Annotated in this window: 91 protein-coding genes, 1 other RNA gene and 1 pseudogene (2 of these 93 cut by a window edge); 35 read left to right on the top strand and 58 right to left on the bottom strand. The window is 34.7% G+C overall.

Annotated elements, in window-relative coordinates; all coding sequences use genetic code 11:
- The 23 genes from BA1379B_RS01395 to BA1379B_RS01285 all read right to left on the bottom strand — a co-directional run.
- Positions 1-384, bottom strand: partial view of an autotransporter outer membrane beta-barrel domain-containing protein gene (locus BA1379B_RS01395; protein ID WP_236829065.1) — the beginning only. 2535 nt of this gene lie to the left of the window's left edge; the window shows 384 of its 2919 coding nt (coding positions 1-384); its start codon is at positions 382-384; its stop codon lies off the left edge, out of view.
- 303 nt (positions 385-687) lie between these two features.
- On the bottom strand, positions 688-3732 hold the full coding sequence (locus BA1379B_RS01390; RefSeq protein WP_078692315.1) for an autotransporter outer membrane beta-barrel domain-containing protein: 3045 nt from the start codon (positions 3730-3732) through the stop codon (positions 688-690).
- Between the two features lie 510 nt (positions 3733-4242).
- Positions 4243-6420, bottom strand: a complete 2178-nt coding sequence (gene ligA, locus BA1379B_RS01385) for an NAD-dependent DNA ligase LigA (protein WP_078692314.1) — start codon at positions 6418-6420, stop codon at positions 4243-4245.
- 106 nt (positions 6421-6526) lie between these two features.
- Positions 6527-8194, bottom strand: a complete 1668-nt coding sequence (recN, locus tag BA1379B_RS01380) for a DNA repair protein RecN (RefSeq protein ID WP_078692313.1) — start codon at positions 8192-8194, stop codon at positions 6527-6529.
- A gap of 6 nt (positions 8195-8200) precedes the next feature.
- On the bottom strand, positions 8201-9094 hold the full coding sequence (locus BA1379B_RS01375) for an outer membrane protein assembly factor BamD (protein WP_035006174.1): 894 nt from the start codon (positions 9092-9094) through the stop codon (positions 8201-8203).
- A gap of 156 nt (positions 9095-9250) precedes the next feature.
- Complete coding sequence (lpxC, locus tag BA1379B_RS01370; protein ID WP_078673635.1) at positions 9251-10117, bottom strand: UDP-3-O-acyl-N-acetylglucosamine deacetylase; 867 nt, start codon at positions 10115-10117, stop codon at positions 9251-9253.
- 224 nt (positions 10118-10341) lie between these two features.
- Positions 10342-12093 (bottom strand): cell division protein FtsZ, encoded by a 1752-nt coding sequence (ftsZ, locus tag BA1379B_RS01365; protein WP_035006178.1) that lies wholly within the window; start codon positions 12091-12093, stop codon positions 10342-10344.
- 66 nt (positions 12094-12159) lie between these two features.
- Complete coding sequence (gene ftsA / locus BA1379B_RS01360; protein ID WP_078692312.1) at positions 12160-13455, bottom strand: cell division protein FtsA; 1296 nt, start codon at positions 13453-13455, stop codon at positions 12160-12162.
- On the bottom strand, positions 13452-14360 hold the full coding sequence (locus BA1379B_RS01355; RefSeq protein ID WP_078673633.1) for a cell division protein FtsQ/DivIB: 909 nt from the start codon (positions 14358-14360) through the stop codon (positions 13452-13454). The genes ftsA and BA1379B_RS01355 overlap by 4 nt, the downstream gene beginning before the upstream one ends.
- Positions 14348-15268 (bottom strand): D-alanine--D-alanine ligase, encoded by a 921-nt coding sequence (locus tag BA1379B_RS01350; protein WP_035006183.1) that lies wholly within the window; start codon positions 15266-15268, stop codon positions 14348-14350. Before BA1379B_RS01350 ends, BA1379B_RS01355 begins: the two co-directional genes overlap by 13 nt.
- 224 nt (positions 15269-15492) lie before the next feature.
- Entirely contained in the window at positions 15493-16470 is a 978-nt protein-coding gene (gene murB / locus BA1379B_RS01345) for a UDP-N-acetylmuramate dehydrogenase (RefSeq protein ID WP_035006184.1), read from the bottom strand.
- Positions 16448-17875 carry a UDP-N-acetylmuramate--L-alanine ligase gene (gene murC, locus BA1379B_RS01340; protein WP_035006186.1) on the bottom strand — a complete coding sequence of 476 codons (1428 nt, stop codon included), beginning with the start codon at positions 17873-17875 and terminating at the stop codon, positions 16448-16450. The genes murB and murC overlap by 23 nt, the downstream gene beginning before the upstream one ends.
- A complete protein-coding gene (murG, locus tag BA1379B_RS01335; protein WP_035006187.1) occupies positions 17859-18995 on the bottom strand; it encodes an undecaprenyldiphospho-muramoylpentapeptide beta-N-acetylglucosaminyltransferase in 1137 nt (378 codons plus the stop codon). Before murG ends, murC begins: the two co-directional genes overlap by 17 nt.
- Positions 18985-20142, bottom strand: a complete 1158-nt coding sequence (locus tag BA1379B_RS01330) for an FtsW/RodA/SpoVE family cell cycle protein (RefSeq protein WP_078674088.1) — start codon at positions 20140-20142, stop codon at positions 18985-18987. The genes murG and BA1379B_RS01330 overlap by 11 nt, the downstream gene beginning before the upstream one ends.
- 126 nt (positions 20143-20268) lie before the next feature.
- Positions 20269-21675 carry a UDP-N-acetylmuramoyl-L-alanine--D-glutamate ligase gene (gene murD / locus BA1379B_RS01325; protein ID WP_078692311.1) on the bottom strand — a complete coding sequence of 469 codons (1407 nt, stop codon included), beginning with the start codon at positions 21673-21675 and terminating at the stop codon, positions 20269-20271.
- Between the two features lie 4 nt (positions 21676-21679).
- Positions 21680-22750: a phospho-N-acetylmuramoyl-pentapeptide-transferase gene (mraY, locus tag BA1379B_RS01320; RefSeq protein ID WP_078692310.1), complete on the bottom strand. Its 1071-nt coding sequence runs from the start codon at positions 22748-22750 to the stop codon at positions 21680-21682.
- A gap of 23 nt (positions 22751-22773) precedes the next feature.
- Complete coding sequence (locus BA1379B_RS01315; protein ID WP_078673630.1) at positions 22774-24192, bottom strand: UDP-N-acetylmuramoyl-tripeptide--D-alanyl-D-alanine ligase; 1419 nt, start codon at positions 24190-24192, stop codon at positions 22774-22776.
- Positions 24189-25643: a UDP-N-acetylmuramoyl-L-alanyl-D-glutamate--2,6-diaminopimelate ligase gene (locus tag BA1379B_RS01310; protein ID WP_078673629.1), complete on the bottom strand. Its 1455-nt coding sequence runs from the start codon at positions 25641-25643 to the stop codon at positions 24189-24191. Before BA1379B_RS01310 ends, BA1379B_RS01315 begins: the two co-directional genes overlap by 4 nt.
- A gap of 17 nt (positions 25644-25660) precedes the next feature.
- Complete coding sequence (locus BA1379B_RS01305; protein ID WP_078692309.1) at positions 25661-27412, bottom strand: peptidoglycan D,D-transpeptidase FtsI family protein; 1752 nt, start codon at positions 27410-27412, stop codon at positions 25661-25663.
- Positions 27412-27819, bottom strand: coding sequence for a cell division protein FtsL (gene ftsL / locus BA1379B_RS01300; protein ID WP_078673627.1), 408 nt, complete (start codon positions 27817-27819; stop codon positions 27412-27414). Before ftsL ends, BA1379B_RS01305 begins: the two co-directional genes overlap by 1 nt.
- Entirely contained in the window at positions 27816-28856 is a 1041-nt protein-coding gene (gene rsmH, locus BA1379B_RS01295) for a 16S rRNA (cytosine(1402)-N(4))-methyltransferase RsmH (protein WP_078674086.1), read from the bottom strand. Before rsmH ends, ftsL begins: the two co-directional genes overlap by 4 nt.
- Positions 28857-29069: 213 nt before the next feature.
- Positions 29070-29458: RNase P RNA component class A (rnpB, locus tag BA1379B_RS01290), an RNA gene on the bottom strand.
- Positions 29459-29554: 96 nt separating this feature from the next.
- Complete coding sequence (locus tag BA1379B_RS01285) at positions 29555-30073, bottom strand: lytic transglycosylase domain-containing protein (protein ID WP_078673626.1); 519 nt, start codon at positions 30071-30073, stop codon at positions 29555-29557.
- A 571-nt stretch (positions 30074-30644) separates the two neighbouring features.
- On the opposite strand from BA1379B_RS01285, the gene BA1379B_RS01280 reads away from it, so the two are divergent.
- Both BA1379B_RS01280 and BA1379B_RS01270 read left to right on the top strand, forming a co-directional pair.
- Positions 30645-30992 (top strand): hypothetical protein, encoded by a 348-nt coding sequence (locus BA1379B_RS01280; protein ID WP_051668841.1) that lies wholly within the window; start codon positions 30645-30647, stop codon positions 30990-30992.
- Between the two features lie 1207 nt (positions 30993-32199).
- Positions 32200-32556, top strand: coding sequence for a DUF2293 domain-containing protein (locus BA1379B_RS01270; RefSeq protein WP_078673624.1), 357 nt, complete (start codon positions 32200-32202; stop codon positions 32554-32556).
- Here the strand turns inward: BA1379B_RS01270 and ettA are convergent.
- Entirely contained in the window at positions 32546-34195 is a 1650-nt protein-coding gene (gene ettA, locus BA1379B_RS01265) for an energy-dependent translational throttle protein EttA (protein WP_078673623.1), read from the bottom strand. The genes BA1379B_RS01270 and ettA overlap by 11 nt on opposite strands.
- A gap of 142 nt (positions 34196-34337) precedes the next feature.
- Between ettA and BA1379B_RS01260 the strand changes: the two genes are divergently transcribed.
- Together BA1379B_RS01260 and pncA are read left to right on the top strand one after the other, a co-directional pair.
- Positions 34338-34874: a hypothetical protein gene (locus BA1379B_RS01260; protein ID WP_078673622.1), complete on the top strand. Its 537-nt coding sequence runs from the start codon at positions 34338-34340 to the stop codon at positions 34872-34874.
- Positions 34875-34924: 50 nt separating this feature from the next.
- Positions 34925-35533 carry a bifunctional nicotinamidase/pyrazinamidase gene (pncA, locus tag BA1379B_RS01255; RefSeq protein WP_078692308.1) on the top strand — a complete coding sequence of 203 codons (609 nt, stop codon included), beginning with the start codon at positions 34925-34927 and terminating at the stop codon, positions 35531-35533.
- Positions 35534-35600: 67 nt separating this feature from the next.
- On the opposite strand, the gene BA1379B_RS01250 is transcribed toward pncA, so the two are convergent.
- Entirely contained in the window at positions 35601-36635 is a 1035-nt protein-coding gene (locus BA1379B_RS01250) for a DUF475 domain-containing protein (RefSeq protein ID WP_078673620.1), read from the bottom strand.
- A gap of 359 nt (positions 36636-36994) precedes the next feature.
- Here BA1379B_RS01250 and BA1379B_RS01245 point away from each other — a divergent pair, with 359 nt between their 5' ends.
- Positions 36995-37534, top strand: coding sequence for a helix-turn-helix domain-containing protein (locus BA1379B_RS01245; RefSeq protein WP_035006210.1), 540 nt, complete (start codon positions 36995-36997; stop codon positions 37532-37534).
- Positions 37535-38147: 613 nt separating this feature from the next.
- On the opposite strand, the gene BA1379B_RS01240 is transcribed toward BA1379B_RS01245, so the two are convergent.
- From BA1379B_RS01240 to BA1379B_RS01235, 4 genes are all read right to left on the bottom strand, one after another.
- Positions 38148-38450, bottom strand: coding sequence for a PfkB family carbohydrate kinase (locus BA1379B_RS01240; RefSeq protein WP_153300823.1), 303 nt, complete (start codon positions 38448-38450; stop codon positions 38148-38150).
- A 721-nt stretch (positions 38451-39171) separates the two neighbouring features.
- Positions 39172-39327 carry a hypothetical protein gene (locus tag BA1379B_RS06690; RefSeq protein ID WP_153574809.1) on the bottom strand — a complete coding sequence of 52 codons (156 nt, stop codon included), beginning with the start codon at positions 39325-39327 and terminating at the stop codon, positions 39172-39174.
- A gap of 153 nt (positions 39328-39480) precedes the next feature.
- Entirely contained in the window at positions 39481-39624 is a 144-nt protein-coding gene (locus BA1379B_RS06685) for a hypothetical protein (protein ID WP_153574808.1), read from the bottom strand.
- An 89-nt stretch (positions 39625-39713) separates the two neighbouring features.
- Positions 39714-42707 (bottom strand): autotransporter outer membrane beta-barrel domain-containing protein, encoded by a 2994-nt coding sequence (locus tag BA1379B_RS01235; RefSeq protein ID WP_153574807.1) that lies wholly within the window; start codon positions 42705-42707, stop codon positions 39714-39716.
- A gap of 134 nt (positions 42708-42841) precedes the next feature.
- On the opposite strand from BA1379B_RS01235, the pseudogene BA1379B_RS01230 reads away from it, so the two are divergent.
- Positions 42842-43000: pseudogene (locus BA1379B_RS01230) on the top strand (M24 family metallopeptidase C-terminal domain-containing protein); the annotation flags it as partial.
- Between the two features lie 117 nt (positions 43001-43117).
- Here BA1379B_RS01230 and BA1379B_RS01225 read toward each other — a convergent pair.
- Positions 43118-45991 (bottom strand): autotransporter outer membrane beta-barrel domain-containing protein, encoded by a 2874-nt coding sequence (locus BA1379B_RS01225; RefSeq protein ID WP_194284897.1) that lies wholly within the window; start codon positions 45989-45991, stop codon positions 43118-43120.
- A 2107-nt stretch (positions 45992-48098) separates the two neighbouring features.
- On the opposite strand from BA1379B_RS01225, the gene BA1379B_RS01220 reads away from it, so the two are divergent.
- Genes BA1379B_RS01220 through BA1379B_RS01210 form a run of 3 tightly spaced genes read left to right on the top strand, consistent with a single transcriptional unit; the run spans position 48099 to position 50870 of the window.
- Positions 48099-48842, top strand: a complete 744-nt coding sequence (locus BA1379B_RS01220) for a creatininase family protein (RefSeq protein ID WP_035006216.1) — start codon at positions 48099-48101, stop codon at positions 48840-48842.
- 11 nt (positions 48843-48853) lie between these two features.
- Positions 48854-49888: a CobW family GTP-binding protein gene (locus BA1379B_RS01215; protein ID WP_078692542.1), complete on the top strand. Its 1035-nt coding sequence runs from the start codon at positions 48854-48856 to the stop codon at positions 49886-49888.
- A 10-nt stretch (positions 49889-49898) separates the two neighbouring features.
- Positions 49899-50870 (top strand): WD40 repeat domain-containing protein, encoded by a 972-nt coding sequence (locus BA1379B_RS01210; RefSeq protein WP_035006218.1) that lies wholly within the window; start codon positions 49899-49901, stop codon positions 50868-50870.
- Between the two features lie 244 nt (positions 50871-51114).
- On the opposite strand, the gene BA1379B_RS01205 is transcribed toward BA1379B_RS01210, so the two are convergent.
- The 8 genes from BA1379B_RS01205 to BA1379B_RS01160 form a co-directional block, all read right to left on the bottom strand.
- Positions 51115-51975, bottom strand: coding sequence for a phytoene/squalene synthase family protein (locus BA1379B_RS01205; protein WP_078692306.1), 861 nt, complete (start codon positions 51973-51975; stop codon positions 51115-51117).
- A 620-nt stretch (positions 51976-52595) separates the two neighbouring features.
- The gene (locus tag BA1379B_RS01195) at positions 52596-53705 is read right to left on the bottom strand and encodes a N4-gp56 family major capsid protein (protein WP_078692305.1); all 1110 of its coding nucleotides are present in this window, start codon (positions 53703-53705) and stop codon (positions 52596-52598) included.
- Between the two features lie 95 nt (positions 53706-53800).
- Entirely contained in the window at positions 53801-54031 is a 231-nt protein-coding gene (locus BA1379B_RS01190) for a hypothetical protein (RefSeq protein ID WP_153300827.1), read from the bottom strand.
- The gene (locus BA1379B_RS01185) at positions 53997-54248 is read right to left on the bottom strand and encodes a hypothetical protein (protein WP_078673615.1); all 252 of its coding nucleotides are present in this window, start codon (positions 54246-54248) and stop codon (positions 53997-53999) included. The genes BA1379B_RS01190 and BA1379B_RS01185 overlap by 35 nt, the downstream gene beginning before the upstream one ends.
- Positions 54249-54852: 604 nt before the next feature.
- Entirely contained in the window at positions 54853-55239 is a 387-nt protein-coding gene (locus BA1379B_RS01180) for an Mth938-like domain-containing protein (RefSeq protein ID WP_035006221.1), read from the bottom strand.
- A 310-nt stretch (positions 55240-55549) separates the two neighbouring features.
- Positions 55550-56008, bottom strand: a complete 459-nt coding sequence (gene yajC, locus BA1379B_RS01175; RefSeq protein ID WP_078673614.1) for a preprotein translocase subunit YajC — start codon at positions 56006-56008, stop codon at positions 55550-55552.
- Between the two features lie 1683 nt (positions 56009-57691).
- The gene (locus tag BA1379B_RS01165; protein WP_078673613.1) at positions 57692-58894 is read right to left on the bottom strand and encodes a M23 family metallopeptidase; all 1203 of its coding nucleotides are present in this window, start codon (positions 58892-58894) and stop codon (positions 57692-57694) included.
- A gap of 164 nt (positions 58895-59058) precedes the next feature.
- The gene (locus tag BA1379B_RS01160) at positions 59059-59718 is read right to left on the bottom strand and encodes a protein-L-isoaspartate(D-aspartate) O-methyltransferase (protein ID WP_035006227.1); all 660 of its coding nucleotides are present in this window, start codon (positions 59716-59718) and stop codon (positions 59059-59061) included.
- Between the two features lie 1148 nt (positions 59719-60866).
- On the opposite strand from BA1379B_RS01160, the gene BA1379B_RS01155 reads away from it, so the two are divergent.
- Entirely contained in the window at positions 60867-62543 is a 1677-nt protein-coding gene (locus tag BA1379B_RS01155) for a BID domain-containing T4SS effector (protein WP_078692304.1), read from the top strand.
- Positions 62544-63128: 585 nt separating this feature from the next.
- The gene (locus BA1379B_RS01150; RefSeq protein ID WP_194284896.1) at positions 63129-65237 is read left to right on the top strand and encodes a BID domain-containing T4SS effector; all 2109 of its coding nucleotides are present in this window, start codon (positions 63129-63131) and stop codon (positions 65235-65237) included.
- 336 nt (positions 65238-65573) lie between these two features.
- Here the strand turns inward: BA1379B_RS01150 and serS are convergent, their stop codons facing one another.
- From serS to BA1379B_RS01110, 8 genes are all read right to left on the bottom strand, one after another.
- Positions 65574-66851, bottom strand: a complete 1278-nt coding sequence (gene serS / locus BA1379B_RS01145) for a serine--tRNA ligase (RefSeq protein WP_078673610.1) — start codon at positions 66849-66851, stop codon at positions 65574-65576.
- 56 nt (positions 66852-66907) lie between these two features.
- Positions 66908-67687 carry a twin-arginine translocase subunit TatC gene (gene tatC / locus BA1379B_RS01140; protein ID WP_035006235.1) on the bottom strand — a complete coding sequence of 260 codons (780 nt, stop codon included), beginning with the start codon at positions 67685-67687 and terminating at the stop codon, positions 66908-66910.
- Positions 67684-68127, bottom strand: coding sequence for a Sec-independent protein translocase protein TatB (gene tatB / locus BA1379B_RS01135; RefSeq protein ID WP_035006236.1), 444 nt, complete (start codon positions 68125-68127; stop codon positions 67684-67686). The genes tatC and tatB overlap by 4 nt, the downstream gene beginning before the upstream one ends.
- Positions 68128-68198: 71 nt before the next feature.
- Positions 68199-68495, bottom strand: a complete 297-nt coding sequence (gene tatA, locus BA1379B_RS01130; protein WP_035006701.1) for a twin-arginine translocase TatA/TatE family subunit — start codon at positions 68493-68495, stop codon at positions 68199-68201.
- A gap of 205 nt (positions 68496-68700) precedes the next feature.
- Positions 68701-69732 (bottom strand): beta-N-acetylhexosaminidase, encoded by a 1032-nt coding sequence (gene nagZ / locus BA1379B_RS01125; RefSeq protein ID WP_035006704.1) that lies wholly within the window; start codon positions 69730-69732, stop codon positions 68701-68703.
- A 1108-nt stretch (positions 69733-70840) separates the two neighbouring features.
- Positions 70841-71749, bottom strand: coding sequence for a 4-(cytidine 5'-diphospho)-2-C-methyl-D-erythritol kinase (locus BA1379B_RS01120; RefSeq protein WP_035006237.1), 909 nt, complete (start codon positions 71747-71749; stop codon positions 70841-70843).
- Between the two features lie 251 nt (positions 71750-72000).
- Complete coding sequence (locus BA1379B_RS01115; protein ID WP_078673609.1) at positions 72001-72849, bottom strand: S49 family peptidase; 849 nt, start codon at positions 72847-72849, stop codon at positions 72001-72003.
- Between the two features lie 82 nt (positions 72850-72931).
- Positions 72932-73720 (bottom strand): tRNA1(Val) (adenine(37)-N6)-methyltransferase, encoded by a 789-nt coding sequence (locus BA1379B_RS01110; protein ID WP_078673608.1) that lies wholly within the window; start codon positions 73718-73720, stop codon positions 72932-72934.
- Positions 73721-73933: 213 nt separating this feature from the next.
- Between BA1379B_RS01110 and BA1379B_RS01105 the strand changes: the two genes are divergently transcribed.
- From BA1379B_RS01105 to glyS, 4 genes are all read left to right on the top strand, one after another.
- Positions 73934-74947, top strand: a complete 1014-nt coding sequence (locus tag BA1379B_RS01105; RefSeq protein WP_078673607.1) for a polyprenyl synthetase family protein — start codon at positions 73934-73936, stop codon at positions 74945-74947.
- 99 nt (positions 74948-75046) lie between these two features.
- Entirely contained in the window at positions 75047-76723 is a 1677-nt protein-coding gene (locus BA1379B_RS01100) for a tetratricopeptide repeat protein (RefSeq protein ID WP_078692302.1), read from the top strand.
- A gap of 44 nt (positions 76724-76767) precedes the next feature.
- Complete coding sequence (locus BA1379B_RS01095) at positions 76768-77712, top strand: glycine--tRNA ligase subunit alpha (RefSeq protein ID WP_078673605.1); 945 nt, start codon at positions 76768-76770, stop codon at positions 77710-77712.
- Entirely contained in the window at positions 77712-79940 is a 2229-nt protein-coding gene (gene glyS / locus BA1379B_RS01090) for a glycine--tRNA ligase subunit beta (RefSeq protein WP_078692301.1), read from the top strand. Before BA1379B_RS01095 ends, glyS begins: the two co-directional genes overlap by 1 nt.
- Positions 79941-80172: 232 nt before the next feature.
- Here the strand turns inward: glyS and BA1379B_RS01085 are convergent, their stop codons facing one another.
- Complete coding sequence (locus tag BA1379B_RS01085) at positions 80173-81042, bottom strand: methyltransferase domain-containing protein (RefSeq protein WP_078692300.1); 870 nt, start codon at positions 81040-81042, stop codon at positions 80173-80175.
- Between the two features lie 234 nt (positions 81043-81276).
- Here BA1379B_RS01085 and BA1379B_RS01080 point away from each other — a divergent pair, with 234 nt between their 5' ends.
- Positions 81277-82020, top strand: coding sequence for a ComF family protein (locus BA1379B_RS01080; protein ID WP_235692190.1), 744 nt, complete (start codon positions 81277-81279; stop codon positions 82018-82020).
- Positions 82021-82063: 43 nt separating this feature from the next.
- Positions 82064-82321, top strand: coding sequence for a glutaredoxin 3 (gene grxC / locus BA1379B_RS01075; protein ID WP_035006247.1), 258 nt, complete (start codon positions 82064-82066; stop codon positions 82319-82321).
- A gap of 21 nt (positions 82322-82342) precedes the next feature.
- Here grxC and ubiG read toward each other — a convergent pair whose 3' ends face one another.
- Complete coding sequence (gene ubiG / locus BA1379B_RS01070; protein WP_035006249.1) at positions 82343-83086, bottom strand: bifunctional 2-polyprenyl-6-hydroxyphenol methylase/3-demethylubiquinol 3-O-methyltransferase UbiG; 744 nt, start codon at positions 83084-83086, stop codon at positions 82343-82345.
- A 184-nt stretch (positions 83087-83270) separates the two neighbouring features.
- Here ubiG and BA1379B_RS01065 point away from each other — a divergent pair, with 184 nt between their 5' ends.
- Positions 83271-84524, top strand: coding sequence for an aspartate kinase (locus tag BA1379B_RS01065; protein WP_078673600.1), 1254 nt, complete (start codon positions 83271-83273; stop codon positions 84522-84524).
- 731 nt (positions 84525-85255) lie between these two features.
- Here BA1379B_RS01065 and nhaA read toward each other — a convergent pair.
- A complete protein-coding gene (nhaA, locus tag BA1379B_RS01060; RefSeq protein WP_078673599.1) occupies positions 85256-86605 on the bottom strand; it encodes a Na+/H+ antiporter NhaA in 1350 nt (449 codons plus the stop codon).
- A 150-nt stretch (positions 86606-86755) separates the two neighbouring features.
- Positions 86756-88462: a hypothetical protein gene (locus BA1379B_RS01055; RefSeq protein WP_078674139.1), complete on the bottom strand. Its 1707-nt coding sequence runs from the start codon at positions 88460-88462 to the stop codon at positions 86756-86758.
- 360 nt (positions 88463-88822) lie between these two features.
- On the opposite strand from BA1379B_RS01055, the gene BA1379B_RS01050 reads away from it, so the two are divergent.
- The 9 genes from BA1379B_RS01050 (at position 88823) to BA1379B_RS01015 (ending at position 96294) form a co-directional block, all read left to right on the top strand.
- Complete coding sequence (locus BA1379B_RS01050) at positions 88823-90595, top strand: SLC13 family permease (RefSeq protein ID WP_078673597.1); 1773 nt, start codon at positions 88823-88825, stop codon at positions 90593-90595.
- A gap of 559 nt (positions 90596-91154) precedes the next feature.
- Positions 91155-91826 (top strand): DUF2659 family protein, encoded by a 672-nt coding sequence (locus tag BA1379B_RS01045; RefSeq protein ID WP_078673596.1) that lies wholly within the window; start codon positions 91155-91157, stop codon positions 91824-91826.
- 4 nt (positions 91827-91830) lie between these two features.
- Positions 91831-93264: a ribosome biogenesis GTPase Der gene (der, locus tag BA1379B_RS01040; RefSeq protein WP_078673595.1), complete on the top strand. Its 1434-nt coding sequence runs from the start codon at positions 91831-91833 to the stop codon at positions 93262-93264.
- 278 nt (positions 93265-93542) lie between these two features.
- Positions 93543-93746 (top strand): hypothetical protein, encoded by a 204-nt coding sequence (locus tag BA1379B_RS07110; RefSeq protein ID WP_335617749.1) that lies wholly within the window; start codon positions 93543-93545, stop codon positions 93744-93746.
- Positions 93730-93969, top strand: a complete 240-nt coding sequence (locus tag BA1379B_RS07105) for an AtpZ/AtpI family protein (RefSeq protein ID WP_335617748.1) — start codon at positions 93730-93732, stop codon at positions 93967-93969. The genes BA1379B_RS07110 and BA1379B_RS07105 overlap by 17 nt, the downstream gene beginning before the upstream one ends.
- 2 nt (positions 93970-93971) lie before the next feature.
- Positions 93972-94730 carry a F0F1 ATP synthase subunit A gene (locus tag BA1379B_RS01030; protein ID WP_035006259.1) on the top strand — a complete coding sequence of 253 codons (759 nt, stop codon included), beginning with the start codon at positions 93972-93974 and terminating at the stop codon, positions 94728-94730.
- A gap of 54 nt (positions 94731-94784) precedes the next feature.
- Positions 94785-95015, top strand: coding sequence for a F0F1 ATP synthase subunit C (locus BA1379B_RS01025; RefSeq protein ID WP_006589457.1), 231 nt, complete (start codon positions 94785-94787; stop codon positions 95013-95015).
- 227 nt (positions 95016-95242) lie between these two features.
- Positions 95243-95788 carry a F0F1 ATP synthase subunit B gene (locus BA1379B_RS01020; protein ID WP_035006708.1) on the top strand — a complete coding sequence of 182 codons (546 nt, stop codon included), beginning with the start codon at positions 95243-95245 and terminating at the stop codon, positions 95786-95788.
- An 11-nt stretch (positions 95789-95799) separates the two neighbouring features.
- Complete coding sequence (locus tag BA1379B_RS01015; protein ID WP_078673592.1) at positions 95800-96294, top strand: F0F1 ATP synthase subunit B; 495 nt, start codon at positions 95800-95802, stop codon at positions 96292-96294.
- A 1175-nt stretch (positions 96295-97469) separates the two neighbouring features.
- On the opposite strand, the gene BA1379B_RS01010 is transcribed toward BA1379B_RS01015, so the two are convergent.
- From BA1379B_RS01010 to BA1379B_RS00995, 4 genes are all read right to left on the bottom strand, one after another.
- A complete protein-coding gene (locus BA1379B_RS01010) occupies positions 97470-98825 on the bottom strand; it encodes a cation:dicarboxylate symporter family transporter (RefSeq protein WP_078692299.1) in 1356 nt (451 codons plus the stop codon).
- A 293-nt stretch (positions 98826-99118) separates the two neighbouring features.
- Positions 99119-99532 carry an 8-oxo-dGTP diphosphatase MutT gene (mutT, locus tag BA1379B_RS01005; RefSeq protein WP_035006710.1) on the bottom strand — a complete coding sequence of 138 codons (414 nt, stop codon included), beginning with the start codon at positions 99530-99532 and terminating at the stop codon, positions 99119-99121.
- Positions 99533-99664: 132 nt separating this feature from the next.
- Positions 99665-100903: a bifunctional glutamate N-acetyltransferase/amino-acid acetyltransferase ArgJ gene (gene argJ / locus BA1379B_RS01000; RefSeq protein ID WP_078673590.1), complete on the bottom strand. Its 1239-nt coding sequence runs from the start codon at positions 100901-100903 to the stop codon at positions 99665-99667.
- A 79-nt stretch (positions 100904-100982) separates the two neighbouring features.
- Positions 100983-101936 carry a peptidylprolyl isomerase gene (locus tag BA1379B_RS00995; RefSeq protein ID WP_035006265.1) on the bottom strand — a complete coding sequence of 318 codons (954 nt, stop codon included), beginning with the start codon at positions 101934-101936 and terminating at the stop codon, positions 100983-100985.
- Between the two features lie 407 nt (positions 101937-102343).
- Between BA1379B_RS00995 and secA the strand changes: the two genes are divergently transcribed.
- The 4 genes from secA (at position 102344) to prmC (ending at position 107614) form a co-directional block, all read left to right on the top strand.
- Positions 102344-105058, top strand: a complete 2715-nt coding sequence (secA, locus tag BA1379B_RS00990) for a preprotein translocase subunit SecA (RefSeq protein ID WP_078692298.1) — start codon at positions 102344-102346, stop codon at positions 105056-105058.
- A 16-nt stretch (positions 105059-105074) separates the two neighbouring features.
- Positions 105075-105488, top strand: a complete 414-nt coding sequence (locus BA1379B_RS00985) for a Fur family transcriptional regulator (protein ID WP_035006267.1) — start codon at positions 105075-105077, stop codon at positions 105486-105488.
- Positions 105489-105671: 183 nt separating this feature from the next.
- Positions 105672-106751, top strand: a complete 1080-nt coding sequence (prfA, locus tag BA1379B_RS00980) for a peptide chain release factor 1 (protein WP_035006268.1) — start codon at positions 105672-105674, stop codon at positions 106749-106751.
- Positions 106748-107614: a peptide chain release factor N(5)-glutamine methyltransferase gene (prmC, locus tag BA1379B_RS00975; protein WP_078673588.1), complete on the top strand. Its 867-nt coding sequence runs from the start codon at positions 106748-106750 to the stop codon at positions 107612-107614. The genes prfA and prmC overlap by 4 nt, the downstream gene beginning before the upstream one ends.
- Here prmC and nrdF read toward each other — a convergent pair.
- From nrdF to nrdH, 4 genes are read right to left on the bottom strand one after another with little or no spacing between them, the layout of a single operon-like run.
- Complete coding sequence (gene nrdF, locus BA1379B_RS00970) at positions 107611-108585, bottom strand: class 1b ribonucleoside-diphosphate reductase subunit beta (RefSeq protein ID WP_035006270.1); 975 nt, start codon at positions 108583-108585, stop codon at positions 107611-107613. The two genes, prmC and nrdF, sit on opposite strands and share 4 nt — an antisense overlap.
- A gap of 11 nt (positions 108586-108596) precedes the next feature.
- On the bottom strand, positions 108597-110747 hold the full coding sequence (nrdE, locus tag BA1379B_RS00965) for a class 1b ribonucleoside-diphosphate reductase subunit alpha (RefSeq protein ID WP_078692297.1): 2151 nt from the start codon (positions 110745-110747) through the stop codon (positions 108597-108599).
- Positions 110729-111127: a class Ib ribonucleoside-diphosphate reductase assembly flavoprotein NrdI gene (gene nrdI, locus BA1379B_RS00960; protein ID WP_078673586.1), complete on the bottom strand. Its 399-nt coding sequence runs from the start codon at positions 111125-111127 to the stop codon at positions 110729-110731. The genes nrdE and nrdI overlap by 19 nt, the downstream gene beginning before the upstream one ends.
- Positions 111127-111348 carry a glutaredoxin-like protein NrdH gene (nrdH, locus tag BA1379B_RS00955; protein ID WP_035006273.1) on the bottom strand — a complete coding sequence of 74 codons (222 nt, stop codon included), beginning with the start codon at positions 111346-111348 and terminating at the stop codon, positions 111127-111129. The genes nrdI and nrdH overlap by 1 nt, the downstream gene beginning before the upstream one ends.
- A 699-nt stretch (positions 111349-112047) precedes the next feature.
- On the opposite strand from nrdH, the gene BA1379B_RS00950 reads away from it, so the two are divergent.
- From BA1379B_RS00950 to ugpB, 4 genes are all read left to right on the top strand, one after another.
- Positions 112048-112788, top strand: a complete 741-nt coding sequence (locus BA1379B_RS00950) for a metal ABC transporter ATP-binding protein (protein ID WP_078673585.1) — start codon at positions 112048-112050, stop codon at positions 112786-112788.
- A 15-nt stretch (positions 112789-112803) separates the two neighbouring features.
- Positions 112804-113694 (top strand): metal ABC transporter permease, encoded by an 891-nt coding sequence (locus tag BA1379B_RS00945; protein WP_078673584.1) that lies wholly within the window; start codon positions 112804-112806, stop codon positions 113692-113694.
- Positions 113687-114598: a metal ABC transporter solute-binding protein, Zn/Mn family gene (locus tag BA1379B_RS00940; protein ID WP_035006276.1), complete on the top strand. Its 912-nt coding sequence runs from the start codon at positions 113687-113689 to the stop codon at positions 114596-114598. Before BA1379B_RS00945 ends, BA1379B_RS00940 begins: the two co-directional genes overlap by 8 nt.
- Before the next feature lie 323 nt (positions 114599-114921).
- A protein-coding gene (gene ugpB, locus BA1379B_RS00935; RefSeq protein ID WP_078673583.1) for a sn-glycerol-3-phosphate ABC transporter substrate-binding protein UgpB crosses the window boundary here: on the top strand, positions 114922-115343 show its beginning. The gene runs 904 nt beyond the window's last position; only the first 422 of its 1326 coding nucleotides appear in the window; the start codon lies at positions 114922-114924; the stop codon falls past the right edge of the window.

Raw genomic sequence — 115343 nt, 5'->3', positions numbered from 1 at the left:
AACTTCTTCAATTGAATCTTCTCTATCCCCTTCATCACTCGAACTCGAATATATACCAATTACTCCATCGGTTTTAGAAACTTCACTGTTTGTCTGTTTCTTACTATTATTCCTATTATTCCGTTTAGAACTATTTGCCAGTTGATATTTTTTGTCATTTATCTGTCCATCTGCACTTTCTTTACACTCTTTCACAATGAAAGTACGGCTACCCAATTTCATAGTGGTCTTGTTCGAACTTGAAGAAGCTTTACCGTTCGCAGCGTTACTTTTCTGACACTTCTTAACAGAACCAGCCTCATTAGCAAAAGAAACATTAGAAGGACTAACTAAAAGAGTATTAAGTATGAGAAAGAAAGAAAGAAAGAAAGAAACGCGCAACATTAAAATACCAATAACTTTTCAAAATAAACTGAATACATTATGGATTATATTAAATAAATAAACACATTTCAAGTTATTTCATAAAAGTAAGGTTTTACGTATTGGATTTCTCTATTAGCATTTACTAAATGAAAACTATCCAATAAATAAAGTTAAGCTTTACACTGAATACAAAAAAGCATTTCTTAATAAATTTATAAAGCTGAATTAAACGCATAGATAAAAGGCTGATGAGCAAAAGGCTCATCAGTCAATTTTCTAGGGCTTGAGCAAAACTGATAAATATAAAACCAATCCTTGCTTTTAAAATTGATAACGTAAGCCACCCGAAACACTAATTCCAGAAAAGCCAGCTTTGGTTAATTTATGTTGGTATAACAAATCACCATGAAGTGCTATCCTATTAGACAATTGGGCATAAACACCCGCACCTGTTTCAACTGTAGAACCGAATGCACCTAACTGAAATGCATCTTTAAAATGCACTATCCGCTTCTTTTCATAACTATGCGCAACATGAAGTTTACTATAAAAAGAAACAACATGTCCCTTTTCGGAAGAAGCAAAAGCTTTTATTAAACGACCACCTATCCGCCCTATCAATTGATCATGCTTTCCTAAATCAATATCAAACCGATCAATATCACGCGCTTCATCAAACAGGAGAGACTGGTAAATAACTTGAAGCTGTGGCTCAAGAATAAAACCATGATAGCCTGTGATAATGGCCTGACCACCCGATAAAGCAGCATTCAAAAGTCTCCCTTTTAATTCTGCTGTTTTTCCACGAGAAAGAGTGACAACATCGCCCTTAAAAAAATCATACGAGAGAAAGCCATTCGCATAAAAGCCTGTATCATGATCCAAATTCGCATAAAGCTTGCCTGACCATTTATCAAAAACACTCTTTTGACTGTGTTTAACTGCACGAGGATGAAGAGAGAGCTGACCATAACCGCCCATAACTCCAAAGGACGAAGCACTATCTTTACTCTCTAATGTATTGAATACAATTCCTGCTGTCGCATTATTATAGTCAAGATCAGCTCCATAACCATATTCAAAAACAGACAAATTGGAAGTATAACTATGGTTGCTACCATAACCACGGATGAAAAAGTTTGTCTTTCTCTTTTTAGCCGCTTCATGAAAAGCACTTTGCATGATTTCCAACAGTTCATGTTGATTACTTACATCGACCAAACCTGTATGAAATAAAGCATGAGGTAAAAGCAAATAACTTGGGAGTTGTGGCACAACTGCCGGTACTCTTTTTGCAGGTAAATCTGGTTTTATCGGATCCTCAGGTTCTGAGGGCACTGGTGGTTCCGACGATGGTGCTGGTTGCACTGGTTCCGGTTCTGATGGAGTAATATATTTACTTTGCAGCCGATAATCCCAAAAATTACTACTAGAGTGCTCACCTTCTTTTCCATTCTGCCCAACCAACTTTTGTCCTGGATCCGCTTGCCCTAATTGGGAACTTGGACCATACGCAGAAAGAACATACTGATAAGGTAAATTATCTGCTGTAATATAATCATCCTTCAGTTTGAAGGAATCTTCTTGCGCTGTACCTGAAACTTGAATAAGCGAAACACCCTGGGTATTACCTGAACCCGTTTTATCTCCTAGATCTCCTACTGTTGTAGAAACAGAAACTACAGTAACACCAGATACATCACCATCGATTAAAAGCCGATCTGTATCCGAGTTACTTTGATCTAAATAACTATTAAGATAAAGCTCCGCATTACCCTCTGCTGTATAAACAAGACTATTCCCTGTGCCAATAGAGAGTGTTTGATAAACATTATCGCTTGGCTTTTCAAAAATAATTTTACTATTCTTAAGTGTCACAGTAGAAATAAATGATTTATTATTATCAGTTCCCTCATTCCCTCGATCACCCCGTGATTTTCTTTTTGTTAAAGTCCACATCGAGTTATTCTCTAATTTCAAACACGCTTCAGCTGAACCAGAAATTAAAGCACCCCCTTCGAGCTGTGAGTTATTAGCTTTAATGTTTATAATCCCGCTAGTACCTTCTAGCAAAAGACCACCGGAAAGTTTTGTATCTGATAAATTAAAAATAAGCTCCGCCTTAACACCATTATAAATAGCAGTACTATTAGGAACAATAAAATTTGTTTTTTTCAAAGAAATAGTTGCGAATCTTTCGGGCTCCCCGTCCTGGCTATTACTAACAGAAAGTACTCCATACATGCCATAATATTTATCACCCTCTATTTTAATGTCTACATTTTCAAGCTCTACATTTATCTTTTCTATATTACTATTGATAAATGCAGGTTTTTCTACCGCCTGTGTCTCTTGTGAACTTCTTACCGAAAAGTCAAATACAAATCCATTCCCACTTTTGAGATGAACTTTCCCTTCCTTCATCTCAAAAGTACTCTGTGGATACATATAAACAGCAACCATATCATAAACAGCAACCATATCAGCACTAGATACAAACCTATTACGAGAAGTATTAATATTTTGGATACCTTCACTAATAATGTTAACTTTCTCTAAAGAAACCTCTCCTGCATCCATATAAACTGCGTAACCTTCGATAAAATTAATACTTGCATTCGATTCATTTACACCCTGCATTTGAATCGAGCCGCCTTTTGTAGTGAAAAGACCTTTGCCCTTTTCAGGCACTGTAATCTCTGTATTGGATACCTTAGCTATAGCATTTAAACCATTAGCTTCAACAGCAATCTGATTATTACTTATCAATGTATTGTCCACACTTACCGAACTATTTTTTGAAACAGAAATACCTGTCGTTATGTCTTTTAAGACCAATCTATCAGCGACAACAACCCCCCATGCTTTTGAAACAGAAATACCTGTCGTTAGGTCTTTTAAGACCAATCTATCAGCGATAACAACCCCCCATTCTCCGGTCAGTATACCAATATAATCATTTTCATTACTGTCATTACTAACTTTTGGACCTAGAATGTTCACGCCATTTACATTAACCTTACTAGTCGTATATATACCAATTTCTCCTTTGCTTTCAACACTGCTGCTCTTTTCTTCACTCTGTTCAGAATTACTCCCCATTTGATATGTTTGATCAGTTAGATCTGTTTGATCAATTATCTGTCTATTAACTTTACTTTTATTTTCTTTACAAACTTTTACAATGTAAGTATTCTTATCTAATGTTATAGTCATATTGTTGTTTGAACTACTATCTTCACCACTGCTAATTTGCTGACACTTATTAACAACAGCCGGTGAATCAACAACACTAGAAGAATTGCCTAAAAAACTGCTCAACGCTACAACAAGTTTAGACAATAAACCTGAAAATATAGCCGGCATAAAACCACCTAGTAATATTAATAAAAGTTAAATACATTGTGCATTTATATTAAATAAATAAATACATTTCAAGTTATTAGCATAAAAATAAATTTTTAGGTATTGGATTTCTCTATTAAGCTTTACTAAATGAAAACTATTCAATAAATAAAGCTAAGCTTTACACTGAATACAAAAAAGCATTTCTGAATAAATTTATGAAGCTGAATTAAACACATTGACAATAGCACATATCGACAAAAAACAATGACACCAAGTTAAGTAAAAAACATCACAGTACAATTTCTGTTAGAAATAGTGTATTTGCAATACCAATAGAATTTTTATACTTTTTCTTCTGCAGATCTGCAAAAAACTTATGTTTTGTATTTTATTATAAATTTCGATATAAAATCAGTTTCTTATAGCATAAAACATACATCCAAGGTATAATTATAAATTAAATAATAGAAAATTTACTAACTTGCTTTCTATAATTTATTATAAGAAATGATAATAACATTATGGGAATCACTGTTTGAGATGAAAATTCTCAATATAATGCCCATCAATTAACTTGAGCCAGTTTTTTTCATCCAGAACCTCAATACCTAATTGCTGTGCTTTAACTAGTTTCGATCCTGCTCCGAAACCTGCAACAAGAAGATCAGTCTTTTTAGAAATAGAATTCGATGTCTTAGCACCTAACCGTTCTGCCAAGGACTTTGCTTCGTCCCTTGACATATGCTCCAAAGTTCCCGTAAAAACAATAATTTTCCCTACTATTGGTGAATAATCTATTGCAATAGGCGCTTCATGAAGAGGAGTTACTTCCTTAAGTAAGGCCGATAAAACATCACGGTTATGCACCTCCTGATAAAAATCAATAATCGCTTCACCAACACGAGATCCAATTCCCTCAATATTGGTTAATTCCTTCCAAATCTCATTACCTTCACTGTTTTTATCAGGCGGCATAATAGCCGTCATCGCTGCAGTTTCAAAAGCAATGTAATTTTGGTAAGCACGAGCAAGACGTTGTGCCTTAACCTCACCAATGTGACGAATGCCTAACGCAAACAAAAAACGACTTAAAGAAATTTCACGACGAGCATTAATAGCATTATAAAGTTTACGAACTGAAACAACTCCAAAACCTTCCATATTTTCCAAACGTCTCAAAGAATTCTCTTGACGTCGTTGTAAAGTGAAAATATCCACCGGCGAACGAATACAAAGCGTTTTATCTTGAGCATGAAAAAAAAATTCCACTTGTTTTCTACCAAATCCTTCAATATCAAAGGCATTACGCGAAACAAAATGACAAATTCGCTCAATTGCTTGCGCGGAGCAAATAAGTCCACCCGTACATCGGCGGACTGTTTCACCTTCTTCACGAACAGCATGACTCCCACAAACAGGACATACGTGAGGAAAAATAAAAGCAGGAGTATCTTTTGAACGCTTTTCAACAAGGACATCGACAATTTGGGGAATCACATCGCCAGCACGTTGTATAATCACAGTATCGCCCACACGGATATCACGTCCTTCACGAATTAGCTCACCCTTATGACCGATTCCTTTAATATAATCTTCATTGTGCAAACTTGCATTAGTAATGACAACCCCACCTACAGTAATAGGTGTAAGACGAGCAACAGGGGTTAATGCCCCAGTTCGACCTACCTGAATATCAATATCTTCTAAAAATGCTATAGCTTTTTCTGCTGGAAATTTATGTGCAATTGCCCAACGTGGTGAACGAGCAACAAACCCTAAACGCGTTTGGAGCATTAAATCATTAACTTTATAAACAATCCCATCAATATCATAATCTAGTGATTGACGACATTCTTCGATAGAATGATAATATGAAATAAGATCTTCTACTTTTTCAAAAACCTTTGTTAATGGATTAATAATAAAGCCATATTCTTTAAGCTTTTTCATCATTCCTATTTGGCTTTCAGCAGGCATTTCACTTACTTCACCCCAAGCATAAGCAAAAAATTTAAGATTTCTGCTAGCGGTTATCCGTGAATCAAGCTGACGTAAGGAACCAGCTGCTGCATTTCTAGGATTTGCGAAAACTAACTTCCCTTCTTTCTGTTGGTTAATATTGAGTAACTGAAAATCTTTCTGTCCCATATAAACTTCACCACGAACCTCAATAATATCAGGAAAATTACCCTGTAAAATCTCTGGAATATCAGCAATTGTTCGCGCATTTGTAGTGACATTTTCACCTATGGATCCATTTCCACGCGTTATAGCACATACAAGTTTTCCTGCCTCATAGCGTAAAGATAAAGATAAACCGTCAATTTTTGGTTCGGCTGTCATTTCTATTGTCTGTGTTTCTGGCAATCGTAAAAAACGACGAATACGTTCAATAAATTCACTAACATCTTCAAAATTAAATGCATTATCCAAAGACAGCATTGGCTGTGCATGAATAGATTTTTCAAATTTTTCAGAAATCGGTGCACCAATTTTAGATGAAGGAGAGTCCGCACGAATTAATTCAGGAAAAAGAGCTTCAATTTCCTCATTACGACGACAAAGAGCATCATATTCTGCATCAGAAATTTCAGGCTGGTCATCACGATGATACAACACATCATGACGTGCAATTTCTTTTGCCAACCATTCCAACTCACTTGCTGCTTCAAGAGCGGTTAAGTTTTTAATCACATTTTTGTCCATAAATTCTATTCCAAATCTTGAATGATGATTATACACAAATCCCAATGATTATTATAAAAAGAATCTAAATGAACATCTGTTTGTTAGTATTTTCATTACTTCTTAATTATGTCTGCGCTAAAAGCTTTTGGGCTGCTGCACGTGCTTCTTCAGTAACTTGTTCTCCTGCTAACATGCGTGCAATTTCTTCTGCACGTTCGTGAGTTTCTATTTTATTAACACTCGTAACAAAGCATCCTGTATCGCCGCTTTCAACCTTTGAAATCAAAAAATGATTATGGGCCTTAGATGCTACCTGCGGTGCATGCGTGACAGCAAAAACTTGAATATTTTTTGATAAACGCAGCAATCGTTGTCCAATTGCAGCAGCAACAGCTCCACCAACACCTGTATCAATTTCATCAAAGATTAATGTTGGTGCTGATCCACGATCAGCTAATACAACCTTCAATGCTAATAAAAAACGAGACAATTCACCACCAGAAGCCACACTTAATATCGGCCCTGCTCGTGTTCCAGGGTTTGTACGCACCCAATATTCAACACGATCAATACCATCTGGACTATATTTTTCAGCATCACTCTGTATTTCAACGATAAATTCTGCTTTCTCCAATTTCAACGCTGGTAGCTCATCCATAATGCTTGAAGATAAACGACGCGCTACTTCTTGACGTTTTATCGAAAGCGCTTGTGCTAATATATCGTACTCTTTTTGCGCTTTTTGAGCTTCAGTCTCTAAATGAACGAGTGTTGCTTGAGCAGAATCAAAATCAGCCAGTTCAGCACACATCTTATCGCGCAACTGAGCAAGTTCATCTCCAGAAACATGATATTTGCGAGAAAAACCTCGAAGTGCAAAAAGACGTTCTTCTATTCGTTCTAACTCGTTAGTATCAAAATCCAATGCTTGCATTGCAGCTTCAATACAAGCTTGCGCTGTTGTGAGTGCACGCAATGCATCGTCAATAGATTTCACTATAGGTATAATCAAATCCTGCGCTTCAGGAATTTTCCGCTCCAAACGTCTTACCAAATTAGCAAGAACAGGGATTGGTGATTTTGAACCTCCTAAGAGATCATCAGCCTCTCTAATATCTGTTGCTATCTTTTCTAATTTAAGCATATCAGCCCGACGAAGAGACAAAGCATCTTCTTCATCAACTTTAAAATCAAACTTATCAAGTTCTTCTACACTTGCACGAAGATAATCAACTTCACGTACCGCACTTTCAACTTTAACATGTTGTTGTTGCACACGTTCTTTTAACGTATGCCATATGCGATAGCACTCGCGCAAATTTTCTACTTCACTTTCAAGACCACCAAAAGCATCTAATAATTGACGATGTGTACTAATATCAACAAATGCACGATCATCATGTTGTCCATGAATTTCGACCAACATACGGCCAATATCGCGCATCAATGTAATGCTAATCACTTGATCATTCAGAAAACCACGACTACGACCATCACTCGATTGTACACGCCGTAGAATGATATCACCTTCACAATCAAAACCATTTTCACATATCAGCCGCCGCACAGGATGCGAAACAGGAACATTAAAAACAGCCGTTACTTGCCCCTGTGTCATACCATGACGCACAAGGGAAGAATCTCCACGTCCACCAAGAGCCAACGATAGAGAGTCAAGCAAAATAGATTTCCCCGTTCCAGTCTCCCCAGTTAAAACGGACAAACCTTCTGTAAAATGAATATCAAGTCTTTCGATTAAAACAATATTATGAATCGAAAGCTGGACCAACATATGAAATTAATTCACCTTGCTCTTATTGCCACTCAAAGCACGAGAAATCCAAGAAGATTTGTGCTCTTTAGGCGATATACTATTTTTTTGCAGTAAATCATAAGAAAATTTATACCATTTACTTTCTGGATAATTTCGCCCCAAAATCGCTGCGGCTGTCTGCGCTTCCATAGTTAAACCAAGAGCAAAATTAACTTCTGTCAATCGGAAAAGTGCTTCTTCAATCTGATTTGTATCTGGATATTCTTCAATCACAGTACGAAATCTTCTACTTGCTGCTAAATATCGCTGACCTTCTTCATAATAACGACCAATCTGCATTTCCTTACCAGCTAATTGCTCTCGGCCAAAACGTATTTTAGCCTTAGCATCGCTGACATACTCTGATTCTGGATAGCGCTCTATCAAAACCTGCATAGCAGCAATAGCACGCTTCGTATCCTGCTGATCACGTGTAACATCAGGAATCCGACGGAAAGAAGAGAGACCAATAATATAGTAAGCATAGGCAGAATCATCCGCTAGCGGATAAAGAGAAATATAATGCTGTGCCATAGAAATTGCATCATCATACTTAGCTAACCGATAATTTGTAAAAGCACCCATTATTAACGATTTACGACCCCAATCAGTATAAGCATATTGTTTTTCAATAATAGCAAACTTTTTTGCTGCTTCACTAAGCCGCCCCACATCAAGATTAGCAAGTGCTTGATTATATAAAACATCTGGTGGATCTATTTTTAAAACATGCATAGATGGATCAAGGATATTTTTTCCTTTACCTAAACAACCTGCTAAAAAGCAAGTTCCTCCTAAAAGAACCCCAATCAAAACTTTGCGTACAATGGTCAATTTTCTATGCGCTATATTCCCAATATACTTATCAGGTTTTTTCATAATCTCTCAGCCTCCAGAAAATATCATTTTACAGAAAAATACTCATTAAATTTTGTATCATATCGTTTTCAAAACGACTAACAAAATCTATATACTTTAAATCTATAATCCGCCTTTAAATTATATAAAATAAAGTAAATTTTATTTTTTTCCTACTTACATATTGCTTTTTTCGTAACACGATTCGTCCTGTAAAACAGCCTTAACTAATTTTGAATTAAGAGCATGCCCACTACAATAAGAACGGAATAATCCAATAAAAGGCGCACCAAGTAAAGCAGTATCACCAATAGCATCAAGCATTTTGTGTCGAACAAACTCATTTTCAAAATAAGCGCCAGCTGGATTAATAATTTGATCATCAAGACCAATAATAAGAGAGTTTTCTAAAGAAGAGCCTATTCCTTTTCCAGAAGTCCATAATTTTTCCACATCCTTCACAAAACCAAAAGTGCGCGCACAAGACAAATCATTTTTAAACCCTTGTGCAGTAAGATCAAAGCTCAAATGTTGTTTGCCAATAACAGGAGTAGGAAAAGAAATTGTAACATCAAAACGACACCCATCAAATGGCAAAAACTCAGCCATACCATTTGCTGTTTCAACACGCACTGTTTTTTTTATAACAAAATAAGATCGCAACGCTGTTTGCTGAACAATACCTATCTTTTCAAAACCTTGACAATAATGCCATGAAGCACCATCCAAAATAGGAACTTCATTACTTGACACCTCAATGATGAGATTATCCAGATTATACGCAGCAATTGCGGCCATCAAATGTTCAATTGTCTCAACTCTTATATCTCCATGTCCAAGCACTGTTGATAATTCAGTTGCTCCAACTTGCGATGCATGCGCTGGAAATATTTGCTCTTTTCCATCTATGCCATAACGCTTAAAAACAATACCACATTCAATATCAGCTGGCTCAATCTTCATAACAGATAAATGTCCACTATGAACACCACGCCCTTCAAATATTAATGTATCTTTAAGAGTCGATTGATATTTCTGTCCCAATTAATAATACCACTTCATTAATATTCTTAATAATTTTTTGGAATCTTCATAAGACTATCAAAAATTATCTCTACAATAAATAATAAACCCATTTAATGAATGGATTTATTATTTTCTATAAAAACTCCATAAATTTTACTATAATAAAGCTTCCATTGTATGATGGATAGAAATATAGAGTTCTCTTATTTCAATTTTCTATACATTTTTCAATTTTCTATACATTAATTTGCTTGACGACGCAAAAACGCTGGTATTTCCAACTCGTCCTCTTCACTGATACAAATGTTTTGATCCTGCGATGCAGGTTGCTGCGACTCGGTAGAGTAACGAGGCATATAAACAGAAGTATCTTGAGAAAGATCCTGAGGATTGGCACTAGAAATATGAAAATCTTTATGCGAAGAAGAATTGACAGCAGGCTCTAACCGAGCTTCTGGTTCAATTTCTTCACGATACGTCAAACTTTGTTTCAAACGCTGCCAAAGATTACGTGGTCCTTGATCGACACTAGAAAAATTTGTACTTTGACTCCGAATAGAAGACGGAAAATCTTTTAACTCAGGCATACGCACCGGCGTTGAACAAGATTGTGTTTGCACTTGTTTTTTCTTCTGTTCTGCAACTCCAACCTTGTCATCAAGAACATGTGCTGTTGCTTCCATTCCCACTGCTCTAGCCATAGGCTGTTGAGAAACACAACCAGCCTGCATACGTAGTGAACTTGATGTCTTTGCATGTATATTTTGCCCATAAGGAGCAGTGTTTACAGTTCGTGGAGTATATGTTGTATCTGTAGTCTGCACAAAAAATTGACTTTTTGGACAAAATGGCTCTTCAATTGGCTGTTTCATTTCTACTTCTAGCGCTTCTATAACTTCTACCATTGATTCAGAACGCAAAGATGATGATGACTGAGAAGCAGTCTGCGTTACTCCAGTATCATTTTTACGCATTGAAGCTACAGGCCGATGAAATTTAGGATGTGAAGGTTGTATTATATCATTAATCTCACGATCAATACCAGTAGCAACCACCGATACACGAATAACACCCTCAAGTGACTCATCATCAATAGCACCAAAGATAACATTTGCATCAGCATCAACTTCTTCTCTAATACGATTAGCCGCCTCATCCACTTCAAACAAGGTCATATCACGACCACCCGTAATGGAAATCAAAAGGCCACGGGCTCCACGCATAGAAGTGTCATCTAACAACGGATTTGCAATAGCAGCTTCAGCAGCAGCCAAAGCACGTCCATCACCAGATGCCTCTCCAGTTCCCATCATTGCACGACCCATTTCATGCATAACAGAACGAACATCTGCAAAATCAAGGTTAATCAATCCTTCTTTAATCATCAAATCTGTAATAGAAGCAACACCAGAATAAAGAACTTGGTCGGCCATAGCAAAAGCATCAGAAAATGTTGTTTTTTCGTTCGCAATACGAAAAAGATTTTGATTCGGAATAACGATTAATGTATCAACCGATTTTTGTAATTCTTCTATGCCAGCTTCTGCTGTCTTCATTCGACGTGCACCTTCAAATTGGAAAGGCTTCGTCACAACACCAACAGTCAAAATACCTTTTTCACGTGCCGCATTAGCAACAACAGGTGCGGCTCCGGTTCCCGTGCCTCCACCCATACCTGCTGTAATAAAAACCATATGAGAATCTGCAAGATGATCGATAATTTCATCGATACATTCATCTGCAGCAGCTTGACCAACTTCTGGTAAAGCACCAGCACCTAAACCTTCTGTTACTGCTGCACCTAGCTGGATCACACGTTCAGCTTTTGACATAGCCAAAGCCTGTGCATCTGTATTAGCAACAACAAAGTCAACTCCCTGAAGACCAGCATTTATCATATTATTCACGGCATTTCCGCCACCACCTCCAACACCAAAAACGGTAATACGTGGCTTCAATTCCGCGATATCTGGCCGGTGCAGATTAATTGTCATGTTTTTTTTCCTTCTCATAAAACACCGCAAGCCAAAGCGATGAAAATTAATACCCAAATAGACCTACTAAAAACTCTCACGCAACCACTGACCGACACGTTGAAAATACCCACCTGTGCCAGTTGATAATTGTCTCACTGTTGTATGAATTGTTTTTTCTTTGAAACCCGCTAATTGCGGATAGATTAACAATCCAACAGCTGACGAAAACGCCGCTCCTTTTGCAGAAGCAGGAAGCCTAGAAACACCTAAAGGCCGCCCTATACGAACATTTCTTCCTAATATATTACGCGCCATCTCTGGCAACCCAATTAACTGACTTGCTCCTCCAGTTAAAATAACCCGCTTACCAACAATATGACCAAACCCAGAACAACTCAAACAATCACGAAGCATTTCTAATATTTCTTCAACACGCGCCCGAATAATACGACTAAGAACTGCACATGGATATTGAGTTCGCTCATTTCCAATTTCAGCGACATTAATCATATGATGAGCATCAATACTTTCTGAAAGCGTTGAACCATACATAACTTTTAAACGCTCTGCTTCTTCAATAGACATAGACAATCCCCGTGCAACATCAAGAGTTATATGGTGCCCACCAATTGAAAGTGTATCTGCATGAACAAATTTTCCTTCAGAAAATATTGAAAATGTTGTTGTTCCAGCCCCAAAATCAATACATGCAGCTCCTAAACGTGCCTCATCATTAATCAAAACTGCAAGACCACTCGCAAAAGGTGTTGCGACCATTGCTTCAACACTTAAATGAGCACGATTAATACAAGCTTCCAAATTACGTAAAGATGCTGTTTCTGCTGTCACCACATGCACATCCACCCCAAACAATTCACCCATCATTCCAACGGGATCAGAGATTCCTTTATCTCCATCCAATATATAAGATATCGGAACGGAATGCATAATATGCCGTTCAGCCTCAAAAGCTTTACGCGAAACATTTGCCAAGGCCATACGCATATCACGCGCAGTAACTTCACGCCCGCCCAGATGTACTGTACCGTTAACAAAAGTACTTTTTAATCGGTTTGAGGAAAAATTTACAATAACTGAATCTACCACCAAACCAGCCATTTTCTCTGCAGCATTAACAGCTAAACGTATTGATTGTTCCGCTGCAAGCATATCCATAACAACACCAGATTTAATTCCACACGAGCGCTGTACACCAAAACCCAAAACCTCCATAAAATGTGTACGACCGTGTAAATGTTGCGGATATTTCAAAGGACGTAAACAAGCAATAAGACAAACAACCTTACTTGAACCCACATCAAGAACTGTTAGAAAACGCGTCTTGCGCCCCCTCCCATGATGTGATTTCAAAAACATCATATATTCCTTTCTTTTAATACCTTTAAAATACGTTCTTCTTCCATTACCGTCGCACGATGCTGTGCTAACACTTCATCTGACAAAGCAATCGTTATTCGATCAGAAAGACGTAAATCAATGCTTAAAGCATCGCGAGAAAAAAGATCTTTTGCCGTATTTGTCTTTAAAAGAGCAACAAGCCTTTCAACAGCGCCTTGCTCAGGCAACATAATACGCACCCCATTTTCTAAAAAAATATCCCAACGTCGATCACCCACACGCACATAAGCACGAATACGATCACGGAATTGCGAATATGGTAACAACGACTGAATAAATAACTTCGCTGCTTTTTGCGCTCCCTGACCAACAACAAGTGGTAAATTCTGAATTAAACCCGCCTGAAATGGTAAAATAATACGCCCTGTATCATCAATCACATCCATTACACCATCATGTTGCCAAATTGCGTATGGCTCACGCTCTACCATTGAAATACATATCCGGTTAGGATAAATTTTCCGAATATCAACCGATTGAATCCAAATTTGTTGTTCTAAAGTAGAACGTGCTTTATCAACATCAAAGCTAATAATTGATGGATGAACATCAAGCCCTAAAAGCTTCAAAACATATTGTTTTGTCATATTTTTATTGCCACTCATATCAACATGAGTAATCACAAAACCAAAATTTAATGTCACAAGCCTTATAATTCTATTCACATGACCGCTAGAAACAATGCCATAAAATAAGGAAAGCAAGAAAAAAGAAAAAACAGCAAAAGAGCCAAAATAACGCGGCACATGAATATCAGAAAATACAAATTGCAATATAAATCGGAGAAAGCAACGATAAAAACGTGGGAAAATTGGCGTTGATAGCGCCTTTAAAATTCCCATTTCGCCAACATTTAACGCATACATGACGCGTCCTCCACTATCCATTTAACAATGTCGCTATAAGTACGACCACTTGCTTTTGCAATATCTGGCACAAGAGAGGTTGATGTCATACCAGGCTGCGTATTAATTTCGAGCCAAATCAGCTCTTCCGTTTCTTCATTAAAACGAAAATCAGAACGACTAACACCTCGACAACCTATCGCTTGATGCGCTGCTAAAGACATTCTTTGCACTTTTTGGTAAATATTTAATGAAAGTTGTGCAGGACAAATGTGAATAGAACCTCCGGACTTGTATTTTGAATCATAATCATAAAACTGGAAATGTTGATCAGGTATAATCTCACAGACATCTAAAACTTCATCACCCAAAACAGCGCAAGTAAGCTCCCGACCAGGAATATACTTTTCAACGATTACCTCATCTTTATCCATCCGCTCAGAGCTTACTATATTATGAGGTGGAAATGCTTCATCGCCATTCACAATAATAACACCAATGCTCGATCCTTCATGCACAGGTTTAATTACATAAGGTGGTTCCAAAGGATGTTGTGATCCAATTGCACAACGATCCATTACATAAGAAGGAGCAACAGGAACACCAGCACTAGCAGCAATAATTTTTGCCCGCCCTTTATCCATTGCTAATGCTGACGCCATCACTCCAGAATGCGTATAAGGAATTTTCAAATATTCAAGAATGCCTTGAATACGTCCATCTTCACCAAACGAACCATGTAATGCATTAAAAACTATATGTGGTTGTAATTTCTCAAGAACAGAAGCAATACGACTATCAACATCTACACGAGTTACAGAATAACCATGAGCTTCAAGAATATCAGCGCAAGCAGAACCAGAAGATAAACTTACAGACCGTTCTGATGAAAGTCCTCCCATCAATACAGCTATATGCTTACCTCTCATAACGACTTATCCTTCTTCATATACTAAATACAGAATATATAAAAATAAAAATACTATATATAGGAAAAAGCTAGATTTATCTTTGCGAATCAATAACCTAGCGTCCTCTCTAATGAATCAGACTCAAAGGCTTGATGCAAGAGCTTCTCTGTTAATTTATTGATTTTTAATAGATTTTTTTCTTATCTCTTTGAAATGACTCAATTTTTTTAGTTATAAAAAAATCAATTATTCTGATCAAAAAGAGAGACTATACGATCTTGTTCAAATTGGCCAATACGCTGTATTTCCCACTGTAATAAATGTCCTGAATGAGCAAAAACACGAGCACGTACTGTTTCTCCTAATTTTTCAAGATCATAACCTGTTGCTTGATCAATATTAATCATAAAATTACAGTGCATCTCACTCATTTGAGCACCCCCAATTTTTAAACCACGGCACCCAGCCTCATCAATAACACGCCATGCAGATGTACCTACAGGATTACGAAAAGTGGATCCACCTGTTTTTTCACGAATAGGTTGTACCTTCTGCCGATGCAAAGCAACTTCCTCCATAGCTGCGCGGATATGATGTCTATTCCCTTGCTCCCCTTCCAATAAGGCAGCAACAAAAACAAAATCATCAGGAACATCGCAACAACGATAAGAATAATGTATATCGTTCACACTCAATATATGGCGTTGTCCTTTACGATCAAGCGCATAAACTTCAACAACACGCTCAGCAGTTTCAATACCATTAGCTCCAGCATTCATTTTTAATGCTCCTCCACAACCACCAGGAATACCATGATAAAAATGAAAACCAGAAAGTTCCGCTTCTAAAGCTGCTGCAGCCAAATGTTTACCCGCTACCGCAGCGCCAACCAAAAAGCGTTTTGATGACACTTGCTTCAACTGCCCAAAACCTTTTGCGGAAAGACGAACAACAATACCAGGGATACCTCCATCACGGACCAGAAGATTAGAACCAATCCCCACAATCGTTACAGGAATGGTTTCAGGCAAAGACTGAAAAAATAAAACTAAATCTGCTTCATCAGAAGGTTGATAAAAAATCTCAGCGAGTCCACCGGTGCGAAACCATGTTACCTTACGCATATTGACATTAGGCATTAATTTGCCTCGTATACCACGTAACGCCGGCTGTAATTTTTTTAACAGCCCTTCACCATCAATCGGCCGAAAATTTGTCATTGTTATCAAGTACCATTAATTGATCGGGCAGTGCGTAAGCCCATTGTGTGATGCTACCAGCACCCAGAAAAACCACATAATCACCAGATTTAGCTAACCTAGATACAATAGAAATAATATCTTCTAAACTATTAATCAGATGCACATCACGGTGGCCAGCCATCTGAATATGCTCAACTAATTCTTTAGAACCAAAACCAGCTATTGGCTCTTCACCAGCTGCATAAACCGGTGTAATCATCACTGTATCCGCATCATTAAAACAAGTAGAAAAATCATCAAATAGATGATACAAGCGCGTATAACGATGTGGTTGCATAATCGCAATGATATTTCCTTTTGCGCTCTCACGTGCTGCATGCAAAACTGCTTTTATTTCAACTGGATGATGCCCATAATCATCAAATATCTCAACTCCGTTCCAATTCCCTGTTTTCGTAAAACGCCGTTTAACACCACCAAACTCTGCTAATCCTTTCTTTATAGCTTCAGGTGAAATGCCGAGTTCATGTGCAATAGCAATTGCTGCAGTAGCATTAGAAACATTATGCTTCCCCGACATCGGTAAAATCAAATTGTTGATTTCAGTTTTTTCACCTGTTTTTCGTGATCGAATAAGAATATCGAAACACGCTTTTTGACCCTCCATTGAAAGATTAAGAAAACGAATATCTGCTTGTGGATTTGCGCCATACGTAATCACCCAACGATCATGAATACGACTAGCTAATGTCTGAACTTCTGGGTGGTCAATACACATAACGGCAAAACCATAAAAAGGCACATTTTCTACAAACTGCCGAAAAGCTTCACGTATAGCATTAAAATTGCCATAATGGTCTAAATGCTCAACATCGATATTGGTAACAACTGCTATATCAGCTGGCAATTTTAAAAACGTCCCATCACTTTCATCAGCCTCAACCACCATCCAATCCCCATCTCCCATACGTGCATTAGTCCCGTAAGCATTTATAATACCGCCATTAATGACTATCGGATCAAAATGACCTGCATCAAGAAGTGCAGCTACCATTGACGTAGTTGTTGTTTTTCCGTGCGTACCACCAATAGCAATTGTCCGACGAAAACGCATTAACTCAGCAAGCATTTCTGCTCGCTTAACAACTGGTAAATGCCTTTTTTGGGCAGCAATATATTCAGGATTTGTTTTCTTAATAGCAGTAGAAATAATAACAACTTCCGCTGCTCCCAAATTTTCAGCACGATGTCCTATACAAATATTAATTCCCTTATTCTGTAAGCGTTCAACATTTGCGTTATAAGTTTGATCAGATCCTTGAACTTTATAACCAAGATTATGAAGAACTTCAGCAATTCCACTCATACCTATACCTCCAATTCCTACAAAGTGGATAAGGCCAATATTAAGCGGCATTTTCATCAAATAACTCCTTTTTAATATCTAATAATGATCGTTCTAAAATCAATGCTTCAACCATATTTGCCAAAATAACGGTTGCATAAGGTTGCCCAACTTTTTTTGCAGACAGTGCTTGTTTTTCCAATAAGTGTGGCTCACAACAAACTTTTGTCAAGAGAGAAGCAAGTCTTTGCGTATCTAAATTTTTCTCTACTATAATCTGTGCTCCTCCTATTTCAGAAAGTTTAGCAGCATTCTCTGCTTGATCGTGATCTAGAGCGTAAGGATATGGAATAAATAAAGCTGGCCGACCAATCACAGCTATTTCACAAACTGTCGAAGCACCAGCACGTGACATAATAAAATGGGATTGAGCGATATGTTCAGCCATATTATCAAAAAAACGTGCAACTTCTGCCTGCACTCCCATATCATGATAAATTTTCATGAGATCTATGGTTTCATCATAAACCTGCTGAACAATGCGTAAACGTTTCCGTATACTTTGATCAAGTAAGGTAACTGCTCCAGGAACAACTTGTGAAAAAAAAGCTGCCCCTTGGCTTCCACCAAAAACCAAAAAATGAAATGGTTGTTCACCTATAGAAGGACAATAAGGAATCTTTGCAGCTTGAAGAATAGCCTTACGAACAGGATTACCTGTTATGAATGTTTTATGAGCATAAACACTGTTAGCTGATAATAAACCACCGGCAATAGCATTGACTCTAGACGCCAATAATCTATTAGCACGTCCCATAACAGCATTTTGCTCATGAATAAATGTCTTATATCCTATTAAGGTAGCAACTAAAAGTGGTGGAAAGGTAGGATAACCACCAAACCCACCGACAAGAACAGGTTGCAATTTATAAAAAAGCATCCATGATTGAAACATTCCCTTTAGCAAATACCAAAATGTTTTTATAAGTGCAAAAGGATGACGTCTTACAAAGGTTGCCGATGAAATAACATGAATATGTTTCTCATCAAAATGGCGGACAAAACGCTTAGCTCTTTTATCTGTCATCAAATGAACATCGTATCCACGCTCTCTCAGTTCAACAGCAAGCGCTTCTGCAGGGAAAAGATGCCCACCTGTACCACCAGCAGATAAAACAATAACTTTTTTATGTGTCATCAGCAGTATCCGAAACAAAAGTTGATAAAACAGTTGAAATACGCGCTTCTGGCCAACGACGTGTCAAACTCAGTAAAATACCTATCGAAATTGCAATTGCTACCATAGATGAGCCACCATAAGAAATAAAGGGTAGCGTCATACCCTTTGGAGGCATTAGGTGAAGATTAACCGCCATATTAATTGCTGATTGAAAACCAATTATCATTGCTATACCAGCAATACCAAAACGTGTGAAGATATCACGAGTGTTCAACGCTATATAAAGAGAACGTATAACAATAAAACCAAAAAGTGCTGTAATCAATAAACACAAAATAATACCATATTCTTCAGCTGCAACAGAAAATACAAAATCTGTATGGCTATCAGGAATAATACGTTTCACTGTACCCTCACCAGGACCTCTACCAAACCATCCACCATTTAAAATAGCTTCACGCCCTACATCAACCTGAAATGTATTACCTTCCCCTGTTAAAAAACCATTGATACGTTCACGGACATGATGAACAAAAAAATAAGCTAAAAAGCCTCCTAAAATGCCCAAAATAAGAAATAAGAAGACGACAATAAGAGGCATACCTGCAATAAAAAATAAGCCACCCCATGTTGCACTTATTAAAAGTGTTTGACCAATATCTGGTTGCAAAATAAGAAGCGTACAACAAATCACATATAGTGCAATAACCAATATACAGATAAGAACGCTTTTACGCTGTAGCTGTTCCGCAAAAAGCCAAGCAGATATAATAACAAAAGCCGGTTTCATAAATTCCGATGCTTGTAAAGAAATACCAAACACAGAAATCCAACGCCGTGCCCCTTTTAACTCAAGACCAAATAATAAAGTTGCAATCATAAGTACAAGCGTTGCAAACAATAACAAAATACATAAGCGGCGAATATTACGAGGCGAAAAAAAAGAAATAGTAATCATAATCACAAATGCAGGAATACTAAAAATAATATGCCAACGAACAAAATAAAAACTATCAGAAATTCCAATTTTTTTTGCAACAGAGGGGCTAGCTGCAAAAGATAGCATGATACCAATTCCCATAAGAATCAAACAAGCAGTAAAGATAGAGCGATCAATTGTCCACCACCAATTAGAGATTGGGCCTCGATCTGCACGAGTTATCATCATCTTCACTTTACCTTTTATAATCACATCTAAAAGAAATAATGTGATTTTCCTAATATCTTTGATGAGCAATTTAATCTAAATTACACTCAAAAAGATTCTCGACGGTTAACATAAAATAACTTTTTACAATTCTTGCTTCTTTAACTGCATAACAAGAGAAACAAAAGTCTCTCCACGTACCTCATAATTCTTAAATTGATCATAACTTGCACAAGCTGGAGAAAACAGAACCACAGCTTTTTTCTCCATATCACGGGCTGCATCACTAGCCGCTTCGCGGACTGCATTTTCTAAAGTCAAACTCATCGAAAAAGGAAAAGCAGAACCGATAATGCGCGCAAAATTTTCCGCTGCACTACCAATTAAATATGCTTTACGAATTTTATAAAAAAATCCTTTAAGAGCATCAATCCCACCTTCTTTTGCCTGCCCTCCAACAATCCAAAAAATATTATTAAAAGTAGTCAGTGCAGGAACAGATGCCTCTGCATTGGTAGCCTTACTATCATTAATAAACAAAATAGATCCAATTTTACACACCTGTTGCATTCGATGCGCAAGCCCTAAATAGCTTGCTAAATGCTCTTCTATATCTAAGGTAGTAATTTTTAATATCTGCAAAGTCGCTAAAGCCATAAGAGCATTTTCTGCATTATGACTTCCACGTAATGAAGCTATATTTGCCAAATCTGCAAGCATATGATGTTGCCCATGATAAATAGCAAAAAGTTTTGTTCCTTCTACATAAAAACCATTTTTAACAACATGCTCTTTAGACACTGGATCAATTGGATAACCTTCATCAAAAAGCTTTTGATATAAAGCACAGCAAACCAAACTATCAATTGAAATAAGAGCACGAGAAGCTCTAGAAACAACGCGTTCTTTGACCTGCACATAGCGTTCAAAGCTACCATGGCGATCAATATGATCAGGTGTTAAATTCAACAAAAGACCAACAGTTGGCTGAAGAGACGGAGCTAATTCTATTTGAAATGACGAACATTCAATAACATAAATACGTTTTTTTACAAATGGCTTAAGCGTTAATATTGCTGTTCCAATATTACCTCCCATTTGCACATCATAACCCATTTTTTCTAAAAGATGAGCAAGTAAAGCAGTGGTTGTTGATTTACCATTTGTACCTGTAATAGCAATAAATGGAACATCCTGGTCATCAAAACCATTTTGCTGTAAAAAAAGATTACGTGCACGAACAAATAGCTCAATATCACCGATAATTTCGATATTTTCTTGACGCGCTTTTTCAACAACCCAATGTGGCCTTGGATAAGTTAAAGGCACTCCAGGAGCTAAAATCAACGCAACAAATTCTGTCCAATCTTCATAATACAGATTCTTTGTGGGAATATTTTCCTTACAAGCAGCTTCCACACTAGAACAATTATCATCCCAAGCAACTACTTCTGTACCACAAGCAATTAAAACTTTTGCTGTAGCTATTCCTGATTTCCCTAACCCAAATACAGCAACTTTTTGACCTTTATAACACTCAACAGAAATCAAGATTTCACCTCAATTTAAGTGTTGAAAGACCAATCAATGCTAAGACAATCGTAATAATCCAAAAACGTATCACAATCTGACTTTCTGTCCAACCTTTTTTCTCAAAATGATGGTGAATTGGCGCCATAAGAAACACACGCGTTTTCGTCAGTTTGAACCAACCTACTTGAATAATAACTGACATCGCTTCTAAAACAAAAAGTCCACCAATAATAGCTAAAACAATTTCGTGCTTCGTGGCAACAGCAATAACACCTAGCAACCCGCCAAGAGCCAAAGAACCAGTATCTCCCATAAAAATAGCTGCTGGAGGTGCATTATACCATAAAAAGCCCAGTCCAGAACCAAAAACTGCTCCAAGTAAAACAGCTAACTCACCCGTGCCTGCCACATAATGAATTTGTAAATAATCAGCAAAATTCATATTCCCAGACAGATAAGCAATCAATGCAAAAGATAAAGAGACAACCATCACAGGAACAATAGCAAGCCCATCAAGACCGTCCGTTAAATTAACAGCATTACCAGTACCTACGATAACACAAGCAGTAAAAGGAATAAAAAACCAACCCAAATTAATAAAATAATCCTTTACAAAAGGCAAAGCTAATCCTGGTGAGCCAACTTCTAAAATAATAAAACACGCAATGACTGCGATTACAAATTCCAAACTTAATCGCGCTTTTCCAGAAAAACCTTTATGCGTTTGCTTTGTCACTTTAAGATAATCATCATAAAAACCAATTATCCCAAAAGAAAGCATAACAAATAACGAAACCCAAAAATAAATATTTAATAAATCACACCATAAAAATGCCGATATCATAATACCAATTAAAATCATTAATCCACCCATAGTAGGTGTTCCAGCTTTTTTAAAGTGAGTTTGAGGTCCATCAGTTCGAATTGGTTGTCCTTTCCCCTGCCGACTTTTGAGAAAAGCAATAATACTTGGACTAAACAAAAAAACAATCAAACCTGATGTCAAGATAGCTGCAACAGTTCGAAAAGTAATATACCGAAAAACATTAACACCTGGAATCCAATCATTCAGCAAGGAAAAAAATAGCATCATAGCGAAAAAACCTAATAAAATTATCAAGAAATGACTTTATAGCGATTAAGAATTTCAGCCACAATATTTGATAAATAAATATGGTGTGATGATTTAATCATAATAAGATCCCCATTTGAAATTTCTGAAAAAACAAGCGGAACAATTTCCTCAATATTTTCAGCATGATAAACAGTAACATAAGCAGAAAGATCACTGGCTAAAACGCCCATTTCTTTACCAACCAAAAAAACCAAATCAGCACCAGAAACACGAATGGATTCCAACAAATCACGATGTAATTTTTCACTATGGTCCCCTAATTCAAGCATATCACCCAAAATAGCAATTCGTCTCCCACCTACACCTATTGGTCCTGTTGCAAGAAGATCAAGAGCAGTCCTCATAGAAACAGGATTAGCATTGTAACTTTCATCGATTAAATGAAACATACCACCATTTGATAAAGACAGCTTATAAAGAGCTCCACGGCCTTTTTGAAGAGAAAAACGACCCAAAGCGAGCGTAACATGTGCCAAATCAGCACAAACCGTATCACAAGCTGCAAGAACACTTAAACCATTTTGTACCATATGTTGACCAGGCGCACCAATTTTAATCATCATATCTTTCTGATCAAAATGTACAACCATACAAGAGCAATTCTCTAAAAGGTGAACCTCCTTCACTTGATAATCAGCAGAATTAGAACGGCCAAAACTTCGAATTTCTTTCACACCACATTGTTTTGCTTTTTTAAGCAAATAAGAAAAAAAATGATCATCTGCGTTTAAAAGAGCTATACCATTTTTGTCTAATCCTTCAAAAATTTCAGCCTTGGCATCTGCAACTTCTTCAAGATCTTTGAAAAATTCCATATGCCCAGCTGCAATACGAGTGATTAATACCACATGCGGACAAACCAACTTCACCAAAGGACGAATTTCATTTTTATGATTCATACCAATTTCAAAGATACCATAATCACTATCTATAGGCATTCGTGCCAAAGTCAGTGGAACACCCCAACAATTATTCAAAGAAGCAAGATTAGCATGAACCTTTCCAACAGTTTCAAGTGCTTGTTTAAGAGCTTCTTTTGTAGTTGTTTTTCCCACAGAGCCTGTAATAGCTATAATTCTAGCTTTTGAACGTTTACGTGCTGCTTGCGCGAGCTTTTCTAATGCCTGCAAAACATCAGGAACGACAATCAATGGAGCTGTTATTTTTTTCATTTCGTCTAAACGATTTTGTGCAACCACTAAAACTCCAGCACCTTGTGCATAGGCGTGCGCCGCAAAATCATGACCATCAAGATGGTGCCCTTTAATGCAGAAAAAAACATCACCTGCAACAAGAGTCCGACTATCAATAGAAACCCCAGAAAAAATTTCTGGTAAACATCCAACTGTAAAACCATCCATTGCAGAAATGAGTGCCTGTTTATCCCATAAAGCTATCACTTATTCCGCTCCTTTAAAGCAGCAATTACTTTCAAACGATCTGAAAAAGGATATATCTCTTGGCCTATAATTTGTCCATTTTCATGACCTTTACCTGCAACAATTAATGTATCTCCAGCTTTCAGCAATCCCACCGCATACTCAATTGCTTGACCACGATCCGCTATTTCTATTGCTTCCGGCACTGCTTGTAAAATATCTTTTCGAATTTTCTCCGGTGCTTCCGTGCGAGGATTATCATCGGTTACAATCATAATATCAGCTTTATTTCCTGCAATTTTTCCCATCAAAGCTCTCTTTCCTTGATCACGATCACCACCACAACCAAAAACAAGAATTAAACGTCCCTGTGTAAAAGGACGAACAGAAAGTAACACCTGCTCTAAAGCTTCTGGCTTGTGCGCATAATCGACGTAAACAGGTGCACCATCTTCTGTGTTTCCAACTAATTCTAATCGGCCAGGTGCCCCTTGCAATTTTTCAAGAGAACGAAAAACCATATCTGGAGGTGCATTTGTCGCAATCGCTAAACCTGCAGCCATAAGTGCATTAGTTACTTGAAAATCACCAGCAAGTGGCAAATCAAATGTATAAATATTATTTCCCATCCGACATTCAACACGTTGTTTTAATCGTTGATGTTCAACACGATTAAGCGTGATGAATTTTCCTGTGCGACCAATTGTCAGAACTTGCCGGTGAGCTTGTCTAACAGTATCGATAACCTTTTGTGAGTAAACATCATCTGCAAAGATAAGAGCAGGTGCATCTTGCGGTAAAAGCGTATGAAATAGTCTCATCTTAGCATGGAAATAATGCTCTATGGACTTGTGATAATCCATATGATCACGCCCTAAATTGGTAAAAGCAGCTGCCGCTAAATGCACTCCATCAATCCGACATTGATCAAGCCCATGTGAAGAAGCTTCAAAGGCTGCATGTGTAACACCTTCATCATTAGCAATTTCACATAATAAACGCTGTAACATTACTGGATCAGGTGTGGTTAGAGAACCAATATCATGACGTTTAGGTGATACAACGCCTACTGTTCCTATACTAGCAGCACAAAAACCAATATATTCCCAAATTTGCCGAACAAAAGACACAACCGATGTCTTACCGCTTGTACCTGTAACAGCAACCACTGTTTCAGGTTGAGAATTATAAAAACGGGCAGCTGCTATAGCTAATTTATGACGTACATCCAACACATGAATAACAGGAATAGATAAGTTCTCGAAAACAAAATTATTATCTGTAATAATGACCCGTGCACCACGCTGTATGGCATCATTTACATACTTTTTGCCGTCGCTTTGATTTCCCTTAAGGGCCACAAAAACATAACCCGGTAATACTTGACGAGAATCAGCACTTATCCCTGTAATTTCGATTGAGGCAAGACAATCATCTTTAATACACTCTATAAATAATTCTCCAAGCAACACGGCTATTTACCTTTATATTAGTTTTTCATTGTTGTTTTCGGTAATCTCAAATTGCTTTTTGTTCTTACAATTGGTTGATACTCTTTTTTAAAATCCGGTTCTATTCCAAGAAAAATAGCTGAACGTCGAATGATGTTGGCAAGCATTGGAGCTGCATTCATTGCTGCTGTTGCTGAATGTTTTCCATCTTCTGGCTTAGGCTCATCAATAATTGTTAAGACAATATAAGAAGGATTATCTATAGGAAAAGCAGCCAAAAAGCTATTAAAGTTCTTTACTTTAGAATACTTTCCATTTTCAACTTTTTCAGATGTTCCTGTCTTACCACCAATACGATAACCTACTACCTTTGCATTACGCCCCGAACCAATATCACTATTTAACTTATAAAGATAACGCATATCTTGGCTTGTTTGAGGATGAAGAACCTGCTTAGCATATTTCAAAGCCTCTTTTTTAGAGCGTTTTAAAAATGTAGGATTAATTAACAAACCACTATTCATTAAAGCAGCAGCAGCCACTGCTGTTTGCAATGGCGTTGTTGCCATACCATGTCCAAAAGAAATCGTCATAGAATTGATATCCTTCCAATAATGGGGATAAATCGGTTGGGCCACTTCAGGCAATTCCGTTGATATACGCTCAAGTAAACCAAGTCGTTTTAAAAAATTACGATGTCCATCTACTCCTATTGCCAATGCCTCTCTAGCAGAACCAATATTAGAAGAATAAATAAAAACTTCCCACAATTTTAAAAGGCGATTTTTCCCATGAAAATCACGAATAAAATGATTACGACTTGCTTGAATTGGTTGGGAAGCATCAATAATACTGTTTAAATCAAAAAGCCCTGAATCAAGCGCCATTGCTGTGGTGAAACTTTTAATAATTGACCCCATTTCAAAAGTTCCAGCGGTCATGCGATTAAAGCGGTCACTTTTAAGAGCATCAACAGGATTTGCAGGAGAAAAATCTGGCACTGATGCCAATGCTAAAACTTCACCTGTATAAATGTTTAAAATAATAGCACCCGCAGCAATTGCTCGATAACGTTTCATGGCTTCCATCAATTCATCATGTACAATTGCCTGAACACGTATATCAATAGAAAGTTGCACTGGCTTCAATGATTCCTCTGTAGCAAGACCGGTAGCACGAAGAACGCTCAATCCATTATCATCAATATATTTTTCCATGCCAGCCAAGCCTTGATTATCAACATTGACCATACCAAGAATATGTGAAGCTATAGATCCTCCTGGATAAAAACGACGTATTTCAGTACGAAAACCAATACCTGGAATGCCAAGTTCCATAATTTGCGCCTTTTGCGTTGGAGTTAATCCACGTTGGATCCAAGAAAAACCAGAATTTCTTTTTAAACGTTTATGGACTTCCTGCCAATTCAGTTTTGGCAAAACTGTTGAGATTAATTCGATCGTCTCATCTACATCAATAATACGACGTGGTTCAGCAAAAAGCGAATAAGTTGTAATATCTTTTGCTAATAAACGCCCATTGCGATCAACAATATCAGGTCGAGAAGCTAATTGCACTATCAACGGCCCTTTTCCTTCTTCAATTTGACCACCTTTAATCCCATAAAAAATAAGGCATTTCCCTATAAGCCCATAAAGAAAAAGAAAACACAATAAAGCAAAAATCAAACGTGGACGATTAGAATACGGCTGATACATAGAAGAAGGTAAAGATTTTAACTGATTATTTGAATAATTGTTCTTTTGTGAAAATAAGAACGACAATTGCATCACCGCCCACCTTTTTGAACAAAACTATTTCTATGAACACTACGATTCTCAGCTAAAAAAGCTTTATCATCGTCTTCAAAGGTATTCTGCTTGATCAATTCTTCAATTTTATCTTGCAAACGCATTGGAATATCTTTTAATTTTACAACTTGACGTGGCTGTATTAACTCTAAACTCAGTTCTTTTTTGTAACGTTCTGCAAGTTTTCTCATGCGTGAAGGATCAATCATTACAGCCCATTCAGTATGAAGCAAATTAACCATATTTTTTTCTTCTGCAATTTCCCGCTCAATACGTTTCACTTCACCAATCTGTTTTTGGACCCCATATTTAACCTTGTAAGTAAGACTCGCTATACAAATCATGACCACTACTAAAATCATATCGAATGTGCGAAAAATTATCATTTCTTACTGCCTTCAAAACGAACAATTTCTGCCAAACCAAATAATTTCATATCTGCTGCAATAGCAACTTCTTGAGTCCGTACCCCCATACGCAACCTCGCAGAACGTGCACGAGGATTTTTCTGTAACTCTTCTTGAGTTGGGGTTTTCACACCTTTAAACAAAGGAATAAAGGTTGCTGGAGCTGATTTTATTTCAGGAAGATAACGTGATCCCTTTTTATGACCAGAACGAGCAGAGAAAAATTTTTTTACCATGCGATCTTCAAGAGAATGAAAGCTAACGACTGCCAATCGTCCTCCTGCTTTTAAAACACGCTCAGCAGCGAATAAACCACATGCAAGCTCGGCAAGCTCATTATTAACATAAATGCGTAATGCTTGAAATACACGCGTTGCAGGATGAATATGATCGCCTGGTTTTCTTCCTATTAAAGATTCAACAGCATGAGCAAGATCAATTGTACGCAAAAAAGGGCGAATACAACGACGTTTCTCAATCATCCGAGCAATTCGAACTGCGTAACGCTCTTCCCCAAATGTTTTAAACAGTTGCGCCAAATCATCCGCCTTTAAATAATTAACAACATCAGCTGCTGTAAAACCAATCTGCCCCATTCGCATATCTAATGGACCGTCTTTTTGAAAAGAAAAACCACGTTCAGGTTCATCAAGTTGCATAGAAGAAACACCAATATCAAGAATAACGGCGTCGACTTTCTCTTCTACTATATGATCCAACTGTGAAAACTCTGCTTGAACTAAACGGAGACGTGGAAAAAATTGATCAACAAGTGCTTGTCCCTCACGAATTGCATGAGGATCACGATCAAGAGCGATAACTTCTGCACCCGCATTCAATAGGGCGCATGAATAACCACCAGCACCAAAAGTGCCATCAATCACTTTTGATCCAGCTAATGGTGCAAGCTCAGCTAATACTGACTGCAACAATACTGGAATATGGCGTTCGACTCCACTATCCTGCCTTCTCAAAATACCCCATCTTGATCTATGTTTTACAAAATCATTAACCATCGACGGCATATGAGATTATCATATGCCAAAACTTTAACTCTCATTTTTACTACAAAGAGCAAGTCAAGTTAAAGCTGAATCACTATATACATTGGCTTATTAATACTTAAAGAAATGTTATAATTTTTTAAAAAAATGCTTTATTTTTGAGCGTAAAAACTCTCAAAATATGCACTTTTATCAAAATATATGTAAATTTTTTATTATATATCAAATATCAGTCGGCCTATAAGCCGGGTTCTGTTAGTAAAGTTATGCTTTACATGGCAACCATTCATCTAGGACGGATGTTACCATCCGCCTCATGCAACCTACCCAAATGACTCGCCTGGAAACTGGCTGCAAGTCAAGCCTTGCGCATCATTTCTATTCGGTCTTGCTCCCGATGGGGTTTACCTTGCCACACTCATTACTGAGTGTGCGGTGGGCTCTTACCCCACCCTTTCACCCTTACCTATAAAAATAGGCGGTTTGCTTTCTGTGGCACTTTCCCTAGGGTCACCCCCGCCGGGTGTTACCCGGCATCGTTTTTCCATGGAGCCCGGACTTTCCTCACCTATTACTTTTTAATATTTAATAGGCGCGGCTGCCCAGCCGACTGATTTTTTATTTATACAATATTTTTCATCAAGTGAAAATAGCAACAAAAGGATATTTTATAAGCCTTATCAAAATAATTAGACTACTTACAAAGCATATTACTGCTTTAATGAAGCTAAATATGTTTTAACTTTTGAACAATATCTCGCTGAAATAGAATTCATTTTTTTTGCAGAATGACCTGCATTATATTTAAGAACTGTACGACACGTATCTCCCCTACTAAGTTTATGCGCCCGCGCTAAATAACGCATACCATATTCAAGATTAATTGCAGGCTCATAAAGATCTTTTACAGAACCGTTAAAACCCAACCATCGTGCAGTAGACGGCTTAATTTGCATCAATCCTATTTCACCAGAAGAACCTTTTGTATGAGCATTATAGTTGCTCTCAACACTGATAACAGCATGCACCAAATTTATAGGAACTTTATGTTTAATTGCAATTTTTTTGATAAGATCTTCATAAGGACGAACAGAAGCCTTAGAATTAGAAGAAGAGAACTCTAAGTTCTTACTTGAATCTACAATACTAATTACTGCAAAAGCTATTTTAATATTTAACACAAAAAATACAGCAAATGCTGTACTAAAAAAGATTTTTAAAAATTGCATTCTTTCTCTCTTCACTAATACATTCGTAACCTGAACCATAATGATTTTAAAAATGTATTTTATTGAATAAAAAAGCCAAAAAACGTCATAAAAATGAAAATATTAAGATAATTTCAAGATATCTCTAATAGTTAGAGAAGGATTTTTTAAAATTTTGATTATATTTTTCATTTTATACAGTAAAAAATATAACACATTTATCATTGATATCTTATGATAATAAATTTAAATTAGAAAAATAGCACCGAGACAATTCGATTACTTACAACACAAGCTTATCAAGGTTTTATTAGTAATAATTTCATCACTCTATTGTGATCAGATCAACTGAAATCTTCCATTCATCGCATATAATGGCTAAAAACCAGTGCTCAAAAAATTACTTATTGTAATCAATATTTTTAAATACACATTCATATAAAAATATAATTGAATTTTATCTTAAAAGAACAATATATGTCTTTTATATATTATTTTATATATTATTTCCAAAATAGCAGATATGAAATTATAATTTAAAAATTATGTGATTTAGATGTAATCTTATACGTTATAATTTTAGGATTTAGAAATGATCAAATTCCGCTGGCGTAACATTATTCTGATTTTGCTATTTATCTTGATAGCTGGTTTACTAGCTTATCGCTTTGTATTTAATAGAATAATTGTTTCTCACCAGATGAATAAAACAAAGAATATGCAGTTAGAAGAAGCAATATCTTTCCCGAATGTTACAATGCACCTTTTCAAAATGAATGATCAACAAAAACAAAGAATTGTTTATCAAGCGCGTAAAGATGCTATTTCTTCTGCTCTTGCAAGCGGACAAAATAATGAACAAGCTCAAAAATTTGCTGAAATCGTTATCAGAACTGTATCAGAAGAAATTTTACATCCTTCTACTGTAAACTCTTATTAATTATTTTCTGCATAATTTTAAGACAATTATATATGTTTACCAATGATTTTAAGTCTATTTTGCCATATTCTCCACTAATTCTAAAAACCATAGAGACACACTAAACTCAAAATTTTAATTCTTATATTAAGAAAGTACAATCAAGATATAACATGTACTCAAAACTTATCTTTTATAACGTTCTCTTTTTCTTTCTAAAAAACGAAGTTGATTAATCACCTTTTTGCTCTGTTTACCGCTCAAGATTTTCTGCACAGATTGAATACTATGTTCTATATAATCCATATATTAAGAGAAACAAAATCTATCCACTATAAAATATCGAAGTCTCATATCATTAAACCTCTTCTATTTTTTCGTGAAATTAAAAACCAACCTTATAAATTTTGATACGAACCTATGCTTGTTGTACTTAATTAACGTGGTTGTCCTGTTATACTCAACAAAATTCTTAGATAGCCTATTTCTTTTTTCAAGAATAAAGTTATAGAACTCATATAATAAAAAACCCGACTGAAAGATTCTTCCAGCCGGGTTAGACAATCTGAGGGATCCACGCGGGGGGGGGGAGAGGTTCCCTGATTGTCTGCTCGCATCACTCATTAAAGTAAATGACACAGTTTTTTTTATATAAAATATTTTAAACGACAAGAAATTCTTATGATTGTTTATAAAAAACATAAAAAAAATTGCAATTTGAGTATAAAAATGGAAAAATTAAGGCAAAAAATATTCAAAAATGATCCAATTTGGAGCAAATCCATTCAAAAATCTGTCATCAGACTCTTTCTAATCATCTTAACTTTTATAAAAACTTCACTAAATATTAAAATTTCACCAAATTTTTTTTACAATTTAAAATTGTTATGAACAACTGTCTAAACCAGTAATAAGCTGTAATAAACTACTGATAAATACACATGCTTCTTTTCTCTTCCATAGGATGATAAAATGGCAAATACCTAATATGAAATTGCCACATAACCTAGCTATTAGAGCAAACATCACATAAGTTTAACGATAAACACGCTAAAAAAATTATCTTTATTTCTATAAAAATACATTTGACTATATACTTTATATTCCTAAGCGCCAAATTACTGATACTAAAATCTATAAATAAAATGTGTTAATCAACACACTAGCCATTAAATGATCAATTAAAGTACCATTTTTGTGTTATCAAATAAAATGAAAATAAACTCCTATGACAATACGCAGAAAACAGAAAATTTCTAAAGAACTAATAACTCTTATCCCACAAGTTCCATACCTTGATAGCCAATGTATTTATACTGCTGCTACACGAACCTCTATGAAATATCTTCCTCCTTCCATTGCAGTTTGGCTCGCAACAATTGCTCATATACGACATCAACATACAGAGTATGATAATTTACTTTGTGAAGGTTATGATCGAGATTCAGCGCTCTTTTTTGTCTTTGATGCAATTAACAAAACACTCATTGAATGGGGCGCAAATCGCCTTTTAAAACGTGAAGAAAGCACGAACGATATCAATATCACCTCAGTACCACTTAAAACAAATAGTTTTAACGTGTAAGAGGTTTGTAATTGGCACGCCTAGAATTAATAGAATCTGGCCCAAGACGGCTAACCTTATCTGCTTCATATTCAGAAAAATTACCTTCAAACCATTCCACATGGCCATTTCCTTCAAAAGCCAAAATATGTGTTGCCAATCGATCTAAAAACATACGATCATGCGATATAATAACCGCACAACCAGCGAAACTCTCTAATGCATCTTCTAACGCACCCAATGTTTCTGTATCAAGATCATTTGTTGGCTCATCAAGAAGAAGAACATTTCCTCCTTCTTTCAAAAGTTTAGCCAAATGCACACGATTGCGCTGTCCTCCTGACAGCTGCGCTACTTTCTGCTGCTGATCTGTACCTTTAAAGTTAAAAGCACCACAATAAGCACGACTATTCACTTCATGTTTACCTAACTTAATGATTTCATTTCCGCCGGAAATTTCTTCCCAAACAGTCTTATCACCTGCCAATGCATCACGGCTTTGGTCAACATAACTCACTTGAACTGTTTCTCCAATACGAATCTGTCCTGAATCTAATTTCTCTTGCCCAGTCAACATCTTAAATAAGGTCGATTTTCCCATACCATTAGGACCAATAACTCCAACAATACCGCCTGCAGGCAACTTGAAAGAAAGAGAATCAATTAATACACGATTACCATATGCTTTTGACAAATTATCAACTTCAATAACAACCTGTCCCAATCTCTCGCCAATAGGAATAATAATCTGCGCCTCCCCAGGATGACGCTCATGCGCTGCCTGAACCAATGTATCATAAGCCTTAATACGGGCTTTCGATTTTGCTTGACGAGCCTTTGGACTAGAGGCTATCCACTCTTTCTCGCGTGACAATACACGCTGGCGAGCAACTTCCTCGCGACTTTCTTGTGCTATACGTTTAGCTTTAGCGTCCAAATAAGCAGAATAATTACCCTCATAAGGGATTCCTTTACCGCGATCTAATTCTAAAATCCAACCTGTTACATTGTCAAGAAAGTAACGATCATGGGTAATTAAAAGCACTGCACCTGGATATTCACGTAAATGCCTTTCAAGCCAAGCTGTTGTTTCAGCATCTAAATGATTTGTCGGTTCATCCAAAAGCAATAAGTCAGGTTTTGATAAAAGCAATTTACAAAGGGCAACACGCCGTTTTTCACCTCCTGAAAGTTTTGTCACATCCTCATTCCCTGATGGACAACCAAGAGCAGCCATAGCCATTTCTACTTGGCTTTCTAAATCCCAAAGATTCTGACTATCAATAATATCCTGAAGTCGAGCACCTTCATCAGCTGTTTCATCACCATAATTCATCATCAGTTCATTGTAACGATCTACAATTGCTTGCTTATCAGCAAGCCCTTCCATCACATTTCCACGCACATCTTTATGTGTATTAAGAACAGGTTCTTGCGGAAGATAGCCACAACGTGCTCCTTCAGCAAGCCATGCTTCTCCTGTATATTCTTTATCTAATCCAGCCATAATACGTAAAATGGTTGATTTACCTGCACCATTTGGACCTAAAATACCAATTTTTGCATCTGGATAAAAAGACAGATGGATATTCTCCAAAATTTTCTTATTGCCATAAGCCTTATTAAGCCCAGCCATATGATAGATAAATTGACGTGCCATAAATTTCTCTTTATTATTGCAACTTGCGTTATGGAGCTTTTCTTAAATTTTGTAACGCATAATATTTAACTATTGCTCTAATAGCTCCTTGTTCTATATTGGTATATTTTTTCTGATCTCACAAGCCCTACTGCGACTTTAAATGCAAAAAAACATTCCTTTGAAAAGAAAAAAGCAAATACTCTTAGCTCTGCCTGAGACGTGTTATAAAAAATCATCTCTTTTTTCTATACCAGATTTGAAATTATGTTCTTACCGTATCAAACCAATCTATCAATGCCATACAGAACTACAAGATAAGCCTATCCTTTATGCCCCTTCTTTCCTCATCCTATGGGCTATACAATATGCTATAAAAAATCCCTATCTCTTTTCTTCGCTCTTGTGTCATAAACCAAAATGGGATTCATTCTTTCCTTTGATGTGGTACGAACTGCGTTTAAAAAACGAATGCTATCTCCTAGGATCTGACGTCCAAAGTCCTATGATTAACAAAGCTCTGCGCAAACATATGGCAGTTACTGACCACCATTCTCTATCTATTGGCAAATGGTTACAATTGATAAAAAATTATCACAATTACCGTAAAGATTTATCTATTCCTTTTTTTGGGTTTGATGATAATAAAATGAGTACTGACATTCATCATATCATTTCAAAACTTCATGATGAAACATAATCTTTTAAAACACAAAGCGTCTACCAGCTCACTGGAACTGGAATAAGTTCATGAAAAAACAAACCTTAATCGTTATTGATGTTCAAAATGATTTCTTACCAGGCGGAGCACTTGCAATACCACAAGGCGATGCCATTATCCCTGCTGTCAATAACCTTATAGCTCGTTTTGATCATATTATTTTCACCCAAGATTGGCACCCCAAAAACCACTGTAGCTTTGCGTCTTTTCATCCAGAGAAAACTCCTTATGATACTGTTAATCTTGACTATGGCCCTCAAATACTTTGGCCTGATCATTGTATACAAGGAACACAAGGAGCGGAATTTCATCCATCTCTCAAAGTTGAAAAAGCGCAACTTATCCTTCGGAAAGGCTATAATAAAGAAATTGATAGTTATTCCGCCTTCTTTGAAAATGACCAGAAAACACCAACAGGATTACACGGTTATCTTAAAGAACATGATTTTACAACTTTAGTTATGTGCGGTTTAGCAACTGACTTCTGTGTTGGATTCTCTGCACTGCATGCTGTAAAATGCGGTTTTAAAGTCAAGATTTTGTTAAACGCTTGTGCTGGTATTGATCTAAATGGATCACTCGATACGATGCTCAAAGCTATGAATGAAGTTGGTGTAGAATTATTGATGGTCTCTTAATCTCCCTCCAACTACTATGATAGCAATCAAAAAGTCTTCATATTCTTATTATTGCAATGTAATTTATTCATCTGAGATTATTAGATTTAAAACGAAGAGAAGAATAAAATGCCATTCCAATAATACATATGCCAATGAGCCCTGTTAATGCTTCAGGAATAGATATAATAATTTGCATATACATAATCACAGCCAAGACTAAAATTGCATAAAAAGCACCATGCTCTAGATAACGATAATGCAATAATGTTCCTGTTTCAAACAACATAATCGTTATAGCTCTTACGTAAAATGCACCAATACCAAGACCAATAGCAATGATAAAAAGATTATGAGAAAAGGCAAAAGCACCTACAACACCATCAAAAGAAAAACTAGCATCTAAAACTTCTAAATACAGAAACAAACCTGCTCCTCCTTTAGAAACTGTAATCAAAGTATTTTTTTGAGAATCCAAAAGTGAACAAGTTGCTTCGACAATCAAAAATGTCAAAAGCCCATAAAGCATTGCTAATAAAACAGTTAACTTATTTTCTGCTACAATCTGACCTGAAAAAAATAACATGAGAATCAGAATAATTATAATATCAATCCTCACGAATGAACTCAGCCTTTGAGCTGGCTTTTCTATAAAAGTCAGCCAATGTACTTTTTTTTCTGGATCAAAAAAATATTTTAAGCCAACCATCATAAGGAAGGTTCCACCAAAAGCTGCAATACTGTCATGAGCATCCGTTAAAATTGCAGCATATTGATGAGGCTCCCATATTGCCAATTGAACTGCAGCAATTGGATTAATCCAAGCAGCAACAGCAACCACCAACAATGGAAAAATAATTCGCATACCAAACACCGCGATCAAAATGCCCCATGTCAAAAAACGATGACGCCATAATTGATTCATTTTTCCAAGAAAACGTGCATTGATAATAGAATTATCAAAAGATAAAGAAATTTCTAAAATTCCTAAAACACAGCAAATAAAAAAATATTTAAAACAGCCAACAATGGTCCCTGTTTCCAGCCAACCAATAAGCCCTCCTCCCAAAATACCGATAATTGTGAAGAAAAAAGCCCATCTAAAATAACCTAACAGGGCCATGATTGTTCCTCAAAGTCCATCTCTTCAACCTACATTTGTATAATCGAAGTACCGTATCGTAAGACACAATATAAAATGCATAATACACACAGAAGGAATTATATGGAATCTCTTTGAGAAAAAACAAGAGAAAATTTGACAAATTTATTTTTTTCAAGATAAGAAAGATAAATAATTATAAAATACTAATAAAAATTTATAGTTTTTTTTAATTTTCACTAAAAAGTTAAAAAAATAAGAAAACTAAAATTATAAATGTTGACTACAAATGTTATTATAAAGTAATGGTATAATGGTACATTGTGTGCCTTTATGGACAAAAGCCCACACCGTAATGATTTATTTGAGGGAGATAATTCATGGCGCGTCCTGAAACAGAAGCGAAAACTATATTTGGAAAACGTCTACGTCATATACGTATTGCCTTAGGTGATCCACCGCGTGAAACGTTAGCCAAACAATTTAATATGACAAAAAACTCTATTGCTTTTTATGAGCGTGGAGAAAGAGAGCCTAATCTCAGTGTATTACAAACATATCGTATGTTGTATGGGGTCAATATCAATTGGCTTTTAACTGGGCAAGGTAAAATGTTCGATACTGAATACACTAAAGGGGAATTTGACTGGGACTATTTCATTAAAAAAATCGAAGGGCTTGAAGATATTCTCACAAATAGTGTAAATAGTGATGAGCCAAACCAAGAAAAAATCGAAAGCTCTTATGAGAAATTACAGCAATACTTATTATCACAAGGTGTTCCTAACGGTCTTAATCCTAAAGCAGCAACTTCCCTTGTTAATATGAAAGCAAAGCTAGCTAACTCTTACGCTCTTAGTTTATTTATCGATTTACTCATTCGTAGTATAGCACATAAAGAAACACTTTCTAATCAATAGCTTTTATATTTTAAATATACACGATTGCCTTGTTATCAGGTAATAAGGACGCTCTTGGTCTTTATTACCTGGTAAAATTAGCTTTTTTATGGCATCTCACCATTGTGTATGGAAAAGTAATTAAGCGTTATCTGCATCTGTTGATAATAATTTAAAAAAATTACATATTACAAATCATTTCCAAAAATTTTGTTTAAAATCACAGAAGTTTAAAAAACATATTGATTTTCTATCATATTAGTCTCTCTTTTGAGATCGGAGATATATTGAAAGTTTTTTCAAGTAACTATTGTGAAAAATCAATATGTTTTTAGGTATTTCAGGATGTTCATAATCAATGGTACTGTACTGGCGTTCAATCTCAAAAGGCCAGAAAAATTTATTTTTTCTAGTCGAAACTATTCAACAAAAAAGACACCTTAATGGAAATTGAATAAATTAAAAAAGTTACACGCAATACTTCTATTAAAGAATTGCGACCTTAATATTTATGAACGCAGCAATAAAAAATTTTTATCTTATGTATTGAATTTGTACTACGCTCTGACTTTGAAGAAGAGCATTAATTTCTTCCCACGATAGAGCGGAATCAGATGCTCCTTTTTTGCAGTTGCTAAAGAACCACATGCAGCTGCCAAACGAATTCTTTCTGCAAAAGCATGTTTTTTATTAAACCAGTAACTAAACCAACATTAAAGCTATCGTCAGCTGCAACAGTATCAATTCTCTTTAGCTTAAAAGAAAGAACAACAACGGCTTTACTCTTTGTGAAAAAGAGACTCCTTCGTTCCCCATGTTTATAACAAATATTTCTAATCCACGCTCTAAAAATACTTTTTACTACTAAATGAGCTGTTTTTATATCCGCTGGATAAATATCTGTTAATTTCTTGGTTTTTGTTTCATCAAGTGTCATAACACGAGCCAAATGATAAAATTCTTGAGGAAATCATTTACAGATACTGAATCTCTACTAAGTGTCATACTCAACTTTAGCTGCAGCCAATATTAAATCCATTGAACTTTCTAGCTGCATCATCAAAATCTTAGAACAACAAATTACTTTTCTTGTCTACTCGATATCTTCTAACTTAACACCCATATTAGATATCCCCTGCAATAATAATTGTATTTCCTCCACTTCGGATTAACACGCAATTTGAAAATCTGCAGCTCAAATCAACAGAAGATTTTCAAAGTACTAACGAGCAAACATTCTTAAAGCATCATTCCCACTCTAACTAGCAAGCCCGATAGACAGACCTCTTCTACTCATCGCAACGGTTTTAATTAGCTTCCTTCCCTCCTACTTCCATAAAAAAAATTTTTAAACGAAGTATCTCGTCTTTTAAGAGATAATCAAAAACCTAGCATATAATATCAATGTCAACATTGCTAAAAACAGCGATAAAAAGTGTAGGCATATATAATTTTTTGCCTTATTTTTCTAGAAAGCTCTCTATGAGAAACATACAACTTTATTTACTGTCCTTTTCTTTATTCTTTATCACTATTTTAATGAAATAGAAATTAATTTTCCACTGCTTTACCTGTAATGAGTTTATATACTATTTTCCACACCTAATGTCCAAAATTTCACTTAATTTCTAAAAAATCGTTGCATAAAGCATACTAATTTACGAAGCTACCTCCTCATCTGTAACCTCAAAACCAATCACTATAATGTGACGTCCACGCCTATATAGAAAGCACTCCTCTCTCAAAGCCATCTCTTCATTCTGTGCAAAAATAGTATAAACATCCTTATACATTTGTAAAAAATTTTCAGTCATATTAATCCCTTGGATACGATCAAAATTTGCTGATTACTTTGCAGTTATATTCAATTCTAAAGAAGCTCCTGCTTCATTAAAACCCTGTCCTCGTTCACGTGCGACGAACGCTCAAGAAATTCTTTCCTAGTTCGATAACTTTCTCTTTTCCACCTAAATTTCAAACAAAACCTCAGCAGCTATTTTACCACCTTCAACATTATTAAAAGCAATATGCGTTTCAACTTTAGCTCCATTCATAGAATGATCAAAAGTAATAACAAGAATTTCAAAATGATTAACTACGCATAAAATCAAAATATCTGTGAATTTGGCTAAACAACTTAACTAAACTCACAAATAACTGTTTAATTGTTCAAAATAAAAACAAGACTAATCTTTAAAGGCTAAAATTGATAACGTAAGCCACCCGAAACACTAATTCCAGAAAAGCCAGCTTTGGTTAATTTATGTTGGTATAACAAATCACCATGAAGTGCTATAGCATTAGACAATTGGGCATGAACACCCGCACCTGTTTCAACTGTAGAACCGAATGCACCTAACTGAAACGCATCTTTAAAATGCACTATCCGCTTCTTTTCATAACTATGCGCAACATGAAGTTTACTATAAAAAGAAACAACATGTCCCTTTTCGGAAGAAGCAAAAGCTTTTATTAAACGACCACCTATCCGCCCTATCAATTGATCATGCTTTCCTAAATCAATATCAAACCGATCAATATCACGCGCTTCATCAAACAGGAGAGACTGGTAAATAACTTGAAGCTGTGGCTCAAGAATAAAACCATGATAGCCTGTGATAATGGCCTGACCACCCGATAAAGCAGCATTCAAAAGTCTCCCTTTTAATTCTGCTGTTTTTCCACGAGAAAGAGTGACAACATCGCCCTTAAAAAAATCATACGAGAGAAAGCCATTCGCATAAAAGCCTGTATCATGATCCAAATTCGCATAAAGCTTGCCTGACCATTTATCAAAAACACTCTTTTGACTGTGTTTAACTGCACGAGGATGAAGAGAGAGCTGACCATAACCGCCCATAACTCCAAAGGACGAAGCACTATCTTTACTCTCTAATGTATTGAATACAATTCCTGCTGTCGCATTATTATAGTCAAGATCAGCTCCATAACCATATTCAAAAACAGACAAATTGGAAGTATAACTATGGTTACTGCCATAACCACGGATGAAAAAGTTTGTCTTTCTCTTTTTAGCCGCTTCATGAAAAGCACTTTGCATGATTTCCAACAGTTCATGTTGATTACTTACATCGACCAAACCTGTATGAAATAAAGCATGAGGTAAAAGCAAATAACTTGGGAGTTGTGGCACAACTGCCGGTACTCTTTTTGCAGGTAAATCTGGTTTTATCGGATCCTCAGGTTCTGAGGGCACTGGTGGTTCCGGTACTTCTGATTCTGGTGGAGTAATATATTTACTTTGCAGCCGATAATCCCAAAAATTACTACTAGAGTGCTCACCTTCTTTTCCATTCTGCCCAACCAACTTTTGTCCTGGATCCGCTTGCCCTAATTGGGAACTTGGACCATACGCAGAAAGAACATACTGATAAGGTAAATTATCTGCTGTAATATAATCATCCTTCAGTTTGAAGGAATCTTCTTGCGCTGTACCTGAAACTTGAATAAGCGAAACACCCTGGGTATTACCTGAACCCGTTTTATCTCCTAGATCTCCTACTGTTGTAGAAACAGAAACTACAGTAACACCAGATACATCACCATCGATTAAAAGTCGATCCGTAGCTGAGTTACTTTGATCTAAATAACTATTAAGATAAAGCTGCGCATTCCCTTCTGCTGTATAAACAAGACTATTCCCTGTGCCAATAGAGAGTGTTTGATAAATATTATCGCTTGGCTTTTTAAAAATAATTTTACTATTCTTAAGTGTCACAGTAGAAATAAATGATTTATTATTATCAGTTCCCTCATTCCCTCGATCACCCCGTGATTTTCTTTTTGTTAAAGTCCACATCGAGTTATTCTCTAATTTCAAACGCGCTTCAGCTGAACCAGAAATTAAAGCACCCCCTTCGAGCTGTGAGTTATTAGCTTTAATGTTTATAATCCCGCTAGTACCTTCTAGCAAAAGACCACCGGAAAGTTTTGTATCTGATAAATTAAAAATAAGCTCCGCCTTAACACCATTATAAATAGCGGTACTATTAGGAACAATAAAATTTGTTTTTTTCAAAGAAATAGTTGCGAATCTTTCGGGCTCCCCGTCCTGGCTATTACTAACAGAAAGTACTCCATACATGCCATAATATTTATCACCCTCTATTTTAACGTCTACATTTTCAAGATTTACATTCTCTTTCTTCTCCTCCTCCTCATCATCTTCTTCATCGTCACTCTCATCTTCATCACCATCTTCATCTGCTGTCTCATAATCTTCTGTATCCTCATATGGTGAAAAGTCAAATACAAATCCATTCCCACTTTTGAGATGAACTTTCCCTTCCTTCATCTCAAAAGTACTCTGTGGATGCATATAAACGGCAGCACTACGACTATAATCTACATTCTCGTTCGTCTGGACAGAAGTATTATCATTAATAATATTAACTTTCTCTAAAGAAACCTCTCCTGTATTCATATAAACTGCGGAACTTAGAGTAAAATTAATGCCTGCATCCGATTTATCTATACCCTGCATTTGAATCGAGCCGCCTTTTGTAGTGAAAAGACCTTTATCCCCTTTTAATACTAAAATATTTGTATCCAATAGCTCAACTATAGAACTTGAACCCTTAGCTTTAACAGCAATCTTATTATTACTTATCAATGTCTTATCTGCGTTTACCGAACTATTTTCTACAACAGAAATACCTATCGTTAGGTCTTTTAAGGTCAATTCATTAGCAACAATTGTTCCCCATTCCCCGAGCAGTATACCAATATAAACATCATCATCATGTTTTTTGGGGCCTAGAATTTGCACTTTATTTACATCAACATCACTAGTCGTATTTTTTTTATCCTCTTCTTCACTCCCATTCTCTTCATCACTCGAACTCGAATATATACCAATTACTCCATTGGTTTTAGAAGTTTCACTGTTTTTCTTACTGCTATTATTCCGTTTAGAATTATTTCCCATTTGATATGTTTGGCCACTTATCCGTCCATTTACACTTTCTTTACATACTTTCACCAGGAAAGTACGATCGCCCAATTTCATAGTGGTCTTCTGACTTGAAGAAGATTTACCGTTCGCAGTTTCATTTTTCTGACATTGCTTAACAGATTCAGACGAACTAACAGGATCAGAAGGACTAGCTAAAGGAATAGTAAAGGAATAGAAAGAAAGAAAGAAAGAAAGAAAGAAAAAAGAAACGCGCAACATTAAAATACCAATAACTTTTCAAAATAAACTGAATACATTATGGATTATATTAAATAAATAAACACATTTCAAGTTATTATCATAAAAGTAAATTTTTACGTATTGGATTTCTCTATTAACATTTACTAAATGAAAACTATTCAATAAATAGAGTTAAGCTTTACATAGAACTTTTAACAACACAAGAGAAACAATGGCTTAACAACTATCATGCCTGTGTTTATCAAGTTAATGCACCCTACCTTGATAAAAGAGATAAAAAATGGCTGAAAAAAGCTACAATGCCTCTTTGAGAGTAAAGACACCTTTAAATTAAATATCTAAAGGAATCTTCAAAAGAGATAAAGCTTTATCAGCCAATTTTTCTAGGGCTTGAGCAAAACTGATAAATATAAAACCAATCCTTGCTTTTAAAATTGATAACGTAAGCCACCCGAAACACTAATTCCAGAAAAGCCAGCTTTGGTTAATTTATGTTGGTATAACAAATCACCATGAAGTGCTATCCTATTAGACAATTGGGCATAAACACCCGCACCTGTTTCAACTGTAGAACCGAATGCACCTAACTGAAATGCATCTTTAAAATGCACTATCCGCTTCTTTTCATAACTATGCACAACATGAAGTTTGCTATAAAAAGAAACAACATGTCCCTTTTCGGAAGAAGCAAAAGCTTTTATTAAACGACCACCTATCCGCCCTATCAATTGATCATGCTTTCCTAAATCAATATCAAACCGATCAATATCACGCGCTTCATCAAACAGGAGAGACTGGTAAATAACTTGAAGCTGTGGCTCAAGAATAAAACCATGATAGCCTGTGATAATGGCCTGACCACCCGATAAAGCAGCATTCAAAAGTCTCCCTTTTAATTCTGCTGTTTTTCCACGAGAAAGAGTGACAACATCGCCCTTAAAAAAATCATACGAGAGAAAGCCATTCGCATAAAAGCCTGTATCATGATCCAAATTCACATAAAGCTTGCCTGACCATTTATCAAAAACACTCTTTTGACTGTGTTTAACTGCACGAGGATGAAGAGAGAGCTGACCATAACCGCCCATAACTCCAAAGGACGAAGTACTATCTTTACTCTCTAATGTATTGAATACAATTCCTGCTGTCGCATTATTATAGTCAAGATCAGCTCCATAACCATATTCAAAAACAGACAAATTGGAAGTATAACTATGGTTACTGCCATAACCACGGATGAAAAAGTTTGTCTTTCTCTTTTTAGCCGCTTCATGAAAAGCACTTTGCATGATTTCCAACAGTTCATGTTGATTACTTACATCGACCAAACCTGTATGAAATAAAGCATGAGGTAAAAGCAAATAACTTGGGAGTTGTGGCACAACTGCCGGTACTCTTTTTGCAGGTAAATCTGGTTTTATCGGATCCTCAGGTTCTGAGGGCACTGGTGGTTCCGGCGATGGTGCTGGTGCTGGTTTCGGCGATGGTGGTAATGGCTCTGGCGATGGCACTGGTGGTACTGGTTCTAGTTCTGGTTCTGATGGAGAAATATATTCACTTTGCAGCCGATAATCCCAAAAATTATTATTAGGTTTACCTTCTTTTTCCTCATTCTTTCCAACCAATTTTTGTCTCGGATCCGATCGCCCTAACTTAGAATTTGGACCATAAGCAAAAAGCTTATATCGATAAGGAGAAGCATCTACTGTAATATAATCACCCTTCAGTTTGAAGGAATCTTCTTGCGCTGTACCTGAAACTTGAATAAGCGAAATACCCTGAGTATTTCCAATATTATTCGTGCTTATACTTACATTTCCCCTTCGATTTTCTGAAATAGCTTGTATATCAATTGTAGTTTCCCCACAAACATTACCATGGATCAAAACTCTGTCAGTTTTCTGACTATCAAACGAACCATTAAAACTTAAACTCACGTTTAAATGAATCTGCGCATTATTCTTTGCAATATAAACATCGCCACCCCCTTTCCCAATGTGAAGTGTTTTATAATTATAGGCTTCAGGAGACTTGAATCTCTTAAAATTAATAGAACTATTATCAAGACCAAGTACTGAAATATAAAAATTGTCTAAATCTTGTGAATTTTTCTGTTTTGTTTGTGTTAAAAACCATACAGAATTACCGCTCAAATAAAATTCAGCAGTAGAGCTCTCATCAACATGGCTCCCCCCTGTCAATAAAGAATTATCAGCTAAGACAAGAACAGAAGATTTCTTTTCAGCCATTAACAATAAATGATCAGCGCTAATAGAACTGTTAAACAAACTAAGATTACCTCCTGCAGCACCGGTGCTATAAATAGCTGAACCACCTACAACGTTCAGTTTTGTATCTTTTAAATTAACAAGTCGTATGGGAAATTTAATATCTGCAATATCTAAATTTTTCTTATCCTCTTTGACTCCTGCTATTGCATTATCTACTCTCTCTATTGTATTGCCTGCTGGATTCTCTCCTCTAAAATATATACCGTAGAATTCATCTCCTTTTACCTCGATAGTTGCTCCTTCGATATTGGCTTTCGTCATGTTAATATTACTTTTATCAGTTTGTAAATTTTCATCCAATGAATCCAAAGAAATAGAATTAGAAGTAGCAACCGTATTGTCGATTAATAGGCCAAAAGCATTAATAACGTTAATATTGCCATTCTTAAAATCAATATAACCGCCCTGATCTATATAAAAAACAGCGTAATTTTTTTGTTCTTTTGTCATACCTGTTCCGGTAATATGAGTACTATCGAAAGTGACTTTCCCTCCCAACGCAGTATAAGCCCCATTACTGTTTGTAAAATTAATTAATCCACCACTTTTAACCTCAACATTTGCTCCCCTCATACTCACAAGGCTTGCTTTCCCGTCTTTGGTCTCAATCTGTGGATTAATTAAAATAACATTCGTTGGTTTTCCCAACGCCTGAACAGCTATGTTGCTCTCTTTAATCACACCATTGTACATACCAATTATTCCATTGCTTACATTAAGCGCTACATGTGTATTGCTCACGACCGACTGCGTTAAAACGACTTTTCCTTCTTTCAATACATCAACACCATATATATTACTTTTAATCTTCCCAGCCTTTTTGGGCATTTTATCTACACCACCAAGGGTTATATTTGTCCCGTTAATATTTACACCTTTCCCTTCTGCTATTATTGCCTGAAAATTCTTATTGTTGATTATTTTTTCCCCGCTATTAGTACATTTATAAGTTAACGTAGAATCTACATTATTTTCATCACACTCAGATGAGTGGTTGGGGGTTGACTTCACACTATTCTGAAAAAAACAAAAAATAGTTGCTGTAAAAAAATATAAATAACTATTAAATACTTTGATCATAATTCATTTCAAACTTTCTCCCCTGCATTTAAATATGAAAAGCTCCCACTCAAAATGAGAAATACAAAGCTAAGTAAATTCTACATAATTTAATACATTTCGTGTTTAATTTAATACGTTTTGTGCTTTATGTAAAGATAAATCTACAATAAAAAAGATCGCACAAAAGCTTTATCAGACAGGTAAGTTAGAATTGATAAAGACTCTAGCCAAAGCATTCTTCCTACAAAGCCCTGCTTCAGTAAATTTATGCTTATATATCAGCTTACTATGAAACACTATATTGATAAATCATTGGACCAAATATCTAACAATATTTCTATTATTGAAGCAATATTTTCCAACTAGAACGCATCTTAAAATGCAAAACCCATTTTATTTCGTAACTATGTGCATAGGAAATTTTCTATACAGAAAATAACAACACACCTCTTTGATCATTGTAAAAGGTAACCAAGAGGCTAATAAACAACCTACAACAATTGCGTTTCAAAAATAAAACAACTACAATAAATTATTATAAAAATTTATTCTCGTTAAAGAAGCACTTACAAACTCACCTTTGAATATTCCTTTTTATTGCCGCTTTAAACTATCATATTTCTCTTAATCGACAGAAGTTCATTCATATAAAACATGTGCCACAGTGTGTCATTCATTATTCCCGATCACCTCTTTAAAGGTAATGTTTTGTTTTTTTTGACTATCCTAAGATTAAAGAGATAATGTATCAAAAGTTCCCAGCCTGGCAAAAGACATGGTATATCATTATGCATCACTCTCTAATGTATTGAATACAACATCCGTTATTATAGAGTTAACTTTATTACCCACATTGAAAGATAAAATAGATTTGAAGCATAGCGATTTTTCGACTGTGATTAAATATGAAAAAGCTTGTCTTCTCATTGCCTCGTAATCGCTCGTAATATGTAGCAAGTATATTCACTCTGAACACGATAATTTCAAACATTCTTAGTTAAATCTATTTTCTCCTTCCTCATTATGTCCCAACAATCTTTGTATACTATCCGTCTATCCCTAAAGAAATTTTGAACTATAACAATAAAGCGTATATTTATCAGATGTTTTCTTGCTACCAAAATCGATATTAAGCTATTTTCAAATGAAAATTTACTGCAATTCTATTAAAAATAGCAGCACTTTAAACGTAAATTAACCAGACTCAGCCTATCATAAGACAAATCTTAGCTTTTAAAAGAAAAAATAAAATATTATTTTCAAATATTTATATGGTTTTTCTTATCTTAATTATAAAGTAAAAATATAAACAATAACCACATTATTTAATAACTACGAAAATGATCTTTTAAACTAATCAATTTCACTCATGCTTCATTCTACTTTCTTAGCTTTTCTATCTCGATTATAAAGCCATCGTCATTATTAAAATAATTATATATTATAAATTTTCTCATCGCTCATTTTATAGTTGAATCTTGAATTCTCAACATTAAAAGCTCATTGTTCTAGAGCTATTTCAATTATTTTAGATAAGATATTGAACGCTCTTAATATATTTTTTAGAATGGCCCCTCTTTATAGATTCTAAAACCTTCGGTGAAACACGTTATTAAATCACTAGCAATTTTTACATTATTTTCTGTATCGGTTTTCCTTGGAAAGTTTAAACTTTTTTATAAATAAATGAATATTTTATTATTGATATTTAATAAATTTCTTAATCATAATTCTAGTATAAACTTTATATTTTCTCTTCATATAAATCGAAAAGAAATTTCTATCTTTCAAATATATAAATATACATTACCTTTAGCAGCATAATTCTACCCAGAATATTTAATATTCCTCAGAATTAATTGCTCTAAAATTAATGAGGCAACCTAAATAATTCATAATATCAGCTCAAATAAAGTTTGATTTTACTTCATACATATTTCGATGCAAAAAACACTCTATATTTGCGTTTCTTCTGTATATGGACTAAAGTTGAAGAAAACTATTTCCATCATATTGTATCATGTGAATCTATTCACTTCTTTTTGGCAATGAATTTATGGTATCTGATCTCCTTCCTCTCGCCCTTTTACCTCTGGGCGCACATGAATATCATGGCAATCACCTTCCCTTTGAAACAGACTGGATTATTGCTGAATCTTTTGCAAAAGCACTTACCTTAGAAACAAAAGAGCAATTTCAAATCACACTTTTACCAGTTGAAAAAATTGGTTATTCTGTAGAACATATGAATGTTATTGGTACACAAACATTGACCTTTTCTGGGGCTATAGAACGCTGGATCAACATTGGTGAACATTGTTATCATAAAGGCATCAGGCGTTTTCTTATCCTTAATGCTCATGGAGGCAATGCGCCTTTAATGAATATCGTCATTACAGAATTAAGAAAACGTTTTTCAATGCTTGCAGTAGCCACAAGTTGGAGTCGTTTCGGATTGCCAGAAGGCTTAATGGACCCATCTCAGATACATCTTGATATCCATGGTGGATTTATTGAAACCTCCTTAATGCTCTATTTAGCACCAGAAAAAGTACATATGGAAAAAACAGAAAATTTTCATAATAAGCAAGCTGAGATGATTCAAAATTATCAATATTTACGAGCCTATGGACCTCATGCTTTTGGATGGATGATGCATGATCTTAATGAACAAGGAGTAGCAGGAAATGCAAGCCAAGCAACAGCACAAGCAGGTAAAGCAATTTTTTCCCATGTTCTCTGTGGACTTCGCGCTTTACTTGACGATATCAAGAAATTTAAAATAGATGCATTACAATGAAAGATATAATTATGAAAACAATACCCAATACATCTCCTAAAATTCCTGTTACAGTCCTTACAGGATATCTTGGATCAGGAAAGACTACCCTTCTTAATCGTATTTTAAATGAAAATCATAACAAACGTTACGCAGTTATTGTCAATGAATTTGGTGAAATTGGTATTGATAATGATCTGATTGTTGAATCAGAAGAAGAAATTTATGAAATGAACAATGGTTGTGTGTGCTGTACAGTGCGTGGTGATCTTATCCGCGTTTTGGAAAGCCTAATGCAACGCTCTAATCGATTTGATGCTATTATTATAGAAACCACAGGAATTGCTAATCCTACTCCAGTTGCACAAACTTTTTTTATGGATGATACTGTACGTGATAAAACAGCCCTTGACAGTGTCATTACGTTAATTGATGCAAAACACCTGCCACTTCAGCTGAAAGAAAGCCGCGAAGCAGAAGATCAAATTGCCTTCGCCGATATCATTTTGCTCAATAAAATTGATCTTGTCAGTGCAGAAGAACGAGCACATATTGAATCACTTATTTATACCATTAATTCCAATGCCATTATTTATGCAACAGAACGTGCAAACATTCCTCTTAATAAAATTCTTAATCGTAGTTCATTTGACTTACAACGAATTCTAGAAAACGATCCTCATTTTCTTAATCACGAAAATCCCGATCATGTATGTAGTCCCGAATGTGATCATGAACATCATCATGGGCACAGCCATAAATCACTTATGCATGATATTACGATAACCTCTATAAGTTTAAAAACAGGTGCTCTTCAAAAAGAAAAATTTTTCTCATGGCTTCAACAAGTTACCCAAGAACAAGGTCCTAACATTTTACGTCTAAAAGGTATTATCGCATTTCACGGAGATGACGATCGTTATGTGATCCAAGGTATACATATGCTTCTTGAAGGACAACATCAACGCCCATGGCGTCAAAATGAAAAACGTGAAAGCCGGCTTGTTTTTATTGGTCGTTCTCTCGATGCTGAGAAATTAAAAACTGATTTTGAAAATTGCATATAAGCGAGTCAAAATGCCAAGCATTACTCCTTACAATCTCAAAAGTTATTGTTTATCTTGTGGTTTTATTAACGATAAGCCAGCTTTTGTTTCAGTAGAAGGTTTGATTGTTTTCCTTCAACCAAACCCACAAATTATTGAAGTGCATAAAGGCATAATTTCAAGCCATTTTTCTCCTGATAAGACAGCTATTATAACAGGTGGAGAAGATGGGAAAATATGTAAAACAACAACAGATGGTCGCATAGAGATATTGGGCATACAAAAAGGCAAATGGATAAACAGTGTTTCTTTCGGCCCACATAATGTATTTGCTTTTGCATCTTCGCGTTTGATGGTAACTAATATTGGTAAAGGTTTACAAGAGTTTTATCATAAATACAGTGTAGAAGGTTTAGCTTTCGCTCCGAAGGGATTACGACTTGCAGTTGCTCACTATAATGGTGTTACCCTTCATTGGTTGTTGACGCAAACAGTGCCAACCACATTAGAATGGAAAGGAGCACACTGTGATGTTATTTTCTCACCAGATAATCATTATGTAATTTCCACAATGCAAGAGAATGCTTTACATGGTTGGCGTCTTGCTGACAAACAACATTTACGCATGAGTGGCTATCCAAGCAAAGTTAAAAGCTGGTCTTGGAGCACAAAAGGAAAATGGTTAGCAACATCAGGTGCATCAGCTGCAATCGTTTGGCCTTTTCATACGAAAGATGGTCCAATAGGCAAAGCACCGTTAGAACTTGGTATACGAGCAAATGCGCTTGTTAGTATAGTTGCATGCCATCCAAGTAAAGAAATTGTAGCTATTGGCTTTAATGATGGAATAATTTCATGTGTACATTTTAGTGACGGAAAAGAAATATTTCTTAAACTTTGTAGCAAGAGCGCTATTTCAGCACTCAATTGGGATAAAACAGGCCATTACCTTGCCTTTGGCAGTGAAAATGGTGAATGCGGCATCATAAATATAACCACTTAAAAACATAACAATAAATTACCTCTTATGCTTTTAAATTGATCATATACTCTCTATCAATATTTGCTCTAAACAAGACCGCTGTAATCCACTGATCGATATGCTCAATCACTATCAAGGGCATATGAGCAAATAATTGAGTATAAAAGCCCCCTTTTCTACTACTGAATATAGTTGTTAATAATCTATACTCACATGAAGTTAATTATAAAATATACTTAAAATGCTAACTAGCTGAAAATTATTATTAAAATAATTTTGGAAAATGACCACTAATCGCTGCTTTTGTGATCAACCAATAGCGATACAGTAATAATGAAGTTGTATTTTCCTGAAAAACTTTTGCTCCCAACTGTACTGTTTTTTGCAAAGATGCCGGCGTAACTGCTAGTGGGAGAAATGCTGGTTTAAGCGTTTTAGGCAAAGTAACAGAATAATCATAAAACTTAAGATAGTAATCTCGTGATAATGCTACCATAGCCTCAATAATCTGTTGTTTTTGTTTATCATTGATACAATTAGAATTTAGCTCTTCCCGACTTATCCCCAAAGCCTCCAACATATCGGTAGGGAAATAACATTGATATCGTAATTGCATCAATGGTAAAAGACGTAATATACCACTTAACGCTTGAGCTATTCCCCCATATTTACAAGCATCTGTAAAATTTGGTGCCACATCAAAATCTAATATCTGGCAAGACAACTGCAATATTGTACTTGCTGTTTTACTACAATAAGCTTCAAGATCGTGAATAGTTGCTATTGGATTATTGTAAAGATCAAAAATACGCGCATCACAATAGTGTAAAAAAGTTATCTTGGATAACTTAAACAAAGTAATTGTTTTTAATAAATCATTTAAAATCGGATTACTCTCACTATTTTGTTGTTCATCGTTAGCAATAGAATCGCGCCACCAACGTAATCGTATTTCTCCCATAAGGGGATCACGCACACTTTCGCGAATACGAGCAATCTCTGCATTAAAAGCATAAAGAGCGGCTAATGCTCTGCGTTTTTGTTTGGGTGCAAATAAAACTGATATATAACGATCACGATCTGTATTACGTAAAATATCAAGACAATAAGGAAGAAAATTTGCCATTCTCTATCACACCATCAATACCTTTTTTATATCATACAAATTATTTTTTATTATATTTTTTAAATTTAGGAATTCTCAAATAAATGTGAGAGAAAAGGGAATAGGAGTTCCTAATATGCCTCTACAAAACATACCATTTTTTGCCACCTTTCTCTAATAACTTTTTAAATTTTTCTAAGTTCTGTTATGAAAAATTATCAAATGTTCTAATAAATATACCAACAATTTCACGATCACATGAATCAGAAGATTTGCTTATCAAGCTCTTGCTCCAAGCATCTATTTCTTTTATTAAAAGATAAGCTGTTGCTTGATTTAAAGCGTAGAGCTTGATGATCGTTTGTTCTATTAAAACAGGTATAGATTTTTCTAATCTCGATGGAAAAAATGCTACAGATAAATCTAATTTTTAGCCATATCTAAAAGGCATTCTGAGTGATCAATACGAAGTTTGCATAAGATTTTGTCAAATGATGTAAGCATTTTAAAAGTCTTGTTAGAAAAAAATATTCTCTTGATTCTAACAAATATTTTTGAAACTTTCTTCAATTATTGCAAATAATGACTTCTTTTTGAGATGTTTTTTTATAGTTTAAATCCTATTTATGTGCTCAATATTTTTATATTTCTTTAGAAAAAGAGGGGATAACTATCGTGCCAAAATCTTGCGCTCCTTGCGTAGAATAAGCCAAAGTGTAACGTGATTTTTTCATACCAATGATGGTTTTGGCAGCAATGCCAAATTCGCTATCATAATCAAATAATTTCTCTACAAGATGATAACGCGGCTCATCCTTACGACCATAAGCTAAGATGACACTTTGCGCACCAAGCAAAACAGCACGACGAACAGAAAGAACAGGCTCCTGCGTTTTTGAATGAACACCATGAGGAACATATTCAGACTCTCGTAAAATGATACCATTATACATTCCAAACGAACCATCAAAAATCGGGGTTTTAGCGCGGCTTTCACTACAAACCGCTTCGGTAATGTCAAGCCACTGGCCAGCATCTGTATTGGTACGTAACTGCATCACCTGTTCTGGGTGAAGATACATCACATAAACACTTTCTCCATTGACATGTACCGATCTAATCTTAGGATTAGCCAATTTTGCACGTTTCACAGCATCATCAATAAGAGATAATGTAAACTCATCGTCTTTTGTGAGCTCTTCATCAGCCTTTTTATTCCCTGAGCGAAAAATGCGCAATTTACTCGGCTCTAATGGCTCATTAAAACCATAATGCACTGGTTTTATCGTTGTTGTATAACCATCAAACTTCATCCACGGAGCTGTATACCTAGCAGCTTGGATAAAGAACATCATACTCAATCGATCAGCATACCAATCAACAAATCCATCCTTGGCATATTCACGCAAATTAAAGGGAATATGCTGTTGATCAATTATCTCTTTATTTTTAAAACGCACAGCATGAGAAAGCTCATTGAGCCGCACTGTTTCATTCAGAAGAAGTGTTGTATTCCCTTCCAGTGCTTGCCCTTCAGTCACATCACCTCCTATAAGCTGAGCACATAATCTAGTTTTGACTGCATCACCCGCTGTTTTATTCAAACCATCCACAACTTGAATGATACTATTTTCATCTGTTCCCATCAAAGGAGCTATTGATGTCGCTTTTGAGCTTTCTGCGCTAAGCAGCTTAGACCAAATCTTAACGGCTAAGGGATGATTGATATTTTTTGCTTCTGTTGTTGCCATTTTAAAATGCCTTTCTTTGTCTTCAAATGAGCCTTACGGCATAACCAAGCAGCCACAACCACTTGGTTATCTCTTCTACACCACTGCGCATCTCTTCACACCCTGTCCATGATGTATTCAAATTTTTCTTTATTATTCTCAACCCATGCAGCAGTTTCATCTTCCGACATGGAAGAAAGTGTTCTCATATCAATACCGACCAAGGGAACCTGCCCACCACATGCGGCTAAAATCCACGCTGCTGTGTTACGCTCTTGGAGAGCTTCAACCTCATTGTTATTCTGGGGGCCGCTATAGCCAAAAGCTTTTGCTTTTTGCACAAGCACATCGATGGGTTAAGGCCGGCTTTTTGGCCTGCTGACAGATTTGACGCAATTCAGCACCAATTTGCTGTTCTCTCAGTGCAGAATCTTCCGACTGTGGATAAAGACTTGTTCGCACTTTTAATGAATTATCCGCAATCTCATGAAGATAATTTGTGATCTGTTCTAAATCTGGATATTTGTCTTGAACCAAAGGCGCTATTTTCACGTGCCCTATCATCTGGGTCACCCCCTATCCTCTCCCGTAACCTGTAACGGTAATACTTTATAAAGCAAGACATCATTTTTCTTTTTGGATCTACTCGTAGATAGCCAATTAAAATACTTTATTAAGCATGTTTGTATCCTTTTTGAAGGAAAATAAAGAACTCACTAAATGAAATTTGTGTACACAAAAATACTCTTTTTATATAGCATATAACCTTCTAACTTTTCAATAGAAAAACATTATAAATATCTGAAAAAATTAATTTATTTATCTTTTTATTTTTTCTTTTTATTGTGTTATTCATCATTTTATTATTGTCTATTGCTCTTCAAAAAATATCCTCTATAAAATGTCATTTATAGCAGAAGTTGAACGACACAAAAACACCAAAAGCTTTCAGAGAATAATGAACAACCTTTTAAAATGGGCAATTCAACAAGATCTTTTATAAAATAATATGGCCTCTCTTTACACGATAGGGGGCAAGCCATAAAAAGTTAGCTTTAGAAGCGATCAAAACACTCTAAAAAAAAGAGACAAGAACAAAAAGATCCAATAGAACAATAATTACGAAAATCCCTCATATTTAATTAACATACTGATTTTATTAATTATATCATTCTATCGCAAATAACAACGCAGCAACTGAACGATTTTCAGCCAACAAAACATTAAATGTACGTACTGCAGCTCCCGTGCTCATTGTGTCTGTCGAAATATGCTTTTCCCATAAAAGACACCGCAATTTTTCAGGTAAACTCAATAATTCAAGTCCAGTACCTATCAATAAAATCTCAATCTTATCTGCTTCTTCCAAAATACGAGAAAGATTATCCTGTGTAGGAAGAGGTCCTGCCATGTCGATACCATAAATACCCGATGGTAAACAAATAATCGAACCCTTATGAGACATATCTGCGAAACGAAATCCTCCATTCCCATAAGCATCAATAGGCGCTCGCCCTGGAAAATGTGCTTCACGAATCTGAATTGCATATGACATAGTAGGCATCCTTTATTTTTGGAAACCCAATTGCATTTTTCTCTCCTAAATTAGTAAGAGGAAATAATAAACTAACTAACGTAGATTATAACACATCACCAAAGATGCGTAAAATATTTGACACCAATATTACCAAAATAAGAAGAAGACAGTACCCTAAGCAAAATTGCAAATAATATCAAAAAGTTTGCAATAAAATATAACGAACACCCATAACATAAACAAATAAAATCATCCCTATCTGTTTTCTTCAAAAAACTTGATTATACATAACAAATACCTTGAATAATAAAATAATTATATAACATAACTATGTTTTTGGTTTATTTTTCTTTTGTATTACTTTTTTTACTTTAGGTGCAGAAACACTTTTCTTCACTTCCACCTTACTTTCAGAAGTTTTGGGTGCTTTTATCTTAGAGCTAGGTTTTGATTTTTCTTCCGATAATGGCTCACCTTTAATCCGAACATCTGCTAATGTTGAACGAATAACGCGAATACGTATACCTTCACTAATTTCAACTTCTAGCTCACCACTTTCATCATAAACTTTTGTAACCTTACCAAGAATACCTCCACCCGTTATAACTGTATCTCCACGACGCACAGCATTAAGCATTTCCTGTCTCTTTTTCATTTGCGCACGCTGTGGACGAATAATTAAAAAATACATAATTGCAAAAATTAAAATGAAAGGGACAAAGGTAATAAATGATGTTCCATTCGACGTATGACTTACAGCCTGAGCATAAGCATTAGTAATCAACATTTTTATCTCCTATAGATTAAACTTCAAGTATCTCTCACTTTACAAATAAGTTTTTGCTTCGGAAGAAAAAAGCCCATCTAAATACTGTAAAACTACATCAGATAGTTGTAACTTTTTCAAAAGGAATAAAATTTTAAGAAAAAGAAAGCAACGAACAAAAGTTTCCAAAATAGATCTCATTCGTTTTTCCGGATATCATATAAATACCAGCTTTTCTCTAAATTAAACAGCATAATACTTGAAAATTATGTTATTCCAAATACAGCAATCATTCCATTTTTTGCATATTTTTACTGACTTTCTCAGTTATTTTAAAATAGAGTCCTCCAAGAAACACGTACTCTTAATTTACGTTCTCCTTAAACGCTCTAGCTAAATACCAAGAAGAATACTATTCATTCTATTAAAAAGAATAGCATTTGCACTTTCCTAGATAACAAGATCCTTAATATATTCCAAAAAAAAACCCGAAAGCAAGAACTTTCGAGAACTATAAACTCAGAATTTTACAATACAGACAATAATATGATGCTTTTAGACACTATTTTTGAAACATTGTCAATAGAAAAATACTATATATTGATAAAATCTATATGAATCATCTATAAAAGGCTTAGAAACTGATTATCAACAAAAGGAATGCCATTTATATGAAATTAGTGTTACTTTCAAAAACAATAACAATAAGTATCCCCTTAGCTTTCATTATGTGTGGTATTGGAATATGGGCCACTTTTTCAATTATTTTCAATTGTTTTCTCTTGAAACCAACATTTATTACTCACGCATTCATCATCTCTTCTATCATCTCTTTTATTGTCATATTTTTAAAATCATGGTTTACAGCTTTTTTTATAGTTGGAATAGTAAGCTGCGGAGGTGTACTTATGAGTCATTTATTTAACCAGTTGCTCCTACTGTGGTTCGCTGTAGAACTTTTAATGCAATAGTTTTTCATACTTTTATAAAAATTGATAATTTAAAAACTATTTATGAAAGATTGCACGATTACGTTTAAAGTAAACCCATATTTTTTGTCCATTTTAATGCTTGAACAAAATATTATCAAATGTCTTTCACCCTTCATTTAAAACGTTTGCTAAATCTTTATGAGAACTATCCTATAACTTAAGATAATAATTACTGTACCTCCTATTGACAACCATATTCTCACAAGATCCTACACTTGTAGAATCTGTATTTTGTCGTGCTTTGTTAGTTTCTTCCTAACCGTACTAACCGTAAAATTTAGAAGAACTGAATTAGAATAGCCTATTCTTTCAATGACTATCAATAATAACACAACTCGAAATAACGCTCTTATCTCACCTATTAAATAAATAATTATCCTCGACAACCAATACCACTTAACGATTGAAATACTATTTAAGTTAATCACACAAGAACTTAAATAACATCACAAGGAAGCTTATATTTGGAAACAAAGCAGATGAATTCATATGATCTTGAATTATTTTAATTGATCTCCTCTATAGCTTAAAAGATGAGAATTACTATAAGCAGAACCTATATTGAAACATATAAACCTTTTCCTGCATGTTCCTCCTCCTGCTGATCGCTTATGCAATTACTTCATAGGCTTTCGAATGAAGTAATACACACCTTAATATCTCCAATCTAAAGGATGAAGTTTTATAGTGAAAAGATAAAACGGCAACCGATTTAATTTTCTAAGTATTCAGCAGGATCAACAGGGAGAGAATTCTTACGTACTTCAAAATAAACGCGTGGTGTTTTAGCGTCTCCTGAAAAACCTGACTTTGCAATTTCATCACCACGTCGTACCTTTTGCCCTCTACTAACAATAAGCTTACTATTATGCCCATAAATAGTAATAATATTGTTTTCATGCCGAATCATGACAACGTTACCAAGCTCTTTCAACCCATTACTTGCATAAATAACAACACCATTTTCTGCAGCTTTTACTGATGATCCTTCAGGAACCATAATATCTATTCCTCGATTAACTGCAGTTCCTTTCTTTTCGCCAAAATGACTCAACAAACGTCCTCGCACAGGCCACCGCATCTTAGAAATACCTGTCGATTGTGGAGTTATAATATCATTTGGGTCAATAATTTGATCTGACGTATCATTTATAGACTTATGTGTTGTTGCTTGTGTAGGAGAATTTTTTTCAATGTTTAACGTATCACTTTTAACTACAGGCATAGTTTTTACGGAAGTCTGAGCTACAGATGTAGGAGCTTTACCCTGTTTAACAGGAGATACAGTCTTAGATTGAAATGAAGATACATTTTTTGATGCATCTGAAATATTATTTTGAATATTTGATGCCATCTTTGTACTTTGACCTGGAATAATCAATGACTGACCAATATAAATAGAATTAGCGTTTATACCATTAGCTAACCTTAACGCATCAACACTGACACCCAACTGTTGCGCAATACTTAATAATGTATCCCCACTCTGCACAATATAAGAATTCTTTTTAAAAACAGAACCATTATTCACCTGTGAACGAGGAAGAGTTCCAAGATTTTGAGGCGGTATCCCCATAACCTGACCATCAGAAAAATGCTTGTTCTTATCAGGATAAAAAACTTCCTTTTGCCTTGAAGAATTATTATATGGGGAATTGTAATCAGCGTCTGAAATACTACTTGATTCTACAGGTGGCAATTCACTGCTTTGTATTTCAACATTTTGTGATAACATTCGCGGATCATCAGTCATAGTCATGAATGTAGTTGACTGGGTAGGAGTAATATTATTATAAGAACCACCAGAAAAACGCTGCGTACTGGAACTACAACCAGTAGCTATTAATATCACCATCAAAAGAGCAGCTTTTAGAAAAGTACACTTTAAAATGCTACTTGAAACCCTTATATACATAGTTTTGCTCACTAGCCAATATTTAAATCATTCTATTAAAGCTTCCTAATCTTACCTAAGAGTTAAAATTAAAAAAATATCCATAAATACCCCTTAATAAAATCAAAATGTATTTTTTATTAGGTAGAATAGACAAAATATTTAGCAATATCTTAAATTCACAATTACAAAATTTCCGCAATATTTTCAATGAAGGGTTGATAACGTACTTGAAACATTTCTGAGCGTTCAAACTGGCTACCAATCTTTGTATAACGCATCACTTTTTGTACCCCTTCATCTGGCCCAATAGCTTGAATGAGAATCCCATTTCCCGCCAGAAGTTCTAGGCATTCTTTTGGTTCATTAGGGCATGATGGCCAAATGAGAATACGATCAAATGATCCCAAACCTGTAACGCCCCGACTTCCATCAATCTGCCGTATAATGATGTTCTCAATTCCCAAATGCTGAAATCTTTGCCGTGCTAAATCAATAAGTGTTTTATAACGATCAACTGTTGTCACACGATCACTAAGACAAGCCATAAGGGCAGTGCAAAAACCTGAACCTGTACCAATTTCTAAAACACGGTGCGTTTTTTTCAACGATAATGCGGAAAGAATCAAAAGCTGCTCCTCTAGACGCTCAATATATTCTCCACATTCAATCGGTATAACTTTATTATCATAAGCACTATTAAGCCAAGAAGCAGAAACGAATTGCTGACGAGGAACTTTCTCTAATGCTGCAAAAAAGCTTATATCATCAATGCCTTTACTGCGCATTTTCAACACAAGGCTTGCTAACTCTTCACGAAATCGTAAAATGCCTTTTTGCTCCATAATATCATTCGATCTCCAATACAATGGCTATCTTATTGTATAGACGAGTTCTCCGATCATAAACAATTAAACCTTGAATATAAATATCATTAATTCATTAATAATTTTCTATACATAAAAACACAATAAAACCAATTAATTGTTTACTTTGATTTTTTAATTTCCCCTCAGACCCCATGCTCTAATGCATACCTCAATTCTTTATAAAAAACTACCAAGTATAAAAGGAAAAAATAATGACATAATTACCACGATGTATATGAATATTGAATTAAGCGCATAAACACAAAATAACTCTCATTATAATATCCTCTTATATCATAACATTATAGAAATTGCTAAGTCTCCAGTAGTTTGAACATGTTCATACAAATTAAGTAATCTTAATCTTTGAAGCTCTCACCTTAATTAAGAAGTAGGTTTATTAATCACAACAAATCATAGGATTTGCAGAAAAACACAATTTTATAAAAATTAAAAAACAGTGATAAAAATGAAACAAAAAGCTAAAAAAATACAAATTGTTTACAAAAAATATTATAAAATTCAATTTTAAAACCCTTGTGAAAAATTCTGATCACTAAGAATTTTTACTTCTTCTGTTAAATAATTCCAGCTCAATTATAAAATCTCATGCTGAAAAGCTAATTAGCATTCATAGGATATTCCTTACAGATATCAATATATTTCTAGGCATTCTTATAATTTTAATATTCCACCTATCATCCTAAAATAGCATCCATAGATGGTAAAAAATTATTGAACAGTAAGATCAATCGATAAAAGAATAAAAAAGATTCTACTACTTGACAATATTACTATTATGAAGGAAAAGAACAAAATGCTCCTTATTAATTCTTTAGTTCTAAAGATATAATAATAGCATAAACGGTGATATGTTTCCTGTTTTATGAATTGAAAACTGATTACAAGATAAAAAAGACTATGTGGAAGTTAAATGTAAATGTTGATTTGATTTCTATCATATTGCAACAATTACGAAAATATAATGAAGGAGTTATTAAGCTATTGGTAATCACATAATAAGAAAGGAGATTTTCTTTTGAAATTTTAGAAAGATACGCAAAGGGGGTATTTACTGCAAGTTGATTTAATACTTTTTAACATAACGTCATAGAGGAGAAATCATGTCGATAAAAGATTCTCAAACTTTCAAAAACGCAGAAAAATCATTACTGAAAAACAGTATTAACTACACCTATGCTGAATCTGGAGATCCCTATACGTTAATAAATAAATTTGGGATACAAGATCACCAGAAACTTAAGATAAAGTGTGCGCATCAAGTGACGAAAGAACTTGTTAATGTGCATCAAGAACCGATACCTCAAAAAGTTGATCAGCTTTACCTAAAAGGACTTCACAAACGCTTATTTGGAAATGTATTTGATTGGGCTGGACAAACCCGTGATAAGCCGATTAAAATGTCAAATGGTAAAATTGCTACCATGTTAGTGAATGATAAAAATTCTCCCTTTGCATCTAATGAAAAGCTCTCAAAATGCTTAAATGAACTTGATGCAAAGCTTGCTCAAAGAGCTCAAAGAAACGAAGCAGGAAATACCTCACAAAAAAAAGTTTCAGATAAAAATGAACCGCTTAGTGAAGATATAGCAACTATTTATGCACTACTTGGTCATGCACGTCCTTTCGTAGAGGGCAATGGAATTGTACAACGGTTATTTGTGGATAAACTCTCTCAAGCTGAGAATCAAAAGCTTGATTTTTCAGTTGTGACACAAAAGCGTATGGAAGATGCAATTGTTAGTGCAGCAAATGACAATTTACAGCCTATGCAACATCTGTTTGAAGATGCTTCTAATCCAGAAAACATCAAGGCTTTGAAAACAGCTATAAATAGAATGAAACCTGAAGAAGCGCAAGAGATTGCAAGAGGAATTATTACAACACCAATCTCAGGAAAAACCTATACAGGTGTCTATGAAAGTCGTCAATTAGATACTGTTATAATAAAAACACGGGATTCTTTGATTGTATGCAATAAATGTGTTATTCCAAGGGAGCAGTTCCAAAAATTAAAGCTAGGTGATAAAATCAGCTTTAAAGCTCTTAGTAAGCTTAGTGATGTTTTCATCCCAGGAAAAGAATTACGCGATTTAACAGACTTTAAAATTATGGAAAAGACCGTATGTAATTCTTATGTTCTACATCAAAGAAAAGAAATTGAACGTTTGGCAAGAGTTGTATTTGGAAACCGTGAAAAATTAACCAATCGTCTAGAACGAATTCATGATAATCCAAATTCAGCGAAAATGCTTTCTGAAACTATCTTACACAACCCTAAATCTATTGCTAAGCTTGCAGGTTTTGGAAGATATGGAATAAAGAGTCCAAAACGTAATAAAGCTGAAAAAAGTCTTTCTGCACTCAGTGAAGCAATTTTGAGATATGGGAGTGATTTGAAAACTGTTAAAGAAGAAGTTTTGAGAGAACATAGAGAAGAACAATACCGTATTGCAAAAGAGGTAAGTTTACCTGGCAAAGAGATACAGCGTTATCTTGGTATGTCAAAAGAAGAACGTGAAAGTGCTTTAAAAATAGAAGGAAATGTTGCTATTTGCAAAGAGATTAGCGCTTTTTTACAGCAAGTTAATTCTCGTCTTTCGGCAAGTGAACGTAAAATGGTTAACAGTGGTAGTTATGAATCTTTGGCTGAAAGCATTGGTATTCCGGAAGACAAAGCAAAACAAATTACTGATACCATTAAACAAATCAAAGTTGTACAAAAGCAAGCAATGTTAATTAGAGAACCTCGTCAACAAACAATAGCTATAGCCAGCTAAGGACGTAAATCTTTTCATTTTAATATCTAGGGGGGGGGGATATTTAGAAATAAGAAATTAAATAAAGCGTATTTCCTTAAGATAAATGTAGTAATGAGATTTTTTGTGTGTAAGTTATTATGTGCTTTATTGAGTATAAATAGTGTATAAATGCAAAATAAGCTGAATTATCAGATGGTAGTTACAAATATTTCATAAATGACTTAAAGAGAATAAAAAAATATAAATATTTTTTTCAACATAAAGAGAAATGAAATTAAAGGTTTTTCAGTAATATAATTAAGCAGAATGATTATCAGACATTCGTTAGCAATATTTAAGGTATCAGAAATTAAAGCACGCAAGATATAAATATCATTAGAGGACACGAGTATGTTGAAAAGAAATTAACTTAATCAAGTTTTTCAAATCTCATTATTAGAGAGTAACAGCCATAGTAATTTAAAAATATAATAAAAAATTAGAAGCATGTAACAAAAACATTATTTCATTGAAACTATTTAGATAATATCAAATAAAACAATTGTTATTGAGTCATCTGAAGCTAATGCATCAATTTATATGAATTTTGGAGAAAAGAAAAAAATGCCTAATTATGTTCTTGTCCCATCAAAAGAAGTACCTTCTCTGACGGATGATGAAATTATTAAACGGGCTTTACGTGATCCTTTGATTGAAGACATACAAAAAGAAATTATAAGTTTGTCACTAATTGTATCTAAAAACTGGACAACATTACCTTCCTTAATACAACGGATAAATGATAATCCAAATTCTGCATCAGAGTTGGCGGATATATTTAGAAACTCTCCTGAATCCTTCCTTAAACTTGCAGGTTTTAAAATATATGGTTTTAAAAGTTTGCGACGTATAAAGGCTGAACGACATGTTTTGCAGCTTAGTTTAGCAATTCACAAGTACGGGGATACTATAAAAAATGTCAAAGATGCAGTTATTTACCGTAATAACTTGGAACAAGCGCGTTGCACACGAAAAATTTTAATGCCTAATGATAATGTACAATATCTTATTGCTTTATCACATGATGAACTGTGTAATGTTTTCAAAAATCAAGATACTTTTCAACTTGGTAAAGAGGTGGGGTTGTTTTTAAATTCAGTTGAGATGCGTCTTTCAGAAAATGAGCTCCAGATGCTTGAAGAAAATCAGAGTCAGCCTCTTGCTGAAAGTATAGGTATATCAGACGATCAAGCGCTGAAATTGATAGATGTTGTTACAAAAGCCAAAAAAGTACTGGAAGAAATTAACCTTTTCCAAAAAATCACGTATGATCTAAATGAAGCTCAAACACAAGAGCTGGGAAGCAAGCAAGAAGGTATCTACGCAAATTATAATCCAAATAGATTTTACACGCGGGTATTGAAGAAAAGAGCAACGAAAAATGAGGATATCTATGACACTACTGGTATTTATGAAAATCCGGATGCTCAAACACAGAACCTAAAAAGCGAAGAAGAAGATATCTACGAAAATTATAATTCAAGTGAAGCTCAAACACAGAGGCTGAGAAACGAAGGAGAGTACTCGAATACCTATAACACTACTGGTATTTATGAAAATCCGGATGCTCAAACACAGAACCTAAAAAGCGAAGAAGAAGATATCTACGAAAATTATAATTCAAGTGAAGCTCAAACACAGAGGCTGAGAAACGAAGGAGAGTACTCGAATACCTATAACACTACTGGTATTTATGAAAATCCGGATGCTCAAACACAGAACCTAAAAAGCGAAGAAGAAGATATCTACGAAAATTATAATTCAAGTGAAGCTCAAACACAGAGGCTGAGAAACGAAGGAGAGTACTCGGATACCTATAACACTACTGGTATTTATGAAAATCCGAATGCTCAAACACAGAACCTAAAAAGCGAAGAGGAAAATATCTACGAGAATTATAATTCAAGTGAAGCTCAAACACAGAATTCTAAGCGTTTTCTTATTCTGGTAAAAGCATTAGCTCCTTTAACCCAGAATGAAGTTATTAATAAAATTAAAATTGATTCTGTTGTTCAAGAGTATGCGGAAAAAGTGCAAAATCTTTCAGAACTCGTATTTGGAAACCGAGAATTATTGAACAACTATCTAACACAAATCATTAAGAATCCACAATTAGGAGAAACATATAGACAAAAACTCAAAAACTCTCCTAAATCCTTTTCCAAACTTGCAGGTTTTAAAATATTTGGTTTTAAAAGTTTGCGGCGTATAAGGGCTGAAAATAATGTCCCAGAGCTCTGTAAAGCAATTAAAAAATATGCAAAAACTGTAGAAATGCATCAGAAACAAATTCTTAAAAACTATGAAAAAGAGCAAGAACAGATCCACAAATCTGTAGTAATGCTTAGTTCTGTAGTAATGCTTAGTAATGAAATACAGCATCTTTTAAATCTACCAAGTGATATGCGAAAAAATATTTTAAGAGAAAAAAATACTTCTCAAATTAACGAGAAACTTTCTGTTTTTTTAAATCAAGTTAATTCTCGTCTTTCAACATACGAACGTACGGCAATTCAAGAAAATGATTATCAGACACTTGCTAACAGTATTAAGATGTCAGAAGTTCAAGCACAGAAAATTATAAATCTTGTTAAAGAAGCAAAAATATGTCAACAAGAAATTAAAGATATAATATCTTCGCAGAAGAAAAAATCGTTAGCTGTAGCTATTTAAAAGTAGTCCCTTCTTTTGATCTTTATAGAAAGAGAGCATTATAAAAAATATAATCTTACTTTAGACTTAGTGGAAAGTTTTTTATAATTCAAAAAGCTCTTGGATATGAATAATATGTAAAGATATTATAAACATGATAAAGGGATTTCATTTGTACTTCAATGATCTTTTTTGATACGTAAATAGATAGTTTCTCTTGATATAAAATAAAAAAATTTAAAATAAGAGAATATGATCCTATTTAAAGTGCTGATGGATGATAAAGATGATGAATTATTAGTTAAATTAGGTATTATTTATAAATAGCAAATGTGTACCTTATTTCTTTTTGTAAAATTAAACTGTAATATAATTCATATCTCGCATATAAGGTCGTAAAACATCCGGAATAATAATTGAACCATCGGCTTGTTGGTAATTTTCAAGAATAGCTATAAGACAACGACCAATAGCTGTCCCAGAGCCGTTTAAACTATGTACAAAGCGCAATGTTTTTTCACCTTCTAAACGATATCTAGCATTCATACGCCGTCCTTGAAAATCACCGCAAATCGAACAACTTGAAATTTCACGATAACATTCTTGCCCTGGAAGCCATACTTCAATATCATAGGTCTTACGTGCTGCAAAACCCATATCACCAGTAGAAAGAACTACAGTACGAAAAGGCAAACCAAGACGCTTCAAAACATTTTCTGCACATTCCGTCATACGTTCTAATTCCTCTAAGGATTGTTCCTCTGTGGTAATCGATACCAATTCTACTTTTCTAAACTGATGTTGACGTAACATACCACGTGTATCACGCCCTGCAGCTCCTGCCTCTGAACGAAAACAAGGAGTAAGAGATGTAAATCGCAAAGGTAACTCTGTAATATCAAGAATTTCACTGTTAACTAAATTGACTAAGGGTACTTCTGCTGTAGAAATAAGCCATCGGCCATCTATTGTTCGAAAAAGATCTTCAGAAAATTTAGGCAATTGGGCTGCTCCGTAAACAATCTCATCACGAACAAGAAGAGGAACTGAAATCTCTTGATAACCGTGTTCGTCCACATGCATGTCCAGCATAAATTGGCCTAAAGCACGTTCTAAACGTGCTAATGAACCTGAAAGAACTGTAAAACGTGAACCTGATAATCGACTAGCTCGTTCAAAATCCATTTGTTTAAGATTTTGACCAAGATCAAAATGCTCCTTTGGTAGAAAATCAAACGTTTGTGGTATACCAAAATAGCGCATTACAACGTTATCGTTTTCGTCTTTTCCTTCTGGAACATCATCTAATGGAATATTAGGTATTGCTGAAAGAGCTTCTTCTAATCTATCTGTTAACCGCTTTTCTTCTAAAACCGCAGAAGAAAGAAAAACTTTTATTTCTTCAACCTCAGCCTTAACACGATTAGCAGTTTCTTTATCACCAACAGCTAAAGCTTGCCTTATCTTTTCTGAAGCTGAATTGCGCAACTCTTTGGCCTGTTGTACTTTAGAAACATGCAAGCGACGCTCACGATCAAATTTCTGCAAATTTTCAGCTTGAGGTTCAAGACCTCTCTTTGCAAGCGCTCTATCCAATTCTTCAGGATGATCACGAATCCATTTAATATCAAGCATTTAAATCCCTTTTTTGCATCATTTTTATTCATTTCTTACTGTACAAAATAACTTCACTACGAAGATTTCTTGTTTTTTTCTATCCAGCGTGCAATAAAAATTGAGATCTCATAAAGAAGTACAGTCGGTAAAGCTACTGCAAACATAGTAAAAAAATCTGATGGTGTCACCATAGCAGCAACTATAAAAGAAATTAAAATAGCCCACTTTCGTTTTGATGTTAACATGTGGCTTGTCAATAATCCGACTCTCGTTAAAAGAGTTATGATAAGAGGCAATTGAAAAATTAAACCAAAAATTAAAATAAAAGATATCATAAAATTTAAATAATCTGAGATACGAGCTATAAACTCTATCCTTAAACGCAAATCCGGTAAAGCCTGCTGAGAAAGACTAAACCACAGCATTAACGGAGCTAAGAGACCATAAACAAATGTTCCTCCTACAATAAATAAAATTGGTGCGCTAATAAGAAATGGTAAAAAAGCTCGACGCTCATTTTTATAAAGTCCTGGAGCTATAAAACTATAAAGCTGAAAAGCCATATAAGGAAATGATAAAATAACTGCACCAAACGCAGCAAGTTTCATCTTCGTTAAAAAAGTCTCCCACACTTGTGTTGATTGAAGACGAATATTTCCAGGATAACTACCTGATATCTTCATCGCCCACTGATAGGGCCATATCAAAAAATTCAAAATATAATCTTTGATAAGAAAACACAAAGTAAAAGCTATAAAAAATACAATCAGAGCTGCAATAATTCTCTGACGAAGCTCAATCAAATGCTCTAAAAGAGTGACTTTGACATCAACTTCATCTTTTTTAGAAGTCACGATATATTTTCCTTATCTTTATCTTTAAAATCTGCATAGATAATTTTATGGCTATGAGAAGTAGACACAGTTAAATCTTCATTGACTTCATTTGTACCAAATTCAAAGATTTCTATATCTTTTTCTGATTTATGGAGTGCAGTATCAACATTAAAATTACCTGAAATATCTCCTTTTTTATTATATCTTGAGTCACAAGATTTTTTAAATTCTTTTTTAGAATTAAGATCACTAGTATTCGGCAATATCTTTTTCAAATCATCTAACTCAGCTTGTTTTATCGCATCATCAAAATGATGACGAAATTCATTAGCTGTTGAACGCATATATGCAATCGCTCTTGCTATAACTCTCAGCATTTTAGGCAAGTCCTTTGGTCCAACCAAGATGATGAAAATAAGCAAGATAACAAGAAACTCTGATCCATCAATGCCAAACATCGCTTATACTCAACTTCCCCATTTAAAAGACTATTGCTAAATTATGATTTCGTCTTTAATCACCCTGCACATTACTCTTTCTTAGCAGAATCTTTTCTCGCCTTATTTGAAGAGGTACTGTTTTTTAAACCTACCACATGCTCTTCTGATAACGGCTGAGAATACTGAGCAGCATCTATTGTTTTAGAGTAATCAGCTACTTCAAACTCGCTTTCAGGACTTCCCTCCTCTTCCTTCATATTACTTTTAAAAGCTTTTATACCCTTAGCAACGTCACCCATTAATTCAGAAACCTTACCACGGCCAAAAAGTATAAGGATAATCAACAAAATTACAATTAAATGTGTTGGCGAAAAAATATTACCCATAGCTTCATCTATACCCCTAAATTGGTTCATACTCATTTTTTTGAAGAAAGACGTACATCAATAAATATTATTATAGCCTTATGTTCTAATTAATATTATATTCTCTGCATAAATTAAAGGCAATAAAACGACCACTTTAAAAGAACATTTTCAATTCTGCACATCATATTATCATAGATAAAAATATTAAAATTACCTTTTTCATTTAAACAAGGGCTAAAAGACTTGAAAATTCCTCTCTTAAAGCACTTTCATTCGAATGATCTGGTGTTGTAACCTTAGAGCGAATACTACATACACGCTCCAATGCTTTTCCTTCCAAAAATGGAGCAGCATCAGCAACAGTATGCATCTCCTGTAGTTGACCATGACAATGAAGAACGATATCACACCCTGCTGCAAAAATTTTACTTGTTAGATCTGAAAGATTTTCTGATAATGAACTATCTGAAAGAGCTTTCATTGACAAATCATCCGACATTAAAAGTCCATCAAAACCTATTTTTTGACGGATAACATTTTCAATAACTTTTTTAGATAACGTCGCTGGTAACTTATCATCAATCGCTTTATAAACAATATGAGCAGTCATTGCAGCTGGTAAATCAGCTAAATTTTTAAATGGAATAAAATCACTCTGCTCCAAAATATCAAGTGGCATATCTACGTATGCTAATTCCAAATGCGTATCAGAAAATGCTCGCCCATGCCCAGGTATATGTTTTATCACTGGTAAAACGCCACCATCCAAAAGCCCTTGAGCAGCAGCACCCCCTAACGCAGCAACAACTTGTGGATCTTGAGAATAAGCGCGCGTTCCAATTACATCATGAGCTCCTACCACCGGCACATCTAAAACAGGGAGGCAATTCGCGTTAATACCATATTTCATCAAATCAAAAGCATGAAGCCGTGACATAATCCACGCAGCACGAAGTCCTTTATCTTGATCTTTTCTATAAATTTCTCCTAAAGTTTTAGCTACTGGATAATCCGGTGCCAAAGGCGGACGTAAACGCTGTACTCTTCCACCTTCTTGATCAATAAAAATAAAAACATCATCGCGTTTACTTATCTCTCGTAAAGAAGTAGTAAGTCCTTTCAACTCATCTGCTGTTCCTATATTTCGCGCAAATAAAATAAAAGCCCAAGGCTTATGTTCAATAATAAATTCTTTTTCATAATCTTCTAAAAAAATACCAGAAATACCAGAAATTATAGCTTTTATTCCTGACATCATAATAGTACCTCCCCAATATTAACTTCTCTGAGATTTTTATAAAAATTCTATTTTAGCTAAAATAATTTCATATCCCACACCAATTTTTAAAAGCTATATCTTAGATATCATATATTATGCACAAAAAGCTGTTGCTTAATATAAAAATTATCCCTTAAATAATAAGTCATTTCCTATAAACTTATCATCTGGCAAATTGTAAGTGAGAAAAATATAAATAAAGATAATGGATAACTGTTCACTAAATTTGCACAAAATAATTACTAACGAATTATTATAATGGTAAATACAATACTTTATCTTAAACTCACAAAAACTGCTTCAGATAAACCGATTAAAATTGATAACATACTCCATTTTAAAATTTGTTCAACAAAACCAAACTTTTTCAATTTATGTTGATACTAAACTACTCTGAAGCAATATATTAGAAAATAACTGGACATAACCACTTAAATTACTTTTATCATTGGAACCAAATCCCATAAATAAAAATTCTCCAATGTATATATTGCAGCAATATACTCGCAATCTTCTAACATCATATACTCGAAATAATCTTCCTTAGTTTTAGCAAAGCTTATAATGTCAGATATCAACACATCATGCAGAACAGATTTATAAGATACAATATAAATTGATTAGCTTTATCATAATTTCAGCTAATAACAAACTATATGATATGATAACGTGATTAATGATTTTGGATACATCCAAATACTTGCATTTAAACCATAGTAAGTAGGTACTATTTTAAACTACACTTACAAAAGTGATGATCTTACATTTAATCGTATTAAGATAAGTGAAAGAAATAAAACTATTTCACATAATGAGACATAAGTGTAACGCTATCAGAAATTATGATCATTTCACTAAAGAGTTTTTTCCTTTATTGATAGTTCTATTTCGTTATCATTTTTCTTTTCTAATATTTCACTACTTAAATAATAAGCCACTATCTTTGTTAGACTTAAAAAAACTCCTGCCATAAATTAAATCTATCAAACTAAAGTCCATAAGCATCTAGCTCAATGAGCACTCAGCTAAAAATATTCCTTTATATACCCAATACAAAAGACCAAAATTCTTTTTCTGATTACTGTTATCGCGTACCTAGAGTTATGATAGGTTTCACAAACCAATCGGGATACATCGATTTAATAAGAAAAGCTGCTTTTTGCGCTGCCTGCTGATTTTTAAAAATCCCAAAACATGTCGCACCTGAACCAGACATACGAGAAAAAAGAGAACCACTTTTATCCAACGCATATAAGACTTCAGCCAACTGAGGAGCTATTTTTAATGCAGGAATAAAAAGATCATTACGCGTTTTTTTCAAAGAATCAACCAACGAAAAAACCGTCTTAAAAGCAGATGAATGAATTTTTAAACGGGAATGATTACACTTTTCTAAAGCTTTAAAAATAGTCTCTGTAGCAATGTGTTGACCATGATTAACCAATACCATTGCAAGAGAACAAGCTCCTTTTATTGGCACTATATCCTCGCCAATTCCTTTAACAAAAAGTGGCTGTTGATACTCCAATGCAAATAAACACATCGGCACATCAGCTCCAAGAACTAAACTCATTTCTGCTAACTTTTCACAAGAACAATCAAGCTTCCATTGCCGACGTAACATATGTAATACACTTGCAGCATCACCTGATCCACCTCCAATACCTGATGCAACGGGCAATGTCTTAACAAGCCTAAAAAAACTAGGTTTAGCACTTTTAGGAAATTTCTCACGCATAAAATCACGAGCGCGGATAACCAAATTTTCTGTGCCTGCAATAATTCTATTTGCAAAAGGTCCTGTTACAACAAAGCGATCACTTTCAAAAGGCGCGTAACCTAAACAATCACCGCTAAGACTAAAATAAACCAAGCTTTCTAATAAATGATAGCCATCAGCACGCTGACCCACAACATGCAAAGCTAAGTTCAACTTAATAGGTGTAAATACATAAGAACACTTTTTAAGCGAAATATGTATATTTGATGTCATTGAACGTAATATTCACCTATACAAGAATCTTTCACGTGCACTCCTTTTTTACATTTGCGCATAGTGTAACTCTCGAATGAAAATATACTGAGATACCCATTTTAATGATATTTCAATACATAAAGCTATAAAAAGCTATGGTATATGGCAAACTAAATAAAATAAAACTCACCACTATTCATTTCTGCTCCTGTGAGCACTTTCTAAAGTCACTATCAACTTTTTAAGCATTTAATGAAACGCTATTGGCATTACAAGCCATAACGTTGCCAAAGTGCCCGCTCTTCTGCTGCCATCATAACACCATCCACTGCCGTATAAGCGGTATCAGTAGAAATACCTAAAGGTACTTTAGAAGACAAAAGACTTTTTGGAGGAGAAATTAAGCGTAACTTTGCATTATCACCAAACCGTTTTTTAATAACAGAACGAATATCACCTAATTCATCAATTAAGCCAAGTTCAACGCCTTTTTTTCCGCTCCAAAACATTCCTGTAAAAATATTTGAATCATCTGATAATTTTGACATACGTCTTTCCTTGACCAAATCAATAAAAGTTTGATGAACTTCAAGTTGCAAAGATTTCAAATGATCAACATCTGCTTTCTTTTCTGGTTGAAATGGATCTAATGTAACCTTGTTTTTTCCTGCTGTATAAACACGACGCTCCACACCAATTTTCTTCAAAAGTTCAGGAAAACCAAAAGAAGCTGAGACAACACCAATAGAACCAACAATAGAGGAAGGATCAGAAAAAATTTCATCTCCAGCACAAGCAATCATATAACCACCTGATGCAGCTACGTCTTCAACAAATGTAAGAACCTGTTTGTTTTTTTCATTTGCTAAATCGCGAATACGCTGAAAAATAAGACGTGATTGCACGGGAGAACCACCAGGAGAATTGATAACTAAAGCAACTGCTGGTGCTTTTTTATAAGAAAAAGCTTTATCCAAAAGGCTTGCACACCTCGCCAATGACAATGTACGTGATATCGACGAATTTGATGATATAATCGCCCCCTGAAGCCTTACTACAGGGATTTGAACCGTATTAGAACGAAAACAACGTGATATTAAATTCTTTATACAACCCATAAAAATAAAAGCTCCCTATAAAAATCGAAAAAGCAAAATAATTCTTATCTAAATTTAAGAAATAAATTTAAAAACGCAAGTATTAAAAACTTTCCCACAAGCTGATATATCCATTATTAATCGCATTAACCCGCGGTAAAAAAATATGGCTACCACTCTCATGCATAACCAATGGTGGCAATATAGACAAGCCAGCTCTGCTCCCACGTTTTGCATAAAATAAAATGCGAATCGCTGCTGTCTCAGCGTGAGAATGAACAGGAACTATACATACATTACCAAAGCGCCCTTTTAAAGCACATAATATATCATTCAGAGATTGCGGACGTGCAATTAATCCTAAATATCCACCTGGTCTAACAATTGCTGACGCACACCGAAACCAATTCTCAAACATTGCTTCAGACATAACATGTGCTTCTAATTTTTCCTCATCAGGTGTTTTACGATCTTCTGAACTATTAAAAGGAGGATTCATAATTGCAAAATCAAATGCATTATCCATCAGTCCTGCCTTCAAGCGTTCTTTACCTCTTAAGGTAATATCTACTTTTAATAAACAAACTCTGCTCGCTAACTTCTCATTCTGTTGTAGCATAAGTGTTTTCTGAGCATAAGATATCATAAAAGAAGACCGTTCAACCAATGTAATATGAGCTTCATCACAACGTGAAGCAACCGCTAATCCTGCTGCACCAGCGCCTGCACCTAAATCAACAACTTTTCCTTTAAAACCACTAGGAACCAAACCAGCAAGCAACATAGCATCCATACCAGACCGATGCCCTCGTAAACGTGGTTGTACTAAATAAAACTTACCACGATGAAAACCATCTATTGTTTCATCATTATAATTGTTTACTCTACTCATCTAAAAGCTTAACATTATCCTGATTATTTCATTCATATTTTTGAAATTGCTATTTAAACTATCTTATTTAAACTGATATGATTAGTATAAAAAAAAATATTTTTTCAATATTATCAAAATTTTTATTTCCAACTAGCACCAAAGCTTGAGTCAAAACTCATCCCTCTTTATGCTATAAGGATATCTATCTGAAATATTTTAGGAGTGAACAAATTGGGAGCCACCACACAACTGCAGCATAAAAAAAAACAAGACTCCCTCCATCCTCTTTTCAGTCTTACCAAAGAAGATATGGAGTGTGTAAATCAATTGACTATTTCTATGGCTAAATCGAATGTTGCGATGATTCCTGAAATTTCTAATTATCTTATTTCATCGGGCGGTAAACGAATACGTCCAATGATTACCTTAGCAACCGCCCATATGTTTGGTTATCAAGGCGATAAACATATAAAACTCGCAACAGCAGTTGAGTTTATGCATACAGCAACCCTATTACACGACGATGTTGTTGATGAAAGCGCGTTACGACGGGGAAAGTCTACAGCACGAATAATTTGGGGCAATCAAGCAAGTATTCTTGTCGGTGATTTTTTATTAGGACAAGCTTTTAAAATGATGGTAGACGTTGGTTCTTTGGACGCACTCTCTGTCTTATCAAATGCTGCTGCGATCATCGCTGAAGGGGAAGTTATGCAACTTTCTGCTGCAAAAAATATAGAAACTAATGTTTCCGATTATCTCAAAATTATAAATGCAAAAACAGCTGCTCTTTTCTCAGCAGCAGCTGAAGTCGGACCCATTATTGCTGGTTATGGGCCTGAAGAACGCTCTGCATTACATCAATATGGTCTATCATTAGGGTTAGCTTTCCAATTGATTGACGATGTTCTTGATTACAGTAGCAGTGCTCAATATCTAGGAAAAAATATTGGGGATGACTTTCGTGAAGGTAAAATTACAATGCCTGTTATTTTATCATACGCACGCGGAAATGACATAGAAAAAATATTTTGGAAACAAGCTCTTGAAAATAACCATAACGATGATGAAGCCTTAAAGCATGCGCAACAATTAATAGAAAAATACGATGGTCTAACCGATACAATAGAGCAAGCTCGAATTTACGGAAAACGTGCCATTGATGCTCTTTCCTCAATAAAGGACAATCCTGCTAAAAATGCATTAATTGATATTATCGATTTTTGTATTGAACGCGTAAACTAATTCTTTGTAAGAATCACAATATAATATTTTTAGTAAAACACTCAGAAATACTTTAGAAACTATAGAAATAATTGATTATCTTTAAGAAGGATTAACTTTATGCGCAGGGCAATAGTATCGCGTTTTTTTACTCTCATAGGAATCATACTGATACCACTGCCCACTTACAGTGCAGTTGAAAAAACTCTTAATCCAAGTTCATTTACAGGTTCCTATCTAGCAGGACGAATTGCGAATTATGAAAACAAGATGAATCTTGCTATCCACTATTTTAAACAAGCGCTCACTTATGAACCTAATAATCTTGAGACACAAAAAGAAATTTTTCAGGCAATGCTAAATGTAGGAGCATTCACAGAAGCTGTTCAACAAGCAAAAAAATTGAAAGAAAAAGGTATTATTACGCCACTCATTTCCTTAACATTATCAATAGAAAATCTTATCAAAAAAAATTATAAAGAAGCTCAACTGCTTCTACAAACTCAAAAATTTCCTCCTGATAATAATCCAATATTTGAGCTGACCAATGCTTGGGCTGAATTCGGATCAGGTAATCATATTAAAGCAATCGCTAAACTTGAAAAACACTCAAAGCCCTCTTGGTATACTCTTTATCATCTTGCTCTTATGAATGATTTAGCAAAAAATCCAAAAGACGCAAAAAAATACTTTATTCAAGCATTCAACAATCAACAAGGAGCTATTACAGCTCCTTATACCTATGAACGTATTATTATAGCCTATGCCTCATTCCAATTACGTCAGAATATGCGCAGCGATGCTATAAAAACTCTCCTACATGGAGAAAAGATATTATCAGGGCACAAAACACTCGAAAATATCCGTAAAAAAGTTGAAAAAGGAGCTAATATAGAAAATCCTATTATAACACCTCAACAAGGAATTGGTGAAGTATTATATAATTTTGGAACAACTCTTAACAAAAAAGGCTCAGAAAGAATCGCACGTATTTTTCAGCAATTCTCGTTAGCTCTGTATCCTAAAAATGAAGCAGCCCTGTTTCAATTAGCAAAAATTTCTACAAAATTAGATGATTTTAATCAAGCCATTAAAATTTATCGTTCTTTACCACTTAGCTCCCCTTATTATAGAGATGGACAATTCCAACTTGCGTTGACTCTTGCTGAAAATGGTGCTTACGATGAAGCTATTAAATTATTAACGTTATTAGAGAAAAAATTTCCTAATGACCATCATATTTTTATCGCTCTAGCTGCTATTTATATGCAGATAAATAATTTTCCTAAAGCGATCAAAATCATAGATCACGCTATCGCGCAAATAACAGACCTTCAACAAGATAATTGGAGACTTTTTTATCAACGTGGTATTGCATTTAATTATTTAAACCAATGGTCAAAAGCTGAAACTGATTTTCGCAAAGCACTTACACTTGTTCCTGATCAACCGCAAGTACTCAATTATTTAGCTTACTCCCTTATCAATCGTGATCAAAAACTTGAAGAATCATTAAATATGCTTAAAAAAGCTGTTATGTTACAATCTCAAAATAGTTATATCCTCGATTCTTTAGGATGGGCCTATTACAAACTGAAACAATATCCCCAAGCTGTTACAACATTAGAAACCGCCGTTAAATTGCAACCTAGTGATCCAATACTTAATGACCATTTGGGTGATGCTTATTGGCAAGTTGGACGTAAACGTGAGGCAATATTTCAATGGAACCATGCAATTGATGGAAAAACAAACAATCCGGAAAAAATTAAAGAAAAAATAAAGTTTGGTCTATAAAAGATCTTGAATTATCGGTTAAACATTAAAATGGTATTCAAAGAGTGAATCTACCCTCAAACTTAAATCCCAAGCGTTCTTTTCAAGGACTTATTCTAAGTCTGCAAAATTACTGGGCTCAACATGGATGTGCAATTTTGCAACCTTACGATATGGAAGTAGGAGCTGGAACATTTCATCCAGCGACAACACTACGTTCATTAGGCCCACGTCCTTGGAAAGCAGCTTATGTCCAACCTACCCGACGTCCAACAGATGGCCGATATGGTACAAATCCTAATCGTCTGCAACATTATTACCAATTTCAAGTGCTTCTCAAACCCTCTCCTCCCAATTTACAAGAGCTTTACATTGGCTCTCTACAAGCTATTGGCCTTGACACAAAACTTCATGACATACGTTTTGTTGAAGACGATTGGGAAAGTCCAACACTTGGTGCTTGGGGGCTTGGATGGGAATGCTGGTGCGATGGAATGGAAGTTTCTCAATTCACTTATTTTCAACAAGTATGTGGCATTGAATGTGCTCCAGTCTCAGGAGAAATCACTTATGGGCTTGAGCGATTAGCAATGTATATTCAAGATGTCAGTAATGTTTACAATCTTAACTTTAATGGCTTAGATGGTGCAGATCGAATAAGTTATGGTGATATTTTTTTACAGGCCGAACAAGAATATTCACATTATAATTTTGAATTTGCTAATATTGATCTTTTGCAACAACATTTTATTGACGCAGAACGTGAATGTATCGCACTTCTTGATGCTGGAAAACCTAATAAAGAAAATAACTTCCACTTATGCGTCTTTCCAGCTTATGATCAATGTATTAAAGCAAGCCATATTTTTAATCTCTTACAGGCACGTGGTGTTATTTCCGTCACTGAACGACAAAATTATATTCTTCGTGTTCGTGATCTTGCACGCCGCTGCGGTGAAGCCTTTTTATTAACAGAAGCTGGTAATATAACCACAAATGGAGATGTATAATGCCTGATCTCCTGCTTGAGCTTTTTAGTGAAGAAATCCCTGCTCAAATGCAACACAAAGCTGCTTCTGATCTTAAAAAATGTGTCACAGATAAACTTATTAATGCAGGCTTAACTTATAAAGCAGCCTGTGAATATTGGACTCCTCGTCGATTAACATTAAATATACGTGGTCTTTCTAAAAGCTCGCCAGATGTTCATGAAGAACGTAAAGGACCTAATGTACAATCACCACAACAAGTTATTGATGCTTTTTTACGTGCTACAGGTCTAAATGATATTTCCAAAGTGCACATTGCACATGATGATAAAAAAGGTAACTTTTATATCGCTAAAACAACTAAAAAAGGTCGTTTAGCCGAAGAAATTATTGCAGATATTTTACCTGATATTATTTATAATTTTCCATGGCCAAAATCGATGCGTTGGGGACAAGAGTCAGCAAAAAATGGCTCCTTAAGATGGATACGCTCTTTACAAAACATTCTGTGTGTTTTGGGATCAGCAATAGGTGAAACAAAAATTATTCCATTTACAGTTGGTTCCCTCAAAAGTAATAATTTAACCTATGGTCATCGTTTCTTAAGTAATGGAAAACCTATCCAAGTACGCCGTTTTGATGACTATGTCTCACAACTTGAAAACCATAAAGTTATTTTAGATGCAGAGAGACGAAAAGACATTATTCTAGCAGATATTCAAAATCTTTGCTTTGCAAATGGCTTGGAACTAGTTGAAGATAAGGCTCTTTTAGAAGAAGTTTCAGGACTCGTTGAATGGCCTGTTGTCCTCATGGGCACTTTTGACAAAACTTTTCTCAGTATTCCTCCAGAAATTATTCGCTTGACTATTCAAACGCATCAAAAATGCTTTGTAACACGCAAACGAGGTGAAAAGAGCAAACTCTCTAACTATTTCATTCTCGTTGCTAATATCCTCGCCAGTGACAAAGGAATAGAAATTTCTAAGGGAAATAGTAAGGTTGTACATGCTCGTCTTTCTGATGCGCTCTATTTTTGGGAAACAGATCAGTGTAATTTACCTAACACTATACATTTAGAATCTTCAGCTAAAAAGCTTGATCTTGACTTAAATAAACCTCTTGATCAGCGAGTAGCACACCTTGACTATTTAAATGTTACTTTCCATGCTAAATTAGGAACACAAGGCGCAAGAATAGAAAGAATTGCTGCTTTAACACAAATAATTGCACCCTTAGTACAAGCAGATTCTATATTAGCTAAACGTGCAGCAGTATTAGCAAAAGCTGATTTACAAACGGAAATTATTGGTGAATTCCCTGAACTACAAGGATTGATAGGACGAAAATACGCATTACTTCAAGGAGAAAATCCTCTTGTAGCTGAAGCTATTGAAGACCATTATAAGCCTTTAGGACCTAAAGATCGTATTCCAACTGAATCTATTGCGGTAACAGTCGCATTAGCGGATAAAATTGATACACTCATTGGTTTTTGGTTCATTAATGAAAAAGCAACAAGCTCAAAAGACCCCTACGCATTAAGACGAGCAGCGTTAGGAGTTATCAAACTTATGCTTTCAAATGATTTGAAAATAAGACTTATACCGCTTTTCTATCAGGCAATGAATTTTTTATTACAACAAAGAGTTAAGTATGCAACATCTGAAACAGAAAGCGCACACCTTCAAAACATGCCTGTAGAAAAAAAAGAAAATATTGTACTCGACTTGTTAGCATTCTTTCATGAACGACTAAAAGGTTATCTCAAAGATGAAGGGGCACGTCATGATATTATTGAGGCCGTTTTAACAAAAGACGCCGATGATATTTTATTAATTACACGTCGAGTTGAAGCACTCACTTTCTTTATCAACTCCAACGATGGAGACAGCCTTTTAATTGCAATAAAACGTGCCATTAATATTCTTGAAAACGAAACCAAAAAAGGAACGACAATAATAAACAAAATTAAACCTGAGCTTTTTATTGAAACAGAAGAAAAACAGCTTTATCAAGCAATGCTTGAAACAGAAAAAAAGATTGCTAATCATATTCATATAACAGAATTATCATCTGCACTGAACAGTTTAGCACTCCTCAAAAAGCCTATTAACGCATTCTTTGAAAAAGTATTTGTAAATGATGATAATATCAATATTCGAGCTAATCGTCTTGCTCTTCTTGACCGTATTCGGATAGTTACACAAAATGTTGGAGATTTCTCGAAATTACAGTCTAAAATATAATGCACTTCTCGATGAAAAAATCATGATGCATCTCTTTTATTTTTAGTGCTTTTTGCACTAAATATCTTAAATGAAAAGCTATAATATAATTGCTCAAACAATTTTATTCTCTCATCAATTTCTTTAATGATATGCGAATAAATAGTTTTTCTTGTCTTAAAATAAGCAAATATTCTTTTTTCAACTTTAATTTAACATAATACATGATGGACTATTTTTATACATTAGCATGTTATTTTTTAAAAAAGTCTACAAGAGATATTTGAGCTGATCCTGGAGGTATAGGCTTTTGTTGTTTTTGGTCAGGAGCCCAACCAGAAAGCCAAAGAAAAGAGAAACTCGCACGAATACGACCATCGGAGTCACTGAATTTTTTTGCATAAATTTCGTTAGCGAGAAAGAAAAATCGCTTAGATACAAAACGTCGAGAACGACTAATAAGTGCATTTTGCATTCCCATAGCTCTAAGATCAGACATAAGATCAAACATCGTATTGTAGCGTATAATGACATCTTCAACATCTACTACGGGCATAGCAAAACCTGCACGCTGTAAGAGAGATCCTGCATCACGAATATCTGCAAAAGGATAAATTCTTGGACTAACACCACCGTAAATTTCATTTTCAGCTTGTAGCAAACTTTCACGCAACTCATTTAACGTACCAGCTCCAGCCATAACAGCGAGAAATAGACCATCTGGCTTAAGGATATTTTTTATTTGGCTGAGAACTCCTGGAGTATCATTGGTTAACTGCAGAGAAAGAAGTGAAACAATAAGATCACAATAATGTTGAGGAAAATCAAGAAATTCTCGATGACGCAAATGAAATGGATTGTCGTAATTTTGGTAAAGCATATTGGTTTCAACACGTTCTATAGAACCAATTTTACCCAATTTTTTTAAAATTGTTACCGCAAGACCTGTATGACCATGTAAATCTAAAGCTAATGAAAAATTACGATTCACAGCATCTAGACGTTTGTAGAGATCATCAACCACATAAGAAAGTAAAAAATCATGTCCTTTTTTTGCTCTTTTGAAAGCACGTTGACGAAATTGTTCCATACAATTGTAATCAAAAATCAAAGGATGAGACATATTTTATAGCACGATTAATTTATGGCATGATAAGATTTAAAATAGGATTATTTCATACATACTATATCAATTGCATAATACAAAAAGAAAAAAAAAGATTTTATAAAAGAGAAGAATAGTTAAAAATTAAATTTTATTCTTCTAAAATATGAAATAAATTCTGCACATTATTATAGTAATTTGATAGCTTATTTACAGTGTTTTAAAGACATTTTTTTGATTAATGGTGATATATTGAATAAATTAATCAAGCGCCTAATAAAAATTTTGTATCCACCAACTTGTCATGGATGTGCAAAAATTGTTTCCGCTTATGGAACTATTTGTTCTGATTGCTGGAAAGATCTTCAGTTCATCACAAAACCTTATTGTCCTGTTATGGGAACTCCTTTTGCATATGATATGGGAGAAGGATTTCTTAGCGGTGAAGCTATTCAGAATCCTCCTCCCTTTTCGTCTTTACGCTCAGCTGTTGTTCATAAAGGTTTAGCACGAGTTTTAACAACACGATTGAAATATGGTGACCGTTTGGAATTAGCACCTTTTATGGCAAACTGGATGATATTTGCTGGACATGAAATTATAAATGATTGTGATTTTATTATTCCTATCCCTTTACATTTTCGTCGTTTTTTCGTGAGACGTTATAACCAATCTGCTGAGCTTGCTCGTTACATTGCAGAAAAAAAGAAAAAACCTTTTAAACCTGGCTGGCTTGTGCGTTATCGTTACACACGCCCACAAGTTGGTTTATCCGCCAAAGAACGCAAAATGAATGTGCAGAATGCTTTTAAAGTACCTAATGAAGTTAAAAAGTATTTGGAGGGACGCTCTATTTTGCTTATTGATGATGTTTTGACAACAGGTGTGACAGTTACTACAGCAACTAAAACATTAAAACATGCAGGTGCACGACAGGTTAATGTATTAACATTTTCGCGTGTCTTAAAAAATAATTTTTCTTTGCCTTATTTTTGAAAATCTATTTAAAGTATATCTATATAGAAATTTGGAGAGTATCATGAGAGAAATTACACTTTATACACGTCCTAACTGCCCTTATTGCATAAAAGCACGGGCTTTGCTTGATCAAAAAGGAGTAAAATACACTGATATTGATGCATCAACTTCTCTTCGTCAACAAATGGTGCAACGAGCCAATGGCCGTAATACATTTCCGCAAATTTTTATAGGAGACTATCATGTTGGGGGGTGTGATGACCTTTATGCTTTAGATACTGAAGGCAAGCTTGATTCTCTTCTGAAAGATGCTCAATAATTATTTTCTGTGATGTGTTTATTAAAACCGTTTTGCAAGAAGTATATAATTAACATCCATATCACATGAGCGATTCCAGCTATCAGTTAATGGATTATAAGTAATCCCGATTTCATCAATAATAGATAAGGAATTTTTGCACAATATTTTTTTAAGCTCATGAGGTTTTAAAAATTTTTTATAGTCATGTGTCCCCTTTGGAAGCCATTTTAAAATATATTCAGCAGCTACAATAGCAAGCCCCCATGCTTTCCATGTGCGATTTAGTGTTGCAATAAACATGAGTCCTTGTGGTTTAAGCATCTTAGCCGTAGCCTCTATAAAAAAATCAACATTCACAACATGTTCAACAACCTCCATATTAAGAATTACGTCAAATTGTTCACCTTCATTTGCAAGAGCTTCTGCAGTAGTAGTGCGATAATTAATGGAAAGACCACTTTGAATAGCGTGGATTTTTGCGACTTCAATATTTGTTTGCGCAGCATCAGCTCCTATAACAGTAGCTCCAAGACGTGCCATTGGCTCGCATAACAAACCACCTCCACAACCGATATCAAGAATTTTCAAACCTTCAAAAGGCGTAAGCGAAACAGGATTACGATTAAATGCCAAACAGATTTTTTCTTTTATATAAGCAAGGCGTGTTGGATTGAAATTGTGAAGTGATCGAAATTTTCCCTGTGGATCCCACCACTCAGCAGCAATACGCGAAAAATGATCAATTTCATTCTGATCAATCGTTGTAGGCGTTTCGTTTATCATATAGCTCTCCTTTTACTTGATTTATCAAGTCATGTGAATTTTTTCTAAAGTCAAGCATAAATTTACATAAACATATCAGACTTGTGAAAATGATAGATATTGGTTATGTCAAAATGGAAACTTAATATAGCATAAAGCTTTACTCCCATTGGTACCTAAAATAAAAATCGTAAGAGTGTCATAAATAATGCGTATTGTCATGAAATTTGGTGGAACATCTGTTGCAAACATTGAATGTATTCATAATGTTGCACAACATGTTAAAAGGGAAGTAGATGCAGGTAATGAGGTTGCAGTGGTGGTATCAGCAATGGCTGGTACAACCAATAAACTTGTGCAATGGACGCGTGATGCTGCACCATTGAATGATGCTTATGAATATGATGTCGTTGTTTCTTCTGGTGAACAGATAACAGCTGGTTTATTGGCTATTACACTTCAGTCAATGGGAATAAACGCGCGTTCATGGCTTGGTTGGCAAATTCCTATTCATACTGATAATACTCATGGTAGCGCACGAATTACAAATATTGATGGATCTTCTTTGATACAGCATTTTCAGGAAGGTAAAGTAGCAGTAATAGCCGGTTTTCAGGGTTTAGCTCCAGATAATCGGATTTCTACATTAGGGCGTGGCGGATCAGATACAAGTGCCGTTGCGATGGCAGCCGCGTTAAAAGCTGATCGTTGTGATATTTATACGGACGTAGATGGTGTCTATACAACCGATCCCCGTATTGAACCTAAAGCACGTCGTTTACCCAAAATAGCCTTTGAAGAAATGCTTGAAATGGCTTCTCTTGGAGCAAAAGTTTTGCAGGTCCGTTCTGTTGAACTAGCTATGGTTCATAAAGTTCGGATTTTTGTGCGCTCAAGTTTTGAGGATCCTCATGCTCTTAGCATGGACAATCCAATTACCCCCCTTGGAACACTTATTTGTAGTGAGGATGAAATTGTGGAACAACAAACTGTTACTGGTATTGCCTTTGCCAAAGATGAGGCACAAATTTCGTTACGCCGACTTGCAGATCGTCCAGGTATCTCTGCAGCAATTTTCTGTCCTTTAGCTGAAGAGCATATTAATGTTGATATGATTGTACAAAATATTTCTGAAGATGGTTCAAAAACTGATATGACTTTTACAGTACCATCCGCAGATGTAGAAAGAGCGGTTAGACTTCTCGAAAAAAATCGTAAAAAAATTGGATTTGATGTTATCCAATCTGAAAGTAATCTTGCAAAAATTTCTATTATTGGGATTGGAATGCGTAGCCACGCAGGTGTTGCTGCTACAGCATTTAAGGCTTTAGCGGAAAAAGGTATTAATATTCAAGCAATCACTACTTCAGAGATTAAGATCTCTATTCTGATTGATAGCGCTTACACTGAACTTGCGGTTAGAACATTACATGGTGTTTATAACCTTGATAAAGAATAGGCATTTTTTCTCTTTAAAATCTCCAGAATTAGGTATGTATTCTCTGCTTAATATACGTATTATTCTCTTCTTAATACCCCATAGATATCCTGTAAAATATCTTCATATATACAAAATATCAAAAATGGTTGTGCTAAACTTAAATTTGAAAACTTTACTCTCTATTCTTAAATAATATGCACTATCTAAATTGAAATACAATTTTAATCATAACATCAGCTTTGTTTTTACTAGCTTGCTTAAATATAAGGTAACGCATTAGTCCTTTTATATTTGCATAGCTAAACTTAATATTATTACACCTCAAATAAAAATTTTCTTTCAATAAGAAATAAAAAAATTATAAGAAAAATAATAATAATAATAATACAATAGCTTTTAACTCTGAAAAAAAACAGAAAACTACTATATCTTTACCCTTCTACATTATAAAATATATACTTCTGAAGATGAATCTTAAAATATAATTTCAGCGTATTGTTCGCAAAATAAAGAAAAACGCAGCTATTGAATTTTATTCTTATTATGTCTTACATACTTGGGATTTTTTAAGTTTATACAGCTTGTAAGTTTAATTGTTACCCTATGCAGTGGAATTGTGCTCTCACTTATGAGAGTTAACTATTATATTTTTTAGGATTATGAGAAAATTATATATCAGTTAAATACAGCACCCCCCTCTTAAAGGATCTGGTTAAAATTGTATCATTATTTTCTTTAATTAAAATCTATCATATATTTTTTTTATGTTTTTTGATATAAAAGAAGCCATATCCAAGACCGAGAAAAGCAGATAAACCAGACCCACAAAGTACACCAATTTTTGCAGAATCAAGCTGCACAATATCTTTAAAAGCAAGCATTGAAACAAAGATAGACATCGTAAAACCAATACCCGCTAAAAATCCAATCAATAAAATTCCTTCCCACGTCATGTGAGGCGGAAGACGGCAAAGGCCTGATTTTACAGCAAGATAACTAGCAGTTATAATACCCAGCGGTTTACCAACAAGTAAGCCAATAATAATACCGAAAACAATAAAGAATGATTTATCAGAAGAAAGATCAAAATTTGCAAAGCTAACGCCAGCATTTGCAAAAGCAAAAATTGGCATTATACCGTATGCTACCCATGGATGTAGGGCTTTTTGAACACGAATGACGGGCGCAATCATATCACGTTGTCCTTTGCGTACTTTTTTTAATGTCATTGAGACGTAGTGTAGATCTTTAACATCATTTTTTTCTTGAAGAGATTTTACCGCATTACTGAGCATTGTGAGCGGAGCTACGAAATGACGAGTAGGAAAAACCGGAGTCATCATACCTAAAATTACACCAGAAAGTGATGGATGAACCCCTGTTACCATTAAACCGCACCAAATAATTGCACCTGGTACAATATAAAGCCATGCTGATGCAAATCCGATCCACTGAAAAAATAAAACTAATACAATACCTGCTGATGCAATGGCTAGACCACTAGGATCAAGGTTGGTTGAATAAAAAAATGCAATGATTAAAACAGCAATTATATCATCAATAATAGCTAATGATAAAAGAATAATATGAAGATTGGGAGGTATAGCTTTTCCAAGAAGAGCAAGAATCCCTAAAGCAAAAGCAATATCAGTAGCTGTTGGGACAGCCCAACCATAAGTGTGTCCACCATTTAAATTGAAGCTAAGATAAATAACCGCAGGAAAACAAACACCTCCTATTGCTGCAACAATTGGCAAAATTGCTTGTTTGAAATTTGCAAGAGCTCCTTCGTGAATTTCTCGCCGAATTTCCATTCCTGCTACAAGAAAAAATACAGTCATAAGCACATCATTGACCCAGAAATGTAGATCCCATGAAAGATTAAAATGACCAAAATTAAAACCAAGGGATGTATGCCAAAATGCTTCATAAAGAGCAATATATTTAGAATTGGCAAAAATAAGAGCTGCAGTCGCCGCAACTAACAGAACAATCCCGCTAAGAGCTTCTATATGGAGAAAACTTTCAATAGCAAAAAGCGCTCTCTTAGTTACAATAGAAGCACGATTAGGTAAGCGATTGGATGATAAATTAGGCATAAAACAACTCCAAATATCAACAATTTTGCTAATATATATTTTTGTTTATAGATTGCTTTCGTAATATTTTTGATAATATCATATAAAGATGAAAAGAGAAACGATAGCTTTTTAATTTACACCTCAATGATTTGAAATTAATTACATGTTTTAAAAAGATGCTTTATTTTTTACAGTTAAATTCATTTTATTTAAAATATTTGATAAATCATTTTGTAAAATATTTTTAAGATCAACAGCTGTAAAACCTTTATTATCCTTCGCCCTCATTTTAATTGTTAATGTTTGTGGATTTTTAGCAAAGTCCCCAAAAGATTTTGAAATATTTTCATATTCATCATGATCTTTTAATAACATTTTCAAACTTTCGGTTACTATTAAATAAAAATAATCATAAAGCTCTTCTTTAAGATTATGCTCATTATCACTATCGTTGAGATTCTGTGCAAGATAAGAGAAAAATTTATCAATGAATCCAGCATCTTTATAATGCAAATCAATTTCAGGTATACTAAGATCTTGGGTAGAAAAAATCATTGCGTCTTTTTGACCTGAGAAAAATGCTTTATCAATATTTATTATTTTTGCTGATATATTTCCAGACCCTATATCTTTTATATTAAAAGACATTGCATCTAGGAAAAGTGTACGCTTTTCTTCGTTATATGAAGCATCAATTTTTCCTGATAGATTTAAAGATTCAAAATTTATTTTTTTAAGAAAATCTAAATCATTTTTTTCCATTCTTTTAGATACCATTGAAAGACCATTCAGAGACACTAAAAGTTTTTGAGGTATAGATTGCTGCCATTGACTTGGTCTTAATTCAAATGACTCAAGTTGTGTTTTAAGCTGTGGCATATCAATTGCTGCTTTATTAATGATCAAATTAATAGAAGTTATCGCTGAAAGACTATTTAAGAGAGCAGAATTCCGCACTGCTTTTACACCTTCCTGATTATTTTCCTTTCTTGCATTAAGATAGGTTTTAATAAGTTGCTCAGGTGAGTGAGCCATTGGTTTCATTTTCAGACAAGATGTTTTAAACTTGCCAAGAGAAAAAGAGATATTTTTGTCTTTTTCCTGAAAGAGATCGACTATCATATTATCCAAGACAATAGATCCAATAACAGTCTTGCTTTTCTTCGTTTTACTTGTACCAAAAATGATAGAGTGCGCATAACCAACATTGATATTATAGGCTTTCATTGCATCACTTTTAATGATTAAACCTATTTGCCGAGTATCATTTTCAGCTGTTGATGCAAGATTTATGTTTGTTATTATATTGTCGATACCAATAGAACGAATTTGTCCATTTTTAAAATCAGAAATTTGAAAGTTCTTTATGCTTATTTCTTCAGTTGATTTATTACCATTGTTTATGAAAAAAAACAGATCTGGTGCAAAAATTGATGCAACATTAAGACGCATAAGCGGTTGCAAGATACGAGATTTAATTGTGATGTCTTTTTCCTTTAAAGACACATTACTAATAAACATTTTTGGTATTTTTAAATGAATATTATCATATTTTAAATCAATATTATAAAGTGTGAAACTCCCTGGAATGAAGGTAATCGGTGGACGAGCTGAAATAGCACCAATTTTAAGTGATATGCCTGTAGGAGTTGGTAAAATAATATTGGTTAAGTTAACTTTTCCTATAATACTAACCTCCGATGTTTCAGCATAGATAGAATGACGAACCATTTGTTTTTTTATAAAGCTATCTAGATAGGGTTTTGTTATATAAAATCCCCCAACAAATATGAGAACTAAAATAAAGATAAATCCAATGACATACATCGACCAGTTCTTGTGGTCATTTTGATATTGACTATTAAAATTGGCCATTCTTTTTTCTTTCAGTTTTATCATTCATAACTAAATACAGATAACTTACCTTACAATTCAGAGAAGCTATAGCATCCATTAAACAACAGTCGATTTTTATCACTTTATCCATGTAGAGTTATTATTTCATTTCTTTCAATAAACTTTTATTAACTATCACTAAATTTTCTTTAGTTTAATTTTTGCAAAAACTATGACAATTAACAAGAAAATATATGCAAATATTATCTTTTGATCATTTTTAATCATCCATTTAATTAATTACAATCATGTTTGGTTTGATCTTGTTTCTAATGATAGGAACAGTTAAAAACGATATGTGTATTTGTAATAATGCTAAAACAGGAAAAGATAAATGTCATGACAGAAGATCAAATAATGGCTTTTTCTCTCATTTGTCTCATGATGATTGTTTTCATTTGGGATCGATTTCGTTATGATCTTGTTGCTGTTTGTACATTATTGATTGCTTGCACGGTAGGTCTTATCAGTCCAAAAGAAGCGTTTAGTGGTTTTAGTAATGATATTGTCATTATTGTCGGTAGTGTATTTGTAGTTAGTGCAGCTGTATCACGCTCTGGTGTGATGGAATTAATTATTCAACATATATGGCCTGATGTGAAATCGATACGGCTTCAGCTTGCTTTTTTAGTTCTCTCTGTCATGCTTTTATCAACATTTGTTAAAAATATTGGTGCTTTGGCTATCATGCTACCAATAGCTTTTCAGTTTGCTCGTCGTTCTCAGGTTACACCATCAGTATTTTTAATGCCAATGGCATTTGGCTCTTTATTGGGTGGTCTTATGACGCAAATAGGCACATCTCCTAATATCGTTATTTCAGCTATGCAAGAACGTTTGACAGGAGTTCCTTTTACTATGTTTGATTTCATGCCAGTTGGCATAGTAGTTGCTATTTCTGGAGTATTGTATTTGGTGTTTTTTTCCTGGCGGCTGCCTATCCGTACACATCCAAATGTATCATTTGATGATGCTATTGATATTCGTAACTATGTTTCAGAAGTACATATTCCAGCTTATTCTCCAATTATTGGCAAAACCATTATTGATCTTGTTAAACCATCAAATGGTGAAGTTATGGTTCTACAAATTATTAGAAATAAATGCTTTATTTCTCCCTTACCGGATTTTGTTTTTTCTGAAGGAGACATTGTGTTATTGGAGGGATCACATAAAGGTTTAGATATTGTCATTAATTCTTCCCGTTTGGAGTTTTTTAATGGCTGCACTGTACCTACAAATGATAAAGACAGTGAAATTGATATTATTGAAGCAGTTATCTCACATGACTCACCTCTTATCGGCATTAGTGCTAAAAATTTTTCACTTTTTGAGCGTTATGATGTGAACATTCTTGCATTAAGCCGTCAACATGAAAGGATTCGAGGAAGGCTTAATGACATTGTTTTCCGTCTTGGAGATGTAATTGTTTTACAAGGGCAAGATATAGTTATTCCAAATTTGTTACGGGAATTAAAATGCCTACCATTAGCAAAGCGTAATATTATGTTTGGTAATTTACGACATAGTCTTGCAGCTTTGTCTATTTTATTTATAGCAATTGCTTTAACCGCTTTTCAGATTATTCCAGTTGCATTATCTTTCTTTGCAGCAGCCGTCGCAATGGTTGTTTTTCGTGTCCTTCCGATACGAAATTTATATCAAACTCTAGATGGTCAAATATTGATATTATTGGCTGCTCTCATTCCAGTAAGTGAAACATTAGAAAAAACAGGATGTACAAATTTAATCGGTCATTGGTTAAGTCAATTAGCTGTATTTTTACCACCATCTGGAGCATTGGCGCTTATTTTAATTACAGCAATGTTGGTGACACCATTTTTGAATAATGCAGCTACAGTAATGGTAATAGCGCCAATTGCATCAAGCTTTGCGCATTCTCTCCATTATAAACCTGAAGCTTTCCTAATGGCTGTCGCAATAGGTGCTGGATGTGATTTTCTCACACCTATTGGACATCAATGTAATATGTTGGTAATGGGGCCAGGGGGTTACCGTTTTAGTGATTATCCACGTTTTGGTATCCCATTAGCTATATTAATAGCAGTCGTCTCTGTTCCCATGTTAATGTGGGTGTGGCCACTACAATAAAATACTTTTTAGATAATAGATGTATTAGATAATAGATGTAGGCCGTAGAAAAAACCGCTTAGATAAAAAAAGCGAGATGGGATAATATTATTGAAATTGTATAAACTTATATAAACTGAATATTCAGAATATGATTATTTTCATCTAAATGCTATATTTAAGTATTTATTCTCTATAAAATTATTCGTATAAAATTTTTACAAACAATAAAAACTATCGATAATAAGATTAACTTACGCCGTACCTGTGTATTCAGTCATTATCATGACAGATTTATTGCAAAAAATAATAAAGAATTAAATAATCTGCAATGTATTTGAATGAGTCATTGAAAATAGCTTTTCATGCTTTTATAAAGGTCAAGCACATCAACACCGTAATATCAATCGACAAATTTTACAGAAATTTTAAGTAGTATATAATTAAAAAATTCAATTGATAAAAACAGACACTCATTCTAATTTTGTCAATCCAAATTATAGAATTCTTTGTTGATTAAGATTACTAATTTTATACATTTTATGTAAAAACGCAGAATATTTTTTTCAAGGCAAACTATATGACACATGATAATTTTATTTATGAAGTTAATGAAGAACTCCGTCAAGAAAAATTCTATAATTTTTGGAAACGTTATGGTTTTTTGATTATTGGTGCAGTTATTATTTTTGTTTTGACGATCATTGTCTATCAAATTTATCAGCAGCAGCAGATAAATAAAGCCAATAATGTTGGTGATATATTTATAACAAGCCTTGATTTAGCTGATGCACATCATTTCGATGAAGCAATTAAAAAATTAGAAAGTGTTAAACAATCTAATTTTGGTGGATATCCTTTTCTTGCAGGTTTACTTGAAGCCTCTTTGTGGACGCAACGAGGTGATAATGCTAAATCAGTAAAAATGTTTGATATGATCGCAGCAGATGAAAAAGCACCACAGATTTTACGGGAAGTTGCAAAAATTCGAGCAGCTTATATTTTAATTGATATAGGAACATTTGACGATGTAATGCAACGTGTTAAAGAAATGGCCAATGATATTGATCCTATGCGCATGTCTGCAAGAGAAGCCTTAGGCTTAGCTGCTTATAAAGCGAATAAAATGGAAAAGGCAGTTTATTATTTCAAAAAAATTGTTGAAGAGAACGCTCTAGGATTTAAAATAACAGATCGAGCGAAAATTATGCTTGAGCTTATTCAAGCAAGTGGAAAGGTAAATAAGGAATAAATTGATGAGCCTTACCATTGCTATAGTTGGTCGACCTAATGTTGGGAAATCAACACTATTTAATCGTTTGGTTGGACAAAAGTTGGCTCTCGTTGATGATCAACCAGGCGTAACCCGTGATCGACGTATCCACTCAGCTAAGCTTCAGGATCTACATTTTGATGTTATTGATACAGCAGGGTTAGAAGAAGCAGATAACCATACACTTGAAGGACGTATGCGTGCTCAGACAAAAATTGCCATTGATGAAGCAGATCTTATTTTATTTGTTCTTGATGCTAAAAGCGGAATAACACCAAGTGATCTGGACTTTTCTTCACTCATTCGTAAATCAGGAAAACCAATCGTACTTGTTTCCAACAAATCTGAGTCAAAAACAGCAATAGCAGGAGAATATGAAGCATGGTCATTAGGATTGGGTGAACCTTGCCCAATATCAGCTGAACATGGTCATGGTCTTTCTGACCTTCGTGATGCTATTGTAGCGGCTATTGGTGCAGATAAAGTTTTTAATCTGAGGCAAGAAAAAGAAAAAACTTATACTACTGCACAGATTTCATCTATTAGCGATAATATTGATAACACAGTAGAAGAAGATCCTGTTTACGATGAAAAAAAAACCATACGGATAGCAGTTGTTGGTCGTCCAAATACAGGGAAATCAACACTTATTAATAGCATGTTGAAACAAGATCGCTTACTGACAGGGCCTGAAGCTGGTATTACTCGCGATTCTATTTCTGTAGATTGGGAATGGAATAATCGTCGCATTAAACTTTTTGATACTGCAGGTTTGCGTCGAAAATCAAAAGTTCAAGAAAAATTAGAAAGACTTTCTGTTGTGGATTCCTTACGTGCAATCCGTTTCGCGGAAGTTGTTGTAATTGTTTTTGATGCAACGACATCTTTTGAAAAACAAGATTTACAAATTTCTGATCTTGTGATTCGTGAAGGACGTGTTCCTATCATTGCTTTTAACAAATGGGATCTTATTGAAAATCGTCATGAAGCATTAAATACTTTATATGAAAAATGTACTCGCCTTCTTCCTCAAGTGCGTGGCTTAAGAGCCGTTCCTTTATCAGGTCTATATGGTCAAGGAATTAATAAATTGATGGAAAATATTACGAGGATGCACCGTGTATGGAACCGTCGTATTTCTACAGGAAAACTGAACCGCTGGCTTGAAACGATGATTATTAATTATCCACCACCCGCCGTTTCTGGACGTCGACTTAAGGTTAAATACATAACACAAGTTAAGACACGGCCTCCTGGATTTGTTATTTCTTGTTCAAAATCAGAAGAAATGCCTCAATCATATTTGCGTTATCTTTCTAATGGACTGCGAGACAAATTTGATATGCAAGGTGTACCAATTCGTCTATCTTTGCGAACATCCGATAATCCTTTTGCAAAACAAGCAAAAAAGAAGTGATTTTCTTTTACATATTGTTTAATTTTATAAAATTAAAAATCGATATTCGATCACTTATTATCAAAAATAAGTGTTTGTGAATCTGTTGAAATTTAAGATATGATATTTGTTTTATTTGATTTTCTACCTAATAAAATAAATTTTAGATGTTTTTATTTATATACAAAAATCTTTGTGGTAGAGCTCTTTTGAGGACTTGACGAATAAATCTGACAGCAATATGCTAAATAAAGTCTAATATAGTGTATTTTAACCTTTTTTTGATTAAGGAGCCAATTATGGCGAAGGGCGATGAACCCGATATGCCACAAAAGGATGTTGAGAGACGCAAACACAAACGAGTCTCTTCTCTTTATTCAGAAGATTTAGAATGTCGTAGTCGGAATTTAGAGTTAGCTTTAATCAGTAAAAAAATATTAACGAAAGAGCAGTCTAAAGTCGGAGGACAAGAGCAACAAAAAAAAAATGGCATATGCTGTTAAGTTGTCAAGTGAATTTCTGGCAAATATTATCGTAGGAGCTGTTTTAGGATTTGGGTTTGATAAATTAGTAGGTTCGTTACCATGGGGATTAGTATTTTTTCTTTTTCTTGGATTCGTTGCTGGTATACTAAGTGTTCTTCGGTCTGTAAAATATATTGCTCCCAGTCGATTAGAACAACGTAGGACTTTGCAACAAAGTAAAGAAGATAATAAAGAGGTTTAAAAGTGACATCGCACGCTCCGGATCCTATACATCAATTCGAGGTTTCACGATTGATTAATATTTCCATTGGAAACATGGATTTGTCATTTACAAATGTATCATTTTTTATCGTTTTGACAGTTATTCTCTCTTCATTATTTCTTTTCATTTCATCATCAAGTCGACGATTAGTTCCAACACGAATGCAATCTGTTTCCGAAATGCTTTATGAATTTGTGGCATCAACTTTGCGAGAATCATCTGGTACACAGGGAATGCAATTTTTTCCTTTAGTTTTTTCGTTATTCGTTTTTGTTCTTATTGCTAATTTTATTGGTTTATTCCCTTATTTTTATACAATTACTTCTCAGATTGTAATTACTTTTTCGTTAGCAATGTTGGTAATTTTAACGGTAATTGGGTACGGTTTTTATAAACATGGGTTAAATTTCTTAAAACTCTTTGTTCCTAGTGGTGTTCCTGTGATCGTACTGCCTTTAGTTACAATGATTGAGATTATCTCTTTTTTATCTCGTCCTATTAGTCTTTCATTTCGTCTGTTTGCTAATATGCTTGCAGGTCATATTACACTTAAAGTGTTTTCTGGCTTCATTGTTTCAATGGTTGGGGTTGGAATCATAGGTTTGGGCGGTGCAATTTTATCACTTGCTATGACTGTAGCAATTACGGCTCTTGAATTTTTGGTTGCTTTTCTTCAAGCTTATGTTTTTACAGTTCTAACTTGTATGTATATTAATGATGCAGTCCATCCAGGACATTAATAAAACCGACGGATTTCCGTCAAATTATGCAATTTCGTTTTAAAGGAGAATGATATGGAATTAGTACTTGCAGCAAAATATATTGGAGCTGGTCTTGCTTGCTTTGGTATGGCTGGAACCGCATTAGGTCTTGGAAATATTTTTGGAAGCTACCTTTCTGGTGCTTTACGAAATCCATCAGCAGCAGATAGTCAATTTGGTCGTTTAGTATTTGGTTTTGCTGTTACAGAAGCTTTAGGTATTTTTTCATTGCTTATTGCTCTTTTACTGCTTTTCGCCGTCTAATTACCTTCAAAAAAGCATGTCTGTTTTATAAATTATTTGAGAACAGGTACAATTTTTAGTTCTTAAATAAAAAGAAAGTTACTGCTTATCAGAAACTTTGATTTAATAGAGACAGAGTGATTATTTCGAAGGAAAATAAAATGTTAATTGCCAGCAATGATGTAGAAGATACTAAAATGCTAGATCATTTTGATGATGGGACAGAATTTGATCATGATAATACTGAAATGCCAGAGTGTCATGATGGTAAGGGAGAGCTTAATAGTATTACGGAGCATGCGAGTCGTACCTTTCCACCTTTCGATTTTGTGTATTTTGGTTCGCATTTTCTTTGGTTAGCTATTTCTTTTGGATTTTTTTATCTCTTCATTTCTCGTGTAATCGTACCACGTATCGGTAGTGTTATTGAAACACGTAGAGATCGAATTGTTTCCGATTTAGATCAGGCAATGCGGATGAAACAAGAAGCGGATACTGTAATTGAAATTTGCGAAAAGAAATTAGCAGAAGCTCGTTTAGAAGCAAAAACTATAATACAGGTAGCAAATAATGAAATTAAATTAAAAGCTGAGCTCCAGCGAGAAAAAATCGAAGCAGCTTTGGAGAAAGAATTAGAAGATGCTGAAAATAAAATAAAAAAGATTCAAAACAAAGCAATGCAAAATGTTAATTTAATCGCAGAAGAAATTGCTTTTGAAATCATTAAGAAGTTAATTGATGTTGATATTAGTAAGAAATCTATTAGTTCAGCTATTAAAGCTGTAAGTCATTAAGGATTGCGGAAATGACTGATACATTTTGGGCTTTTATTGGATTAGTTCTTTTTTTGGCTTTTTTAGTCTATTTTGAAGTTCCCAATGCAATAATACGTAAACTTGATACACGTGCCAAACACATTAAAGATGAACTTGATGAAGCTCTTCGTCTTCGTGAAGAGGCACAGAAAGTGCTTGCTGAATATCAGCGTAAACATTTGGAAATAGAAAAAGAAACACAAGAGATAATTGCTGATGCTAAAGATAAAGTTGAAGCTATGCTTTCTGAAACTCGCATAAAAACAGAGGAATATATAAAAAATCACAGTCGGTTAGTGGAACAAAAAATTGCTCAAGCTGAAGCAAATGCAATTCGGACGCTTTCTTCAACTGCTGTTGATTTAGCAATCTCTGCCATAAATAGGCTTCTTATGAAAGAATTAGATGCTGAACAAGCTAATAGCTTGATTAAAGAGCCTCTTGTTAAAGAATCTCTAAAAAAGATTGAAACATATTTTAATTGATATGTTTTTATTAGCATTTTTTTAAATATTGAAAATAGATATTGTCCTTGTTAATTATCAAGGTTATTTTTGGCTTTTTAGATATATCATTGAGGTAAAATCTATTCTATCATCAACAGAATCTTAAGAAAAAAATTACTTTATAAATCATTAAGTTGAGCTAATAAAAAAGCAATTGATCGTTTGATTTTTACTTATTTCAATTTTATCACAAATTTTAAAATAAGTAAGGTAATGATTAATTTAAATCTTGCTTTATGACTAGAAATTTCTAGTTTAAATAACAAAGCGCTTTAATCTGATTAATAATAAAAGCTTTATTTGCCACAAGTGTGATATAAGAGCTCAATACTAAAGACCTCTCTTTTGAAAAAGAGAAATACTCTTAATTCAGAAAATAATATTAAAATTAGAGTTTTAATCATAGCCTTATAAAAAAGCATTTTATAATGCGCATCAGCTACTATGTGAACATTAGAAGTGAAATCCAAATTTACTAGATAAAACCATTTTAATAATATTCTTTTACCAATGGCAAAATCTTATAATCGTAGTCAATTTTTATCAAGTCAAGATAGAAACGACCATCTTACAATAGGCATTAAAGTGAGCAATTATAATATAGCATTATAATTTGTTTATTATAATAAGAAAAAGTAGTATCTCCTTGGCTCACAGATTATAAACATTTAATACATTAAACATTAAGTTACTACATACAAAAAAAGATATCTTATATCTAAAAACCTGCAATCCAAAATATGAACTTCTAGAAGAAATCAAATAATAACTAATAATTATAAACTTTATTGTACTAGAGTTCCTAAAGACTTCAGAAATATAAAAGAAGGTAACTTCAGTAAGTTTTTCTAAAGTAAAAAGCTACCACACAAAAGCAATTGCTTGATCTATTCCAAACTAGCATCTATGAAGATAACAAAATTTTAAAAGTATGTAAATTTCCAGAAACATTAAAATTGATAAAAGAGCTAAGATAGTAGTCCTAAGGTTATAAAAATTCAGATTTACCACAAAACTATATTTGTGATAATGTGTAGCTTTGTGAGATATTATATTTTGTGGAAAAAAGCTACTCTATAAGAAAATAAAATTATTAATCAATGACAGAGATTATATCGAAATAAACATGAAAAGCGATCATCTCAATATGAAAATCATCCTTCAAAAATGCTTTTATCCGTTGTATGCAATATCTGACTTGTCATAGTTCCAGCTAACATTGAGCCATTTACGTTAAGAGCCGTACGGCCCATATCAATTAGAGGTTCAACAGAAATGAGTACAGCTAACAAAGTAACAGGAAGTCCCATAATTGGTAAAACAATTAATGCGGCAAAAATGGCTCCTCCTCCAACACCAGCAACACCAATAGAACTTAATGTTACAACACCAACAAGGGTAGCTATCCAGAGAGGATCGAAAGAGTTAATGCCAACAGAAGGGGCTATCATAGTCGCGAGCATTGCTGGATAAAGTCCTGCACAACCATTTTGACCAATTGTTGCACCAAAAGAAGCGGCAAAACTTGCAATTGTCTGCGGGACACCAATCCATTGAGTTTGTGCCTCGATATTCAGAGGAATACTAGCAGCACTTGAACGACTACTAAAAGCGAATGTTAAAACGGGAAAAACTTTTTTGAAAAAACGGAATGGATTAATACCTGAGATACTCAGTAATATACCATGAATTGCAAACATAAGGGTAATGCCAACATAAGAAATAACAATAAAAACCAGTAATTTTAAAATATCTGCAGCATTTGAAGTTGCTCCTACCTTAGTCATTAGAGCAAAAACACCATAAGGTGTTAAAGAAATTATAATATGCACTAATCGCATAACCCAAGACTGCATAATTTGAATCAATAAAAGGACTTTCTCCCCTTTATCCGGTTCATCCTTTTTTAAAAGAATAGCCGCTGCTCCTAAAAAAGCTGAAAAAATAACAACGCTAATAATTGATGTAGGCTTTGTTTCTATTAACTCAGCGAATAAGTTTTGAGGAATAAATGATAAAATCAACTTTGGTATACTGATATTTTCAAGCTGAGAAATATGGCTTCCAAGAAGAGTAGATATATCTTCTCCTTTATGTACTAGACTACTTGCAGTGAGTCCGAAGAAATTAACAATAAAAATACCAATCAATGCAGAAAAAGATGTCGTTAAAAGGAGTATTGAAATTGTTATTATGCCAATTCTGCCAACAGCATAAATAGAATGTAAATGTGCTACTGCAGAAACAATAGAAACAAAAACCAATGGTATAACAATCATTTTTAATAACGATATATATCCATCACCAACAATGTTAAACCATTCAACAGACTCTAATAGAATAGGATTGCCTTCCTTATAAATAATCTGCAAAATACTACCAAAAATTAAACCAACTATAAGACCTAGTATAACTTGCAATGTAAGATTTTTTTTAATTTTTTTGTAATGGAAAAGACATAACAAAAAAACAATAAATAAAAATAAATTAATAAAAAAACTAAATGTCATTATTTATTCCTAGTATTATTTTTTTTAAATTTAAAAATATTTTTTATCTACAAATAATTTATTTCTAATAATTATTTTATCTAAAATAACGTAACTTAATAAAAATAAATGTACGCACAATAACTCTCGTAATCCAACGCAAAACACTGCACAATCAAATGTGCAAAAATAATCAAACAATTTATCTCAAAGGCCTTACTTTTAAAATACAACCACTTAAGATTCCTTGATCAGAAAATATTTAGTACAAGAAATTTCCCATTGTTTATAAATATTTTCTCTTTATCAGAATATTAAAGAACAAAATTTTTTAGAGCTTGAATCAATGGCTTATCAGCATCAGGCATAGAATATTCATCAAGACTGCTCATGCAAACCCATTCTAAATTTTGTCCTTCTCGTCCTTTTGGAACGCCCTCATAACGGTGGCAAATATACAATGGCATTAACAGGTGAAAGGTTTCATAATTATGGCTTGCAAATGTTAAGGGTAATAAATTATCCTGCCGAACATGAATACCAAGCTCTTCTGCTAACTCACGAATTAACGATGTCTCTGGCGTTTCACCATTTTCAATTTTTCCACCGGGAAATTCCCATAAACCAGCTAGCGATTTTCCTTGAGGCCGTTGCGCAAGCAACACTCGATTATCATGGTCTAATAAAGCACATGCAACAACAAGAAGGAGTGAATTTTTTATATGCATACTATGACCAAAAGAATAATAGATAACTATCATTCTTGCTATTGTAAAGCCCTATTCCAGAATAAACAACTAAATATCCAGTATTCTTTAAAAGTATATAAATACTAAATATTCGAGTTTATATTTTATGAATCAACTTCTATAATCACCATTAATCGCAACATATTCTTTTGTTAAGTCACAAGACCAAATTGTTGCTTTTCCGCTTCCAAGACCAATATCAACACAAATTTTAATATGTTGACCTTTCATATAAGCACTCACTGCTTTCTCATTATAATGAGGATCACGTTCACCATTAACAGCCAAACGATGTTCACCAAACCAAATTTTTAATCGATCACGATCTGCTTCAACACCTGCCTTACCAATCGCCATAACAACTCTTCCCCAATTAGCGTCTTCGCCTGCAATAGCTGTTTTTACAAGTGGTGAATTTGCAATTGATAAAGCAATAGTCTTAGCAGCACTATTTGTTGTAGCACCAATAACAGATACCTCAATTAAATGACGAGCTCCTTCACCATCACAAACAACTTGTAATGCAAGTTCGTGCAAAAGCTCACGCAGGTGCTTTACAAATATCCAATAACGAGGATCTGATTGGCTTGTCAAACAAGGAAGGCAACTCTTCGCTTTTCCTGTTGTGAAGATCATTAATGTATCAGACGTCGAAGTATCACTATCAACAGTAATTGAATTAAAAGTTTCCTGAACAGCCTCTGATAACATCATTTGGAGTATATCTGAAGAAATCGCTGCATCGCTTACCACAAAAGAAAGCATCGTTGCCATATCTGGTGCAATCATACCAGCACCTTTTGCAATCCCATTAATAGTAACAAGCTCTCCCCCAAAGTCAAATTGACGCGTTGCAAGTTTTGGAAACGTATCAGTTGTCATAATAGCTTTCGCAGCTTCTAACCAGCATCCCTCCTCTGCTGTAGAAGCCATATCAGGTAAAAGATTTAAAATACAAGCCTCATCCATTGGCTCACCAATAACACCCGTAGAAGCTATAAAAATTTCATCTTCTCTCGCTTTCAAAATACTAGATGCAGAATGAACTATTGCATTTGTCGTCTGCTTACCTTTGTGCCCCGTAAAAGCGTTGGCATTGCCAGAATTAACAACAAGACCTCTAGCAATCCCATGAAGAAGGGACGCACGACAATGATCTACAGCAGAAGATCTACATTTTGAACGTGTAAAAACACCTGCCACATTAGCTGGCTTATCAAATACAATTAAAAGAAGATCTGTACGATCTTTATACTTAATACCAGCTTTAGCTGTAGCTATCCGCACACCGGATAATAGTGGAAATTCTGGTGGTTGTTTATGTGAAAAAGGCGATATTTTTACAGCCATTAAATGCTTTTCCATAAATGCAATTGAATATACTTTAATAAAAGTGCTGGGCTTTATAAAATGACCCAGCATAAAAAAATTATTCCCCACCCTCTACATTGGATGTTTCACCTAGAAATGGTGCTTCATTTTCATTAAGCGATTGCATGTGTTTTGCAATATTAGAATCAGGATACTCTACATTAATCTTACCCCGTAAATCGGTAATAAGTGTTTGATAATGTTCTCTTATAAGCTGTGTACGCAATACATCCTTAACATCATCAAAGACAGGAGGTTGTTTTAAACGACGATCCTCTATCTTAATAACATGCCAACCAAATGGACTTTCAACAGGTTTTTTAGTATATTCTCCCACCTTCAAATTAAATGCAGCCTCTTCAAATGGCTTAACCATCTGACCGCGACTAAAATAGCCAAGATCTCCACCAACGGCAGAAGAACCATCTGTTGAGTCTTTTTTTGCAATTTCCTCAAAGCTTTCACCTTTATTCAAACGCTTAATAACTTTTTCTGCTTCTTCTTTTGTTTTGACTAAAATATGACGCGCTTTGATTTCATCTTCTTTAGGTAAAGCAGCAATTTCCTTATCATAAAGAGCTTTCACATCAGCATCTGCAATTTTATCAACAACCATCTCTTTAAAATAAAGTTGCTGAAGAATATTATCACGCATTATTGCCATACGTTTATCATAGGCTTCTGTCTTATCTAGACCTTTCTGCAGTGCTGCTTTAGCAAGTGCCTGCATATCTAAATACGCTTTTAAGACTGTTACACGGCGTTTTTCATCTGGAACACGAACTAAATTAGGATTTATTTCGAGTGCTAGCTCATCTAACTGCCCGGCCGTAATATTTTTCCCATCAATCACTGCTATTACATGAGAAAGAGGAACTGGTTTTTCAGCAGCGTTCTCCAAAGTACTTAAATCATTTTTTGCAGACTTTACGCTTTCTTGAGCTATCACACCGGCATGTATGCCAACTAATAAAGTTGAGGCCAAACATAGTACCCTAAAATTGAATCTCATAAATATATTCCCTTTTTAAAATCAATGTACTTTCAAATTTAATTTTTTTACCATAGCACTTTAAAATCTAAACATAGATAAATTTTATTTCACAAAAATAAAAAATGATCCTTCCATTTTATTACATTTTGATTCCAGATAATACAAAACATGATAATATAGAAAAATGTCACATTATACCCTAAATTACTTCATACCTTAATTATTCAAATAATATCACTAAAGTTGACACAATGGTTTTAGCCCCTTAATCTCTATTTTATAAAAAATGAAAAAACATTATACGTCAGTTACCATAAAGCACTGCATGCATCTAATTATACCAAACGTTTTAGACGGTGCAGAGCCATAGATACAATTTAATAAACACCCATTATGGTGATAACAAATGAAAGAAAGGACCAGAAATGGTCAATTTAGGTGCTCTTGCGCATAAATTCTTTGGTTCGGCTCATGAACGCCGTATTAAAGCATTTCGCCAAAAAATAACACAGATTAATGCCTTAGAAGAACAATTGCAAAAATTAAGCGATATGCAATTACGCCAAAAAACTGCTGAGTTTCGTAAAAGATTAACTGAAGGTGCAACGGTTGATTCGCTATTACCAGAAGCATTTGCAACTGTCCGTGAAGCAGCAAAACGTGTTTACGGCATGCGCCCTTTTGACGTACAGCTTATTGGTGGGATGGTTCTTCATAACCGAGGAATTGCTGAAATGCGTACTGGTGAAGGTAAAACATTAATGGCAACCTTACCAGTATATCTTAACGCCCTAGAAGGAAAAGGGGTCCATGTTGTTACAGTTAATGATTATCTTGCTGGTCGTGATGCTGAAACAATGGGTAAAATCTACGATTTTTTAGGTATGACAACTGGTGTTATTCTCAATCATCTTGATAATGATTCTCGCCGAGCAGCTTATGCATGTGATATTACTTATGCAACAAATAATGAATTAGGATTTGATTATCTTCGCGATAATATGGCTTTTGGCCGTAACCAAATGGTACAGCGTGGTCACTATTATGCAATTATTGATGAAGTTGATTCAATTCTTATTGATGAAGCACGAACCCCTCTTATTATTTCTGGTCCCTTAGAAGATCGTACTGACTTTTATAATCTTATTGATGCATTTATTCCTTTCCTAACACCAGAAGACTACGAAATAGATGAAAAACAAAAAACCACAACTTTTACTGAAATTGGTACTGAAAAAATTGAGGAAATGCTAAAAAAAGCTGGACATCTCAAAAATGAAAGCCTCTACGACATAGAAAACGTTACAATTGTCCACCATGTTAATAATGCTCTGAAAGCGCATAAATTGTTTATCCGTGATAAAGATTATATTGTCCGAAATGGTGAGGTCGTTATCATTGATGAATTTACTGGTCGTATGATGCCAGGACGACGTTACTCTGAAGGATTACATCAAGCATTAGAAGCCAAAGAACATGTCACTATCCAACCAGAAAACCAGACCTTAGCTTCTATTACTTTTCAAAATTATTTTCGTATGTATAAAAAATTATCCGGTATGACTGGAACAGCTACAACGGAAGCTGAAGAATTTAGTAATACTTATGATCTTGAGGTTGTTGAAGTTCCTACAAATTTACCTGTTCAACGCCGCGATGAAGATGATGAAATTTATCGAACAGCAGAAGAAAAATATCGAGCCATTGTTCGCGATATTCGTCAAGCTCACGAAAAAGGACAACCTATTCTGGTTGGAACTACTTCTATTGAAAAGTCGGAACAGTTAGCAGAGCGCTTACGGAAAGAAGGTATCACTGATTTTCAAGTTTTAAATGCTCGTTATCATGAACAGGAAGCACATATTATAGCACAAGCAGGTGTTCCTAAAGCGTTGACTATCGCCACCAATATGGCCGGTCGTGGTACCGATATACAACTTGGTGGTAATGTTGAAATACGTATTCGGCAAGAATTGCAGAATGTACCTGAAGGCCCAGAACGAACTGCTAAAATTGAAGAAATCAAGAAAGATGTTCAACAACTGAAAGAGAAGGCATTAGCTGCTGGGGGTCTTTATGTTATTGCTACTGAACGCCACGAAAGTCGTCGAATTGATAACCAACTTCGCGGTCGTTCTGGTCGCCAGGGTGATCCTGGACGTTCAAAATTTTTTCTTTCTCTTCAAGATGATCTCATGCGTATCTTCGGTTCTGACCGTATGGATAGTATGCTGCAAAAGCTTGGACTAAAAGAAGATGAAGCCATTGCCCATCCATGGATTAATAAAGCTCTTGAGAAAGCTCAAAAAAAGGTTGAAGCACGAAATTTCGAAATTCGTAAAAATCTTTTAAAATATGACGATGTCATGAACAATCAACGCCAAGTTGTTTTCGAACAACGCATGGAAGTTATGAATACAGAAAATTTAACTGAAATGACTGTTGAAATGCGTAATGAAGTCATTGAAGATCTAGTAGAAACCCACATTCCATATGGAGCATACGCAGAAAAATGGAATGTGAAAGATTTACAAAAAGCACTATATCAGATTTTTAATTTGAACCTTCCAATAGAAAAATGGGCAAGCGAAGAAGGAATTGCTGAAGAGCAAATTGTAGAACGCATAACAAAGGCTGTTGAAAAATTTGAAAAGGAACGCTCTGAACGCTATAGCCCAGAAATAATCGCTTATTTTCATAAAGCTATACTACTTGAAACAATTGATACATTATGGCGTGAGCATTTGGTTCATTTAGATCATTTACGTTCTGCTGTTAGCTTCCGTGGTTATGCACAACGAGATCCTCTCAATGAGTATAAAACAGAGTCATTCGAACTCTTTCAAACTATGCTTATCAATCTCCGTAAAAATTTTATTTCTAAACTCATGCATTTTGAAATTATTCAAAAACCCGTAGAATCGCAAACACCTGAAAGATCACGCTCCCAGTATCCTTCTAATACTCAGAACGCAAAAAATAACACCACAGCATGGGCACAAATAAACGAAAATAGGTTAGTTAATCCCGAAAAACGCAATCCTAATGATCCAACAACATGGGGAAAAATTGGACGAAATGAATCTTGCCCTTGTGGTTCAGGCAAAAAATATAAGCATTGTCATGGGTCATTTATCTGAAAAGTCAAATAATTAAATGAATAAACAAACTTATGAAAAAGAATTACGAATTGCCGGCTTAAGAGTAACACGTCAAAGGTGTATTATTCTTGACGTCTTAGCCGACACAGATGATCATCCGAATGCATTTGAAATTTTTCAACGTGTTCATAAAATAGATCCTAGTATTTCGCTATCAACTGTTTACCGCACAATGAAAACATTAGAAGAAAATGGAACTATTCATCGCCATATCTTCAATGGAGGACCTTCTCGTTTTGAACAAGCAAAAGGCGAGCATCACGATCATCTTATTGATATAGACACAGGAGAAGCTATTGAATTTCATTCTGCTATCATTGAAAAACTGCAAGAAGAAATTGCCCATTCCCTTGGTTATGATATTGTTTATCATCGTCTTGAAATTTACGGGAAAAAACGCAATTCCTAAATTAATAGACCTATATGTATAATGAAAAATATTATTTATGCACACCAAATTTTTACATAAATTTATTTTAAAATTCTATAATTTGGTTGGCAAGAGCATTTTTCTTCTTTATCACCCCCTGTAATAATATAATATATAATATTATCAACTATCTAACACTCAATAAATTAGGCCAATATTGCCATGGTTTCTTTGCCACAAGACCGCATGAAGCAACTTGAAAAACGCTTCAAAATAATCGAAAGCCAAATGGCTGAGAATCCAAATGCGGAAACATATGTAAAACTAGCGTCCGAATACGCAGAATTACAGCCAATTATAGCTCCTATACGAACATTAAATTCTCTCCATAAAGAAATAGCAGAGCTCGAAACTATAATAAGTGATACACAAACAGATACAGAAATGCGTAATTTAGCTCAAGAAGAGCTATCATCATTATCTCAAAAAATTCAAGAACTTGAGCAAGAACTCCAAATTCTTCTTTTGCCCAAAGACATTGCTGATGAAAAAAGTGTTATCATTGAAATTAGAGCAGGAACAGGAGGATCAGAAGCAGCACTTTTTGCAGGAAATCTTTTTCGTATGTATGAACGTTATGCAAATACTCACAACTGGAAAGTTGAAATCATTTCTTTGAGTGATGGTGAAGTTGGTGGATATAAAGAAATTATTGCAACTATTTCAGGAAAAGGTGTATTTTCCAAGCTTAAGTTTGAATCAGGTGTCCATCGCGTGCAACGCATCCCTGAAACAGAAACAGGAGGACGCATTCATACATCTGCCGCCACTGTTGCAGTTTTACCAGAAGCAGAAGAAATTGATATCGAAATTCGCCCAGAAGATATCCGTATTGATACAATGCGCGCATCTGGTGCTGGTGGGCAACATGTCAATACAACTGATTCAGCTGTTCGTATTACGCATATTCCAACAGGAATTATGGTTGTTCAAGCAGAAAAATCACAACATCAAAATCGCGCACGCGCTCTCCAAATTTTACGTGCGCGTTTATTCGATATTGAACGGCAAAAAGCAGAGAGTGAACGTTCAGCATCCCGAAAAACTCAAGTTGGTTCTGGTGATCGATCAGAACGTATCCGTACCTATAATTTTCCACAAGGACGAGTAACTGACCATCGTATTAATCTGACTCTCTATAAACTTGATCGTATCATGGAAGGAGATTTAAATGAGTTGATTAATGCACTCATTTCTGATCATCAGACAACGCTCCTTACTGAAATGGATCATAGTAGATGAATGATCATTCGCTTAGTAAGGTCATCCAAACAACACAAGAAAAATTGCGCCATCAAGGAATTTCTGAAGCCGATCTTAACGCAAAAATACTCGTTGAATGGATAACAGGAACCACTGCATCTGATAGAATTCTTCAACCAAATATGTATCTATCTTCTCAACAGCTCGTACAATTAGAACAAGCTATAAATCGACGTATTGCAGGTGAACCGGTCTATCGTATTATCGGAACACGAGAATTTTATGGTATACCATTTACTTTGTCTAAAGATACGTTAGAACCACGTCCTGATACAGAAACACTCGTTGATCTTGTTTTACCAATCCTCAAATCACATCTAGAGAAATCAGAACAAGCTACATTGCTTGATATGGGAACAGGAAGTGGAGCTATCGCTATTGCGATTCTCAAACAAATCCCTCAAACCTATGCTGTAGCTGTTGATATTTCCGAAGATGCTTTAAAAACAGCTACAAAAAATGCACAGCATGCGAATGTTGCCCATCGTTTTACACCTCTTCTCAGTAATTGGTTTGATTCCATCAAAGGGCAATTTGACCTCATTATTTCTAATCCGCCTTATATTCCAGAAAAAGAAATTAAAAACCTTGCAAAAGAAGTACGCCAACATGACCCTTGGCGCGCTCTAAATGGTGGAGAAGATGGCCTTTATTTTTATCGAAAATTGGCTTATGAATCAGCAAATTATTTAAAAGAGAAAAGTTATATCGCCGTTGAAATTGGCTATTCTCAAGAAAAAAAAGTTCGTGATTTATTTGAAAAAAATGGATTTAAATGTCTTAAAATACGCGAAGATTTAAATAAAATACCCCGTGCACTTCTTTTTTCCTTCACGCATTAAAATGCCCAATCCTCGTCGACAGTTGCTACTGCTTTACCAATAACATAAGAAGAACCTGATCCCGAAAAGAAGTCATGATTTTCATCAGAATTCGGTGACAAAGCTGCTAAAATGGCAGGATTAACACGGCACACTTCAGGCGGGAAAAGAGCCTCAAAGCCTAAGTTCATTAATGCTTTATTTGCGTTATAATGAAGAAAAACCTTAACATCTTCTGTCAACCCAATAGCATCATAAAGATCTTCAGTATATTTACACTCAATATTATAAAGATCAAAAAGTAGATTAAAAGCAAAATCTTTTATTTCTTGTTTTTTAGCTTCATCAAGTTTTGCAAACCCCAATTGAAATTTATAGCCGATATAATAACCGTGAACAGCCTCATCACGAATAATAAGCCGAATTAAATCAGCCGTGTTCGTCAGCTTAGCACGACTTGACCAATACATGGGCAAATAAAAACCAGAATAAAATAAAAAACTCTCAAGGAAAGTCGAAGCAATTTTTTTCTTTAGTGGTTCATCTGCTTCATAATGTTCAAGTATTAATCTCGCTTTCTTCTGCAAATAGGTATTTTCTTCCGACCATCTAAACGCATCATCAACTTCCACTGTCGAACATAAAGTTGAGAAAATAGAGGAATAAGAACGTGCATGAACTGCTTCCATAAATGCAATATTAGTTAATACTGCTTCCTCATGTTCTGTTACAGCATCGGCCATAAGAGAAATAGCACCCACAGTATTCTGAACCGTATCAAGGAGAGTAAGGCCTGTAAAAACACGAATTGTCAGTTTTCGTTCTTCCTCAGTCAAACTAGCCCATGAAGGAATATCATTGGACAACGGTACTTTCTCAGGCAACCAAAAATTACCAGTTAAACGATTCCAAACTTCAAGATCTTTTTCATCATAGAGTCTATTCCAATTTACAGCACAAACAACAGGATTTTTTGTTGTAATTTTGGTCATATAATCATCTCCTATAAGCTACATGAAACACAACCATCAACTTCTGTTCCACTCAATGCCATCTGCCGTAACCGTACATAATAAAGGCTCTTTATGCCTTTTTTCCAGGCATAAATTTGCGCACGATTAATGTCACGTGTAGTTGCTGTATCTGGAAAAAATAACGTTAACGAAAGCCCCTGATCAACATGCTGCGTAGCAACAGCATAAGTATCAATAATTTTTTCAGGCCCAATTTCATAAGCATCCTGATAAAACTCTAAATTCGTATTATCCATATAAGGGGCAGGATAATAAACACGTCCAATTTTTCCCTCTTTGCGAATTTCAATCTTCGAAGCAATCGGATGAATAGAAGAAGTCGCATAGTTAATATAGGAAATAGATCCCGTAGGTGGTACAGCCTGAAGATAGCGATTATAAAGCCCATATTGAGCAACTAATTGCTTCAGCTCTTGCCAGTCTTTTTGGTTCGGAATAACGATATTATTACGCGTAAAAAGCTTTTGTACTAGTTCAAATTGCGGTTTCCATTCTTTCTCAATATACTTTGTAAAAAAATGTCCATCTGCATAAGCTGATTTTTCAAATCCTACGAACACTTCCTTACGTTCACGCGCAATTAAATTAGAAGCACGTAATGCGTGATATGTAACTGTATAAAAATAGATATTAGTAAAATCAATTGCTTCCGGTGTTCCATAATAGATCTTTTCACGTGCTAGAAAACCATGCAAGTTCATTTGCCCCAAACCAATCGCATGACTCTCGGCATTGCCTTTTGCAATAGAAGGCACACAAGCAATATTACTCATATCAGAAACAGCTGTTAAGGCACGCACAGCTATTTCCACTGTCCTCCCAAAGTTGTCACTCTCCATTGCTTTTGCAATATTCATCGAGCCAAGATTACAAGATATATCATTGCCAACAGCACGATAAGTTAAATCTGTTTCCAGTTCACTTGCTTCACTTACTTGCAAAATTTCTGTACACAAATTGCTCATACTAATACGGCCTGCTATTGGATTTGCCCGATTGACGGTATCTTCGAATAAAATATATGGATATCCTGATTCAAACTGAATTTCTGCTAACGTTTGAAAGAAAACCCGCGCACTTATTTTCTTTTTGCGTATCTTTGAATTATCAACAAAAGAACGATAATGCTCCGTCAAAGAAATATCACTAAAAGGTTTTCCTGTAACCTGCTCAATATCGTACGATGAGAAAAGATACATATCCTCATTATTACGAGCAAGCTCAAAAGTGATATCAGGAATAATAACACCAAGTGAAAGCGTTTTAATTCTGACTTTTTCGTCAGCATTTTCTCGCTTTGTATCCAAAAATTTCATAATATCTAAATGGTGTGCATGTAAATAAACAGCACCAGCGCCTTGTCGCGCACCAAGTTGATTAGCATAAGAAAAGACATCTTCTAACATTTTCATCACAGGTAAAACACCCGATGACTGATTTTCTATTTTCTTAATTGGTGCCCCTGCTTCTCGCAAATTCGTTAAACAAAGGGCCACACCTCCACCGCGTTTAGAAAGCTGTAAGGCTGAATTAATCGAACGGCCTATCGATTCCATATTGTCTTCAACGCGTAACAAAAAGCACGATACCAATTCTCCTCTTTGCTTCTTGCCCGCATTCAAAAATGTTGGTGTTGCTGGTTGAAACCGTCCCGTAATAATTTCATCAACTAAGCCCTCAGCAAGGGATTTATTCCCTTGTGCTAAATATAAAGCAACAAGACAAACACGATCCTCATAACGCTCAAGATAGCGCTTACCATCAAAAGTCTTTAACGTGTAACTCGTGTAATATTTGAACGCACCCAGAAAAGTAGGAAAACGAAATTTAAATGCATAAGCACGCTTAAAAAGCTTTTTGACAAAAGAAAAATCATAAAGTTCAAATAATTCTCTCTCATAATACTTTTCTTCTATCAAATAATCTATTTTCTCCTTTAAATTATGAAAAAAAACCGTATTCTGATTAACATGTTGGAGAAAATACTGCCGAGCAGCAAGTTTATCCATATCAAATTGAATATGACCATTCTCATCATAAAGATTAAGCATTGCGTTGAGTGCATGATAATCTGTAATTTGATCTGGCGTCTCCAGTTTTTTTACATTTGTTGTTTCCAAAACTTTTCCAATCCTTTTTTAACACAAATAACGTCTTCCTTAGTTCCTCGCAGCTCAAAACGATAGAGGCAAGGTACACAACATTTTTCTGCAATGATCTTGCTCGCTAAATTATAATAACGACCAAAATTACGATTTCCGCCACCAATGACACCACGAACCAATTTGCGGTTTTCCTCCTCATTAAGAAAATGAATAACTGCTTTTGGCACAGCCAATCTACCTTCACCATCTGCATAAGTAGGTACAGCTAACACATACGGCTCTCTAACCAATATTGACGGATTTTTTTTATCAATTTTGAAAAGCCGTTGACCAAGCTGAGAAACAAAATATTCAGTATTACCCGTTGCACTCGAATAATAAACAATAAGCCCCATTAGCTACAAAGACCATTAATCATATCTGGTCTAAAACCCGACCAATGATTATCACCGCAAATCACTACAGGCACTTGGCGATATCCTAAAGACTGAACAAAATTATACGCTTGTTCATCACAAGAAATATCAATAACATTATAATCAATACCCTTAGCATCAAAAGCACGACAGGTAGCATCACATTGAACACAAGATGGTTTACTATAAATAGTGATCATTCTTTTCAACTTTCATAATTCAAAAAAAATAACTCAGAAAAACATTAATTCTGATAATCTCACAATATTTACACAATAATTACATACAAAACGCCTAGTCATATTTTAGTTAAAATGACTTATAAACTGTCGAACGCATCTTTAAATCACTACATTTTCTTTAAAAAACATAGGACAAACGAAGAAAGGCCTTGCGATCCTAATAACTGTTCTTCGTTACACAACAACTATTCACTAGCATTTTTCTTGTTTCGCTATTTTTTAATTAAACGTATCATAAAGCCAATTAACCTCGTAGCCTTTGCAGCCATTTTGTTAGCGTCTTCATCTGTTTTTCATCGCAAAAAACTTTAATATACAGACAATGAACAAAAAAACTCCCCTAAGGTGATACTTTAATTGAACTGCTACTCTAAAAATAATAATACTTTACTGTGAAATAATCTAGTTTCAATAAAATGAACAATGTATTCACATTTAGCGTTTATTTTGAATCACCGATCATTTTAGTACTATATATAGTATACATACACATGATTTCGTCAAGAGAAATTCAGAGCTATTTTTAATTTTCCACGATCTTCCCATTACCATGCAAAGTCTCTTAAAAACATAAGAAAATAATATAATACTTTATTGACATATGTAATTATATAACATAACTTTTTAAAATATTAAAAAATAGAGAATGGTATCAATATGAGCTTACAGTTCAACAATGTGACATTCGGTTACACAAACAGAATTGTTATAAAAAATTTTTCAGCAAAACTGACAACAAATTCATTAATTGCCATAACCGGTGATAACGGTTCTGGGAAATCTACACTTCTCAAAACTATTGCCGGATTAATTAAACCTATCAGTGGTAAAATTACAAAACTCACAAAAAGCCGTATTGCTTACCTAGGTCAATACTGTGATATTGATCGAACATTCCCAGCTGATGTAGAAACACTCGTTAAAATGGGACTATGGTCTTTCTGTGGATTATGGAAAAGCCAGCGTTCCTATCAATATAAAATTCAAAATGCGCTAGAAGTAGTTGGGCTTGCAGCGCTCGCTCACCGCTCCCTGAATACACTATCAAATGGACAACTACAACGTGCTCTTTTTGCACGTATTATTGTCCAAGATTCGGATATTATATTGCTTGATGAACCTTTCAATGGTGTGGATCTTAAAACCCAAAAGGATCTCCTAACACTGATCACTCATTGGCAACAAAAAGGCCGCACAATTCTTATAGCACTTCATGATCCTTTTATTGTTCAAGAATATTTTCCACAAATGATTCATATCCATAAACAGCATGCTTTTTATGGAGAAACGACACAGTTATTAAGCGCCAATAATCATCTTGTTACGCCATCTCTCATATCCAATTTTTCCATGTTATTCCACAAGAACAAGCCTTTGCGGTCAAGTAATTTTATCTAAACTGGATCATCACACGTGTACGCATTTTTTTTCGCGCCTTTTATTGATTTCCAATTTATGCAAAATGCTTTAATTGGTTCTTTTTTATTAACGATCAGTGCTTGTCCCATTGGAGTATTTTTAATGTTACGTGGTATGAGCTTAACAGGTGATGCAATATCACACGCTATTCTTCCTGGTGTTGCCATTGCTTTTCTTTTCTGTGGTTTTTCTCCAATATTCATGACTCTTGGTGGAGTTGGAGCTGGTATTATTGTTTCATTAGCAACTACTTTAATTTCAAGAAATAGTTTTCAAAAAGAAGATGCCTCAATGACTGTCTTCTATCTTTTTGCATTAGCAACAGGTGTCATAATTATTTCACTCAAAGGATCAACAATTGATTTATTGCATCTTTTATTCGGTTCAGTGCTTTCTATTAATATACAAGCCATTTTGCTTATTACTGTTATAATGCTCATAACAATAAGTAGTCTGTGTATTTTTTGGCGAGCTCTTGTAGTAGAAAGTTTTGATTCACTATTTTTAAAATCACTTTCTCCACTAGGAAAATATGTTCACATGTTATTACTTGGGCTCATGGTATTAAACCTTGTTGGCGGTTTTCAATCATTAGGAACACTTATGTCCGTCGGCATTATGATGATTCCAGCCATCACTGCCCGTTTTTGGCTTTCGCGTTTGGGCTCTATTTGTATATTATCGATTATTTTAGGAATCATTGCCAGTGTATTTGGCCTTCTGCTCTCTTTTCATAAATCCCTACCCTCTGGTGCGTCTATTATTATAGTTGCAGGCTCTATCTATCTTCTCACCTGTCTTATAAGTCCACGTGGACTCATTGCAACCTGGTTTCCTCGTCTTTTTCTATACATCCTTTCCATCATAAGGAAACAGCATGCATAAATTTGCTAAACTATTTTTTCGTCTGATCTCTCTTCTATTACTTCTCTTCCCACTTTCTGCCATTGCACATCAAAAAATTAATGTTGTCACAAGCTTTTCTATTCTTACAGACTTAGTAAAAAATGTAGGAGGCCATCATATCTCAATCACCACCTTTGTTGGTCCTAATACAAGCATCCATAGTTACGAACCAACACCCCGTGATGCAAAAACTATTAAAAATGCTCATATTATTTTCATCAACGGTCTGTATTTAGAAGATTTCATTAATCGGCTCACGATAGCAACTGGAACAAAAGCACTTCTTGTAGAAGTTAGTGCTAATATTTCCCCATTAGAAATTAAACATGAACAACGTAACAAGACACATTACCACGGTAGTATTGATCCACATGCTTGGCAAACTATCCCCAATGTTGAAACATACGTTAAGAATATTGCTGCTGCTTTCTGTAAAATAGATCAACAATCATGTGAAAATTATAATAAAAACGCTCAGACTTATATTCAAAAACTAAAAGCACTGCATACAACTATTACAACACAAATTTCTACTATCCCGAAAGACAAGCGAACTATTATCACATCTCATAATGCCTTTAGTTATTTTGCTCATGAATATGGATTCACCATCCTTGCTCCCGAAAATGCTTCAAAAGAAGCTACTGCAGCAGATGTTGCCAAACTTATTAAACAAATTAAAAACAATAAAGTATCCGCATTATTTGTTGAAAACATCTCTAATCCTCGTCTTATAGAACAAATTTCAAAAGAAACAGGTTTAAAAATCGGGGGCGTACTTTATTCCGATGCATTATCCGAAAAAGAGGGTCCTGCTGCGACTTATCTTGATATGATGGAATACAATGTTAACACCATCATTAACGCAATAAACAAATGTTAGGGCACATAATATTACTGGAATGTTAAACAATAACCCTAAAGACTATCTCACTTCATCTAAATGTCCTTAATTGTTTGCCTCTCTCATTACCTTTTTCATTTTTTTTAGAATTATTGTCATTTTATAATGCAACCGTTACAGCTACATCCAGACAATCATAAAAGTTGTAAAATTGGTCAATTTACACAAATTCGTTTGACCTTTGCATGGTTCATGTTTAAATGAAATGGCATCTTTGCGAAATAGAACCATCATGATATATTTATGAATTATATTAATAGTTCTGAAAAAACCGTGCTCAATCAATTCAAAAAGGGTGAATCATGAATCGTCTTTATCTTTCCTCGGCAGCATTTATGATTGCTATAACTGCAGCAACAGCTGGTTTTGCACAAACAAAAATTAGCTTTTGGCACTCTATGAGTGGAGATCTAGGAAAACAAACTGAAAATCTTATCAATGATTTTAATAAAAGCCAATCTGATTACAAAATTATTCCTTCATTTCGTGGGGAATATGAAGAAAGCATGATATCACTTATCGCAGCATTTCGAGGGAAAAAACAACCGGTTCTCGCTCAAATTTATGAAATTGGCACAAGTACTATGATGGCTGCAAAAGGTGTGATCTATCCACTTTATCAACTCATGGCTGACACAAAGCAAGAATTTGATACCTTAGACTATTTACCTGCTATCAGTAGCTATTATTCTGATATGCAAGGACGTATGCTCTCTATGCCATT

It is taken from the genome of Bartonella sp. A1379B (assembly GCF_002022485.1).
Lineage (GTDB): Bacteria > Pseudomonadota > Alphaproteobacteria > Rhizobiales > Rhizobiaceae > Bartonella > Bartonella rochalimae.
This window is presented reverse-complemented; position numbering and strand designations above follow the sequence as displayed.

Excerpts from the sequence above, each read along its gene's own strand:
- BA1379B_RS01390 (WP_078692315.1), bottom strand. The coding sequence starts at position 3,732 with ATGCCGGCTATATTTTCAGGTTTATTGTCTAAACTTGTTGTAGCGTTG.
- ligA (WP_078692314.1), bottom strand. The coding sequence starts at position 6,420 with ATGGACAAAAATGTGATTAAAAACTTAACCGCTCTTGAAGCAGCAAGT.
- recN (WP_078692313.1), bottom strand. The coding sequence starts at position 8,194 with ATGTTGGTCCAGCTTTCGATTCATAATATTGTTTTAATCGAAAGACTT.
- BA1379B_RS01375 (WP_035006174.1), bottom strand. The coding sequence starts at position 9,094 with ATGAAAAAACCTGATAAGTATATTGGGAATATAGCGCATAGAAAATTG.
- ftsZ (WP_035006178.1), bottom strand. The coding sequence starts at position 12,093 with ATGACAATTAATCTGCACCGGCCAGATATCGCGGAATTGAAGCCACGT.
- ftsA (WP_078692312.1), bottom strand. The coding sequence starts at position 13,455 with ATGATGTTTTTGAAATCACATCATGGGAGGGGGCGCAAGACGCGTTTT.
- BA1379B_RS01355 (WP_078673633.1), bottom strand. The coding sequence starts at position 14,360 with ATGTATGCGTTAAATGTTGGCGAAATGGGAATTTTAAAGGCGCTATCA.
- BA1379B_RS01350 (WP_035006183.1), bottom strand. The coding sequence starts at position 15,268 with ATGAGAGGTAAGCATATAGCTGTATTGATGGGAGGACTTTCATCAGAA.
- murB (WP_035006184.1), bottom strand. The coding sequence starts at position 16,470 with ATGACAAATTTTCGGCCGATTGATGGTGAAGGGCTGTTAAAAAAATTA.
- murC (WP_035006186.1), bottom strand. The coding sequence starts at position 17,875 with ATGAAAATGCCGCTTAATATTGGCCTTATCCACTTTGTAGGAATTGGA.
- murG (WP_035006187.1), bottom strand. The coding sequence starts at position 18,995 with ATGACACATAAAAAAGTTATTGTTTTATCTGCTGGTGGTACAGGTGGG.
- BA1379B_RS01330 (WP_078674088.1), bottom strand. The coding sequence starts at position 20,142 with ATGATAACTCGTGCAGATCGAGGCCCAATCTCTAATTGGTGGTGGACA.
- mraY (WP_078692310.1), bottom strand. The coding sequence starts at position 22,750 with ATGATGCTATTTTTTTCCTTGCTGAATGATTGGATTCCAGGTGTTAAT.
- BA1379B_RS01305 (WP_078692309.1), bottom strand. The coding sequence starts at position 27,412 with ATGCAATTGTCGTTCTTATTTTCACAAAAGAACAATTATTCAAATAAT.
- ftsL (WP_078673627.1), bottom strand. The coding sequence starts at position 27,819 with ATGATAATTTTTCGCACATTCGATATGATTTTAGTAGTGGTCATGATT.
- rsmH (WP_078674086.1), bottom strand. The coding sequence starts at position 28,856 with ATGGTTAATGATTTTGTAAAACATAGATCAAGATGGGGTATTTTGAGA.
- BA1379B_RS01285 (WP_078673626.1), bottom strand. The coding sequence starts at position 30,073 with ATGCAATTTTTAAAAATCTTTTTTAGTACAGCATTTGCTGTATTTTTT.
- BA1379B_RS01280 (WP_051668841.1), top strand. The coding sequence starts at position 30,645 with ATGATCAAATTCCGCTGGCGTAACATTATTCTGATTTTGCTATTTATC.
- BA1379B_RS01270 (WP_078673624.1), top strand. The coding sequence starts at position 32,200 with ATGACAATACGCAGAAAACAGAAAATTTCTAAAGAACTAATAACTCTT.
- ettA (WP_078673623.1), bottom strand. The coding sequence starts at position 34,195 with ATGGCACGTCAATTTATCTATCATATGGCTGGGCTTAATAAGGCTTAT.
- BA1379B_RS01260 (WP_078673622.1), top strand. The coding sequence starts at position 34,338 with ATGCAAAAAAACATTCCTTTGAAAAGAAAAAAGCAAATACTCTTAGCT.
- pncA (WP_078692308.1), top strand. The coding sequence starts at position 34,925 with ATGAAAAAACAAACCTTAATCGTTATTGATGTTCAAAATGATTTCTTA.
- BA1379B_RS01250 (WP_078673620.1), bottom strand. The coding sequence starts at position 36,635 with ATGGCCCTGTTAGGTTATTTTAGATGGGCTTTTTTCTTCACAATTATC.
- BA1379B_RS01245 (WP_035006210.1), top strand. The coding sequence starts at position 36,995 with ATGGCGCGTCCTGAAACAGAAGCGAAAACTATATTTGGAAAACGTCTA.
- BA1379B_RS01240 (WP_153300823.1), bottom strand. The coding sequence starts at position 38,450 with ATGACACTTGATGAAACAAAAACCAAGAAATTAACAGATATTTATCCA.
- BA1379B_RS06690 (WP_153574809.1), bottom strand. The coding sequence starts at position 39,327 with ATGACTGAAAATTTTTTACAAATGTATAAGGATGTTTATACTATTTTT.
- BA1379B_RS01235 (WP_153574807.1), bottom strand. The coding sequence starts at position 42,707 with ATGTTGCGCGTTTCTTTTTTCTTTCTTTCTTTCTTTCTTTCTTTCTAT.
- BA1379B_RS01220 (WP_035006216.1), top strand. The coding sequence starts at position 48,099 with ATGGTATCTGATCTCCTTCCTCTCGCCCTTTTACCTCTGGGCGCACAT.
- BA1379B_RS01215 (WP_078692542.1), top strand. The coding sequence starts at position 48,854 with ATGAAAACAATACCCAATACATCTCCTAAAATTCCTGTTACAGTCCTT.
- BA1379B_RS01210 (WP_035006218.1), top strand. The coding sequence starts at position 49,899 with ATGCCAAGCATTACTCCTTACAATCTCAAAAGTTATTGTTTATCTTGT.
- BA1379B_RS01205 (WP_078692306.1), bottom strand. The coding sequence starts at position 51,975 with ATGGCAAATTTTCTTCCTTATTGTCTTGATATTTTACGTAATACAGAT.
- BA1379B_RS01195 (WP_078692305.1), bottom strand. The coding sequence starts at position 53,705 with ATGGCAACAACAGAAGCAAAAAATATCAATCATCCCTTAGCCGTTAAG.
- BA1379B_RS01185 (WP_078673615.1), bottom strand. The coding sequence starts at position 54,248 with ATGATAGGGCACGTGAAAATAGCGCCTTTGGTTCAAGACAAATATCCA.
- BA1379B_RS01180 (WP_035006221.1), bottom strand. The coding sequence starts at position 55,239 with ATGTCATATGCAATTCAGATTCGTGAAGCACATTTTCCAGGGCGAGCG.
- yajC (WP_078673614.1), bottom strand. The coding sequence starts at position 56,008 with ATGTTGATTACTAATGCTTATGCTCAGGCTGTAAGTCATACGTCGAAT.
- BA1379B_RS01165 (WP_078673613.1), bottom strand. The coding sequence starts at position 58,894 with ATGTATATAAGGGTTTCAAGTAGCATTTTAAAGTGTACTTTTCTAAAA.
- BA1379B_RS01160 (WP_035006227.1), bottom strand. The coding sequence starts at position 59,718 with ATGGAGCAAAAAGGCATTTTACGATTTCGTGAAGAGTTAGCAAGCCTT.
- BA1379B_RS01155 (WP_078692304.1), top strand. The coding sequence starts at position 60,867 with ATGTCGATAAAAGATTCTCAAACTTTCAAAAACGCAGAAAAATCATTA.
- BA1379B_RS01150 (WP_194284896.1), top strand. The coding sequence starts at position 63,129 with ATGCCTAATTATGTTCTTGTCCCATCAAAAGAAGTACCTTCTCTGACG.
- serS (WP_078673610.1), bottom strand. The coding sequence starts at position 66,851 with ATGCTTGATATTAAATGGATTCGTGATCATCCTGAAGAATTGGATAGA.
- tatB (WP_035006236.1), bottom strand. The coding sequence starts at position 68,127 with ATGTTTGGCATTGATGGATCAGAGTTTCTTGTTATCTTGCTTATTTTC.
- tatA (WP_035006701.1), bottom strand. The coding sequence starts at position 68,495 with ATGGGTAATATTTTTTCGCCAACACATTTAATTGTAATTTTGTTGATT.
- nagZ (WP_035006704.1), bottom strand. The coding sequence starts at position 69,732 with ATGTCAGGAATAAAAGCTATAATTTCTGGTATTTCTGGTATTTTTTTA.
- BA1379B_RS01120 (WP_035006237.1), bottom strand. The coding sequence starts at position 71,749 with ATGACATCAAATATACATATTTCGCTTAAAAAGTGTTCTTATGTATTT.
- BA1379B_RS01115 (WP_078673609.1), bottom strand. The coding sequence starts at position 72,849 with ATGGGTTGTATAAAGAATTTAATATCACGTTGTTTTCGTTCTAATACG.
- BA1379B_RS01110 (WP_078673608.1), bottom strand. The coding sequence starts at position 73,720 with ATGAGTAGAGTAAACAATTATAATGATGAAACAATAGATGGTTTTCAT.
- BA1379B_RS01100 (WP_078692302.1), top strand. The coding sequence starts at position 75,047 with ATGCGCAGGGCAATAGTATCGCGTTTTTTTACTCTCATAGGAATCATA.
- glyS (WP_078692301.1), top strand. The coding sequence starts at position 77,712 with ATGCCTGATCTCCTGCTTGAGCTTTTTAGTGAAGAAATCCCTGCTCAA.
- BA1379B_RS01085 (WP_078692300.1), bottom strand. The coding sequence starts at position 81,042 with ATGTCTCATCCTTTGATTTTTGATTACAATTGTATGGAACAATTTCGT.
- grxC (WP_035006247.1), top strand. The coding sequence starts at position 82,064 with ATGAGAGAAATTACACTTTATACACGTCCTAACTGCCCTTATTGCATA.
- ubiG (WP_035006249.1), bottom strand. The coding sequence starts at position 83,086 with ATGATAAACGAAACGCCTACAACGATTGATCAGAATGAAATTGATCAT.
- nhaA (WP_078673599.1), bottom strand. The coding sequence starts at position 86,605 with ATGCCTAATTTATCATCCAATCGCTTACCTAATCGTGCTTCTATTGTA.
- BA1379B_RS01055 (WP_078674139.1), bottom strand. The coding sequence starts at position 88,462 with ATGGCCAATTTTAATAGTCAATATCAAAATGACCACAAGAACTGGTCG.
- BA1379B_RS01050 (WP_078673597.1), top strand. The coding sequence starts at position 88,823 with ATGACAGAAGATCAAATAATGGCTTTTTCTCTCATTTGTCTCATGATG.
- BA1379B_RS01045 (WP_078673596.1), top strand. The coding sequence starts at position 91,155 with ATGACACATGATAATTTTATTTATGAAGTTAATGAAGAACTCCGTCAA.
- der (WP_078673595.1), top strand. The coding sequence starts at position 91,831 with ATGAGCCTTACCATTGCTATAGTTGGTCGACCTAATGTTGGGAAATCA.
- BA1379B_RS07110 (WP_335617749.1), top strand. The coding sequence starts at position 93,543 with ATGGCGAAGGGCGATGAACCCGATATGCCACAAAAGGATGTTGAGAGA.
- BA1379B_RS07105 (WP_335617748.1), top strand. The coding sequence starts at position 93,730 with ATGGCATATGCTGTTAAGTTGTCAAGTGAATTTCTGGCAAATATTATC.
- BA1379B_RS01025 (WP_006589457.1), top strand. The coding sequence starts at position 94,785 with ATGGAATTAGTACTTGCAGCAAAATATATTGGAGCTGGTCTTGCTTGC.
- BA1379B_RS01020 (WP_035006708.1), top strand. The coding sequence starts at position 95,243 with ATGCCAGAGTGTCATGATGGTAAGGGAGAGCTTAATAGTATTACGGAG.
- BA1379B_RS01015 (WP_078673592.1), top strand. The coding sequence starts at position 95,800 with ATGACTGATACATTTTGGGCTTTTATTGGATTAGTTCTTTTTTTGGCT.
- BA1379B_RS01010 (WP_078692299.1), bottom strand. The coding sequence starts at position 98,825 with ATGACATTTAGTTTTTTTATTAATTTATTTTTATTTATTGTTTTTTTG.
- mutT (WP_035006710.1), bottom strand. The coding sequence starts at position 99,532 with ATGCATATAAAAAATTCACTCCTTCTTGTTGTTGCATGTGCTTTATTA.
- argJ (WP_078673590.1), bottom strand. The coding sequence starts at position 100,903 with ATGGCTGTAAAAATATCGCCTTTTTCACATAAACAACCACCAGAATTT.
- BA1379B_RS00995 (WP_035006265.1), bottom strand. The coding sequence starts at position 101,936 with ATGAGATTCAATTTTAGGGTACTATGTTTGGCCTCAACTTTATTAGTT.
- secA (WP_078692298.1), top strand. The coding sequence starts at position 102,344 with ATGGTCAATTTAGGTGCTCTTGCGCATAAATTCTTTGGTTCGGCTCAT.
- BA1379B_RS00985 (WP_035006267.1), top strand. The coding sequence starts at position 105,075 with ATGAATAAACAAACTTATGAAAAAGAATTACGAATTGCCGGCTTAAGA.
- prfA (WP_035006268.1), top strand. The coding sequence starts at position 105,672 with ATGGTTTCTTTGCCACAAGACCGCATGAAGCAACTTGAAAAACGCTTC.
- prmC (WP_078673588.1), top strand. The coding sequence starts at position 106,748 with ATGAATGATCATTCGCTTAGTAAGGTCATCCAAACAACACAAGAAAAA.
- nrdF (WP_035006270.1), bottom strand. The coding sequence starts at position 108,585 with ATGACCAAAATTACAACAAAAAATCCTGTTGTTTGTGCTGTAAATTGG.
- nrdI (WP_078673586.1), bottom strand. The coding sequence starts at position 111,127 with ATGGGGCTTATTGTTTATTATTCGAGTGCAACGGGTAATACTGAATAT.
- nrdH (WP_035006273.1), bottom strand. The coding sequence starts at position 111,348 with ATGATCACTATTTATAGTAAACCATCTTGTGTTCAATGTGATGCTACC.
- BA1379B_RS00950 (WP_078673585.1), top strand. The coding sequence starts at position 112,048 with ATGAGCTTACAGTTCAACAATGTGACATTCGGTTACACAAACAGAATT.
- BA1379B_RS00940 (WP_035006276.1), top strand. The coding sequence starts at position 113,687 with ATGCATAAATTTGCTAAACTATTTTTTCGTCTGATCTCTCTTCTATTA.